The 107622-nt window shown below is 70.2% G+C and carries 100 protein-coding genes and 8 pseudogenes; 50 read left to right on the top strand and 58 right to left on the bottom strand.

Features of this window, described 5'->3' with window-relative positions:
• Nucleotides 1-230, top strand: a 230-nt coding sequence (locus tag ABT288_RS12270) for a LuxR C-terminal-related transcriptional regulator (protein WP_351605687.1), incomplete at its 5' end; no start/stop codon positions are given.
• Nucleotides 231-339: 109 nt separating this feature from the next.
• On the opposite strand, the gene ABT288_RS12265 is transcribed toward ABT288_RS12270, so the two are convergent.
• Nucleotides 340-1293, bottom strand: coding sequence for a DUF3626 domain-containing protein (locus tag ABT288_RS12265; RefSeq protein WP_351605684.1), 954 nt, complete (start codon nt 1291-1293; stop codon nt 340-342).
• Between the two features lie 102 nt (nt 1294-1395).
• On the opposite strand from ABT288_RS12265, the gene ABT288_RS12260 reads away from it, so the two are divergent.
• Nucleotides 1396-1890 (top strand): FBP domain-containing protein, encoded by a 495-nt coding sequence (locus ABT288_RS12260; protein ID WP_351605681.1) that lies wholly within the window; start codon nt 1396-1398, stop codon nt 1888-1890.
• Nucleotides 1891-2056: 166 nt separating this feature from the next.
• On the opposite strand, the gene ABT288_RS12255 is transcribed toward ABT288_RS12260, so the two are convergent.
• Nucleotides 2057-2197: a hypothetical protein gene (locus tag ABT288_RS12255; protein WP_351605679.1), complete on the bottom strand. Its 141-nt coding sequence runs from the start codon at nt 2195-2197 to the stop codon at nt 2057-2059.
• An 87-nt stretch (nt 2198-2284) separates the two neighbouring features.
• Nucleotides 2285-2893, bottom strand: coding sequence for a TIGR03086 family metal-binding protein (locus tag ABT288_RS12250; protein ID WP_351605677.1), 609 nt, complete (start codon nt 2891-2893; stop codon nt 2285-2287).
• A gap of 155 nt (nt 2894-3048) precedes the next feature.
• On the opposite strand from ABT288_RS12250, the gene ABT288_RS12245 reads away from it, so the two are divergent.
• The 3 genes from ABT288_RS12245 (at nt 3049) to ABT288_RS12235 (ending at nt 6733) form a co-directional block, all read left to right on the top strand.
• Nucleotides 3049-4302: an FUSC family protein gene (locus ABT288_RS12245; protein ID WP_351605674.1), complete on the top strand. Its 1254-nt coding sequence runs from the start codon at nt 3049-3051 to the stop codon at nt 4300-4302.
• 69 nt (nt 4303-4371) lie between these two features.
• Entirely contained in the window at nt 4372-5421 is a 1050-nt protein-coding gene (locus ABT288_RS12240) for a hypothetical protein (RefSeq protein ID WP_351605671.1), read from the top strand.
• Between the two features lie 106 nt (nt 5422-5527).
• Entirely contained in the window at nt 5528-6733 is a 1206-nt protein-coding gene (locus ABT288_RS12235; RefSeq protein WP_502972742.1) for a lactonase family protein, read from the top strand.
• Here ABT288_RS12235 and ABT288_RS12230 read toward each other — a convergent pair.
• Nucleotides 6701-7426 carry a DUF2470 domain-containing protein gene (locus ABT288_RS12230; RefSeq protein WP_351605669.1) on the bottom strand — a complete coding sequence of 242 codons (726 nt, stop codon included), beginning with the start codon at nt 7424-7426 and terminating at the stop codon, nt 6701-6703. The genes ABT288_RS12235 and ABT288_RS12230 overlap by 33 nt on opposite strands.
• Nucleotides 7427-7515: 89 nt before the next feature.
• On the bottom strand, nt 7516-8121 hold the full coding sequence (locus ABT288_RS12225; RefSeq protein WP_351605666.1) for a TetR/AcrR family transcriptional regulator: 606 nt from the start codon (nt 8119-8121) through the stop codon (nt 7516-7518).
• 135 nt (nt 8122-8256) lie between these two features.
• Between ABT288_RS12225 and ABT288_RS12220 the strand changes: the two genes are divergently transcribed.
• Both ABT288_RS12220 and ABT288_RS12215 read left to right on the top strand, forming a co-directional pair.
• Nucleotides 8257-9870, top strand: a complete 1614-nt coding sequence (locus ABT288_RS12220; protein ID WP_351605663.1) for a cytochrome P450 — start codon at nt 8257-8259, stop codon at nt 9868-9870.
• 211 nt (nt 9871-10081) lie between these two features.
• The gene (locus tag ABT288_RS12215; RefSeq protein ID WP_351605661.1) at nt 10082-10468 is read left to right on the top strand and encodes a hypothetical protein; all 387 of its coding nucleotides are present in this window, start codon (nt 10082-10084) and stop codon (nt 10466-10468) included.
• A gap of 3 nt (nt 10469-10471) precedes the next feature.
• On the opposite strand, the pseudogene ABT288_RS12210 reads toward ABT288_RS12215, so the two are convergent.
• From ABT288_RS12210 to ABT288_RS12170, 9 genes and pseudogenes are all read right to left on the bottom strand, one after another.
• A pseudogene (locus ABT288_RS12210) lies at nt 10472-11214 on the bottom strand (PIG-L deacetylase family protein).
• Between the two features lie 143 nt (nt 11215-11357).
• Nucleotides 11358-12659, bottom strand: a complete 1302-nt coding sequence (locus ABT288_RS12205; protein ID WP_351605658.1) for an alpha/beta fold hydrolase — start codon at nt 12657-12659, stop codon at nt 11358-11360.
• A 119-nt stretch (nt 12660-12778) separates the two neighbouring features.
• The gene (locus ABT288_RS12200; protein WP_351605656.1) at nt 12779-13804 is read right to left on the bottom strand and encodes a LacI family DNA-binding transcriptional regulator; all 1026 of its coding nucleotides are present in this window, start codon (nt 13802-13804) and stop codon (nt 12779-12781) included.
• Nucleotides 13805-13884: 80 nt separating this feature from the next.
• Nucleotides 13885-15297: a BNR repeat-containing protein gene (locus ABT288_RS12195; protein WP_351605653.1), complete on the bottom strand. Its 1413-nt coding sequence runs from the start codon at nt 15295-15297 to the stop codon at nt 13885-13887.
• 23 nt (nt 15298-15320) lie between these two features.
• Entirely contained in the window at nt 15321-15641 is a 321-nt protein-coding gene (locus ABT288_RS12190; protein ID WP_351605651.1) for an L-rhamnose mutarotase, read from the bottom strand.
• A gap of 17 nt (nt 15642-15658) precedes the next feature.
• Complete coding sequence (gene rhaS, locus ABT288_RS12185) at nt 15659-16738, bottom strand: rhamnose ABC transporter substrate-binding protein (RefSeq protein ID WP_351605648.1); 1080 nt, start codon at nt 16736-16738, stop codon at nt 15659-15661.
• Between the two features lie 38 nt (nt 16739-16776).
• Nucleotides 16777-17790 (bottom strand): ABC transporter permease, encoded by a 1014-nt coding sequence (locus ABT288_RS12180; protein WP_351605644.1) that lies wholly within the window; start codon nt 17788-17790, stop codon nt 16777-16779.
• On the bottom strand, nt 17783-18853 hold the full coding sequence (locus ABT288_RS12175; RefSeq protein WP_351605642.1) for an ABC transporter permease: 1071 nt from the start codon (nt 18851-18853) through the stop codon (nt 17783-17785). The genes ABT288_RS12180 and ABT288_RS12175 overlap by 8 nt, the downstream gene beginning before the upstream one ends.
• A gap of 112 nt (nt 18854-18965) precedes the next feature.
• The gene (locus ABT288_RS12170) at nt 18966-20480 is read right to left on the bottom strand and encodes a sugar ABC transporter ATP-binding protein (protein WP_351605639.1); all 1515 of its coding nucleotides are present in this window, start codon (nt 20478-20480) and stop codon (nt 18966-18968) included.
• Nucleotides 20481-20750: 270 nt separating this feature from the next.
• Between ABT288_RS12170 and rhaI the strand changes: the two genes are divergently transcribed.
• From rhaI to ABT288_RS12135, 7 genes are all read left to right on the top strand, one after another.
• On the top strand, nt 20751-21911 hold the full coding sequence (gene rhaI, locus ABT288_RS12165) for an L-rhamnose isomerase (protein ID WP_351605636.1): 1161 nt from the start codon (nt 20751-20753) through the stop codon (nt 21909-21911).
• A gap of 114 nt (nt 21912-22025) precedes the next feature.
• A complete protein-coding gene (locus ABT288_RS12160) occupies nt 22026-24068 on the top strand; it encodes a bifunctional aldolase/short-chain dehydrogenase (protein WP_351605633.1) in 2043 nt (680 codons plus the stop codon).
• On the top strand, nt 24065-25513 hold the full coding sequence (locus tag ABT288_RS12155; protein WP_351605630.1) for a rhamnulokinase: 1449 nt from the start codon (nt 24065-24067) through the stop codon (nt 25511-25513). The genes ABT288_RS12160 and ABT288_RS12155 overlap by 4 nt, the downstream gene beginning before the upstream one ends.
• A gap of 72 nt (nt 25514-25585) precedes the next feature.
• Nucleotides 25586-26341: a (Fe-S)-binding protein gene (locus ABT288_RS12150; protein ID WP_351605628.1), complete on the top strand. Its 756-nt coding sequence runs from the start codon at nt 25586-25588 to the stop codon at nt 26339-26341.
• Complete coding sequence (locus tag ABT288_RS12145; RefSeq protein WP_351605625.1) at nt 26338-27816, top strand: lactate utilization protein B; 1479 nt, start codon at nt 26338-26340, stop codon at nt 27814-27816. The genes ABT288_RS12150 and ABT288_RS12145 overlap by 4 nt, the downstream gene beginning before the upstream one ends.
• A complete protein-coding gene (locus ABT288_RS12140; protein ID WP_351605623.1) occupies nt 27813-28454 on the top strand; it encodes a LutC/YkgG family protein in 642 nt (213 codons plus the stop codon). The genes ABT288_RS12145 and ABT288_RS12140 overlap by 4 nt, the downstream gene beginning before the upstream one ends.
• A gap of 87 nt (nt 28455-28541) precedes the next feature.
• Nucleotides 28542-29696: a betaine/proline/choline family ABC transporter ATP-binding protein gene (locus ABT288_RS12135; RefSeq protein WP_351605620.1), complete on the top strand. Its 1155-nt coding sequence runs from the start codon at nt 28542-28544 to the stop codon at nt 29694-29696.
• A gap of 15 nt (nt 29697-29711) precedes the next feature.
• Here ABT288_RS12135 and ABT288_RS12130 read toward each other — a convergent pair whose 3' ends face one another.
• The 3 genes from ABT288_RS12130 to ABT288_RS12120 are packed head-to-tail and all read right to left on the bottom strand — an operon-like array spanning nt 29712 to nt 32067.
• Nucleotides 29712-30647 (bottom strand): ABC transporter substrate-binding protein, encoded by a 936-nt coding sequence (locus tag ABT288_RS12130; protein ID WP_351605617.1) that lies wholly within the window; start codon nt 30645-30647, stop codon nt 29712-29714.
• Nucleotides 30644-31315, bottom strand: coding sequence for an ABC transporter permease (locus ABT288_RS12125; RefSeq protein WP_351605614.1), 672 nt, complete (start codon nt 31313-31315; stop codon nt 30644-30646). The genes ABT288_RS12130 and ABT288_RS12125 overlap by 4 nt, the downstream gene beginning before the upstream one ends.
• Entirely contained in the window at nt 31312-32067 is a 756-nt protein-coding gene (locus tag ABT288_RS12120) for an ABC transporter permease (protein ID WP_351605612.1), read from the bottom strand. Before ABT288_RS12120 ends, ABT288_RS12125 begins: the two co-directional genes overlap by 4 nt.
• A gap of 193 nt (nt 32068-32260) precedes the next feature.
• Between ABT288_RS12120 and ABT288_RS12115 the strand changes: the two genes are divergently transcribed.
• The 6 genes from ABT288_RS12115 to ABT288_RS12090 all read left to right on the top strand — a co-directional run bounded on the left by ABT288_RS12115 (nt 32261) and on the right by ABT288_RS12090 (nt 37332).
• Entirely contained in the window at nt 32261-33118 is an 858-nt protein-coding gene (locus tag ABT288_RS12115; protein WP_351605609.1) for an AAA family ATPase, read from the top strand.
• The gene (locus ABT288_RS12110) at nt 33115-34467 is read left to right on the top strand and encodes a vWA domain-containing protein (RefSeq protein WP_351605606.1); all 1353 of its coding nucleotides are present in this window, start codon (nt 33115-33117) and stop codon (nt 34465-34467) included. Before ABT288_RS12115 ends, ABT288_RS12110 begins: the two co-directional genes overlap by 4 nt.
• A gap of 46 nt (nt 34468-34513) precedes the next feature.
• Nucleotides 34514-35488, top strand: a complete 975-nt coding sequence (locus tag ABT288_RS12105; protein ID WP_351605603.1) for a pyridoxal-phosphate dependent enzyme — start codon at nt 34514-34516, stop codon at nt 35486-35488.
• A gap of 308 nt (nt 35489-35796) precedes the next feature.
• The gene (locus tag ABT288_RS12100) at nt 35797-36219 is read left to right on the top strand and encodes a hypothetical protein (protein WP_351605600.1); all 423 of its coding nucleotides are present in this window, start codon (nt 35797-35799) and stop codon (nt 36217-36219) included.
• Between the two features lie 70 nt (nt 36220-36289).
• Nucleotides 36290-36994 (top strand): RNA polymerase sigma factor, encoded by a 705-nt coding sequence (locus ABT288_RS12095; RefSeq protein ID WP_351605598.1) that lies wholly within the window; start codon nt 36290-36292, stop codon nt 36992-36994.
• The gene (locus ABT288_RS12090; RefSeq protein WP_351605595.1) at nt 36991-37332 is read left to right on the top strand and encodes a hypothetical protein; all 342 of its coding nucleotides are present in this window, start codon (nt 36991-36993) and stop codon (nt 37330-37332) included. Before ABT288_RS12095 ends, ABT288_RS12090 begins: the two co-directional genes overlap by 4 nt.
• Nucleotides 37333-37354: 22 nt before the next feature.
• On the opposite strand, the pseudogene ABT288_RS12085 reads toward ABT288_RS12090, so the two are convergent.
• A pseudogene (locus tag ABT288_RS12085) lies at nt 37355-37635 on the bottom strand (carboxypeptidase-like regulatory domain-containing protein); the annotation flags it as partial.
• A 134-nt stretch (nt 37636-37769) separates the two neighbouring features.
• Here ABT288_RS12085 and ABT288_RS12080 point away from each other — a divergent pair.
• Nucleotides 37770-38735, top strand: a complete 966-nt coding sequence (locus ABT288_RS12080; protein WP_351605593.1) for a pirin family protein — start codon at nt 37770-37772, stop codon at nt 38733-38735.
• A 635-nt stretch (nt 38736-39370) separates the two neighbouring features.
• On the opposite strand, the gene ABT288_RS12075 is transcribed toward ABT288_RS12080, so the two are convergent.
• Entirely contained in the window at nt 39371-41626 is a 2256-nt protein-coding gene (locus ABT288_RS12075; protein ID WP_451335302.1) for a pectate lyase-like domain-containing protein, read from the bottom strand.
• 323 nt (nt 41627-41949) lie between these two features.
• On the opposite strand from ABT288_RS12075, the pseudogene ABT288_RS12070 reads away from it, so the two are divergent.
• From ABT288_RS12070 to ABT288_RS12055, 4 genes and pseudogenes are all read left to right on the top strand, one after another.
• Nucleotides 41950-42358, top strand: a pseudogene (locus ABT288_RS12070) (substrate-binding domain-containing protein); the annotation flags it as partial.
• A 298-nt stretch (nt 42359-42656) separates the two neighbouring features.
• Nucleotides 42657-44012, top strand: a complete 1356-nt coding sequence (locus ABT288_RS12065) for a beta-1,3-glucanase family protein (protein ID WP_351605591.1) — start codon at nt 42657-42659, stop codon at nt 44010-44012.
• A 408-nt stretch (nt 44013-44420) separates the two neighbouring features.
• A complete protein-coding gene (locus ABT288_RS12060; RefSeq protein WP_351605588.1) occupies nt 44421-45527 on the top strand; it encodes a lectin in 1107 nt (368 codons plus the stop codon).
• A gap of 27 nt (nt 45528-45554) precedes the next feature.
• Nucleotides 45555-46322, top strand: a complete 768-nt coding sequence (locus ABT288_RS12055) for an NPP1 family protein (protein WP_351605586.1) — start codon at nt 45555-45557, stop codon at nt 46320-46322.
• A 222-nt stretch (nt 46323-46544) separates the two neighbouring features.
• On the opposite strand, the gene ABT288_RS12050 is transcribed toward ABT288_RS12055, so the two are convergent.
• Nucleotides 46545-47171, bottom strand: a complete 627-nt coding sequence (locus tag ABT288_RS12050) for an isochorismatase family protein (RefSeq protein ID WP_351605583.1) — start codon at nt 47169-47171, stop codon at nt 46545-46547.
• A gap of 170 nt (nt 47172-47341) precedes the next feature.
• Between ABT288_RS12050 and ABT288_RS12045 the strand changes: the two genes are divergently transcribed.
• Nucleotides 47342-47866 carry a MarR family winged helix-turn-helix transcriptional regulator gene (locus ABT288_RS12045; RefSeq protein ID WP_351605582.1) on the top strand — a complete coding sequence of 175 codons (525 nt, stop codon included), beginning with the start codon at nt 47342-47344 and terminating at the stop codon, nt 47864-47866.
• 637 nt (nt 47867-48503) lie between these two features.
• Here the strand turns inward: ABT288_RS12045 and ABT288_RS12040 are convergent.
• From ABT288_RS12040 to ABT288_RS12015, 6 genes and pseudogenes are all read right to left on the bottom strand, one after another.
• Nucleotides 48504-48908 carry a PhzF family phenazine biosynthesis protein gene (locus ABT288_RS12040; RefSeq protein ID WP_351605580.1) on the bottom strand — a complete coding sequence of 135 codons (405 nt, stop codon included), beginning with the start codon at nt 48906-48908 and terminating at the stop codon, nt 48504-48506.
• Nucleotides 48909-48961: 53 nt separating this feature from the next.
• Nucleotides 48962-49243 (bottom strand): annotated as a pseudogene (locus ABT288_RS12035) (PhzF family phenazine biosynthesis protein); the annotation flags it as partial.
• 203 nt (nt 49244-49446) lie between these two features.
• Nucleotides 49447-51063: an amidohydrolase gene (locus ABT288_RS12030; RefSeq protein ID WP_351605577.1), complete on the bottom strand. Its 1617-nt coding sequence runs from the start codon at nt 51061-51063 to the stop codon at nt 49447-49449.
• Between the two features lie 343 nt (nt 51064-51406).
• A complete protein-coding gene (locus tag ABT288_RS12025) occupies nt 51407-51955 on the bottom strand; it encodes a sigma factor-like helix-turn-helix DNA-binding protein (protein WP_351605574.1) in 549 nt (182 codons plus the stop codon).
• A 46-nt stretch (nt 51956-52001) separates the two neighbouring features.
• Nucleotides 52002-52256 carry a putative antibiotic biosynthesis monooxygenase gene (locus tag ABT288_RS12020; RefSeq protein ID WP_351605572.1) on the bottom strand — a complete coding sequence of 85 codons (255 nt, stop codon included), beginning with the start codon at nt 52254-52256 and terminating at the stop codon, nt 52002-52004.
• Nucleotides 52257-52270: 14 nt separating this feature from the next.
• Nucleotides 52271-53725 (bottom strand): carboxylesterase/lipase family protein, encoded by a 1455-nt coding sequence (locus ABT288_RS12015; RefSeq protein ID WP_351605569.1) that lies wholly within the window; start codon nt 53723-53725, stop codon nt 52271-52273.
• A 114-nt stretch (nt 53726-53839) separates the two neighbouring features.
• Between ABT288_RS12015 and ABT288_RS12010 the strand changes: the two genes are divergently transcribed.
• Nucleotides 53840-54817, top strand: coding sequence for an Lrp/AsnC ligand binding domain-containing protein (locus tag ABT288_RS12010; RefSeq protein ID WP_351605566.1), 978 nt, complete (start codon nt 53840-53842; stop codon nt 54815-54817).
• Nucleotides 54818-54909: 92 nt separating this feature from the next.
• On the opposite strand, the gene ABT288_RS12005 is transcribed toward ABT288_RS12010, so the two are convergent.
• The 12 genes and pseudogenes from ABT288_RS12005 to ABT288_RS11950 form a co-directional block, all read right to left on the bottom strand.
• Nucleotides 54910-56088, bottom strand: coding sequence for a Gfo/Idh/MocA family oxidoreductase (locus ABT288_RS12005; protein ID WP_351605563.1), 1179 nt, complete (start codon nt 56086-56088; stop codon nt 54910-54912).
• Nucleotides 56089-56319: 231 nt separating this feature from the next.
• The gene (locus ABT288_RS12000; protein ID WP_351605560.1) at nt 56320-57537 is read right to left on the bottom strand and encodes a cytochrome P450; all 1218 of its coding nucleotides are present in this window, start codon (nt 57535-57537) and stop codon (nt 56320-56322) included.
• A gap of 35 nt (nt 57538-57572) precedes the next feature.
• Complete coding sequence (locus ABT288_RS11995) at nt 57573-58955, bottom strand: NAD(P)/FAD-dependent oxidoreductase (protein ID WP_351605557.1); 1383 nt, start codon at nt 58953-58955, stop codon at nt 57573-57575.
• A complete protein-coding gene (locus ABT288_RS11990) occupies nt 58939-59154 on the bottom strand; it encodes a ferredoxin (RefSeq protein ID WP_067051804.1) in 216 nt (71 codons plus the stop codon). The genes ABT288_RS11995 and ABT288_RS11990 overlap by 17 nt, the downstream gene beginning before the upstream one ends.
• Before the next feature lie 395 nt (nt 59155-59549).
• Nucleotides 59550-60290 carry an SDR family NAD(P)-dependent oxidoreductase gene (locus ABT288_RS11985; RefSeq protein WP_351605554.1) on the bottom strand — a complete coding sequence of 247 codons (741 nt, stop codon included), beginning with the start codon at nt 60288-60290 and terminating at the stop codon, nt 59550-59552.
• Nucleotides 60291-60803: 513 nt separating this feature from the next.
• Nucleotides 60804-61148, bottom strand: coding sequence for a carboxylesterase family protein (locus tag ABT288_RS11980; protein WP_351605552.1), 345 nt, complete (start codon nt 61146-61148; stop codon nt 60804-60806).
• A gap of 172 nt (nt 61149-61320) precedes the next feature.
• Nucleotides 61321-61524, bottom strand: a complete 204-nt coding sequence (locus ABT288_RS11975; RefSeq protein WP_351605549.1) for a hypothetical protein — start codon at nt 61522-61524, stop codon at nt 61321-61323.
• 115 nt (nt 61525-61639) lie between these two features.
• A pseudogene (locus tag ABT288_RS11970) lies at nt 61640-61741 on the bottom strand (hypothetical protein); the annotation flags it as partial.
• A gap of 405 nt (nt 61742-62146) precedes the next feature.
• A complete protein-coding gene (locus ABT288_RS11965) occupies nt 62147-63781 on the bottom strand; it encodes a vanadium-dependent haloperoxidase (RefSeq protein WP_351605546.1) in 1635 nt (544 codons plus the stop codon).
• 286 nt (nt 63782-64067) lie between these two features.
• The gene (locus tag ABT288_RS11960; protein ID WP_228623664.1) at nt 64068-64490 is read right to left on the bottom strand and encodes an ATP-binding protein; all 423 of its coding nucleotides are present in this window, start codon (nt 64488-64490) and stop codon (nt 64068-64070) included.
• Nucleotides 64491-65873: 1383 nt separating this feature from the next.
• Entirely contained in the window at nt 65874-66665 is a 792-nt protein-coding gene (locus ABT288_RS11955; protein ID WP_351605544.1) for an anti-sigma factor, read from the bottom strand.
• Between the two features lie 25 nt (nt 66666-66690).
• Nucleotides 66691-67293, bottom strand: a complete 603-nt coding sequence (locus ABT288_RS11950; RefSeq protein WP_351605689.1) for a sigma-70 family RNA polymerase sigma factor — start codon at nt 67291-67293, stop codon at nt 66691-66693.
• A gap of 1009 nt (nt 67294-68302) precedes the next feature.
• On the opposite strand from ABT288_RS11950, the gene ABT288_RS11945 reads away from it, so the two are divergent.
• The 6 genes and pseudogenes from ABT288_RS11945 to ABT288_RS11925 all read left to right on the top strand — a co-directional run bounded on the left by ABT288_RS11945 (nt 68303) and on the right by ABT288_RS11925 (nt 72268).
• Nucleotides 68303-68599, top strand: coding sequence for a plastocyanin/azurin family copper-binding protein (locus ABT288_RS11945; protein WP_351605541.1), 297 nt, complete (start codon nt 68303-68305; stop codon nt 68597-68599).
• 86 nt (nt 68600-68685) lie between these two features.
• Nucleotides 68686-69597, top strand: coding sequence for a metallophosphoesterase family protein (locus ABT288_RS11940; protein ID WP_351605538.1), 912 nt, complete (start codon nt 68686-68688; stop codon nt 69595-69597).
• On the top strand, nt 69594-70049 hold the full coding sequence (locus ABT288_RS11935) for a hypothetical protein (protein WP_351605536.1): 456 nt from the start codon (nt 69594-69596) through the stop codon (nt 70047-70049). The genes ABT288_RS11940 and ABT288_RS11935 overlap by 4 nt, the downstream gene beginning before the upstream one ends.
• A gap of 46 nt (nt 70050-70095) precedes the next feature.
• Nucleotides 70096-70271 (top strand): annotated as a pseudogene (locus ABT288_RS50175) (IS110 family transposase); the annotation flags it as partial.
• Between the two features lie 105 nt (nt 70272-70376).
• Nucleotides 70377-70868, top strand: a complete 492-nt coding sequence (locus tag ABT288_RS11930; protein ID WP_351605534.1) for a transposase — start codon at nt 70377-70379, stop codon at nt 70866-70868.
• Nucleotides 70826-72268, top strand: coding sequence for a multicopper oxidase family protein (locus ABT288_RS11925; RefSeq protein WP_351605531.1), 1443 nt, complete (start codon nt 70826-70828; stop codon nt 72266-72268). Before ABT288_RS11930 ends, ABT288_RS11925 begins: the two co-directional genes overlap by 43 nt.
• A 21-nt stretch (nt 72269-72289) precedes the next feature.
• Here the strand turns inward: ABT288_RS11925 and ABT288_RS11920 are convergent, their stop codons facing one another.
• Nucleotides 72290-72802 (bottom strand): VIT1/CCC1 transporter family protein, encoded by a 513-nt coding sequence (locus ABT288_RS11920; protein ID WP_351605529.1) that lies wholly within the window; start codon nt 72800-72802, stop codon nt 72290-72292.
• 190 nt (nt 72803-72992) lie between these two features.
• Between ABT288_RS11920 and ABT288_RS11915 the strand changes: the two genes are divergently transcribed.
• From ABT288_RS11915 to ABT288_RS11885, 7 genes are all read left to right on the top strand, one after another.
• The gene (locus tag ABT288_RS11915; RefSeq protein WP_351605526.1) at nt 72993-74003 is read left to right on the top strand and encodes a LysR family transcriptional regulator; all 1011 of its coding nucleotides are present in this window, start codon (nt 72993-72995) and stop codon (nt 74001-74003) included.
• A 233-nt stretch (nt 74004-74236) separates the two neighbouring features.
• On the top strand, nt 74237-74902 hold the full coding sequence (locus ABT288_RS11910; RefSeq protein WP_351605523.1) for an aldo/keto reductase: 666 nt from the start codon (nt 74237-74239) through the stop codon (nt 74900-74902).
• A complete protein-coding gene (locus ABT288_RS11905; RefSeq protein WP_351605520.1) occupies nt 74899-75816 on the top strand; it encodes an NAD(P)-dependent oxidoreductase in 918 nt (305 codons plus the stop codon). Before ABT288_RS11910 ends, ABT288_RS11905 begins: the two co-directional genes overlap by 4 nt.
• Before the next feature lie 168 nt (nt 75817-75984).
• Nucleotides 75985-76863 carry an MFS transporter gene (locus tag ABT288_RS11900; RefSeq protein ID WP_351605518.1) on the top strand — a complete coding sequence of 293 codons (879 nt, stop codon included), beginning with the start codon at nt 75985-75987 and terminating at the stop codon, nt 76861-76863.
• Nucleotides 76767-77423, top strand: coding sequence for an MFS transporter (locus ABT288_RS11895; protein ID WP_351605515.1), 657 nt, complete (start codon nt 76767-76769; stop codon nt 77421-77423). The genes ABT288_RS11900 and ABT288_RS11895 overlap by 97 nt, the downstream gene beginning before the upstream one ends.
• Nucleotides 77420-78724: a Dyp-type peroxidase gene (locus ABT288_RS11890; RefSeq protein WP_351605512.1), complete on the top strand. Its 1305-nt coding sequence runs from the start codon at nt 77420-77422 to the stop codon at nt 78722-78724. The genes ABT288_RS11895 and ABT288_RS11890 overlap by 4 nt, the downstream gene beginning before the upstream one ends.
• Nucleotides 78725-78775: 51 nt before the next feature.
• Nucleotides 78776-79816 (top strand): YVTN family beta-propeller repeat protein, encoded by a 1041-nt coding sequence (locus ABT288_RS11885; protein WP_351605509.1) that lies wholly within the window; start codon nt 78776-78778, stop codon nt 79814-79816.
• A 320-nt stretch (nt 79817-80136) separates the two neighbouring features.
• Here ABT288_RS11885 and ABT288_RS11880 read toward each other — a convergent pair whose 3' ends face one another.
• Nucleotides 80137-81195: a sulfite oxidase gene (locus ABT288_RS11880; protein WP_351605506.1), complete on the bottom strand. Its 1059-nt coding sequence runs from the start codon at nt 81193-81195 to the stop codon at nt 80137-80139.
• Between the two features lie 133 nt (nt 81196-81328).
• Here ABT288_RS11880 and ABT288_RS11875 point away from each other — a divergent pair, with 133 nt between their 5' ends.
• Nucleotides 81329-81676 (top strand): YidH family protein, encoded by a 348-nt coding sequence (locus ABT288_RS11875; protein WP_351605503.1) that lies wholly within the window; start codon nt 81329-81331, stop codon nt 81674-81676.
• A 34-nt stretch (nt 81677-81710) separates the two neighbouring features.
• On the opposite strand, the pseudogene ABT288_RS11870 reads toward ABT288_RS11875, so the two are convergent.
• A pseudogene (locus tag ABT288_RS11870) lies at nt 81711-81782 on the bottom strand (transposase); the annotation flags it as partial.
• 225 nt (nt 81783-82007) lie between these two features.
• Nucleotides 82008-82235 (bottom strand): transposase, encoded by a 228-nt coding sequence (locus ABT288_RS11865; RefSeq protein ID WP_351605500.1) that lies wholly within the window; start codon nt 82233-82235, stop codon nt 82008-82010.
• Nucleotides 82236-82753: 518 nt separating this feature from the next.
• On the opposite strand from ABT288_RS11865, the gene ABT288_RS11860 reads away from it, so the two are divergent.
• Complete coding sequence (locus ABT288_RS11860) at nt 82754-84340, top strand: YncE family protein (protein ID WP_351605497.1); 1587 nt, start codon at nt 82754-82756, stop codon at nt 84338-84340.
• 229 nt (nt 84341-84569) lie between these two features.
• Here ABT288_RS11860 and ABT288_RS11855 read toward each other — a convergent pair whose 3' ends face one another.
• The 8 genes from ABT288_RS11855 to ABT288_RS11820 all read right to left on the bottom strand — a co-directional run bounded on the left by ABT288_RS11855 (nt 84570) and on the right by ABT288_RS11820 (nt 93436).
• Nucleotides 84570-85544 carry an aldo/keto reductase gene (locus ABT288_RS11855; RefSeq protein ID WP_351605494.1) on the bottom strand — a complete coding sequence of 325 codons (975 nt, stop codon included), beginning with the start codon at nt 85542-85544 and terminating at the stop codon, nt 84570-84572.
• Nucleotides 85545-85690: 146 nt separating this feature from the next.
• Nucleotides 85691-86992 (bottom strand): MFS transporter, encoded by a 1302-nt coding sequence (locus ABT288_RS11850; protein WP_351605492.1) that lies wholly within the window; start codon nt 86990-86992, stop codon nt 85691-85693.
• 160 nt (nt 86993-87152) lie between these two features.
• On the bottom strand, nt 87153-87347 hold the full coding sequence (locus ABT288_RS11845; protein ID WP_351605489.1) for a DUF2180 family protein: 195 nt from the start codon (nt 87345-87347) through the stop codon (nt 87153-87155).
• A gap of 58 nt (nt 87348-87405) precedes the next feature.
• Nucleotides 87406-88878 carry a catalase gene (locus ABT288_RS11840; RefSeq protein WP_351605487.1) on the bottom strand — a complete coding sequence of 491 codons (1473 nt, stop codon included), beginning with the start codon at nt 88876-88878 and terminating at the stop codon, nt 87406-87408.
• Nucleotides 88879-89005: 127 nt separating this feature from the next.
• Complete coding sequence (locus tag ABT288_RS11835) at nt 89006-90106, bottom strand: PP2C family protein-serine/threonine phosphatase (protein WP_351605484.1); 1101 nt, start codon at nt 90104-90106, stop codon at nt 89006-89008.
• Between the two features lie 105 nt (nt 90107-90211).
• Complete coding sequence (locus ABT288_RS11830) at nt 90212-91783, bottom strand: ATP-binding SpoIIE family protein phosphatase (protein WP_351605482.1); 1572 nt, start codon at nt 91781-91783, stop codon at nt 90212-90214.
• A 708-nt stretch (nt 91784-92491) separates the two neighbouring features.
• A complete protein-coding gene (locus ABT288_RS11825; RefSeq protein ID WP_351605480.1) occupies nt 92492-92914 on the bottom strand; it encodes a Fur family transcriptional regulator in 423 nt (140 codons plus the stop codon).
• A gap of 228 nt (nt 92915-93142) precedes the next feature.
• Entirely contained in the window at nt 93143-93436 is a 294-nt protein-coding gene (locus ABT288_RS11820; RefSeq protein ID WP_351605478.1) for a hypothetical protein, read from the bottom strand.
• A gap of 536 nt (nt 93437-93972) precedes the next feature.
• On the opposite strand from ABT288_RS11820, the gene ABT288_RS11815 reads away from it, so the two are divergent.
• From ABT288_RS11815 to ABT288_RS11795, 5 genes are all read left to right on the top strand, one after another.
• Entirely contained in the window at nt 93973-94635 is a 663-nt protein-coding gene (locus ABT288_RS11815) for a hydrolase (protein WP_228626459.1), read from the top strand.
• A gap of 287 nt (nt 94636-94922) precedes the next feature.
• Nucleotides 94923-95543 (top strand): YoaK family protein, encoded by a 621-nt coding sequence (locus ABT288_RS11810; RefSeq protein WP_351605476.1) that lies wholly within the window; start codon nt 94923-94925, stop codon nt 95541-95543.
• A gap of 98 nt (nt 95544-95641) precedes the next feature.
• Nucleotides 95642-97531 carry an amidohydrolase gene (locus ABT288_RS11805; RefSeq protein WP_351605474.1) on the top strand — a complete coding sequence of 630 codons (1890 nt, stop codon included), beginning with the start codon at nt 95642-95644 and terminating at the stop codon, nt 97529-97531.
• A 52-nt stretch (nt 97532-97583) separates the two neighbouring features.
• Nucleotides 97584-98078: a DoxX family protein gene (locus ABT288_RS11800; RefSeq protein WP_351605471.1), complete on the top strand. Its 495-nt coding sequence runs from the start codon at nt 97584-97586 to the stop codon at nt 98076-98078.
• A gap of 41 nt (nt 98079-98119) precedes the next feature.
• Complete coding sequence (locus ABT288_RS11795; RefSeq protein WP_351605468.1) at nt 98120-98650, top strand: MarR family winged helix-turn-helix transcriptional regulator; 531 nt, start codon at nt 98120-98122, stop codon at nt 98648-98650.
• Between the two features lie 99 nt (nt 98651-98749).
• Here ABT288_RS11795 and ABT288_RS11790 read toward each other — a convergent pair whose 3' ends face one another.
• The 6 genes from ABT288_RS11790 to ABT288_RS11765 all read right to left on the bottom strand — a co-directional run bounded on the left by ABT288_RS11790 (nt 98750) and on the right by ABT288_RS11765 (nt 104525).
• Nucleotides 98750-99253 carry a MarR family winged helix-turn-helix transcriptional regulator gene (locus tag ABT288_RS11790; RefSeq protein ID WP_351605465.1) on the bottom strand — a complete coding sequence of 168 codons (504 nt, stop codon included), beginning with the start codon at nt 99251-99253 and terminating at the stop codon, nt 98750-98752.
• Nucleotides 99254-99331: 78 nt separating this feature from the next.
• Nucleotides 99332-100237 carry a 3-hydroxyacyl-CoA dehydrogenase gene (locus tag ABT288_RS11785; protein ID WP_351605462.1) on the bottom strand — a complete coding sequence of 302 codons (906 nt, stop codon included), beginning with the start codon at nt 100235-100237 and terminating at the stop codon, nt 99332-99334.
• Entirely contained in the window at nt 100234-101220 is a 987-nt protein-coding gene (locus tag ABT288_RS11780; protein ID WP_351605460.1) for a 3-hydroxyacyl-CoA dehydrogenase NAD-binding domain-containing protein, read from the bottom strand. Before ABT288_RS11780 ends, ABT288_RS11785 begins: the two co-directional genes overlap by 4 nt.
• 61 nt (nt 101221-101281) lie before the next feature.
• Entirely contained in the window at nt 101282-102064 is a 783-nt protein-coding gene (locus ABT288_RS11775) for a crotonase/enoyl-CoA hydratase family protein (protein ID WP_351605457.1), read from the bottom strand.
• Complete coding sequence (locus ABT288_RS11770; RefSeq protein WP_351605454.1) at nt 102061-103293, bottom strand: CaiB/BaiF CoA transferase family protein; 1233 nt, start codon at nt 103291-103293, stop codon at nt 102061-102063. Before ABT288_RS11770 ends, ABT288_RS11775 begins: the two co-directional genes overlap by 4 nt.
• A 5-nt stretch (nt 103294-103298) precedes the next feature.
• Entirely contained in the window at nt 103299-104525 is a 1227-nt protein-coding gene (locus tag ABT288_RS11765) for an acyl-CoA dehydrogenase family protein (RefSeq protein WP_351605451.1), read from the bottom strand.
• 264 nt (nt 104526-104789) lie between these two features.
• Here ABT288_RS11765 and ABT288_RS11760 point away from each other — a divergent pair, with 264 nt between their 5' ends.
• The 3 genes and pseudogenes from ABT288_RS11760 to ABT288_RS11750 form a co-directional block, all read left to right on the top strand.
• A complete protein-coding gene (locus ABT288_RS11760; RefSeq protein ID WP_351605449.1) occupies nt 104790-105017 on the top strand; it encodes a hypothetical protein in 228 nt (75 codons plus the stop codon).
• Complete coding sequence (locus ABT288_RS11755) at nt 105014-105469, top strand: hypothetical protein (RefSeq protein WP_351605446.1); 456 nt, start codon at nt 105014-105016, stop codon at nt 105467-105469. The genes ABT288_RS11760 and ABT288_RS11755 overlap by 4 nt, the downstream gene beginning before the upstream one ends.
• A gap of 310 nt (nt 105470-105779) precedes the next feature.
• Nucleotides 105780-106169, top strand: a pseudogene (locus ABT288_RS11750) (IS110 family transposase); the annotation flags it as partial.
• 24 nt (nt 106170-106193) lie between these two features.
• On the opposite strand, the gene ABT288_RS11745 reads toward ABT288_RS11750, so the two are convergent.
• Both ABT288_RS11745 and ABT288_RS11740 read right to left on the bottom strand, forming a co-directional pair.
• The gene (locus ABT288_RS11745; RefSeq protein WP_351562526.1) at nt 106194-106790 is read right to left on the bottom strand and encodes a cysteine hydrolase family protein; all 597 of its coding nucleotides are present in this window, start codon (nt 106788-106790) and stop codon (nt 106194-106196) included.
• Nucleotides 106791-106842: 52 nt separating this feature from the next.
• The coding region (locus tag ABT288_RS11740; protein WP_351605443.1) for an MFS transporter at nt 106843-107622 on the bottom strand (780 nt) is incomplete at its 5' end.

Here is a 107622-nt window from a genome sequence, read left to right as displayed (position 1 = left end):
TCACTCCGGTGGAGGGCCGTGTGCTGGCCCTGCTCGCGGGCGGCGCCACCACGGCCGGCGCCGCCCGCGAGCTGGGCCTCAGCAAGGACGGCGTCACCTACCACCTACGGCGCCTGTCGGCCCGCTGGAACGCCGCCAACCGCACCGAACTGGTCGCCCGCGCTTACGCGTTGGGCGTCCTGAGGCCGGGGGTGTGGCCGCCGGAGGCAAGGACGTCGGAGGCGGGGTAGGGCGAGCGTCCGGTTCGGCGGAGACCGGGCCGGGACAGGCGTACACCGGAACCGGCCGACCGTGTCGGCTGAGGTCACGGTCGGCCCCCCTGCCGTGCCGCCGGGCCGACTACGCCGTGCCGGACGGCACCACAGCCGATGGCGCCTCGCCCGGAGAGGCCGTACTCGTCCTGCGGCCGGTGCCGTCGGAAGGGGCCAGAGCCCGGTACGCCGTGCCCGCGCCCTCCGGGGCGCCGAAGCGGGCCAGGGTGTGCCAGACCATCTTCAGGTCCTGGAGCTCGTGGCGGCCGGTGCGGGCCGCGTCGCCGATGATGCGCGGGGTGAGCAGGCCGCGCTCGGCGATCAGCGCGCCGAGGTCGGCGTACTCCGGGCCCCGGTAGTCGGCGTGGCGGCGCAGTGCGGTGACGGTGAGCCGGTAGCCGGGGTGCCACTCCAGCGGGAAGGGCAGGTGCCGGGCCGCCGTCTCGACCGGGGTGCCGCGGTAGCTCGCGTCGAGCACGAGGGCCTCCACGTCCCGGGCGAGCAGCACACCGCCGTGCACATGGCTCTCGACGTAGTCGTTGAGGGGATCCTGCTCGTCCGCGTCCGCGAGCGCGATCAGCGGCATCGCCGGGGCCACGCCGAAGTCGGTGGGCTCGGCCGCGCTGTCCGGATAGCAGAAGGTGGCGCGGTCCAGGACCGGGCCGGCCAGCCTGAGATGCGAGGAGCCGAAGCGCGGGGCCGCGCCGACGACCTGGTCACGGAAGTTGAGGGCGCCGTACAGCGGGCGCTCGACCGGGGGCGCATCGTCGTAGGCGCCGCCGAAGATCCGGCTCTCCCAGCGCGTCCGGTCGCCTCCCGGGTGCGCGGTGAGACCGCCGTTGCTGGTGCCGGTGACGAACTGCGAGTGGTACGCGCCGTCCCGGGCCAGCGCCTGGAGGATCGGCAGTCCGCCGGAGACGCGGTCGGGGTGGAAGTTGAGGGTGATGCGCAGACCGGGGTCGAGCGGTGGGCCGTTCACCCCGGTGGCGACATGGTCCAGCGCCCGTCGGGCGTGCGGCGGCAACCCCTGCCGGAAATCCATTGGCCCACCCTCCCCTTGACTACCTAGGCTAGTCGTGAACCTAGACCTATTAGGTTCACGGACCACCAGGTTCACGGCACCGAATCCGGAAGGACTCCCCCCATGAGATCTCTCACCGAGCAGGACATCCGCAACTCCTTTGTCAACTGCTCCAAGGGGGAGGCCAAACGGCTGGCGGTGCCGCGGGATCTCGGCGAACGCCCGTGGGACGACCTGGACTTTCTCGGCTGGCGGGATCCGGGGGCGCCCGACCGCAGCTATCTGGTCACCGAACGGGACGACCGGCTCGTCGGCGTCGCGCTCCGCTTCCAGGCCTCTCAGCGCGGGTTTCTGCACCGCAGCATGTGCTCGGTGTGTCTGACCACACATCCCGGCGGCGGGGTGACGCTGATGGCTGCGCGCAAGGCGGGGGCGGCGGGCCGCGAGGGCAACTCGGTCGGCCTGTACATGTGCACCGATCTGGCGTGTTCGCTGTATGTGCGGGGCAAGAAGGTGCCGGAGTCCGGCATGCGGTTGGAGGAGAGCCTGACGACGGAGGAGCAGATCGTCCGGACGACGGGCAATCTGCACGCGTTCGTCGACAAGCTGTATGCCTGACGGTGCCGTCTCGCGAAAGCCGGGGTGCGCAGCCGGGCGGCCGCCACCCGGTGGAGGCGGATCAACAGGTCGTGGCCGCGGGCGAGGGCGAGGGCGACGAAGCGGTGGACGGCGCCGTCCGTGCCGGTGGCGTTGAAGGTGCCCCGGTCGACGGTCAGGCCCGCGCTCACCCACCTCGCCGCCACTCCAGCACGTTCGCGACCGTCGTCCGGTCGCGGTGGCCCATGCTCGCGGCGAGCCGGGAGGGCTCGTCGAAGTCGCAGGCGTACCGGCGGGCCGGCTGTTCCACCGTGGTGACCTTCCGCACGGCCGGCCATGTACCGGCCGCCGCCCCGGGCCACCCGCCGGCCCACCCCGTCACGACACCGAGGCACCCACGCGAGAGGCTCTCCCGTCAGGACTCCGGACGCGCCCACTCCGGGTCCCGGCCGAGGAAGGCGAGCAGGGCCGCCGCCTCGTTCTGGGGGCCGTGGGATGTGAGGGCGGGCGCGAACACGCCGTACTCGCGCAGCCGTGGGACCAGCTGGTCGGCGGTCGGCCGGAGGGCAGCCGCCAGCGCCGGTGTGAGTGGCCGGTTCTGACCGGTGGCGACGGCGATGTCCCAGGCGTGCACGGCGGCGTCCAGCGCGCCCGCACCGGCGGCCAGCGGCAGGGGCAGCGGGCCCAGCGGCGTCGGCACGGATCCGGCGTCGGCGGGCAGCCCCGCATAGGCGTCGGCCACGGCGTCCAGGACCTTGTCCAGCTCGGCCGTCGGATCGCCGTGCAGGGCGTCGGCCGGCTGGAACGGGTCCTCGCCCGGCCGGCCGGCGGTGAGCGCGAGGCCGTAGGCCTGCTGGTCGATCCGCGCGTGGTTGAGCACCTGCCGAACGGTCCACTCGGAGCACGGCGTCGGCCTGCCCCAGGCCTCCTCCGGCACCCCGGCGACCACCTCGCGCAGACAGGCGTGCGCCTGCCGGAGCAGCTCGACGCCCTCGGGCTCGCCCGCGCCCTTGTTCTCCCCCATGCCGACCCCTTCCCTGGCGGTTCGACGGCCTCCCGACCGCCGCTCGAATGTGGCGGCTTCTCAACCGCCGGGATCACTGTACGAACCCTTGCGGACAGGAACGGTCCGCAATCCCGGACGTTCGATCCGCCCGAGGAACGGGAACAGGCCAAGCGATGCACGACGTACCGAAGTGGTCCACGGGACTGCGGCGTCTGCTGGAGCGCCGCCGGGAGCCGGTGGTCGTCCAGACGCTGCGGTCGGCGACGGCTGCGACGATCGCCTACGTCATCGCCCTGCGGCTGAGCCCCGAGCCAGCCCCGCTGACCGCGCCGCTGACGGCGCTGCTGGTCGTCCAGGTGACCTTCTACGCCACCCTGACCAACGGCATCCGCCGGGTGAACTCGGTGGTCGCCGGCGTGCTGGTGGCGATCGCCTTCAGCGTGCTGGTGGGGCTGACCTGGTGGAGCCTCGCCCTGCTGATCGTGGCCTCGCTGGCCGTCGGGCACCTGGTCCGGGTCGACGAGTACGTGGCCGAGGTGGCGATCAGCGCCATGCTGGTCCTCGGGGTCACCACCGTCGGGTTCACCGCCTGGGCGCGCATCGTGGAGACGCTGATCGGCGCGGTCGTCGGCACGGCCTGCAATCTTCTGCTCCCGCCCCCGGTGTGGGTGGACGAGGCGGGCCGCTCGATCGATGACCTGGCGCGCCGGATGCGGCAGTTGATGCTGCGGATGGGCGAGGAGGCCGCGGGCCGGATCCCCTGGGAGCGGGCGGCCGAGCGGCTGCACGAGGCAAGGCAGCTGGACCAGCACATCACCCAGGTGGACGCGTCCCTCAGGCAGGCCGAGGACAGCCTGCGGCTCAATCCTCGGGTCAAGGAGGGGCTGCTGCACCGGGTGGTGCTGCGCACCGGCCTGGACACGCTGGAGATCTGCACGGTGGTGCTGCGGGTGCTGGCCCGTACCTTCACGGACCTGGCCAAGGTCCGCGGGACCGAGGAACTGTTCCCGCCCCGGGTCGGGGCGACCGTGGAACAGCTGCTGTCGGAGATGGCCGACGCGGTGGTCAGTTTCGCGGTCCTGGTCACCACGCATCTGAGCGAGAACGCCGAGTCGGCGGAGGCCCGGCTGTCCGCCGAGCTGCAGACGGCGGCCGGCACCCGGGACCGGCTGGCCGAGCTGCTCCGGGAGGAGATCGGCCAGGACTGGGCGAACTGGCAGCTGCTCGGCGCCGTCCTGACCGAGACGACGCGGATCATCGACGAGCTGAACACCGAGCACCGCACCCGGCGCCTGTTCGAGGAGCTGGACCGGGTCTCCCAGAGGCAGCGGGCGAAGCTGCCCCGGATGACCCGGATGCGCGAACGGCTCGGGGTGCAGGAGGAGCTGTGGCGGAACCGTGCGGGGTTCGGTGAGCGTTCTTGGTGAGGAGGGCGCCGGGCAGGGCGCGGCGCGAAGGGTGCCGGGAGCCCGGCACGGATGCGAGGGGGCGACCGGATGGCCGGTTCCGGGGTGCGGATCGAAGGGAACACACTGCGGTTGCCCGGCGGGGTGGCGGTGCGGTTCATCCGCACACTGCGGCTGCCGGAGACGGGCACGCATCCGCTGCCGCCCGGGCTGGGCGAGTTCCCCGTCCGGCGGGTCTCGGACCATCCGGACACCGTCCCGGCCGAGTGGCGGGCGCGCGGTGGGGTGATGCTGCCGGTGTATCTGCGCGAGGCGATGTGGCTGAGCTTCTCCGGCACGACGGAGCCCGCGGCGCTCCAGGTCGGGGTCGGCAAGGTGTGCGCGGTGTCCGGCCGGCCCTGGAGCGACCGGCTCGCCCGGGACCCGCAGAACTACGTCGTACTGCCCCGCCAGCCCTGGCTGGACGGCGTGAACTCCGGCAAGGGCACCGTCCGCCAGTTCGTCGCCGTGCCGCTCGGTCTCGGCGCGACGGTGGAGGGGCAGGTCACCGGCGAGGAGGTGTGGGGCGGGGTACAGCTGCAGTCCTTCCCGCTGCGGGAGCCGCTGCTGTCCGAGTGGCGGCGCCGTGAGCGGGAGCGGGAGGAGGCGCGGCGCAGGGCCCTGGCGGCTGCGCCGACGGGCGGGTACGGGGCGCCGATGATGGCGTCCGCGCCCGGGGCGATGCCGTCTCCCGCGGCCCCGGGCGGGGCGCCCCGGGGCGCCGCCATGGGCCTCGGCGTCGGCGGCTCGATGCGCCAGGAGGTGTACCTGGACGAGCGGCCATCGACGGACTGGTCCGAGGAGCCCGCCGGGCGCGTGTTCGTGCACCTGGTCACGCCGCCGGAGTGGCGGCGCATCACCGGCGAGGCGCCCCCGCCGTCGCCGGTCGACCGGGCGACGTACACCCGGGCGGGCCTGCCCTGGTACGACTACTACGACGCCGATGCCCAGGATCTGGCCCCGACGGACACTCTCGGCGCCGTCAAGCCGGTCGGCGAGTGGCTCGGGGACGACCTGGACCCGTGGCAGGCGCCGTCCGCCGGTCAGGTGACCCCGCTGAAGGACGCGCCGGGCAAGCCGGTCGAGGACGGCGAGTGGTAAGCAGCGTTGCATGGCACGCAACACCCGTTGCCGTGCTTGCCCTTCGCGGTCGGCAGGGGCCAAGGTGGCTGTCACGACCGGGGCGAGCGACCACCTGAGGTGCTGCGTGGACACGGACGACGAGCCGGTGCCGGTGAACGGACGCTGGAGCCGGCGCCGGTTCGTCGGAGCCGTGGCGGGTACGGCGGCCGTGGTGGCGGTGCCGTCCCCGGCGGCCCCGCCGGCCGGCGGCCCGGCCGCGGCGGACGATCCCGGGCCCGCCGTGCCGGCCCGTGGGCCCTCCGGTCCGCGTCCGCTGTACGTGGGCACCTACACCTCGGTCGACGGCGGCGGCACCGGCATCGGGCTGGCCTCCTACGACCCGGCGACCGGCCGGATCAGCGGCTCCGGCACGCTCACCGGCGTCCCCGACCCGTCGTACCTCGCCGTGCACCCGGACGGCCGCACGCTGTACGCGGTGGACGAGCGCCAGGACGGCGGCGTGACGGCGGTACGCCTCGCCGACCGGCGGGTTCTCGGCACCCGCGGTGCGGGCGGCGCGGGCCCCTGTCATCTGTCGGTGCATCCCTCCGGACGCTGGCTGCTGAGCGCCGACTACGGGTCGGGCAGTGTCGCCGTGCATCCCATCGACGCCTCGGGCGCCCTGGGCGAGCGCACCGACGTCGTCACGCACACCACCCCGCCTCCCGGGCCCGGTCAACAGGGCCCGCACGCACACCAGTTCACCACCAGCCCCGACGGCGGCCATGTACTCGCGGTCGACCTCGGCACCGACACCGTCTACAGCTACCGCCTCGACCAGGCGAACGGCACGCTGACGGAGGTGGCGCAGGCGCACGCCCGGCCCGGCGCCGGACCGCGCCATCTGACCTTCCACCCGGGCGGCCGGTACGCCTATCTGGCCAACGAGGTGGACGACACGGTCACCGTCTGCGGCTATGACCCGGCCTCCGGCTGGCTGACCATCGGCGAGCCGCAGTCCACGGGCTCCGGCGCCGGCACCAACTACCCGGCGCAGTTCGTCGTGACGGCGAACGGCGGGTACGCGTTCCTGGCCAACCGGGGTGACAACAGCCTCGCGCGGTATGCGATCGAGGCCGACGGTGCCCGGCTGCGGCTGCTCGGCACGGCCCCGGTGGGCGGGGACTTCCCGCGGCAGATCGCTCTCTCGCCGGACGGCGGGCTGCTGTTCGCGGCGAACCAGCGCTCGGGGACGGTCACCGTCTTCCACGTCGACGCGGGCAGCGGTGAACTCCGGTCGGCCGGCGAGCCGTTCGCCTCACCCGTCGCCGTCTGCGCGCTGCCGCTGTAGCGCGCGGGGACAGGCGGCGGCGGTGGCCTGGGCCAGCAGGGCGTGCATGCGCTCGGTGAGCTGGCCGACGTCGTCGGCGGGCGCGTGGAAGGGCAGCCGTACGTCGCCGTGGGCGTGGGTGCGCTCGATGCGCAGGGTCAGTCCGTGGCGGTCGACGGCGAGGGGCAGCACCCGGGTCGCGGCGTGCAGGCTCTCCGGCCGCACCAGGCGGGTCAGCCGCTCGACGGCGTCCGGGTGGGCGTCGGCGAGGTGGGTCAGGAGCCGGGCCTCGGCCTCGGCGAGCGGGTCGGGCCGGGCGGCGGCGTACTCGCCCAGGTCGACCACCACGGCCCCGGAGGACCGCCGCAGCACCACGCGCGTGGGCCGGAACAGCAGGGCGCCGCGGTCCGCGGCGAACCAGCCGGCGAGGTGGAGCCGGGCCCGGATCCGGCCGCGCACCGGTACGGGGGCCACGTCGGCGAACTCGAGCACGGCGGAGGGTTCCTGGCGTGGGGCGCAGATGGCCGCGGTCAGCAGGGCGCTGTCGTCGGGCGCCGTCAGCCGCACGGCGCCGTCGTCGGTCACGGTGTGCGCGCCGACGTACTCCTCACGGGCGCCGTCCGCGGTCACCGTGCACGACCAGGCGGCGGCCAGCACCGACCGAGCCCGTTCCGCCGCGCCGGGTGCGGCCGTCCAGTCCTGCGTGTCACCCATCCGAGACCTCCTTAGGTAAGCCTTGCCTAACCTATCGGAGATCCGGGCGTGCGCCAACCGCACCCACCGGCGGAAAGGATCGGCCAGGGTCAGGTGATGACACCCAGCAGCGCCCGCGCGCACAGGTCGCGCACCTGCTCCCGGGTCAACTCGCCGTCGCGCAGCCACTCCAGACAGACGGCGGTGGTGAAGGCGAGCCAGCCGCGTACGGCCAGGCGGACGTGCGGGGCGCTCTCGAAGACGGGGCCGAACTCGGGGTCGGCGGCGAGCGCGGCGAGGATCTGCTGCTCCTGGGCGGCCAGGGCCCGCTGGTAGACCCGGCGGACGGCCTGGTCGCCGGCCGCGTCGGCGCGGTGGAAGGCGCGGAAGCCGTGGGCGTGGGCCTGGACGTAACCGAGGTAGGTGTCGAGCCCGGCGGTGAGCTGCTCGCGCACCGGCAGGCCGGGCACGGCCGCCGTCATGCGCAGCATCCGCTCGCTCTCGCGCTCGACGACCGCCGCGAAGAAGTCCCGCTTGGTCGGGAAGTAGTGGTACAGCAGCCCGCGGGAGACCCCCGCGATCTCGGCGACCTGCTCGATCCACACGTCGTCGTAGGGGCTCTCCGAGAACAGCTTCGCGCCGACCGACAGCAGCTGCTCACGCCGTTCCTGGGTGCTGAGTCTGCGCCGGGCGCGCTCCCCCTGGTTCGCGGGCATGGCGTCACTTTACTTGACGCGGGTTCAACAAGCGGACCAGACTGAAACCGGTTATTGAACCCACGTACAACACGGCGCGCGCACGGCTTCACCTCGCAGGTTCAACGGTCCGCTGGATCAAGGGAGATCGGCGTCATGGCGGAGACGACGCAGGGGACGCAGACGACGGAGACACGGCTGCCGAAGGGTTTCCGGAGCGCCGAACTGGGCTGGCCCGAGCTGCACCGGATCCCGCATCCGCCGCACCGGGTGCCGTTGCTCGGCGATGTGCTCGGCGCCGACCGGCGCAAGCCGGTGCAGGACTCCATGCGCTTCGCGCGCGACCTGGGGCCGATCTTCCGGCGGCGGGCCTTCGGCAAGGAGTTCGTGTTCGTGTGGGGCGCGCGGCCGGCCGCCGACCTGGCCGACGAGTCCCGGTTCGCCAAGCACGTCGGTCTCGGCGTGGCCAATCTGCGGCCGGTCGCCGGGGACGGCCTGTTCACCGCCTACAACCACGAGCCCAACTGGCAGCTGGCGCACGACGTCCTGGCGCCCGGCTTCAGCCGGGAGGCCATGGAGGGCTACCACGGGATGATGCTGGCGGTCGCGGAGCGCCTGACCGCTCACTGGGACCGTGAGGCGGCGGCCGGGCGGACGGTGGACGTGCCCGGGGACATGACCAAACTGACCCTGGAGACGATCGCGCGCACCGGGTTCGGGCACGACTTCGGCTCCTTCGAGCGGGACCGCCCGCATCCCTTCGTCACCGCGATGGTCGGCACGCTCACCTACGCCCAGCGCCTCAACAGCGTGCCCGGACCGCTGGCCCCGCTGCTGCTGCGCACCGCCGCCCGGCGCAACGCGGCCGACATGGCCCTCCTGAACAGGACGGTCGACGACCTGGTCGCGCAGCGGCGCCGGTCGGGCCGCGGGGACGGCGACCTGCTGGACCGGATGCTGGAGACGGCGCATCCGGAAACGGGCGAGAGGCTGTCGGCGGAGAACGTCCGCAGGCAGGTGATCACATTCCTGGTCGCGGGCCACGAGACCACCTCCGGCGCGCTCTCCTTCGCCCTGTACTACCTCGCCCGGCACCCGGAGATCGCCGCCCGGGCCCGCGCCGAGGTGGACCGCGTCTGGGGCGAGGACGCACGGCCCGGCTACGACCAGGTGGCCAAGCTGCGCTATGTCCGCCGGGTGCTGGACGAGTCCCTGCGGCTGTGGCCGACCGCCCCGGCCTTCGCCCGGGAGGCCCGGCAGGACACCGTGCTCGCCGACGACCACCCGATGCTCCGGGGCGCGTGGGCACTGGTGCTGACCCCGATGCTGCACCGCGACCCGGAGGTCTGGGGCGAGGACGCCGAGCGCTTCGACCCGGACCGCTTCGAGGCGGCGGCCGTACGGTCTCGTCCCCCGCACACCTTCAAACCGTTCGGCACCGGGGCGCGGGCCTGCATCGGCCGCCAGTTCGCCCTGCACGAGGCCACCCTGGTCCTCGGCCTCCTGCTGCGCCGCTACGACCTGCTGCCCGACCCGGCCTACCGGCTGACCGTGACCGAACGGCTGACGGTGATGCCGGAGGGGCTGCGACTGGGCTTGGAGCGGTGCAAGCACCCCGAAGGGGCGCGCGGCGATGACGGCCGCGCGGCCGCCGCCGCGGAGGCGCGAGCGGCCACGACGGGCCCGCAGGCGCACGACGCCGTGTCCCGGTACCCCCAGCGGATCGCTCGATCAACCGCCGGTTGTCCGGTGCACCGGGCGGGTGACTGACGCGGGCAGCCGGGTCCCGACGCCACCGCGGACCGCGTGGCGCATGATCGCTCCCCTGCCGCGCCACCGCCACCGGTGCACGGGTCAGGACCACCGGACGAGCCCGTATTCACCCGTTCGGCCCACGTGAGATCGCCTGCCCGTACCGGAGGGCCTTCAGTCGTGGATGGAGACCTTCCGGTACTCAGACGTTCCGGCAAAGGAGTCGCTCATGACCGCCAGGCCCCACTTTGCCCTTGCCGCCGCGCTGAGCGGCGCCGCGCTCACCGTCCAGCTCCTGTTCGGCGCCGCCCCGTCCACGGCCGCCGCGAGTCCGTCGCCGTCACCGTCCTTCAAGGTCGGCGAACCCATACCGGCGTCCAGCGCCGGACTCCCGATCTGTCTCACGCGCGTCGACACCACGTTCGTGCTGCTCTACCGGCAACGCGCGATCGTCGTGGCCGGCACCGGCCATGTCGTCCAGCGGATCCTGTCGCCCGGCGGGGCCTACGACGACGGCACCGTGCAGCTGCGCTTCAACACGGACGCCAAGAGCATCACGTACACGCCGCAGGGCGAGCGGTCCCCCAGCACCGAGGTGTGCAGGCCTCGCAGGTAGAACTCATCGTCCGAACACCTCGAAGGCCACCGCCGGTGTGCCGCCGCAGCGTTCACCGGTGGTCCTGGCGCTGGTGGTCAGGAAGGTGCGGGCATACGTTTCCGGGTCCTCGTCGGTCAACGCCTCGACGTAGGTGCGGTGTTCGACCAGCGAGCGCACCGCCCGCTCCAGGCCGGGCCCCGCGTCGACCGCGTGGGTGGGCCGGCTGGAGCCGGCGACCGCCACCCAGCGGACACCGTCCCAGGGTTCGAGGCCCTGCTCGGTGAGTTCCGGGAAGATCCACCGGTTGCCGGCGTCCGCGACGGCGTCCAGGGTGGCCCGGCCCACGGCGACGTGGTCCGGGGTGTTCCAGGCGGCCTCGCCCCAGGTGTCGCGGTGGTTGAGGCTGAGGACGAGTTCGGGCCGGTGCCGGCGGATCGCGGCGGCGATGTCCCGGCGCAGCGCGGGGCCGTACTCGATCACACCGTCCCGGTGGTCGAGGAACTCCACGGTGGTGACGCCGACGACGGCGGCACCGGCCCGCTGCTCGCGCTCGCGCAGCGGGCCGCACGTGGCGGGGTCGAGGGTGTCGATGCCGGCCTCGCCGCGGGTCGCCGGCACATAGCCGACCTCGCGGCCGCCGTCGGTCCAGGCCGCGACGGCCCCGGCGCAGCCGTATTCGAGGTCGTCGGGTGCGCCACCACGGCCAGGGCGCGCTGCCAGTCGTCGGGCATCGGCTGGAGTCGAGTGCTCCGGGGCTCGGTCATGGGCCGCACAGTACGCTCCGCCGGGGGCCGCGATGGGTGGGTGCCCCCATGGGGCGTCGGCCGGCCGGGCCCGTCGTGGCTTGTCGCGCCCACGCGGCGGTTGCCGCAGCTCGGCACAGCCCCGCGCCCCTTCGGGGCGCTCCTCACACCTCGTCTCTTGCCATCGCCAGCAGGCGGTCCAGTACCCGCGGTGCGCCCGTGCGCAGGCCGTCGTGTTCGAACTCGTCGGTGACCCAGGTGCGCAGGCCGCGGATCGCGCGGGCGGTCTCCAGCGAGTGTGCGGTGTCGACGTACATGTCGTCGTGGTAGACGGCCGCCACGACCGGGACCTCGTTGGCGGCGAGGCGGGCGGGGTCGTACAGGGGCTGCCAGTCGGTGCGGGCGGCGAGCAGGTCGGCCGTCTCGCGCAGCGGGCGCAGGGCCGGGTCCGCCTCGAACATCCAGGGGTGGACCGTCTCGCCGGTGAACAGCACCGGGGTGTCGCCGGCGAGGGCCTTGGCCGCGTCGAACTGCGGGAACTCGGCGCGGACACGCTCGGCGGACCAGGCCGTGGGCCGGGCGTCCTGGCCGTAGATCGACTCGTGGACGAGCGCGTAGAGGGGGTGGGCGGCGTACGACAGCAGGGACTGGGCCTGTTCCTGGAAGGCGTCGGACAGTTCCAGGCCGACCGGTGTGCGCACGAAGGCGTCCTCCAGGAGGTGGTGCAGCCGGTGGCTGCCCTCGCTGGTGCCGAGCATCAGCCCGAGGGACTGGAAGGCCTCGACGGTGAAGCGGTAGCCGTTCGGGAGGGTCACTTCGTGGGTCAGCAGGTGGTCGGCGATACGGCGGGCCCGCTCGACGTCCTGGGGGTAGCGGGCGTAGTGCGCGGTGACCTTGCGTTCGATGCGCGGGTAGGCCGCGCGGTAGACGGCGTCGGCGTGGGCGTGCAGGGAGGGCAGGCCTCCGGTGATGACGGCGGTGTCCAGGCCCTCGGGGGCGAGGGAGAGGTACGACACCGTGCAGAAGCCGCCGAAGCTCTGGCCGAGCACGGTCCAGGGGGCGCCGCCGGTGACCTGCGGGCGGATGGCCTCGCAGTCCCGGACGATGGAGTCGGCGCGGAAACGGGTGAGGTAGTCGGCCTGCTCGGCGGGGCCGCCGCGCAGCGGGGGCGTCTGCCGGGAGGCCGGGGTGGAGCCGCCGGTGCCGCGCTGGTCGAGCAGCAGCACGCGGTAGTCCTTCAGCGCCCGGTCGAGCCAGGACTGACGTCCGACGAAACGATTCGCCCCGAAGCCGGGACCACCCTGGAGATACAGCAGCCACGGCAGCTCCTGCCCGGCCCTGTCGCTCGCGACGACCTCACGGGCGTACAGCTCGATCGTCTCCCCGTCCGGGGCGGCGTGGTCGAGGGGCACGGTGAAACGGCGGTCGGTGAGGATGACACCGGGCTGGCGGTAGCTGAGGCTCAACGGGTCTCCCGGGACGGACGGTACGGACGGGTCCCAGTTCAGCACATGACCGGACCCGCGCAGAGCCCAGGGATCATGGATTGTTACTGAATTTCCGGTCAGCGCCCGGCCCGCGGTGCTCAGCGTGCGGCGAGGCTGGAGCGGCGCACCACCAGCTCCGGCTGGAGCACCACCCTGCGGTGCTCGTGGGTCCGCTCGCCCTCCCCCTGCTCGGTCTCCTCCAGCAGCAGCTCGGCGGCGAGGGAGCCCATCGTGACGGCGGGCTGCCGTACGGAGGTCAGCGGTACGGCGGCGGCCGCCGCGAACTCGATGTCGTCGTAGCCGACGATCGCCAGGTCGTCGGGGACGGTGACACCGGCCGCGTACATGGCCTGCAGCACGCCGAGGGCGAGCAGATCGTTGGCGCAGAACACGGCGGTGGGGCGGTCCGCGAGGCCCAGCAGGCGGGCACCGGCGTCGCGGCCCGCGGCCACGTCGAGGCGTTCGGTGGGCAGCTCGCGCAGCGCCTCGGGGCCGAGCCCCGCCTCGGCCAGGGCGTTCAGGGCGCCGGTACGGCGGTCGCGGACCTGGTTGAGGCCGGGCGGTCCGCTGACATAGGCGATGGAGCGGTGTCCGGCGTCCACCAGGTGGCGGACCGCCAGCGCACCGCCGGCCACGTCGTCCACGGACACCGAGCACTCGCTGGTGCCCTCGGCGACCCGGTCGACCAGCACGAACGGGATGCCGTGCCGGCGGAAGGCCTCGATGTTGCGGCCGGTGGCGTCGGCGGGGGTCAGCAGCACGCCCCGCACCCGCTGCTCGGCGAAGAGCGCCAGGTAGTCGGCCTCTTCGGCGGCGTTCTGGGCGCTGTTGCACACCATCACACCGAGCCCCGCCTCACGGGCCGCCCGCTCGGCGCCACGGGCCACGTCCACGAAGAACGGGTTGCCCATGTCGAGCACGAGCAGCCCCATGATCCGGCTGCGGCCCGCGCGCAGCTGCCGCGCGGACTCGCTGCGGACATAGCCGAGCCGGTCGATCGCGGACTGCACCCGCGCCCGCGTCTCACTGGCGACCGTGTCCGGGCGGTTGATGACGTTCGACACCGTGCCCACCGACACTCCGGCGGCGCGGGCGACGTCCTTGATACCCACCGACTGGGCCATCGGATTTCAGACCTCCAGGGATGACGAGGGGCGGCGGGCGGATCCTCACATTACCGTCACCGCCCCCTGTGACGGTCGGCTCAGGCAGGCAGGGAGAACTCCACGACGCGCAGCGCCGAGGGCGTCGTACCGGTGGACCTCTCCTGGTACATGAACGACAGCACGTCGTCGGACTTCGCGCGCATCTCGTCGATCACGACCTCGCCGAAGGCGCCCAGGCCGCCGCCGTCGAAGAGCAGGGTCCAGTCGGTGTAGCCGGAGGATCTGGAGGCGCCGGCGATACGGCCGTACGGGAAGACCGCGTAGGCGTTGTCGTACTTGTCCAGGACCAGCTTGGTGCGCTGGCTGGACTCCAGGGGGACCGGGATCTCGGTCTTGGTCCAGTCGCCGGAGGAGTTCTTGCGGAGGTGGAACGCGCGGCCGTTCGCGGTGCGGTCGGCGACGTAGTCGGTGGTGCACTGGCCGAAGCGGCCGGGGACATAGCTGATGATCGCGTGCGGCAGACCGGTGGAGTCGGCCCACTGGCTCTCCTGGTTCATCAGGCAGTGGTCGGGGCCGAGGGGGTCGACGACCAGTCCCGGGTCGGTGACGGAGACGGTGTCCGGGGTGCCCGTGGTGGCGACGGGGGTGCCCGCGTCGTTGCGCCAGGTGCGGCCGCGGTCGGTGGAGTACACGTAGCCCGTGTCGTGGTTGGTGATGCCGCCGCTGCCGCACATCACGGCGGCGTTCTGCTCGCGCCAGGTGAAGAAGGAGTGCAGCCGGCCGCCGGCGTCGTAGTCGATGCCGTGCAGGTACATGTTGCGGGCCGTGCTGGAGCCGTGCGAGCTGGTGTAGGTGCCGGTGGAGCCCGACCACTCCCCCAGTGCCGTCCAGGACGAACCGTCGTACTCCGCCAGGGCGTTGCGGCCGTCGCCGGAGATGCCGGCCCGGTAGCTGAGCTGGAGCCTGCCCTCCGGGGTGGAGACGAACTGCGGGTAGGTGAACTGCGAGGTGAGCGCGAGGCCGTCGAGGGAGGTCTGGACGGGGCCGAAGACGGACGGGCTCCACGGTGTGGACGCCGGGTCGTCGAGGAGGCCGGCGACGGACTTCACGTAGAAGAAGCCGTCGCTGTGGGAGTCCATGTCGAGGTGCAGGCGGCCGTCCAGCCGGGAGACGCCCATGGAGATGACGTTGTGCGAGTCGCTCGCCTTGAGGACGTGCGCGAGGGTGACCGCCGACCAGGTGCCGCCGCCGGCGGCCCGGCGGGCGACGACCGCGTTGCCGGTGGCGGTGTACCAGGCGGCGTACTGGTGGCCCTTGTACGTCAGCAGCCCGTTCTTCTGGAACGAGTTGTTGTTGACCAGGCCGTCGTAGGAGACGAAGTAGACGGCCCGGGAGTCGAGCAGGGTCGTGCTCCTCCTTCTGACCGAGGGACCGGGGCCGGCGGCCCGTGCGATGCCCGGCGTCGCCACGGCGGCCAGTACGGCCGAGGCGAGCACGGTGCGGCATTTCATGAGCGGCTCCGGGGAAGGGGGTGTCAGGCGAGGTGGAAGACCTCGGTGAGCGGCTTCATGGCCTCGTCGGGGCGGGATCCGTCGAGGGACTCGAAGAAGGGGGCCATCTCGGCCTGCCAGCGGGCGTTGACCTCGGTGGCTTCCATGCCGGCCAGGGCGGCACCGAAGTCGTCGGTCTCCAGGTAGCCGACGAGCAGGCCGTCGTCGCGCAGGAAGAGGGAGTAGTTGTGCCAGCCGGTGGCGGAGAGCGCTTCGCGCATCTCCGGCCACACGGCGGCGTGGCGTTCGCGGTACTCGGTGATCCGGTCCTCGCGGACCTTGAGCAGGAAACAGACGCGCTGCATGAAGTACCGCCCCCGGGTCAGAAGTCGAAGTCGTCGATGTTCTTGGCGTTGAACACGGTCGGCTTGCCGAGGTTGATCACGCCGTCCTTGCCGATGGTGTATGTCGTGCCGCCGGCCTTGAACGTCTCGCCCTCCTTGCCGGTGACCTGTCCCGACGCCAGCGCCACCGCGGTCCGCGCGGCCAGGTCGCCGAGCTTCGCCGGGTCCCACAGCTCGAAGGCGTCGACGGTGCCGTTCTTGACGTACTTGCGCATGTCGTTCGGGGTGCCGAGGCCGGTCAGCCTGACCTTGCCCTTGTACTTGGAGCCGGACAGGTACTGGGCGGCCGCCTTGATGCCGACGGTGGTCGGGGAAATGATCCCCTTCAGGTCCGGGTACTGCTGGAGCAGGCCCTGGGTCTGCTGGAAGGACTGCTGGGCGTCGTCGTTGCCGTAGGCGACCTTGACCAGCTTGACGTTCTTGTACTTCGGGTCCGCCAGCTCCTTCTTCATGTAGTCGATCCAGGTGTTCTGGTTGGTCGCGGTCTGCGCGGCCGACAGGATCGCGATCTGGCCCTTGTAGCCGATCTGCTGCGCGAGCAGCTGCACCTCGGTACGGCCCAGGTCCTCGGCGCTTGCCTGCGAGACGAAGGCGTTGCGGCAGTCGGCGGTGGTGTCGGAGTCGTAGGTGACGACCTTGATGCCGTTCTTCATGGCTTGCTTCAGCGCGGTGCACAGGGCGCCGGGGTCCTGCGCGGAGACGGCCATCGCGTCGACCTGCTGCTGGGTGAGCGTGTTGACGTAGGAGACCTGGCCGGAGGTGTCGGTGGCGCTGGACGGGCCGACCTCCTTGTACTTCGAGCCGAGGCCGGCGAGGGCCTGCTCGCCGCCTTTGTCGGCGGAGGTGAAATAGGGGTTGTTGACCTGCTTGGGCAGGAAGCCGACGGTCAGGCCCTTCTTGGTGGCCGCGTTCGGGTCGGCCTTGCCGGCCGCCGCGCCCGAGCCGCCGTCGCTCTTCACGTCGTTCTTGGTGGTGCCGCCGCAGGCGGTCAGGGCGAGTGCGAGGGAGGTGGCGGCGGCGAGGGCCGCGCAGGCACGGCGGATCGACGACTTGCGCATGGCGAGGTTTCCTTTACGGGGGTGGGCGGAGGAACGGGTCATGCCACAGGCGTGGGGGGAGCCTCGGGCACCGGCGCCGAGGCGGCTCTGCGGCCGGCCCTGGCGACGGAGACCTGCCGTGCGACCCGGGGGCCGAGCACGGAGACGACGAGCAGCACGCCGGTGACCACGATCTGGGACTGCGCGGAGACGTTCAGCAGGCTCATCACGTTCTGCAGCGCCCCCAGCAGGAACACACCGGCGATGGCACCGCCGAGCGTGCCCTTGCCGCCGTCGAAGTCGATGCCGCCGAGCAACACGGCCGCGACGACGGACAGTTCGAGGCCGGTGGCGTTGTCGTAGCGGGCGCTGGCGTAGTGCAGGGCCCAGAAGACGCCGGTGAGGGAGGCCATGAAGCCGGTGACTGCGAACAGCAGCAGCTTGGCCCGCTTGACCCGGATCCCGGCGAACCGCGCGGCCTCCTCACTGGCGCCGATCGCGAACAGCGAGCGTCCGAAGGGGGTGGCGTGCAGGACGACGACGGCGACGGCGAGCAGCACCAGGAAGGGCGGGAAGGCCTGCGGGAGGAAGGAGTTCCCGATCCGTCCGGCCGCGAAGTCGAGGTACTGGGTGGGGAAGTCGGTGACCGCGTCGGAGCCGAGGACGATCTGGGCGATGCCCCGGTAGGCGGCGAGGGTGCCGATGGTGACGGCGAGCGACGGCAGTCCGAGCCGGGTCACCAGCAGGCCGTTGACCAGCCCGCACACCACCCCGAGCAGCAGGCACAGCGGGATGATCGTCTCGATGGCCATGCCCTCGTTCCACAGCCTGCCCATGACCGCGCCGGACAGACCGGCCGTGGAGGCCACCGACAGGTCGATCTCGCCGGAGACGACCAGCAACGTCATCGGCAGCGCGATCAGTGCGATGGGCAGGGTGTTGCCGATCAGGAACGACAGGTTGAGGGCGTTGCCGAAGCCGTCGACGAAGCAGAAGGACAGCAGGAGCAGGACGATCAGCAGGGCGCCGACGACCGTGTCCCAGCGGACGGCACGGGTCAGGGACTCAGGCACGAGCCTCCCCCTTCTGTACGGCGGACTTCGCGGAGGCCGGGTTCTTCTTCAGGGCGGCCGCCACCCGCAGCCCGACGATCCGGTCGACGGCGATGGCGAGCAGGAGCAGCACGCCGTTGATGGCGAGGACCCACACGGAGCTGACGCCGAGTGCGGGCAGCACGCTGTTGACGGAGGTCAGCAGCAGGGCGCCGAGCGCGGCGCCGTACACGCTGCCCGAGCCGCCGGTGAAGACGACACCGCCGACGACGACCGCGCTGACGACGGTGAGTTCGTAACCGTTGCCGGTGCCGGAGTCGACGTTGCCGAACCGGGCCAGGTACATGGCCCCGGCGAGGCCCGTGAGGGCGCCGCAGAAGGTGTAGGCGAGCAGGATGCGCCTGCGGACCGGGATGCCGGCGAGACGGGCGGCCTCCGGGTTGGAGCCGAGGGCGTACAGCTCACGGCCGCTGCCGAAGTGCTTGAGGTAGTACGCGGTGGCGACCAGCACGGCGAGGGCGATGAGCGCCAGGTACGGCACGGCGGACAGTCCGCCGGAGCCGAAGTCGACGAAGCCCGGGGGGAGGTCGGCCGCGGTGATCTGGCGGGAGCCGACCCAGATGGAGTCGATGCCGCGGATGATGTAGAGCGTGCCCAGGGTGACCACCAGCGCGGGCACCTGGCCGAGGCTGACCAGCAAGCCGTTGACCAGGCCGAAGCCGATGCCGAGCAGCACCGCGAGGACGATCGCGACGACCGGGTCGCCGCCGCCGTGCAGACAGGTGCCGGCGGCGAAGGCGCTGATGCCGAGGGTGGAGCCGACGGACAGGTCGACGTTGCGGGTGATGACCACCAGCGACTGGCCGGTGGCGACCAGGACCAGGATGGTCGCGTTCAGCAGCAGGTCCTTGATGCCCTGCTCGGACAGGAACTGGCTGTTGCCCGCCTGCGTGACCACGATCATCACCAGGAAGACGGCCAGGATGGCGAGTTCACGCATCCTGAAGACGCGGTCGACCAGACGGGTGCCGCCGGAGCGGGGCGCCTCGGCGACGGGGGTGGGGTTGGGGCTGGTCAGCGTCATGCGACGGCCCTCCTGATGGCTGCGGCCATGGTCGTCGTCCCCGTTCCTGCGTCCCGCGCCACCGCCCACGGGCGGCTGCGCTGCGCGCAGGCCGTTTCGATGCGTGCGTCGCTCACGCGCCCCTCCCGGTGGCTGCGGCCATCACGGTTTCCTCGGTGGCGTCGGAACGGGGGATCTCGGCGGTGAGCCGGCCCTCGTGCATCACCAGCACCCGGTCGGCCATGCCGAGGATCTCCGGCAGGTCCGAGGAGATCATCAGCACCGCCACCCCCTCGGCGGCGAGCTGGGACAGCAGCCGGTGCACCTCCGCCTTGGTGCCGACGTCGATGCCGCGGGTGGGCTCGTCGACTATCAGCACCTTGGGGGCGGTGGCCAGCCACTTGGCGAGGACCACCTTCTGCTGGTTGCCGCCGGAGAGCGTGGAGACGGCGTCGGCGATCCGGGCGTACTTCACCTGGAGCTTCACCGCCCAGTCCAGCGACCGGCTGCGCTCGGCACCCCGGTCCACGAGCCCTGCCCGCACGGTCGTCCGCAGCCCGGTCAGGCCGATGTTCCGCTCGATGGACATGTCCATCACCAGGCCCTGGGCGCGCCGGTCCTCCGGGACGAGGGCGAGCCCGGCGGCCATCGCGGTGGACGGCGCGCCCTTGGTCAGCTTCCGGCCGCCGACCTCGACCTCCCCGGCGTCCCAGCGGTCGACGCCGAACACCGCGCGGGCCACCTCGGTACGGCCGGCGCCCACCAGCCCCGCGAGACCGACGATCTCGCCGCGCCGCACCTCGAAGGAGACATCCGTGAACACGCCCTCGCGGGTCAGCCGGCGGACGCTCAGGGCCACCTCGCCCGGCGCCACCTGCTGCTTGGGGTAGAGCTCGTCGAGGTCGCGGCCGACCATCCGGCGGACCAGGTCGTCCTCGGTCATGCCGGCCAGCGGCTCACTCGCGATCCAGGCGCCGTCGCGCAGGGTGGTCACCTTCTGGCAGATCTCGAAGATCTCCTCCAGCCGGTGGGAGATGAACAGCACCGCCGCGCCCTGTTCGCGCAGGGTGCGCACGACGCCGAAGAGGCGGGCGACCTCGCTGCCGGTGAGGGCCGCGGTGGGCTCGTCCATGATCAGGACCCGGGCGTCGAAGGACAGCGCCTTGGCGATCTCGACGATCTGCTGGTCGGCGATGGACAGACCGCGCGCGGGGCGGTCGGGGTCGAGGCCGACGCCGAGGCGCTTCATCAGGGCGGCGGTGGCCTCGCGGGTGGCCTTGTGGTCGATACGGCCGAGTGCCCGCCTCGGCCGGCGGCCCATGAAGATGTTCTCGGCGATCGACAGGTCGGGGAAGAGCATGGGCTCCTGGTAGATCACGGCGATCCCGGCGTCGCGGGCGTCTCCGGGCCCGTGGAACTGGACGGGCTCACCGTCGAGCAGCACCTGGCCGGCATCCGGACGGTGCACCCCGGCAAGCGTCTTGATCAGGGTCGACTTGCCCGCGCCGTTCTCCCCGGCGAGGGCGTGGACCTCACCGGCGAACAGCTCGAGGGAGACGCCCCGCAGGGCGCGAACGGCACCGAAGGACTTGGCGACGTCCCTCAGCGCCAGCACCGGGGCCGGTCCCGTGTCGGACGGATGGGTCATGGGTGGCTCCTCGACGACGCCGGCGCGGCGAAGTCGGAGAGCCGTCGCAGCGTCGTGAAAGGTTTCAACTGGATGGCGGGGACGTTAGGCATGGCAGACATGTCACGTCAATGGCTGTCGCTCGAAAAAATTTCAATAGCCGAAGGTCACCCGGAGGTCACGGAGAATGCGCCTGGACACAGGGCTTGACACGCCTTCGGAGGGCTCATAGCTTCCCGTGTTGAATCGTTTCATACAAAGCCTTTCCGGCCGATGCCACAGGAGCCCGAAGTGACCGACCTCGCCGCGGTGAAGGCCGCGCTGAAGACCCAGGCCGTCGAGACGCCGTCGTGGGCGTACGGGAACTCGGGGACGCGCTTCAAGGTGTTCGCGCAAGCGGGCGTTCCCCGCACACCGTGGGAGAAGGTCCAGGACGCGGCCCAGGTGCACGCGTTCACCGGTGTCGCGCCGACCGTGGCCCTGCACATCCCCTGGGACAGGGTCGAGGACTATGCCGCGCTGGCCGGGTTCGCCGAGGAGCGGGGGGTCAGGCTCGGGGCGATCAACTCCAACACCTTCCAGGACGACGACTACAAGCTGGGCAGCATCTGCCATCCGGACCCGGCGGTGCGGCGCAAGGCCGTCGATCATCTGCTGGAGTGCGTCGACATCATGGACGCGACGGGCTCCGCCGATCTGAAGCTGTGGTTCGCGGACGGTACGAACTATCCCGGGCAGGATGATGTGCGGGCGCGGCAGGACCGGTTGGCGGAAGGGCTGGCCGCGGTGTACGAGCGGCTCGGGGACGGGCAGCGGATGCTGCTGGAGTACAAGTTCTTCGAGCCGGCCTTCTACACCACCGATGTGCCGGACTGGGGGACCGCCTACGCGCATTGCCTGAAGCTGGGTCCGAAGGCGCAGGTCGTGGTCGACACCGGGCATCATGCGCCGGGGACCAACATCGAGTTCATCGTGGCCACTCTGCTGCGGGAGGGGAAGCTGGGGGGCTTCGACTTCAACTCCCGGTTCTACGCCGACGACGACCTGATGGTCGGCGCGGCCGATCCCTTCCAGCTGTTCCGGATCATGTACGAGGTCGTGCGGGGCGGTGGCCTCGGGCCGGACGTCGCGTTCATGCTCGATCAGTGCCACAACATCGAGGCGAAGATCCCGGCGATCATCCGGTCCGTGATGAACGTGCAGGAGGCCACGGCGAAGGCGCTGCTCGTCGACCGGGAGGCTCTTGCCGAGGCTCAGCGGTCCGGGGACGTGCTGGGCGCCAACGCCGTGCTGATGGACGCGTACAACACGGATGTGCGGCCGTTGCTTCGTGACGTGCGTGAGGAGATGGGGCTGGATGTCGACCCCCTTGCCGCGTACCGCCGGTCGGGGTGGGCCGAGAAGATCGTCGCCGAACGCGTTGGCGGGGAGCAGGCCGGTTGGGGGGCGTAAGCGTCTGCCCTGTTCTGTTTCGTCGCGGGCTCAGGGGCCGTCGTTGCCTGTCGCGCAGTTCCCCGCGCCCCTCAGGGAATCCGCTCACCCTCTTTCGAGAAGTAAGGAATGTCCATGTCCACCACCCGTCCCGAAGCCGCCGCCCTGCTCGCGCGATCCCATCGACTCGGCGCCGATCCCCGTAACACCAACTACGCCGGCGGCAACGCGTCCGCCAAGGGCACCGGCACCGACCCCGTCACGGGCGGAGACGTCGAGCTGATGTGGGTCAAGGGATCGGGCGGGGATCTCGGGACGCTCACCGAAGCAGGGCTCGCCGTGTTGCGGCTGGACCGGCTGCGGGCGCTCGTGGACGTGTACCCGGGGGTCGAGCGCGAGGACGAGATGGTCGCCGCGTTCGACTACTGCCTGCACGGCAAGGGAGGGGCCGCACCCTCCATCGACACCGCGATGCACGGGCTGGTCGACGCCGCCCACGTCGATCATCTGCACCCGGACTCCGGGATCGCGCTCGCCTGCGCGGCCGACGGGGAGAAGCTGACCGCCGAGTGCTTCGGCGACTCGGTGGCATGGGTGCCGTGGCGGCGGCCGGGGTTCCAGCTGGGGCTGGACATCGCGGCGATCAAGGAGGCCAACCCGCAGGCCATCGGCGTGGTGCTGGGCGGCCACGGGATCACCGCGTGGGGAGACACCGCCGAGGAGTGCGAGCGCAACTCGCTGCACATCATCCGCACCGCGGAGGCGTTCCTGGCGGAGCGCGGCAGGGCCGAGCCCTTCGGGCCCGTGATCGAGGGGTACGCGGCCCTCCCCGAGGCCGAGCGCCGGGAGCGAGCCGCCGCGCTCGCGCCGTACGTCCGGGCGCTCGCCTCCCAGGACAGGGCGCAGGTCGGGCACTTCGACGACGGTGACGCCGTACTGGACTTCCTCGCCCGGGCCGGGCATCCCCGGCTGGCCGCTTTGGGCACCTCCTGCCCCGACCACTTCCTGCGCACGAAGGTACGGCCGCTGGTACTGGACCTGCCGCCCACCGCGCCGCTGGAGGAGGCCGTGGCCCGGCTGAAGGAACTTCATGCCGAGTACCGGGAGGAGTACGCCGCCTACTACCAGCGGCACGCCCTGCCCGACTCCCCCGCCATGCGCGGCGCCGACCCGGCCATCGTGCTCGTCCCCGGCGTGGGCATGTTCAGCTTCGGCAAGGACAAGCAGACCGCTCGCGTGGCCGGCGAGTTCTACGTCAACGCCATCCATGTGATGCGCGGCGCGGAGGCGGTGTCGTCGTATGCGCCGATCGAGGAGTCGGAGAAGTTCCGCATCGAGTACTGGGCGCTGGAGGAGGCCAAGCTCCGGCGGATGCCGAAGCCGAAGCCGCTGGCGACCCGGGTGGCGCTGGTGACCGGTGCGGGCAGCGGGATCGGGAAGGCCATCGCGCACCGGCTGGCGACCGAGGGCGCGTGTGTCGTCGTCGCCGATCTGAACGGCGAGAGCGCCCGGGCCGTGGCCGAGGAACTGGGCGGCCCGGACAGGGCGGTCGCCGTCACCGTCGACGTCACGTCCGAGGAACAGATCGCGGACGCCTTCAAGGCGGCGGTGCTCGCCTTCGGCGGAGTCGACCTGGTCGTCAACAACGCCGGGATCTCCATCTCCAAACCGCTGCTGGAGACCTCGGCACGCGACTGGGACCTCCAGCACGACATCATGGCCCGCGGTTCCTTCCTCGTCTCGCGGGAGGCGGCGCGGGTGATGATCGCGCAGGGGCTGGGCGGTGACATCGTCTACATCGCCTCCAAGAACGCGGTCTTCGCCGGGCCGAACAACATCGCCTACTCCGCGGCCAAGGCCGACCAGGCCCACCAGGTGCGGCTGCTGGCAGCCGAGTTGGGCGAGCACGGCATCCGGGTCAACGGGGTCAACCCGGACGGCGTGGTGCGCGGTTCCGGGATCTTCGCGGGCGGCTGGGGCGCCCGGCGGGCCGCGGTGTACGGAGTGCCGGAGGAGAAGCTGGGCGAGTTCTACGCCCAGCGGACCCTCCTGAAGCGCGAGGTGCTGCCCGAGCACGTGGCGAACGCCGTGTTCGCGCTCACCGGCGGCGACCTGACCCACACCACCGGGCTGCACATCCCGGTCGACGCGGGTGTGGCGGCCGCGTTCCTGCGATGAGCGCCGGTGTGAGGTCGTACGCCGCGGTCGACCTGGGCGCCTCCAGCGGGCGGGTGATGGTCGGCCGGGTCAGCCCGGACTCGCTGGAGCTGAGCGAGGCACACCGGTTCGCCAACCGGCCGGTGCGCCTCGCGGAGGGGCTGCGCTGGGACATGCTCGCGCTGTACGGCGGGGTCCTGGACGGGCTCCGGGCGGCGGGCCGGGTGGACTCCGTCGGTATCGACAGCTGGGCCGTGGACTACGGCCTGCTGGACGCCGACGGGGCCCTGCTGGGCAACCCGGTGCACTATCGCGACGCCCGCACGGCAGGGGTCGCGGAGAAGGTGTGGGCGACCGTGCCGGCCGGGGAGCTGTACGCGGCGACGGGCATCCAGTACGCGCCGTTCAACACCCTGTACCAGCTCGCGGCCGCCCGCTCCACCGCTCAACTCGCCTATGCCGAGCGGCTGTTGCTGATCCCGGACCTGGTGTCGTACTGGCTGACAGGCGAGCAGGGCACCGAGCTGACCAACGCCTCCACGACCCAGCTCGTCGATCCCCGGACGCGGACGTGGTCGTACGACGTCGCCGAGCGGCTCGGTATCGACCTCGGGCTGTTCGCGCCGCTGCGGCAGCCCGGCGATCCGGCCGGACTGCTGCGGCCTGAGGTGCTGGAGGAGACCGGGCTGACCGGCCCGGTGCCGGTGACGGCCGTCGGCTCGCACGACACCGCCTCCGCGGTGGCCGCCGTCCCGGCGACCGGCGCGTCCTTCGCCTACATCTGCACCGGCACCTGGTCCCTGGCGGGGCTGGAGCTGACCGCTCCGGTGCTCACCGAGGAGAGCCGGGCCGCCAACTTCACCAACGAGCTGGGGCTCGACGGCACGGTCCGCTATCTGCGCAACATCATGGGGCTGTGGCTGCTCCAGGAGTGCCAACGCGCCTGGGACGGACCGGACCTGGGGCTGTTGTTGCGTGAGGCCGGTACCGTGCCGGCGCTGCGCTCGGTGGTGGACGCCGGGGACGCGGCGTTCCTGGCGCCGGGGCGGATGCCGGAGCGGATCGCCGAGGCGTGCCGGGCGTCCGGGCAGCCGGTGCCGGCGACGCGGGGCGAGGTCACCCGGTGCATCCTGGACTCGCTGGCCCTCGCCCACCGGCGGGCCGTCGAGGACGCCCAGCGACTGGCCGACCACCCGGTGGACGTGGTGTACGTCGTCGGCGGCGGCACCCGTAACGCGCTGCTGTGCCAGCTGACCGCCGACGCCTGCGGGCTGCCCGTGGTGGCCGGTGCGACGGAGGCGGCGGCCCTGGGCAACGTCCTGGTCCAGGCCCGCGCCCACGGGCTGGTCGGCGACCTGGCCGCGATGCGCGGGCTGCTCACCCGTACGCAGCCGCTGACCCGGTACACGCCCCGCGGCGACCGTGCGCGCTGGCGGGAGGCAGAGGCAAGGCTCGCCACACGGTGAGCGGCGGTCTCCCTTCACCGGTATTCGCCTACTACCCTGCACTCGTCCGATGACCGATCCCGAGGAGCCGCGATGCGTGTCGCCCTGTTCCTGACCTGTGTCAACGACACGCTCTATCCGGACACCGGCCGTGCCATGGTGAAACTCCTGACCAGACTGGGTGTCGACGTCGACTTCCCGATGGGCCAGAGCTGCTGCGGGCAGGCGCACTACAACACCGGTTACCGCCACGAGGCGGAGCCCCTGGCCCGGCACTTCTCCGATGTCTTCCGCGAATACGACGCGATCGTCACTCCCTCCGGATCCTGCGGGGCGATGGTGCGGGAGCTGTATCCGCGGATGGGCGAGCGGGCGCGTGCCGAGGGGCGAGGGGACTCGCTGACGCGGACGCTGGCGCCGGTGGTGGCCAAGACGTACGAGTTGACGGAGTTCTTGGTGGACGTGCTGGGCGTGACGGACGTCGGCGCCTCCTACCCGCACACGGTCACCTACCACCCCACCTGCCACGGCCTGCGCTCGCTCGGACTCGGCGACCGGCCGCGCCGGCTCCTGCAGGCCGTCAAGGGGCTGGAGCTGGTCGAGCTGCCCGGTGCCGAGGAGTGCTGCGGTTTCGGGGGCACCTTCGCGTTGAAGAACGCGGAGGTCTCGGCGGCCATGGGCACGGACAAGGTGCGCAACGCCGAGTCGACGGGCGCGGAGGTGCTGTGCGCGGCCGACAACTCGTGTCTGATGCACATCGGCGGCACGATGAGCCGGCTGCGGACGCGCATGCGGCCGGTGCACATCGCGGAGATCCTGGCGAGCACGGAGGAGGAACCGGCGGCATGAGCGGAACGTTCGTCGGCATGCCGGCCTTTCCGAAGGCGGCTCACGACGCCCTGGCCGACGCGAACCTGCGGCGCAATCTGCGGCACGCCACGCACACCATCCGCGCCAAACGGGCCCGCGCGGTGGCCGAGTTGGACGACTGGGCGGCGCTGCGCGAGGCGGGCCGCCGGATCAAGGACCACACGCTGCGCCATCTCGACCGCTATCTGGTGCAGTTGGAGGAGTCGGTCACGGCGGCGGGCGGTACGGTCCACTGGGCCGCGGACGCCGAGGAGGCGAACCGGATCGTCGCCGGGCTGGTGAAGGCGACCGGCGAGTCGGAGGTCGTCAAGGTCAAGTCGATGGCCACGCAGGAGACCGGGCTCAACGAGGCCCTTCTCGAGGAAGGCATCCACGCCTACGAGACCGATCTCGCCGAGCTCATCGTGCAGTTGGGCAAGGACCGGCCCTCGCACATCCTCGTGCCCGCCATCCACCGCAACCGGGGTGAGATCCGGGACATCTTCCGCTCGGAGATGGGCGAGTGGGGCCGGCCCGCTCCCGAGGGTCTGACCGACGCCCCCGCCGAACTCGCCGAGGCCGCCAGGCTGCATTTGCGGGAGAAGTTCCTGCGCGCCAAGGTCGGCATCTCGGGCGCCAACTTCATGGTCGCCGAGACCGGCACGCTCGTCGTCGTCGAGTCCGAGGGCAACGGCCGGATGTGCCTGACGCTCCCCGAGACGCTGATCTCGGTCGTGGGCATCGAGAAGACCGTGCCCACCTGGCGGGACCTGGAGGTCTTCCTGCAGACCCTCCCCCGCTCCTCCACCGCCGAGCGCATGAACCCGTACACGAGCATGTGGACCGGCACCACGGACGGCGACGGGCCCCGGGCCTTCCACCTGGTGCTGCTCGACAACGGCCGCACCGACGCCCTCGCCGACCAGGTCGGCCGCCAGGCCCTGCGCTGCATCCGCTGCTCGGCCTGCCTGAATGTGTGCCCGGTGTACGAGCGGGCCGGCGGCCACGCCTACGGCTCGGTCTATCCGGGCCCGATCGGCGCGATCCTCAGCCCCCAGCTCCGGGGCACGGCGAGCGAGATCGACGCCTCACTGCCGTACGCGTCGAGTCTGTGCGGCGCCTGCTACGAGGTGTGCCCGGTCGCCATCGACATTCCCGAGGTGCTGGTGCATCTGCGGGAGCGGGTCGTGGAGGGCGGTCCGGCGGTCCGGCAGGGCAACAAGGTGATACTGAGACCGGCCAAGGGACACGCGGCCGAGCGGGCGGCCATGCGCGCGGCACGCTGGGCGTTCACCCACCCCGCCGCCCTGCGCTCGGGCCAGCGGCTCGCCTCCCGCACCCGCCGGCTGCACCCCCGTACCCTGCCGGGCCCGGGCAAGGCCTGGAGCGGCACCCGGGACCTGCCGGCCGTGCCCGCGGAACCCTTCCGGGACTGGTGGCAGCGCACGCGCGGTGGAAGGGACGGCGCCAAGTGAGCAGCAGGGAACGGATCCTGGGCCGGGTGCGGCGCGCGCTCGCCGATGTGACGCCGGACGAGCGGCCGTACGAGGAGGCCGTGCCCCGCGACTACCTGCGCGAGCACGGGGCCGGCACGGCCGGGCAGACGGTGGAGCTGCTGGCCGGGAACCTGGCGGACTACCGGGCGATCGTGCACCGCAGCGCCGCCGAGGAGCTGCCGGATCTCGTCATGCGGCTGCTGAACGAGCACGGCTCCCGGGAGGTGCTGGTGCCTCCCGGGCTGCCGCCGGAGTGGCTGTCCGCCGCGGACCCGGTGCGGATCCACGACCGGGCGGTGAGCACGCCGCAGCGACTGGACCAGGTGGACAGCGTGGTGACGGGCTGTGCCGTGGCGATCGCCGAGACGGGCACGATCGTCCTGGACGGCTCCCCCGACCAGGGCCGACGCCGTATCTCGCTCGTCCCGGACCACCACATCTGTGTCGTCCGGGTACCGGACCAGGTGGTCCGCTCGGTCCCGCAGGCCCTCGAACGCCTCGACCCGGCCCGCCCGTTGACCTGGATCTCCGGCCCGTCGGCGACCAGCGACATCGAGCTGGACCGGGTGGAGGGCGTGCACGGTCCGCGCAAGCTGGAAGTCATCCTGCTCAGCTGACGGACCGGTCACCCGAATGGGTCCGGCCTGCGCCACCCGGCGGACGCCGCCACCGCGCGCCGCGCGCGGCCCCGTTAGCGTGCGGACATGATCCGGTTCGAGCAGGTCACCAAGCGGTATCCGGACGGCACGACGGCGGTGGACGGCCTCTCCTTCGAGGTGGCCGAGGGAGAGCTCGTCACGCTCGTCGGCCCGTCGGGCTGTGGCAAGACGACGACCATGATGATGGTCAACCGGCTGATCGAGCCGACCTCCGGCCGGATCTTCGTCGACGGGGAGGACATCGCCGGCGTCGACCCGGTGCGGCTGCGCCGCCGCATCGGGTACGTCATCCAGCAGGTCGGCCTCTTCCCGCATCGCACCGTCCTGGACAACACCGCCACGGTGCCCGCGCTGCTCGGCTGGAAGCGGGCGACGGCGCGGGCGCGGGCCGCCGAGCTGCTGGACCTGGTGGGGCTCGACCCGAAGACGTACGGGCCGCGCTATCCGGAGCAGCTGTCCGGCGGGCAGCGGCAGCGGGTCGGGGTGGCGCGGGCGCTCGCGGCCGACCCGCCGGTGCTGCTGATGGACGAGCCGTTCGGCGCGGTCGACCCGGTGGTGCGCGAGCAGTTGCAGGACGAGTTCCTGCGGATGCAGGCCGCGGTGCGCAAGACCGTGCTGCTGGTCACGCACGACATCGAGGAGGCGGTGCGGCTCGGTGACCGGATCGCCGTGTACGGGCAGGGCCGGATCGAGCAGTTCGACACGCCCGGCGCGGTGCTCGGGGCGCCCGCGACCCCCTACGTCGCCTCCTTCGTGGGCGCCGACCGGGGGCTGAAGCGGCTGTCGGTCACCGCGATCGAGCCGGACGACCTGTCGCAGCCGCCCGTGGCCCGCCTCGACGAGCCGGCCGAGCGTGCCGTCGAGCGGCTGCGGGCCGAGGGCGCCCGGTGGGCCGTCGTCCTCGACGCGCACGGCGATCTGCACGGCTGGGCGGGCATCGAGGAGCTGGCGGCGGGCGGCACGGTCGGGGAGCTGGCCCACCGGATGACCGCGTGGGTGCCGGTGGGCGCGCCGCTGAAGCAGGCGTTCGGCATGATGCTCCAGTACGACGCCGGGTGGGTCGCGGTACTGGACGGCGCGCGCTTCCTCGGCGTGCTCACCCCGGCGAAGCTGCACGAGGCGCTGCGCCGCTCGGTGGACGCGGATGCGCGGGGCGTGGCGCGGGGGCAGGTGTCGTTCGACTCGGTGGCGGATGCGTGAGACACCTGCCGGGCCTCACTTCAGCAGGCCCTTGTCCTTCAGATAGGCGCGGGCCACGTCGGCGGGCAGCCTGCGCCAGCTGTCCACCTGCTGGTTCATGTCGGCCAAATCGCGTGTGCCGAGGACGTCGTTGAGCTTGCCCAGCGCCTCGGCCACGCCCGCGCTGCCGGCCCGGGAGCGGTTGACCACCGGGACCACGTAGTCGGCGTTCTGCAGGTGTCTGTCGTCGGTGAGCAGGACCAGGCCGAAGGAGTCGAGGGTGGCGTCCGTGGTGGTTGTCAGCACCAGCTGGTCCCGGCCCTCCTGCACGGCCCGTTTGGCCTGTGCGGTGCCGACTCCCTTGGGGTCGACGCCGGTGATGTCGATGGCGTACACCTTCTTCAACCCGGGCGCGCAGTACGGTCGTCGGACGCACTCGTCGCCGGCCGCGATGCGCACCTTCAGTTTCGACGCGCCGAGGTCGCCGAGGGTCCTGAGGCCATGCCGGCGGGCGTAGTCCGCGCGTACCGCGAAGGCGTTCTGGTCGACGGCGCGACCGGGCGGGAGGACGGTGAGGCCGCGGGGTGCGGCGAGCCGGCGCAGGGCGGTCATCGTCTCGCCGAGGTCGGGTGAGCCGACGGGCTCGGCGTTCGCGCCGTGGGTCTTGGCGTTCAGCCAGTCGGCGAAGGTGGCCGCGTACTCGGGCACGACGTCGATCTGGCCGGATTCCAGGGCCGGTTCGTACAGCTCCCGGTTGTTGACGGTGAGCAGGGACGTCCGGTAGCCGGCCTGGTTGAGCAACTGGGCGTAGAGCTGGGCGAGCAGATCGCTCTCGGTGAAGCCGGCCGAGCCGATGGTGAGGTGGTGGCTGTCGCCGGGTGCCGCGGTGACCTGGCCGCGGTTCTCCAGGGAAGGTCCGGTGCCGCAGGCGGTGAGGGAGAGCAGCGTGACGGCGGTGAGCGCTCTTCTCATCGGCCACCCCGCGCCCACCCCGGTGCCAGCCGCTCGGCGATCTCGAAGGCACCCTCGACGACGAGCGCGAACACGGCGACGAGCAGGGCGCCCGCGACCACCTGGGGCGTACTGGCGAGGTTGAAGCCGGCGGTGATGATCCGGCCGAGGCCGCCGCCGCCCGCGAGCGCGGCGATGGTGGCGGTGGCGACGAGCTGGACGGCGGCGATCCGCACCCCGTTCAGGACCATCGGCAGCGCGAGGGGCAGCTCCACCCGCAGCAGCATCTGCCGTCCGGTCATCCCCATGCCCCGGGCCGCCCGTACGACGCCGCGGTCGACCTCGCGCATGCCGACGTAGGCGTTGGTGAGCAGGGGCGGCACGGCGAACAGCACCAGGGCCACCACCGTGGGCCCCTCGCCCCACCCGCCGACCGGGGTGAGCAGCAGCAGGACCAGGACGGCGAACGTGGGCACGGCCCGGCCGACATTGGAGATGTTGACGGCGAGCGCGCCACCCTTGCCGAGGTGGCCGAGGACCAGGGCGACGGGCAGCGCGATCACACAGCTCAGGAACAGGCAGACGCCGGTGAGCACCAGGTGCTGGAGCAGCCGGTGCCCGACGCCGTCGTCGCCCGACCAGTGCGCGGGGTCGGTGAGCCAGTGCCAGGTCTGGGTGAGCGTGCTCATGCACGGCCCGCCTCGGTCCGGGACGCGTTCTCCGCTCGCGAGACCTCGGGCCGCCCTCGCCCGGCGGGCATCCGTGCGCGGCCCGCCCTGGTCCACGGTGTGATCAGCCACTGCACGCCCAGCAGGAGCAGGTCGGCGCCGACGGCGATCAGCACGCAGAGCACGGACGCGGTGAGCACCTGGGCCTTGAAGTAGGTGTTCATGCCCGCGTAGATGAGGTTGCCGAGCCCGCCGAAACCGACGATCGCGCCGACCGTGACCAGGGAGACCGCCGAGACGGTGGCGATGCGCAGGCCGGCCATCGCGGCGGGCAGGGCGAGGGGCAGTTCCACGGTGAGCAGCAGGCGGACGGGGCCGTAGCCGAGGCCGCGCGCGGCCTGCCGGGTCTCCTCGGGGACGGCGCGCAGGCCCACGAGGATGTTCCGGACGAGCAGGGTCAGCGAGTACAGCACGAGCCCGGCGACGACGAGGGTGGCCGACAGGCCGTACAAGGGCAGGAGCAGGGAGAACATGGCCAGCGACGGGATCGTGTAGAGGACCGTCGTCAGGGCGAGCACCGGCCCGGCCGTCCAGGCCCAGCGGCGGGCCGACACCGCGAGCGGCAGGGCGACGGCCAGGCCGATGAGGACCGACAGGACGGTCAGCTGGAGGTGCTGCTCGACCGCGTCGAGGAGGATCTGGCGGCGGGTGCTCAGATAGGCGCCGCAGATCCATTCGTTGCGCGCGAGGCAGTCGTCCGGGGGCGCGGTCACGGTTTCATTGGACCGGGTGGACGAAGGGGACGGCACGTCGGGCTGGCCCGTACGGGGTGCTCCGCGGCACGGCGGACAGCAGCCGGTGCCCGGCCCTCTCCGCCGCATCCACGTGACAGCGGCGGTGAACAAGCGCTTAGATAGGAGCTGAGACAGGAGTCCGTACACCACTCCCGACCTGCCGGAGGCCCCGTTGTTCACGTCCGTCGACGACGTCTCCGCCCGCCTCGCCGAGACCGGCTACCTCGCCTCGCCCGCCGTCGCCACGACCGTCTTCCTCGCCGACCGGCTCGGCAAGCCGCTGCTGGTGGAGGGCCCCGCCGGGGTCGGCAAGACCGAGCTGGCCAAGGCCGTCGCCCAGGTGGCCGGGGCCCGGCTGGTCCGGCTGCAGTGCTACGAGGGCGTGGACGAGTCCCGCGCGCTGTACGAGTGGAACCACGCCAAGCAGCTGCTGCGGATCAGCGCGGGCCGCGACGAGAGCTGGGACGAGACCCGCACCGACATCTTCAGCGAGGAGTTCCTGCTGCCCCGCCCGCTGCTGACCGCCATCCGCGGTGACGAGCCGACGGTGCTGCTGATCGACGAGACCGACAAGGCCGACGTCGAGATGGAGGGGCTGCTGCTGGAGGTGCTCAGCGACTTCCAGATCACCGTCCCGGAGCTGGGCACGGTCGCCGCGACCCGGCGCCCGTTCGTCGTGCTCACCTCCAACGCCGGCCGGGAGCTGTCCGAGGCGCTGCGCCGCCGCTGTCTGTTCCTGCACATCGGCTTCCCCGAGGAGGAGCTGGAGCGGCGGATCGTACGGCTGAAGGTGCCGGGCCTCGACGCGGCGCTGGCCGAGTCGGTGGTCCGCGTGGTCGGGGCGCTGCGCGCGATGGACCTGCGCAAGGTGCCGTCCGTCGCGGAGACCATCGACTGGGCGCGCACCCTGCTGGCGCTGGGCGCCGACACCCTGGACGAGACGGTCGTACGGGACAGCCTCGGGGTGATCCTCAAGCATCAGGACGACATCCAGAAGGCGGCGGCGAAGCTCGACCTGGACGCGCTGTGACCGCGGTCGCCGAGCGGATCACCGGGCTGGTCGGGGCGCTGCGCGCACACGGCGTGCGGATCGGCACCGGCGAGACGGTGGACGCGGCCCGCGCGATGGAGGCCCTGGGCCTCACGGACCGGGAGCTGCTGCGCGAGGGGCTGGCCGCGACGCTGCTGCACGGCCCCGGACAACGGGCGGTGTTCGACCCGGTCTTCGACCTGTACTTCCCGCGCGGGGTCGGCGGCCCGGACGGAGAGTCCGGGGACCGCGAGGCACTGCGCGACCGGCTGGCTGAGGCCCTGGCGGCCGACGACCGCGCGTTGATGGCCCGGTTGGCGGTGGACGCGGTCGACGCCCTCGGCGGCTACGGCAGTTCACCCGGCTCGGACGGCTGGTCGGCGTACCAGACGCTGGACCGGCTGCGCCCGCAGACCCTGCTGGCCCGGGTACGGACGGACGTCCGGGGCCGGGACGGCAGCGGTTCCGGTTTCGCGGACCGGCTGCTGGACGACGAGATCCGGCGCCGTATCGAGGCGTTCCGGCGGATGGTGGGAGCGGAGGCGCGGCGCAGGGTCGCCGAGCGGCGCGGGCGGGACGAGATCGCCCGGCGCGGTGTCGTACCGACCGCGGACCGGGTGGACTTCCTGTACGCGAACCGGGACCAACTGGCAGAGCTGCGCAGGGCGGTGCAGCCGCTCGCGCGCAAGCTGGCCACCCGGCTCGCCGCGCGCCGCCGCCGGGCCGCACGCGGCACCGTCGACCTGCGCCGCACCCTGCGCTCCTCGCTCTCCACGGGCGGGGTGCCGATGCGGCCGGTGCTGCGCCGACGCCGCCCCGTGCGCCCCGAACTGGTGCTGCTGTGCGACGTGTCCGGCTCGGTGTCCGGCTTCTCCGACTTCACGATGCTGCTGGTGCAGGCACTGCACGACCAGTTCAGCAAGGTCCGCGTGTTCGCCTTCGTCAACCGGCTCGACGAGGTGACCGGCCTGCTCGACCACGGCCGCGCCGACCCCGACGGGCTCGGCGCCCGCATCCACGCCGAGGCCACGCTCACCGGCTGGCACGGCAGCAGCGACTACGGCATGGCACTGGGCGAGTTCGCCGCGCGGTACGGCGGCGCGGTGGGCCCGCGCACGACCGTGTTCGTCCTCGGGGACGCCCGGACGAACATGAGCGACCCGAACCTGGCCGCCGTACGGGAGGTCGCCGGGCGGGCCCGCCGCGTGTACTGGCTGAACCCGGAGCCACGGGACCGGTGGGGCACCGGCGACTCCGCCGCGCCCGCGTACGCCGAGCTGGTCGAGATGCACGAGTGCCGTACGGCCCGTCAGCTCAGCGCGCTGATCGCCCGGCTGCTGCCGGTGTGATCGACTGGTCCCGAACGACCACGACCGGCATCGAAGGACGTACGCGATGAGCCACTCCCCCGTAGCGCTCGGCACCTTCCCCACCCCCGTCGAACCGGCGCCCCGGCTCGCCGCGGCGCTCGGGCTCGGACCCGGGGACCTGTGGATCAAGCGGGACGACCTGACCGGTCTGGGCGGCGGCGGCAACAAGATCCGCAAACTGGAGTGGACGGTGGGCGCGGCGCTCGCCGAGGGCGCGGACACCCTCGTGACCACGGGCGCCCCGCAGAGCAACCACGCCCGGCTGACCGCCGCCGCGGCCGCCCGGCTGGGCCTGTCCGCCGTCCTCGTGCTGCGCGGCGCGCCGGGCGCCTCCCGGTCCGGGAACCTCGCCCTGGACGGGCTGTTCGGGGCGCGGATCGCGTGGGCGGGCGAGGTGGACCAGGCCGGGCTGGACGCCGCGGCGGCCGAGGTGTGCGCGCGGCTGCGGGCGGACGGTGCCCGGCCCGCGCTGATCCCGTTCGGCGGGTCGGGGGTGCCGGGCGCCCGGGGCTATGTGCGCTGCGGCGAGGAGCTGGACGAGCAGGTGCCCCAGCTGCGCACGGTGGTGGTCCCGCTCGGTTCGGGCGGCACCATGGCCGGCCTGGTCGCGGCCCTGGGCACCGGTTCGGTGCTCGGCGTCGACGTGGGCGCGCTGGCCGACCCGGCCACGGCCGTCGCCGAGTTCGCGGCACCGCTCTCGACCGAGGAGATCACCCCGGAGGGGCTGCGGGTGCGCCGGGACCAGGTGGGCAGCGGGTACGCGACGCTGACCGAGCCGGTGACACGGGCGCTCCGGCTCGCCGCCCGCACCGAGGGCCTGGTCCTCGACCCCATTTACACGGGCCGGGCCCTGGCCGGACTCCGGGCGGCCGTCCGCGACGGAGACGTCCGGCCGGGCGAGAAGACGGTGTTCGTCCACACCGGCGGCCTGCCCGGCCTGTTCGGCCACCCGGACGCGGTCGCCTTCGCGGAGGAGGGGGCGACGGTTTTCGACGGGTGACGGCGGAGGACGGTGACCGCGCTTCAAGGGGCCGTGGCGGGGCTGGTGGCGGGGCTGGTGGCGGCGCCCGGAGGGCTGACCGCGCGTGGCGCCGGCGACCGCGCGTCGAGGACTGACGGGGCATAGGGGGCTGACGGACCGAGTACGACTCCGGCCGCTGACACGCCGACCGGGCCGCACGGTGTGCGACCCGCTCCTGCGGAAAATTGGCCGGTCGTCACCTGCAACCTCGGCCGGGGTCGGACGTCTGTCGGGGTGGAGGCCTCCACTTCGACCACAAGTCCGACCCCGAACGACCGAAGGAACCCATGTCCGCACACCGTGCATCCAGGCCCAGCCGTGCCCGCAGGCTGAAGGCCGCCCTGGGGGTTTCCGCCGTAGGCGCGGCCCTGGCCGTCGCCGGCACCATGACCGCCCAGGCGGCCCAGGACGGCAGCCACGCGACCCCGTCCCCGGTGCCGTCGCCGGTCCGCACCGCCACGCCGTCCCCCGTGCCCTCGCCGGTCCACACCGCCACTCCGTCGCCGGTACCGTCACCGATCCGTACGGTGACTCCGACGCCCGCACCGGCCACACCCACCCCCGTGCCCGCACCCACGGACGCCGCCCCCAGCCCCGTACCCTCGCCTCCCGCCCGAGCCACCCCCAGCCCCGTGCCGTCACCGGCGCGGACCGGACATGGTCCGCACCACGGCGTCGCCACACCGGCGCCGGTTCCGCAGCACCGCTGAGCAGCAGCACCTAGGCAGGGCCGGGAGCGGGCGTCCCTCGGTGGCGCCCGCTTCCGGCTCCGGGAGATCCATGACGACAGCCACACCACCGGCGACAGCCCTGCGCTGGGCGCGCGGCATCCCACGACGCCCCACGCCCTGGCGGCGGTTCATGCAGGCACCGCGCACCCGCGCAGGCGCTCGCCTCCTCCCCCGCGCCCGTACGGACACGCCCACCGATCCGGCTCCCGGTACGGGCGCCACGCACACCGGAGCGCTCCGGGCGGTCCCTCTCTCCGGAGCCGAACAGCCGCCGGGCATCGAGGAGTTGTATCACCACCGCCGGCTCGCCCTGGTCCGGCTCGCGGTGCTGCTGGTGGACGATCTGCCCACCGCCGAGGACGTCGTGCAGGACGCCTTCACCGCGCTCTTCCGCCGCCACGGTCACCGGCTCGCCTCGCTCGACGACCCGGAGGCGTATCTGAGGACCAGCGTGGTCAACGCGGCCCGCTCGGTGCTGCGCCGGCGCAGGACCGTACGGGCGCACACCCCGGCCCCCGAGCAGCACGCCCCCGCCCCGGAGGAGGACGTGCTGCTGCACGAGGACCACCGGGAGGTACTGGCGGCGCTGCGCACGCTGACCCGGCGGCAGCGGGAGGTGCTGGTGCTGCGCTACTGGTCGCATCTGAGCGAGGCCGAGATCGCGGCGACACTCGGCCTGTCGCGGGGTGCCGTCAAGTCCACGGCCAGCCGGGCCCTGGACGCCCTCGGCCGACGTCTGGAGGGGCTGCGATGACCGAGTCCGGTACCGGGACCGCGCCGACGCCGGTCGAGGAGCGGCTGCGGGCCGCGCTGGCCGCGCGGGCGCGTTCCGTCGGCCCCGCCGACCTGCGGCCGTTGCTGCCGCCGACGGCGGTGGCGCGGCCCCGCCGGGTGCTGCTGCGCCGGACGGTGGTGGGCGCGCTGGCGCTGGCCGCCGTGGCCGCGCTGGTGTTCTTCTCGGTGCGCGGCGGTCCGTCCCGCCCGACCGAGCCGGCCCGCCCTCCACGCCCGGCGACCGGCACACCGTCCCCGGTCCCGAGTACGGTCACCCCCTCCACGGCCGAGCCGTCGCCGAGCGCGCCGCACCCATGAGCTGACGAGCCCCCGACCACGCCCCGCGGTGTCCGAGTCCGATGTCGTGGTTCTCGACATCCGGGCCGGCGACGGTCACTCCGGCGGCCCGGGGCGGGCCGCGATCAGCGTGAACGGGCCGCCGTCCAGGTCGGAGAAGGCGTACGCCCCGTCGTAGCCGGTGGTGGTCGTCGCGACGACGTCGCCCGCGGCGTCCAGCAGGGTCACCCGGGCGTCGCCGAGCGGCCGGCCCGCCCCGGGCACGGTACCGCGCACATGGGCGCCCGGCCGCAGTTCGGCCTCGACGCGGGTGACGCCGGTGCCGTCGAATCGGGCCTCTTTCGGGACGACACGGTCTGCGTGCCGCTCCCTGATGTAAGTCGTTGATTGACGTAACCAAGGAAAATGCGCGTTTCCGCACTCACCGGTACGACGCCCGCCCCGCTAAGTTGGGCGCCATGAGCAATCTTGACCGCGCGCCCCTGCCCAGCGTCTGCGGCGGCCGCGGATTCGTCGTGGCCGAGCCCGTCCGCGAACTGCTGAGCCCCCGTCACGTGAGGCTGGGCGAGTCGACCGAGGTGCGCCGGCTGCTGCCGAACCTCGGCCGTCGCATGATCGGCGCGTGGGCCTTCGTCGACCACTACGGGCCGGACGACATCGCCGACGAGCCCGGCATGCAGGTCCCGCCGCATCCGCACATCGGACTGCAGACGGTCAGCTGGCTGCACGAGGGCGAGGTGCTGCACCGCGATTCGACGGGCAGCCTGCAGACGATCCGGCCCGGACAGCTCGGCCTGATGACCTCGGGACACGGGATCAGCCACTCCGAGGAGAGCCCGCGCCCGCACGCCCGTTTCCTGCACGGCGCCCAGCTGTGGGTCGCGCTGCCCGACGAACACCGCCACACCGAGCCGGAGTTCGAGCACCACCCGGACCTGCCCACGGTCACCGCGCCGGGCCTGACCGCCACGGTGATCCTCGGCGACCTCGACGGCTCCGCCTCGCCCGGTACGACGTACACCCCGATCATCGGCGCCGACCTCGCCCTCACCCGGGGCGCAGACATCCGCCTGCCCCTGGAGCCCGACTTCGAGTACGGCGTCCTGGCCATGTCCGGCGAGGTCCACGTGGACGGCGTACCGGTGCTCCCCGGTTCGATGCTCTACCTCGGCTGCGGCCGCTCCGAACTCCCGCTGCGCGCCGAGTCGGACGCCGGAATCATGCTGCTGGGCGGCGAGCCGTTCGCGGAGGAGCTGATCATGTGGTGGAACTTCGTCGGACGCACCCAGGACGATATCAATCAGGCCCGGGAGGACTGGATGAGCGGGTCGCGTTTTGGGGAAGTGAAGGGGTACGACGGGGATCCGCTGCCTGCGCCGGAGCTGCCGCCGGTGCCGCTGAAGGCACGGGGTCGGGTGCGCTGAGCTGGGACTGTTCAGCGCGGCACGCACATAGACCAGGGAGGGAAGGTGCACCCTGCTCAGTTCGCACAGCCCCCTGAGCAAACCCCCTTCAGACCACCCGCTCCCCTCCATCTCGAAGTGCATGCTCCGCCAGCCGTGGTCAGCTTCGGTCGGACCGATGCCGACCCAATGCTGACTTTACTGACAGGCAATCAGGTTACTCTCGGGAGTCCGCTCACCCTTCCCGCGCCCCCCACTCACCTCCGCGTTCAGCTGATCGTGAAATGCCGCTTCGAAGATGCGCGGTGGCATCTGGTGCCCGGCTGGGTGCGGGCGCCGCGCACGATGTCGCCACCGGCTGCGACGGGATCGCGGCTGTTGCTCAGTGTCAGGGCGCAAGGACGCGGTAGGCCCTGGCGACCGAGGGGCGTTGCTCTGGTTCTTGCCCCGAGGTGCTGACGCCCTTCTGGGCGACCGCCTGTGAACCGGCCGAGGGGAACAAATGAGCCTGTAGCCGCCCTGCGTGTCCGGCGCCCGTGCCACCTCGACACGGGCACCGGACCGGTCTCCTTGTCCGGCCGGTCTGCCCGGCCCACGTCACCCGCGGAGGGCACGGACAAGTTGCACCCTGTGTACCGTCGGGTCCGTTGCCGGACTTACGGATAGCTCACCAGGTACGCCACGTTGCTGCTGGGGGTTACCTGGTTGCCGGTGTTGTCGATGATGTGGTTGATGGTGCCGTCTCCACCCAGGACCGTGGTGACCATGCTGTGGAACTTCACCGCTGACGTGGTGGGCACCTCGATGGCGTGGCCGAGGACGACGGAGGGGTTGTCGCGGAGGTAGGCGTAGACACCCACACCCCATGCCTCGTGGGAGGTGACCGAGTTGGCGACCTTGTAGGAGGCGTAGCCGAGGTCGCCTCCGCTGGTGGTCCAGCTGGACTGGTCGGGCACGTCGTAGGGGGTCTCGCTCTGGTAGAAGTACGTGCGGCCGCCGTTGCCGTTCCAGGTGGTCTGGTACTTCTGGTAGTGCTCGACCGCCAGGCCGTACATGGTGACGTTGTTGCCGTTGACGATCAGTCCGTTGGCGGCCGGGTTGGTCGTCCAGCCGACGCCGTTGGTGTGGTCCGCGCGCCACAGCCAGAGGTCGTCGCCGATGACGTCGTTGCTGTTGATCACCAGTGTCTGGGTGGCCTTGCCGGCGATGTCGCCGCCGATGCGGAAGAACACGTCGTGCAGCACGATCGGGTCGGCGGTGTGACTGGCAGTCGAGCCGGTCGGGCCGACCTGCATGAGGGTGTTGGAGTTGGTGGTGTTCGCGCTGATGAGCAGCCCGGCGATGTCTATGCCGTCGGCGTCGGCGGTGGTGATCGCGGTGACGCCGTTGTCCGGTACGAGGGTGGCCAGGCCCAGGCCGAGGACGACGGTGTCGGGGCGGGTGATGTTGAGCGGGGCGGACAGGTGGTAGACGCCCGGGGTGACGATCAGGTTCTGGCCCGCGGCGAGCGCGTTGTTGATCGTCGTGGCGGTGTCACCGGGCTTGACGATGTAGAACTGGCTGATCGGCAGCGAGGTGCCCGGGGCGCTGCCGTTCGTCCAGTCGGGGCCCTGCACATTGGTGCGCACCGAGGGGACGAACACCTGCCAGTTGCCTGAGCCGTCGACGTAGAGGAACGGCTTCTCGCGCATCACGGGGCTCTGGGCGACGGTGGTGTACTGCGGATTGGGGAAGCTGGTCGCGGGGGCGCCGGTGTCGCCGACGAAGACCATGTTCCAGTTGTGCCCGGTCCAGCCGCCGTTCATGGCGGTGTCCTGGGTGAGGAACTGCTGCTGGGTACCGGAGTTGATCTGGCCGGAGACGCGGGAGTCGCCGATGTAGCCGCCGCTGGACCAGTTGGTGCTGGTGCCGTGGGTGTCGTCCCACAGCTTCATGCTGCCGTGTACGTCCATGCGCCGGAACGGGTCGGCCTGCGAGACGGCCCACATGGTGCTGCCCGAACTGGGGCTCACCGACATGTTCTCCGCGTCGCGCCAGAAGTTCTGGGTGGCGTTGCCGTCGCTGGTGTGCCCCTCGACGTGCACGCCTCCGCCGGTGATGGACACCTGGTCCGGTGACAGGCCGAGTCCGGCGACCTGGGTGTAGTAGCCGACGGGTATGTCGACGTCGTAGGTGCCGGGGGTGAACAGCAGGGCGTTGCGCTGGGTGCCGAACTCGTCGTTCTGCTGGGTGCTGTAGACCTGGTTGATCTTCGACTGGATGGTGGACGTCGGCATCGACGGGTCGAACACCGTGACGTTGGGGCCGAAGTCCGGGGTGCCGGCCGGCGGGGTGATGCCGGCGGAGAGCGAGAAGGACTGGGCGGCGGTGCCGTTGCAGGTGTATTGCTGCAGTTGGACGCTGTCGGCGGTGGACGCGGACGGCACGTCGAGGCACTTGCCGCTGTTGCGGTTGACGAAGTGGTACGTGCCGGAGGCCTCGGCGACGGGCAGCCACTGCTGGTTGGCGCCGCCGCCGTAGAGCCACAGCTGGGTCAGCGCGCCGTCGGCGGTGGAGACGCCGGTCTCGTCCCAGACCTGGTCCGGCGCCGAGGCCACGCCGATCCGGTAGTAGCCGCTGTCGGTCGGGGTGAACTGCCAGGACTGCGCTCCGGTGCCGTTGCAGGCGTACTGCTGCACGGCTGTGCCGTTGCCGGTGGCACCGCCGCTCGCGTCGACGCACTTGCCGCTGCCTGCGTTGACGACGGCGGTGGGAGCGGTGGGGATGCTCGCGGCGGCTGCACTCGGGGCGGACGCCAGCGCGATACCGGCGGCGGCCGGCAGCAGGAAGGCTGTCGTGAGGGCGGCCGTGCGTCTGCGCCGGCGGGGTGCGCGGACGCGCGCGGCGGGAACGGCGGCAGGAACGTCAGTCACACGTGTCTCCTCGGTCGCGATGTGGGGGCGCGATGCGGATCGGACGCTAGGGGCAGCCCGCCCGGCCGTCAATACATCAAAATATAAGGCGTGAATTATCTTGGTCATCGGCGGGTGCGGTGAGGGCCGTCCAGGGAGGCGTGGTCCGCCGCGTCCCGTGGCTGGGCCGATCACGGGCAGTGTCGGATCGGCCCTCTTGGGGCGAGGCGCAGAACCGGGGATCGTCGTGCACGGGTACGCCGAGGCGCGACGGAGTCCTTCGCGGACACCCCGGCCGCTGCCCGCACCCTCGGCACCCTGCTCGACGCGGGCCTCGGCCATGCGGCCCCTTGGACGTAGCGGCGAGCCGGGAACACCTGGCCGGGTTCCGCGACACGCTCGCCCGTCACGGCCGCCCGTACGTCCCACTCGCCGAGGGCGGCTTGACCCTCGACAGCGGTATCGCGGCCATGTCGGACTGCTGGACCGCCGCCCGGGCACGGACGGCGTGTTCGCAGCCAACGACCTCATGGCCCACGGCGCCTGCCAAGTGCTGCGCCGGCGCAGCTGCCGGGTGCCCGAGGACGTGACCGTCGTCGGCTTCGGCGACTCCGGTATCGTCGTCACCCGCCGTCCTCGACTGACCACGTCCGCCAGCCGGTTGAGGAGAGGGCGGCGGAGCTGACCCGCTTGCTCGACGAGCACACCCACCGCGCACTCACAGACGCGGCGCCGGTCGTCTCCGAGCCCTGACTTGTGGGTCGCGAGTCGGCATGACGGCGCGGTCAGGTCCGTACCGGATGCGTCAAGGGATGTAAGCAGAGCCCGGCTTGGGGCTGATCGGTCGGTCGGAAGCCGAATGCGCCGGACGCGCCACACGCGACACCGGTGGCGAGATCAGTGCCGTGTCGTCGACAGAGCCGCAAACCCGACTGATTTCGGCTTCAGTTGTTGACGGCTGACACCGGTAGGACTACAACCCGAGAGAGCGCTCTCATGTCTGCTGTTGCTCCATCCCCACGCATGCCGGACCGGCTTGAGGAGACCCCACATGCAGAGTTCCGCCGGCGCACCCACCCACAGACCGCCGGTCGGCGCCGCACGCCCACGCGCGGCCCTCGGCCTGGTCGTCGTCCTGATCGCCGCCTGCTTCGCAGTCCTGGCACCGACGCCCGCGCGCGCCGCCGACCAGTTACTGTCCCAGGGCAGGCCCGCCACCGCCTCCTCGACCGAGAACGGCTCCTTCCCCGCAAGCGCGGCGGTCGACGGCAACACAGGCACCCGCTGGTCGTCGGCCTTCTCCGACCCGCAATGGCTGCGGGTCGACCTCGGATCCGTCCAGCAGCTCAGCCGTGTCACCCTGAACTGGGAGGCCGCCTACGCGACCGCCTTCCAGATCCAGACCTCCACCGACGCCGGCACCTGGACCACCGTCTACTCCACCACCACCGCCACCGGCGGAACGCAGGACATCGCCATCTCCGGCAGTGGCCGCTACGTCCGCCTCCACGGCACCGCGCGGGGCACCCCGTACGGCTACTCCCTGTGGGAGTTCCAGGTCTACGGCCCCGGCGGCACTACCCCGCCGGACGACTTCTGGGGCAGCACCAGCGACATCCCCCCGGCGAGCAACGCCGTCGAGGTGAAGATCCTCAACCGGACCAACGGCAAGTACCCCGACAGCCAGGTGTACTGGAGCTTCAACGGGCAGGTGCACTCCATCGCCGAGCAGCCCTACCTCGACATGCCGGCCAACTCCGCGGGCCGCATGTACTTCTACCTCGGTTCACCCAACAGCCCGTACTACGACTTCATCGAGTTCACCGTCGGCAACAATGTCTTCAACGGCAACACCACCCGGGTCGACGCCTTCGGCCTCAAGCTGGCCATGCGCCTGCACAGCAAGGACGGTTACGACGTCGAGGTCGGCGAGAACCGGCAGACCTTCACCGAGGACCGCTCCACCACCTTCCAGCGCTTCATCGACGCCGTTCCGGACCAGTTCAAGGTCCTGGCCCAGACCCAGGCCCCGTACCGGATCATCGCGCCCGGCAGCGACCCCAGTTTCCGCGCGGGCGGCGCCAACGCGAACTACTTCACCGCCTACGCCCAGTCAGTGGGCGTGAACGCGGCCACCTCCGACATCTTCGGCTGCGCCGCCTCGCTGGCGGGCAACCCCGACATGTGTGCCGCCCTCAACCGCCACGTCGCCACCCTGCCGGCCTCCCAGCAGTCCGACCCGGCCCAGTTCTACAAGGCGGCACCAGCCAACTACTACGCCAAGTTCTGGCACGACAACGCCATCAACCACCTCGCCTACGGCTTCCCCTACGACGACGTGGCGGGCCAGTCCTCCTTCATCTCCCACGCCGATCCGCAATGGCTCCTGGTCGCCGTCGGCTGGTAGCCGATCCGGTGGCACGGACACCGAACGCATACTGATCCCCTGACTGGCGGGTCCGGCGGGTCGCACGATCCCGCCGGACCCGACGGCCCCGTATCCGTCGCCCCCGCATGCCCCGTTCCCCGGACGGAGGGCACAACGTGGGACCACCCAGCACACCGATCACACCGGATCGCCCGACAACCGCCCGAGTCGCAGAGGCTTCCGCGCTCTCGGCGCCACCGTCGGCGCGACCGCGGCTCTTGGCCGTCTGCCTGCCAACTACCTTTTCACTAGGCTTACTTCACTACTTGACGAAAGCGGTCGCCCCCCTTTAGGTTCTCGGGTCAGCCACGCGTTGTACGACGCCTCCCTCCGTTCACGAGGTGAGGCGTCGGCCGCCACCCCCCATGTGAAAGGCCACCCCCTCTCATGGCCCGATCCCTTTCCACGGCCGCCCTCTCCGCCGCACTGGGTCTCTCCGCGTGCCTGCTCACCGCAGGCCCCGCCCAGGCCGACACCGGCACCATCACCGGGCTCGCCGGCAAGTGCCTCGACATCGCCGGCGCCAACTCCGCCGACGGCACGCCCGTCCAGCTCTACGACTGCAACGGCACGAACGCCCAGCAGTGGACGGTCGGCACCGACGGCACCATCCGCGCCCTCGGCAAGTGCCTGGACGTGACCGGCGATTCGACCGCCGACGGCGCCAAGGTACAGCTGTGGTCCTGTACCGGCGGCGCGAACCAGAAGTGGACCGTCACCGCCGCCCACGACATCGTCAACCCCCAGGCGAACAAGTGCCTGGACGTCACCGGCAACAACTCCGCCAACGGCACCCGGACACAGATCTGGAGCTGCAGCGGCGGCGCCAACCAGAAGTGGAACGCACCCGCGAGCGGCGGCGACAGCACTCCGTCCGGCTTCGTGGTGAGCGAGGCGCAGTTCAACCAGATGTTCCCGAACCGGAACTCCTTCTACACCTACAGCGGACTCACCGCGGCCCTCAGCGCCTACCCGGCCTTCGCGAACACCGGCAGCGACACGGTCAGGAAGCAGGAGGCCGCCGCCTTCCTCGCCAACGTCAGCCACGAGACCGGCGGACTGGTCTATGTCGTCGAGCAGAACACCGCCAACTACCCCACCTACTGCGACTGGAGCCGGCCGTACGGCTGCCCCGCCGGACAGGCCGCCTACTACGGCCGCGGACCGCTCCAGCTGAGCTGGAACTTCAACTACAAGGCGGCGGGTGACGCGCTCGGCATCGACCTGCTCAACAACCCCTGGCAGGTGGAGAACAACGCCTCCGTCGCCTGGAAGACCGGCCTGTGGTACTGGAACACCCAATCGGGACCAGGCAGCATGACCCCGCACAACGCCATGGTCAACAGCGCCGGATTCGGCCAGACCATCCGCAGCATCAACGGCTCCCTCGAATGCGACGGCAAGAACCCGGCCCAGGTGCAGAGCCGCGTGGACGCCTACCAGCGCTTCACACAGATCCTCGGGGTCTCACCGGGCAGCAACCTGTACTGCTGACGCCAGCCGCCCCGACAAGGAGCCGTAATGCCCAACGTGAAGTCCCTTGCCAAGGGCCTGCTCGCAGCACTCGGTGCGATGACGCTCGTCGTGGCCATTCCGGCGAGCGCCCACGCGAACGTCCTGCAGTTGCTGCCGCAGAACGCCGACGGCCTGGAACAGACCTTCTCCCCCGCCTACGACTACGACGGCGACGGCTGCTACGCCACCGCCGCCATCGGCGCCGACGGCACCATCAACCCCGGTCTGAAACTCGGCGGTGACGTCAACGGGCACTGCCACGACTACGCCCAACTCGCCAACGCCAACACCTACTCACGCGAGAAGTGCAACAACGGCTGGTGCGCCGTCATGTACGCCAGCTACTTCGAGAAGGACCAGGCGACCTACGGCCCGGCGGCCATCGGGCACACCCACGACTGGGAGCACGTCGTGGTGTGGATCAACAACAACGAGGTCCAGTACGTCTCGGTGTCCCAGCACACCGGCTACCAGGTGGCCGCCCGCTCCTCGGTCCGCTTCGACGGCACCCACCCGAAGATCGTCTACCACAAGGACGGCCTCTCCACCCACGACTTCCGCTTCGCCAACAGCAACGACGAGCCTCCCGAGAACGTGACCGGCGGCTGGTTCTACCCGCGCCTGGTGGGCTGGAACGGCTACCCGGCCGGCTTCCGGGACAAGCTGATGAGCGCCGACTTCGGCGCGGCCACCATCAAGATCAAGGACGGCGACTTCGCCTACGCGCTGGCACACTCCATGCCCTCGGGCATCCCCTTCGATCCCAACGCCTGACCTGCGGAACAGGGGGATTGCAACCGGGCCGGTAGCGCCGCTTCCAGCTTCCTGGCCGTCCGCGCCACCTTGCGCGGACCCGGCACCTCCCCCTGGAACTGTCCCCATCACCTGGAACTGTCCCCATCACTGTCCGCAAGTTGAATCCCCAAGGCACAACGTGGCTGACGCCAAGGGCTCCGTCCTCCTGCACCGAGCCGCACTTGCGACCGGAACGAGCTTCTAGGCCCGGTAGGCCGCGGAGATCTGGCCGACCAGGACGGCGAAGGGCATGTCGAGGGCGCCGTAGACGGCGGCGGACTCCGGGGCCGCGTTGTCCGCCAGAGCCTCGACCATGAGGGTGGCATAGTCGGAGACGATGACCCCCGCCTGCTGCATGCGCAGCAGTCCTGCCTCGCGCTTGGCCTGGCTGAAGGTACCGGAGGCGTCCACGGCAACGTACGCGTCGTACCCGGCGGCCGTCGCGGAGATGGCGGGCAGCGCCGCGCACACCTCGAGAGACACCCCGGCGAAGATCAGTTTCCGCCGACCGGTGGCCTCGATGGCCTCGCGGACCCGATCGTCGTGCCAGGCGTTGACCGTGCTGCGATCTATGATCTTGTATCCGGCCGGCAGTGCCTCGACCAGCTCCGGGGTGGTCGGCCCCCACATGCTCTCCGCAGCGGTGGTGGTGACGACCAGTGGGATGCCCAGGACAGTTGCCGCCCGCGCCATGGCCACCACGTTGTGCTTCAGTTCGACGAGCGGAATGTCCCGGACGCCGGACAGAAGGCCCACCTGGTGGTCGACAAGCACCACGGCAGCGTTCTCCCGGGTGATCGGTTCCAGGAACTTGCTATGCGCGCTCATCTTCCGCTCCTTCGGGTAGAGCCGCAGTGGATTTAGTCACCAATGTTGATAGTCAATATCAGTGACTACTTCGACGCTACGCCCCGGCCTTTCGCAGCGCAAGCGCCGGTCGGTCATGCGGGATTCGCGTGACGCCGTCCGAGCCCTGAGGCAGGTGAATAAAATCGCTGGTGACCCAGCACAGCGGCGGACGCGCCGGGACAGGAGAGGCGTTGGACGGGCACCACACCGCGGAACCGGACCTCGGCATGCTCGCCGCCCGGGTCCTCCTCTCCGTCCAGCGCGAGCTGTTCTCCGCGCTCGCCGAGCAGGGCTTCGATGACATCCCGCCCCGCACCGGCGCCGTCCTCGCCTATCTGCGCACCGACGGCATCCGTGCCAGCGAGCTCGCCCGCGCCTCCGGACAGCACAAGCAGGTCATCGGCACCCTCATCGACGACCTCGAACGCCTGGGCTACGTCGAACGCAAACCCGACCCCGCGGACCGCCGGGCCAAACTGATCTGTCCCACAGAACGCGGCCTGCTCCAGATGGAGGCCGCCGCCTCCATCATGCGCACGATCGAGGAACGCCACGCCAGCGCTCTGGGCACACAGGAGTACGCCACATTCAAGAAGGCCCTCCTTCGCGTCGCCGAATTCCAGCGCGAGGTCGAGCACGACCATCAGGCGCCGGGGCGCCGTCAGGACGACTGAACGACCAGTCGACGGCTGGTCTCGGCACCACGTTCATCGGCGACTGCGATGAGAGCCGCCACGGAGGTGTGGTGGGGTCGCCTCCCCTGGCCCCGGCGGCTCGTGACCGCTCCTCAGCGAGGCGTATGCCGTGCTGAGGACAACACTCACCGCAGCGGCTGGGGCAAGGACTACGACGATGTCTTCGCTCTGCCCGCCGACGTCATCGACCGCATCCTCGACCGTCCCGACCTCTGCTTCCTCAGCCGCCAGATCGTCAACCGCCCCGACGGCACCCCGACGCCTTCCTGGCACGATTCGCCGAACGCGTCGGCGGCTCGCACATCCGCTCAAGCGCCCTGCATGCCTCGTGCCTACCCACAAGGTCCGGTCCGGAGCGGTCGGGGCTAGCTTCGAGTCCGTGGTCGAGCTCTCCGACCACGGCAAGGTGCTGGACCGCTTCCTCGAACTGTGCGCGCCGCAGATGTTCATGTACGGGGAGCAGAACAACTCTCAGTCGTGCCCCCGACACTGGCCGAAGCGGCGCCGCATCGCCGAGATCAGCCGCTGCGCGCACTTCCCCCCGTACTCCAACGCACCGCCGATGTGGGCCCGCCCAGCGACTTCGTCACCCGCGCCGACCGCTGATACAGCCGGGTTACTCCGATCCCGGCTGCGGATCCCATGTGCCGTCGGGCGGGTTGAGCCACTGCCCGACGGCGGCGTTCATGCTGCCGCACGCGGGGTCCTCGGGCACACCGGCTCCGGGGGCGAAGGTGCGCAGCTCGAAGTCGTACTCGGATCCCTCGGGATAGGCCCCGCTCGCGCCGACCATGGCGTCCGGGATGAGGGAGAGGTCGGGTTCGAGGCCGAGGACCTCCTTGGCCGTGGCCAGCTGGAGCACGGCCCAGCCGGGACCGTTGTCGACCCACTGGCGGGCCACGACCTGCTCACGCGTAATGCCGAACGCGGCCACGATGCGGTTCGGATAGGCGTCGTCGAGCGCGCCGTCACGCACCCGCGGCGGCGCGGCGAATGACAGAACGCCCTCGCCGCGGCGCACGTGACCAGGCCGGCGGCGCACTCCTGCACGATGCGGTCGGCCTGCTGCGGCGTGCCGCCGCCGTCCGTCCAGGCACGGGCGGAGCCGAGAGCAGGGTGCCCGGCGAACGGCAGCTCGCCTCCCGGGGTGAAGATCCGCAGCAGGTAGTCCGCCTCGAAGGTGGTGGGGGGCAGCACGAACGTGGCCTCGGAAAGGTTCGTCCAGCGCGCCAGGCGCTGCATCTCCTCATCGCTCAAGCCGGTCCCGTCCAGGACCACCGCGACCGGATTGCCGCTGCAGGGGATCGTGGAGAACACGTCGACCTGTGCGAACGATCGAGTGCGCGGCGTGGTCATCGCGGGCCTCCCGGTAGCGGCTGCGGCGGATTCTGCGCGTCTCGCGCACGGCGGAAGCAGGTGGGTTCATCCAACGGGCACGCGCCCGGCCAGGACAGGGCCACTGACCACAAAGTGGACTGATCACCACGAACCCTTGGCTACCGCGGGCGCTTGTGCCCGCGGTAGCCAAGGGTTCGCGGCCGACGCCCGATCCCCGCTTATCAGGTCCCGGTGGGGGCGACCAGGCGACCGCCGACGAAGGTGTGGGTGGGGTGGAGGTCACGGAGGGCGTCGCCGGGGCAGTGGGCGGGGTCCTGGTCCCAGATCGTGAAGTCAGCCCAGCGGCCCGGGGTCAGGGTGCCGCGCAGATGGGACTCGCCCGTGAGGTGGGCCGCCCGGGTGGTGTGCAGGGTGAGGGCCTCGTCGTACGTGATCGCGTGCTCGGGTCCCTTGACGCCGATGACCGTCTGCCTTGTGGTCATGCCCCACACCGAGCGCATCGCGCCGAACTGGCCGACCGGGAAGTCGGAACCGGCGCTGACCTGGGCGCCCAGGTCGATCCAGCCGCGGGCCGGAAAGAGGCGGGCGACGCGTTCCGGGCCCCAGAAGCCCTCCTCGACCTCGGCGGTGTCGTGCAGCAGGGGCTGCTGGATGGTGACGGGGATGCCGAGGGCGACGGCGCGGGCGCGCTGCTCGGGGCCGGCGAGGCCGCCGTGCTCCATGACCAGGCTGCCGGCGGGCAGGCCGGGGTTGCGCTGCAGGACGCGTTCGTAGACGTCGAGGAGGGTGCGGACCGCGCGGTCGCCGTAGGCGTGCGTGCCGACCCGCCAGCCGCGCCGGACCACCGCCTCGACCGCCTCGACCAGCGCGTCCGGCTCCCAGATCAGCATCCCGGAGAAGGAGTGGTCACAGGCGTACGGCTCCTCGGTGGCGCCGGCCTCCAGGCCGCCGTCGAGGCCGAACTTCACGCCCCACACGGACAGGTATGGGTCGGAGTTGTCGCGCCACTCCTCCATGGTGTCGAGGAGGTCTTCCACCTGGGCCGCGCTGGTCATGCCGAGCGCCGAGATCAGCGCGCGCACCCTGATGTGCAGCGCGCCCGCCTCGCGGGCGGCTTGGAGCACCCGGTAGTCCTCAAGGGCGACCGCGCAGTCCCGCACGGTACCGATGCCGGTGGCGGCGTAGTCGCGGGTGGCGATGCGGAGTCCTTCGATGCGCTCGGCCCGGTCAGGGGCTGGAACCAGGCGCTCCACCAGGTGCAGGGCGTTGTCGATCAGCCGGCCGTCCAGCTTGCCGTCGGCGTCACGGCCGATGGTGCCCCCGGGCGGTACGGGGGTGTCCTCGGTGATGCCCGCGAGGCGCAGCGCGTAGCTGTTGACGACGTCGTTGTGGCCGCCGCGCTTGACCAGGACCGGGTGCCGCTCGGTCGCCGTGTCGAGTTCGGCCGCGGTGGGCATACGGCGCTCGGCCAGGTTGAGTTCCTGCCAGTTGGTGGTGGTGCGGATCCACTCGCCCTCGGGCGTGACCGCGGCCCGCCGCCGGATCAGGCCGAGGAACTCGGGGATCGTGCGGGCCTGATGGACCGGGACGTCCTGGGCACCGAGCGCGGCGAAGATCAGGTGGGTGTGGGTGTCGTCGAAGGCCGGCAGCACGGTCGCGCCGGGCAGGTCGCGGACCTCGGTCTTGTCGGTGACCAGGTGGTCGAGGCCGTGCGGGTCGGCGAACACGGCCGCGATCCGGTCGCCGCGCACCGCCAGGGCCCGCTGCGGGACCTGGCCGGGCACCAGGGTGTGCACCGCGCCGGCGCGGATCAGCAGGTCGGCTCCGTGATCAGACATCGTCTTCTCCCTCAGCTCGCAGCGTTTCGAAGGTGTCGCTGACGAGACTGTTGTAGAAGCCGTTCGGTAATTCGCCGCCATACCTGGATCGACCGCGCAGGAAACACGCCATGCGTACACCCGGTATGCGGATCATGCGCCAACGTCGATCGGGACGGACGCAGGAGCGCAGCCGCTCCGCTCGCATCGCCCCGTGATCCCTGAGGCGGGGCGGTCCGGCCGGGGCTGCGCGGACGCACCGCCGTACGTCGCCTCACTCCCCGTACACCGACCGCGCCTGCGCACGACGGGCGTGCGCAACTCGGTGTGCTTGGCGCCGTTCGCTACTGAATCCGCCGGCCCTTCATCGCTGTGCCTGGGGGAAGACCACGCGGAGTGTCTGGACTCGTCTGTTGCGGCGGATCATGAGCCAGGCGAGGATCGGCGGGCAGGGGTCAGGGATGCCGGCGGGGTTGGTGACGTGCATTTCCCAGATGGTGACGGAGCGGCTGGCCACGACACGGCGCAGATGCTGGGTGACGCCCTTGTCCCGGTTCCTTCGCATGGCCGGGAACGGATGGCAGCGTTCGCCCGGCGTGCCCAGGACACCGACCAGTTCGGTCTCCGGCGGCCACAGTTCCTGGATCTCCCTGGGCTGGCAGCCGCGCCGGGCGCCTTCCAGTGTGACCTCGGCCTCCTGCCGGCTCTCCTCGGTGAGCCGGGAGGCGTCGTCGTGCACGTGTGTGGCGGTCGTCAGCAGCACCTGGGAGAGCTTCGCCCGGGCCTGGTTGAGGCGGCTGCGCACCGTACCGACCGGGATCTCGCAGGCGTGGGGGATCTCCTGGTAGGAGGTGATGTTGCTGAAGTGGCGCAGCATGAGCACCAGCCGCAGCGGCTCGGGCAGTTGCTCCACCGCGGCTGGCGTCCCACCGGTGCGGGACGCCGGCCATCGGCGGGGTTCAGTGGGCGGCGGCCGTGTGCAGGGCCTTCGCGTACAGGGTCTTCCAGAGCCTGCCGGCGCCCGGCATCACGAAGAAGACAAGGAGCGCGATGGAGGCCAGGGTGAAGGGGAATGGGCGCACCCACTGGTTCCAGTCCGCGAAACGGTCGGCGATGGTCAGGGAGTACAGCCGGTCCGAGGAGTAGATGGTGACCAGCAAGGTGAGGAACTCGGCCCAGTGAGGCATGGCCGGCGTGCGGAAAATGTGCTTCATGACGGTCTCCTCTCTCAGCCGAAGTGGCGGATGCGGGCTGCGGTCGCGGGCGCGTAGGGCAGCCAGTCGCTGGTCGTTCCAGTGGTGACGAATTCGGCGACGGCGGTTGCGAATTCGAGGCTCAGGGTGCGCTGGGCGTCGCCGGCGCCGGCGAGGACGGGGCTGCCGGGGTAGGCGTCGAAGGTGTTGAAGAGGAAGGGCAGTTCGGCGCAGTGGGTGGCGCCCAGGGCGTACGGGTCCTCGGCGGGGGCGTAGTCGAACTGGTAGACGTAGGTGGTGTTGCCGCCGGCCGCGTGATGGTCGGCGATCTCCAGCGAGCCGTCGCGGAAGAGGCCGTCGGTCTGCACCGAGGTGAAGATCTGCGCCGGTGTCGCCTGCGGGAGGCGGGCGGCGTGCTGCTGATAAACGTCCAGGGCGGCCTGTCGGCCGACCTGGGCGGTGAGGACGTCCAGGGCGGTGTCGGTGGTGAGGTTCTGGATGCGGGGGTCGAAGGCGAAGAAGGCCGTCGCTTCGTCGCGGGTGGTGCCGATCAGCAGGGTCTTGCCCTCCAAAGCGCCGTCACTGAGCGCCTGTTGCCGCGTGCGGGGCATGCCGGGGGCACCGAGGACCGGGTACATTGGCGGAGCCGCGTTACCCGGAGCCGCGAGCTGGACGGAGAGGCGGCCGTAGGCGTCCAGCAGCTGCTCGGCCGGCAGGGCACGCAGGGCCTTCGCGGCATCAGTGCCGACTGGGATGTCCAGCAAGCGCAGGTAGGCGTCGGCGTTCTCGGCGGCCTGGTGCGGATCCTGTGGGTTCAGGCCGAAGGGGCCGCTCTGCAGCAGCACCCGGGTGATGGACCCGCTCGTCTCGGGGTCGAGCGCAAGCGACAGGGCCGAGTACGCTCCGGCGGACTGCCCGCCGACGGTGACCGTGCGCGGGTCGCCGCCGAAGGAGGCGATGTTGTTCTGCACCCAGCGCAGCACGGCGGCCTGGTCCTGGGGGCCGAGGTTGGCTGCGCCGATCTGCGGCAGGTAGAGGTAACCCAGCGGTCCCACCCGGTAGTTGGCGGTGACGACCACGATGTCGCCCAGCGCGGCGAGGCGGCCGCCGTCGTACCAGTCCCAGCCGCCGGAGCCGCTGGTGAAGCCGCCGCCGTGCCACCAGAGCAGGACGGGTCGGGCCGCACCGTCCGCCAGCGCCCGGCGTGGAGTGAAGACGTTGACGGTCAGGCTGCCGTCCTCGTTCCAGTCCGGCACGCGCTGCCCCTGCACCTTCTCCAGCCGGGAGGCCGCCTGCGGAACGGAGGGGCCGGCCTTGGCCGCGTCCCGCACGTCCGTCCAGCCCGGGTGCGGCTGCGGCGGCGCGAACCGCAGCTCGCCGACCGGCGACGCGGCGTACGGGATTCCCCGGAAGGAGACCGCCTCGCCCTCCGCAACTCCCCTGACCTTGCCCCGGTCGGTGTCCACCACCGTGTGCTCGATGCCGGTCATCGTGCTCACCTGCTCTCTCGTCTCGGTTGCTCTGAGACGTTTCTAAGCCGAGGCGAGAATCTGAGCCAGAAATGACCATCTGGATCGAGGAAAAAGTACATATGATCTCAATCCATGGAGAGAGTGCGCCATCTGTTGAATGAAACGGACAGTCGGATCGCCGCCGCGATGCTGGCCGCTCCGCGTGCCTCCTGGCGCACGGTCGGCCGGGTCCTGGGCATCTCGGAGCGCACTGTCGTACGCCGTGCTGCACCACTGTTCGGCGACGGGACGCTGCGGGCCACGGCCGTACGCAACCCCGTGCACTTCCCCGAGCTGATTCCGCTGGCCCTGCGCATCCGCTGCCGGCCCAACCGGATCAGCGCCATCGCCGCCACCCTCGCCCGCCGTCCCGACACCATCTGGGTCGACGTCCTCGGCGGCGGCGACGAGATCTGCACCGTCCTGTTCCTGGACGGACCGGACGCCCGCAGCAACCTGCTGCTGCGCGACCTGCCCGCCACCCCCGCGGTCCAGTCCTGGACCTCGCACGTCCTGCTCCGGGTCTTCCCGGCCGCCTTCGACTGGAGCGGCGGCCTGCTGACACAGACCGAACTGACCAGCCTGCGGCCCGACCTGTCCGCGGCACCTACCCGCCCCGTCCTCCAGCCCCTCGACCACCAGCTGATCACCGCACTGATCGAGGACGGCCGAGCCTCCTACACCGACCTCGCGCGCCGCGCCGACACCACCGCCCTGACCGCTCGCCGCCGGGTAGAGGCACTGGTGGGCGGCCAGGTACTCAGGCTCGCGACCGAAGTCGATCTGGCCCGGCTGGGCATCCGGACCGAGGCCCTTCTGTGGATCACCGTCGCACCTGGCGGCCTGGAGGAGACGGGCCAGCAGCTCAGCCGCCACCCACAGGTCCGCTTCGCCTCCGCCACCACCGGCTCGGCCAACCTCCTTGTGGCTGTCGCGGCAACCGACCTCGACGCGCTCTACCACTTCCTGAGCGAGACCATCGGCGCCCTCGAACACATCACCACCCTTGAGGTCACCCCCATCCTGACCGGGGTGAAGAGGACCGGCCTGGTCCGCCCGGGCAGCCTCTGAGCCGATCACAGGTTCCGGGTAGGCACCACCGGAACCGTGGCATTCTCGCGAGGGCAAAACGGTCGAGCTCCCGACCCGACTCACTTCGGGGCCTACGAGCCTTGCTCTGCGAGTGTGACCTTCCGGCCCGCGCGCGCCGCCTCTCGGATCCGCTCCAGCATGCGGTGTCGCCGGACGGCGTGCCGGAAGTCGGGAACGCCGTCCTCGTCCGGCGCAAGGTTCCCGGTGATCTGGTCGCGCAGAAGCGCGTACTCGTGGGCGACATTGCAGGCGGGCTCGGCGGGTCGCTCGGCCCATTGCGTCAGCGACCGCTGATAGCGGGCGGGAACCGGCAGCTCGGTCAACGTGCCGTCCTCTCCTCGGGCTCCGTTGAGCCGCAGTCCCCCATACCACCACTGGGCCTGGTCGGCCTTGACGATGAGATCGCCGTCCGTGCCGTTGATCTCCCAGTGAAACGCGGTGGCGCGTGAGGTCCCACCGCGGATGTGCATTGCGGCTACGGCCCCCGACTCAAGCACCCCGGTGACGGCGATCTGGTCCTCTGCGGTCTTGGCTACGACCGCCCCGCTCGTGACGTGGGTGACCTCCGGGCGCAGGTTTTCGATGACAGCCGACACCTCACGGAACTCCCCGAGCACCATGGCCAGCGCGTCGACCGAGTGCCCGAAGGGGATCGACAGCAGCGTGGCGCCGCTGGTGACGTCCAGCACGTACGCATAGTTGTCGTCGTAGGTGGCGCCGCCGATCCAGCCCGACCCGAGCATGCTGGTCGACAGCACCCGCCCCACGTAGCCGTCGGCGACCAGGTCCCGCAGATACCGAAGCGGCGGAGCCGACCGGGCCTGCAGGCCGACGGCCGTGAGCACACCCCTGCGATGCGCGAGGCCGGCCAACTCCTCGGCCTGCGCGAGGTCGGCACCGAGCGGCCACTCGCTGAACACCATCTTCCCCGCTTCCAGCGCGGGCCGGATGAGCTCCAGGTGATGCGGAACCTTCACCGTCACCACCACGAGATCGACTTCCTCACTACGGGCCAGCTCCTCCGCGCTGCCGTAGGCCAGCGGCACCGCATACTTCTCGCCGGCCGCACGCGCCGATTCGGCGCTGCTGGCGCTCAGCGCCCGCAACTCGTATCCATCGAGCCCGGCCAGTGCGGGCACATGGGCAGCGGCCGCCCACCCGCCGCTCGCGCTCAGACCCACGACACCGACGCGGATCGGCTCCCGATGAGGGGAAGTGGACGTCATGTGCGCCCCGGCGTTCGTGGTCATGCTCTCTCATCTCAAAGCGGCCCATAGCCATGGAGGACACGGTCTGAGCAACACGGTCAGTTACACGTCGATCGGCTTGCCGTTCGTTACAGCGGAACCTCACTCGGCGAGCTCGCTCCGCCGCGCCCTGCCCCTGCGGCGCGTCGGCGCCTCCGAACCGGCCGAGGAACAACCGAACGAACGACCGGCGCTGCTCTACTTCGCGTCCTGGGGCGAGGCGGTTCATTGCGTCTACGGCGACGGAGCCAGCTCGATGGGAAGGTGCCGGGGGCCGCGCAGCACGGCGCTGTGCCGGTAGGGGGGAGGGTCTTCGACCAGGGTTGCGGTGGTGAGATGGGGAAGGAGTGCTCCCAGGGCGATCTGGGCTTCGACCCGGGCGAGGGGCGCGCCGTAGCAGATGTGGACGCCGCTGCCGAATCCGAGGTGCTGGTTGTCCCGGCGGGTGGGGTCGAACCGGTCGGGGTCGCGGAACCGCTTGGGGTCACGGTTGGCCGAGGCCAGCGCGAGCACCACGGGCACGCCCTTGGGGATGGTCGTGCCCGCGACGTCGACGTGGGTGAGGGGCGTGCGGTCCAGCAAATGGACCGGGGGCTCGTAGCGCAGCAGTTCTTCCACTGTGCCGGGAAGCAGGTCGGGTTCACGGCACAGGCGCTCCAACTGGTCGGGGTGGCGCAGCAGAGTGAGTACGCCGTTGGTGATCAGATTGACCGTGGTCTCGTGTCCGGCGACGAGCAGCAGCACGGCGGTGGCCGCCAGTTCCTCGCGGGTGAGCGCTCCGGCCGGGTCGGGGTCATTGACGAACGCGGACAGCATGTCGTCCCCCGGATGGCCGCGGCGCTGTTCGGCGAGGTCTACCAGGTAGCGGCCCATCTGCGCTCTGGCCTGGTTGCCGGCCTGTTGGCTCATGGTGAGGTCTTCGCCGGGCCGGATGTCGCCGGAGTCGGTGATGGCGGTGGACCACTGCCGAAAGGTCGGCTCGTCTTCGCGCGGTACACCGAGGAGTCGGCAGATGACGGTGACAGGCAGGGGGTAGGCGAAGTCGTCGACGATGTCGACTTGCGTACGTCCCTGGAGCGACTCGATCAGTTCGTCGGTGATCCGGGTGATTTCGTCTCGCATAGCGTCGATCCGGCCCGGACTGTGCGGGGGACCGAACGGCCGTGTGGCCAGGCTGCGCAGCCTGTGGTGTTCGGGGTCGTCGAGCCGGATGAAAGGGTGGGGCTCTTCCTCTTCCGCCGGCAGGCCGCTGTAGGTGCCGGCGCGGTTGCGGCGGTCGGAGCTGAGCCGTGGGTTGTGGAACAGGGCGACGATGTCGTAGTACCCGCCGACCAGGTAGCTGCCGTCCGTCTGCCGCGCCACGCCCGCCTCGCGGAGTTCGGCGTACAGCGGGTAGGGGTCGGGGCGGTTGGCGTAGTCGGTGATCCGTTCCAGCAGGGTGTCGACAGCCATCGACGGGCTCCTCGTGACAGGGAAGGACGGAGGGGTCAGCCAGTGGGCCGGACCACGGTCAGTCGGCGGTCCGGCAGGTGACCGGTCAGCGCGACGGTGGGGCCGTGGGACAGTCCCTTCGGATCCGGCACGTCGGAGGGAAGCGCGAATTCGGTCACCAGCGGGTGGCCGTCGGCAGCGCCGGGCGCAGGCGGGAACGGGGCGGCGCTCTCGATCAGGCCCTGGTAGTACTCCAGCCACTTGGCCATGTTGACGGTGACGGCGGCAGTGATGCGGCCCCGGTAGCCGTAGACCGCCACCAGACGGCGTTCACTGAGCGAGCCCTGGGCAATGACCACCTGGTCGGAGTAGGTAGGGACACCCACGGACTTGATGTTGACCCCGAACTGACTCGACCAGAAGACCGGAACCGCGAGGTGGGGACGCCGCGGCGGCCCGGGACTGATCATGTTGTGGGCCGCCACCTCGGCCTGCGCGACCGCGTTGCCCCAGTGCTCCAAGGAGAGCATCTGGTAATCGAAGAGCGGGTGGGGGAAACGGGAGACGTCGCCAGCCACAAAAACATCGTCGGTGACGATTCCGTACATGTCGAAAGCGCGGCACCCCGCGTCACAGGCGACCCCGTGCGGGCCCGCCGCCAGCCCGGAATCCGCCAGCCACTCGACGTTGCGGACCGCACCCATGGCGATGACGCACACGTCCGCGTCGATGTGGCTGCCGTCGGAGAGGTCAGCTCCGGTGAACCGCCCGCCGGCGTTCCCGCACAGCGCGGTGACCGTCACTCCGCAGCGCAGGTCCACGCCGTGGGCCCGCTGCAGGCCGGCTGCGAGCTTCGCCAGTGTGCCGCCGAGGGCACCCACCAGCGGTGCGGTGCCGCGTTCTGTGACTGTGACCTCGATGCCCCGCTCCCGGCAGGCTGAGGCGATCTCCGAGCCGGTGAAGCCTGCGCCGATGACCAGCACCCGGCGCGGTCCGGCGGTCAGCCGCTCGGCCAGGCACCCGGCGTCGTCACGAGTGCGCAGGGTGAAGACTCCGTCCAGGGCGGCCTGCTCCGGTTGGGGCCAGGGGCGCGCCCGGGTTCCGGTGGCGATCAGCAGCCGGTCGTAGGGCAGGGACTCACCGTCGGCCAGCAGGACCTGACGGCCGACCGGGTCGAGCCCCGTGGCACGCACTCCGAGGCGCCAGTCGGCGTCCGGGTCGCGGCGCATCGGCAGCCCGGTAGTGTCCGCCGCCGACATGCCGAGCAAAACCTGCTTGGACAGCGGCGGTCTGTCGTAGGGCGGGTGGGGCTCGTCCCCGACCACGGTCAGGGAGCCGGTGAAGCCCCTCTCCCGCAGTGCCTCAGCGGCCCGCAACCCGGCCAGCGACGCGCCGACGACGACGATGGGGCCCTCCCGAAGGTCACCGGGCCCGGGCACCGGCGGTCACCGCCTCACCCACGAGGATCGCCTGGACCGGGCACGCTGCAGCGGCCTGGCGCACGCGCTCCAGCTGCTCGTCCGGGACTTCCTGGCGGTACAGCAGTGCTTCCTCGCCATGCAGCTCGAACATCTCCGGTGCGAGAAACACGCACTGCGCATACGCCTGGCAGCGGGTGAGGTCCACGACGATCCGCATCCCAGGCCTCTCCCTCCGTCGCCTCGAGCCCCCTGTCTCTATTTAGGCTCCGGAACGCGCCAGGTGCTCGCCCGGCTACTCCGTCGGGGCCGGATCCAGCGGGCAAGGGTGTTCGAGAACGCGCGCATGCGGGCCGGAATGAGGCTGCGATCGGGCACCAGGAACGGAGGCGCCGCGAAAGAGATGAGTGTGGGGATCACGAAGAATGCAGACCGACAGTGGCCGGCATGGCTACCGGATGCTTTGGGAAGCGGTCATCGTCTCGCCTGCTGCTGCCGTAACCACACCGCGTCAACTGCTCACGCCAGGATCAGAAACAGCTTCTTTGCGGGTCGAGGCAGACATCGTGGGCATGGGCGTCGGGTTTGGCATATCCATCGCGGCCCAGCCCAAAGTCATCCGATCGCGAGCTGTCCGCCGCGTGCCTCGAGAACCGCGCCGGTGATGTAGCTGGCGCGGGACGAAACAAGGAACACAACCGCTTCCGCGATTTCCTCCGGGTCTGCGACCCGCCCCAGTACGGTGGTTCGCCCGATCGCCTGGAGGGTTTCACCTCCCATCTCCTCCGTCCCGGGGGTATGGACAGGGCCCGGAGCCACGGCGTTCACGCGGACGCCCTGGGCGCCGAACTCGTCAGCCCATACTCGTGTGAGAAGTTCGAGTGCAGCTTTGGAGGCCCCGTAAGCGCCCGATTCCCGCACCGGCGTGGTCGCCGCCGCTGTACTCACATTCACGATGACGCCACGCCCCCGCTCAGCCATTCCCGGAGCGAGGGCACCGACCAGGAGCATCGGCGCGCGTGAGTTGACGGCCATCTGAGCGTCGAACATCTCGGCGGTGGTGTCCGGCGTACTGGCGAACCGGTAGATACCGGCGTTGTTGATCAGAACGTCCACCTCGCCTGCTTCAGCGGCAAGACGCAGGACGTCTTCAGAGCTACTCAGATCCGCAGCAACGAACCGGGCCTTCCCGCCTGCGGCAGCGATCTCTTTGACGGTCTCCGCACCCCGCTGCTCGTCCCGCCCGTGGACGATGACCGAGGCCCCCAACGCTGCCAGGCGCAGGGCCACGGCCCGGCCGATGCCGGCGGTAGCGCCGGTGACAAGAGCGGTGGATCCGTCCAGTTCTGCAGCCATGAAAAGCTCCTCCAAGCCGAGAGGAACGACATGCTGTCGGTTGTTCCTCGTGTAACTGATGATCCTGATGGTTCATGCCATGGCGACGACGGACCCACGCCGGACAGATCGTTGATCATGGTCCAGCCCGGGGCCGTGGCCCACGCGGTCTTGGGAGGCCGGCGAGCTCGCCTTCGCTGATCACGTCCGCGGGCGACTGGTACGCGCCGTACTGCCGCCGGGGGGTGGAGGCGCCACCCCCGCTGTCCGGCGTGCCATTGCCCCGGTCCTGACGGTGACGCAGACTTCCGGGTACCCGGCCGGCGAGCGTGACGGCCCCGCTCGGGCGCCTGGCGCGGCTGCTCGACGTCCCGCCGGAACTCGCCCATAGCAGTCCGGCATACGGCTGTCGCGCGACGGCCATGGGGCCAGGCGGCGTGTGTGCGCATCAGGCACTCGGTGCGGCTGCGAGCCTCGCTTCACGTCGGCAGACGTCGGCGGTGCATCGGGCACGTGTCCCGTGACCGTGGGGCTTCAGCTTGCAGTGGTAAGTGGAGGAGGAGTGCGCTGTGTGCTGCGGCCAGGGGGGTCGGTGGTGGGGGTGCCGGTGCGGATGAAGCCGAGCCAGGCGGTGCACACACGGCGGCCGAGGGGCTCGATGTCCTGCGGGCGGACGCCGGCGAGCATGGGGGCGTCGGCCCAGTCGGCGTCGGTGCCGAAGAGGAAGCGCAGTTCGATGCAGTGGGCGGCGCCGAAGACGGAGTCGGGGGCGGCGGCGTCGAACCGGTAGGCCCATACGCGGGCGCCCGCCTCACTGAGCTGGACGGCCGGCTTACGGGAGGGACGGGCGAAGGCGAACTCCCTCGCGGCGTGTTCCACGCCGTCGGCGGCGAGCGCGGAGCCCGGGACGGGACCTCGCGCACCCGGCGCGGCACCGGGTTCACGGCGTGGAGGGCGACCATCTCCCGTTCGGTGATGCCGATGGTGACGTCCAGGCCGGGTGCCCGGCGGGTGAGAACGTCGGTCCAGGCCGCGCGGTCCGGGAGCGGGTCTACGCCCGCGACCGGCACGAACGGTGGACGGAGTCGAGCCCGAGCCTGCCGGCGGCTTCTCGGGCGACGGAGCTCTGGGCGCCCAGGGTGTCCGACACCGGGGCATCGCGCGGATTCGTGCCGAGCCGGGAGAGGAAACGCTCGGCGGCGCGCTTGGCGTGGTCGGCCTCGCCGAGGCTCAGCCCTGCCGAGGTGCTGTTCACGATGGCACCGTGGAACGGGCCCTCGGTCCCGGGCATGCCCAGCAGGCACTGCACGCTGTGGGCGCTCGCGGGCCGGCCGGCCAGGGTGACATGGCCGGTGTGCCCCGCCGAACGAGGCGATGTCGTCCCGCACCCACCGCAGCGCCGCCAGCTGGTCGGAGACGCCGAGGTTGCCTTCGGGGATCCCCGGGGAGCGCAGACAGCCGAAAGCGCCGAGCCGGTAGTCGACCCGAGACGACGATCATGGCGTCCGACCGACTGGTCGGGCGATCCGATCGGCGGTTCGAACCTCCTGCAGGTCCACAGGTGTTGAGGTACCCACGGGGACTCGAGCGAGGCCCCCGACTGCGGGTCCGCCGACAGTGACATGGGCGGGCCCGCGCTCAGCGACCGGGGGCGACCGGGTGGGCCCGACCGCGACAGTCATTCGGTCAGTGCGTCGCGGTGACAGGAAGCCAGGACTTCCTGCGGGCAGACGTCCGGCCTGCCGGCCGGCAGCTGCGGGCCCTCGGCGCGGAGACTGGCCGCCCTCTGAGCGTGGCCCGAGCCAGTGGTACCCGATGCGCCGGGACCACTGGCTTCTCGGCCCTACCATGTGCATGGTTGGAGCGTGGCGGTGCGGTCAGAGCCGACCTGCCACGAAGTCGGCCACCTGAGCGCCGAGTTGCTGGCCCGCGTGGTTGTCAAGGGAGGTGTGCTGGCCGGACCAGATCCGGCTGAGCCACGCTTCGGTGGCGGCGTCCTGGAAGCCGGTGAAGGTTCGAGTGACGCCCTTCGAGGTCACCGCAAAATGATGCCGCGCCCCGTAGAGTCCGGCGAGCGTCGTTGCCGCAGCCTGGCTGAGAGCGCCGTGAGCGCCCGGATAGGACGGATCCGGTGCGGTCGGCAGCAGAGGGGTCCAGCTGGGATCCCCGACGATGCTCGGGTTGTAGTGCGTACCGCCGAGCCGGATGGCGGTCACGGGCCGCCATACGCGGTAGGCGTACTTGGCGTCGTACATCGCGATCGCGGTGTCGGCGAGGGACAGGTCGAGCCGGGCGAAGACCTTCACCGCCTTCTCCAGGTTCGCGTTCTGGGAGGTGACGAGGTTCTGCGTGATCTGGTTCCAGACGTTCCATACGGGTGCCGCCGCCCAGAACTTCGCGGCTGCCGTCTGATCGGGAGTGCGGGTGCTACTGGTCTTGCTCCCCAGGCTCTTGACCTCGTTCAAGGCGGTGGCGTACGCGGCGCTGCTCACGGCCGGCGGCGGTGCCGGGCGGAACTGCCGTCCGTCGGCCAGTACGAACGGCTTGACCGAGCCCCAGTCGGTGAACACCGGTGTCGGGAAATTGGGAGGGGTGGGCCGGTAGTCCCCGGCCTTGTCGCCGGGGCGGAACCGCGGCGGCTTGGCTGAGGATCCGTCATTGGACCGCAGGGTGATCAGCCTGCGGGCGACCTCAGCTCCCACACCAATACCCGCCTGCTTGCCCGGGCCGCCGGATATCGCGGACAACTGGCTGCTCAGCCGCTGGTTCAAGCCTGCGCGCCTGGCCGGGTAGAGGGCGACCAGCACATCGTGGGCCGCCTGGTCCGCTGCGGCGTCCGCACGAGCGCCTCTTGGCGCCGTCACCGAGAACACGTAGGCGGGGCCGGCCCGGGTGATCGATACCACCGCGTCGTACTCGGCAGCCTGCAGAAGCGCGAAGCTGCGCGTGGGTTGGACGGTGGACGGCTGCGCCTTCGGATTGCTGAGGATGGTGACGAGCTCGCGGTTCCACTCCACGACCGACATCCCCGACCCCGTCGCGGCGGTGCGCAGGGCCGGCGAGTGAGCGGTGGTGGACCCGAAGGCCGGGCCGGCGAGTCCGGCTGCCAGCGCGGCTCCGGCAAGTATGGCGAGTGTCTTCTGCTTTCCACCCATGTTCTGTGGCTCCTTGTCGCTGGTGGCGGGCTGTGACAACTGGCGGTCATGCGCGTGGCTCATCTGTGTCGGCCACGCGAGCGTGATGGTGTCGGGGTGGTGCGGGCCGGCAGCCAGGTCGAGATGGCGGCGGTCGTGGAGGACGAGTTGCTCGGCGGGTTCCGCGGCAGCTGCGACGGGGCCGGGGTCGTCCAGGGCCCTCCGGTCCATGAGGGCCTTCCGGCGTAGCAGCCAGGCGCGTTCGGCTCCGGGGGCCAGCATTGGGTGCATCTCGCGGCGCAGATCTGGCGCATGCGTATATGCCTCGTGCGAGGGCGGGGCGTCGATGCCCTTGCCGCTGTTCGGTGTGACGTCCACGCTCACACCTCCGCCGGTACGCAGGGGCCGGCGCCGCAGCGTTGACACAGCACCGTGTTGTGGTGGGGGCCGCCGCGATCGAGTGCCGATGGGCGGGCCGCGGACCGCATGGGCACCTGGGCCGGGCCCGGGCAGCCGTCGATGGGACACGGCTTGTGGGTCGCGAAGGACCACTCGGCGGGGGCGTCGGGTGACCCGACGCCGCGGCCGCCCCCGGTAGCCCGTCGCTGTGCTGCAGTGCCGGCCCCGGCAGGGGGTCGCAGCTCGTGCGGAGCGTCCGGCCCGGTCATGGCGAGCACCTCAGGCAGGCGCGGACTTCGCGGCCGCTGCGTGTCTGGCGAATCTCGGTCGACTGGGCAAGGAACTGGACGATGCCGGTGCCACGGCCGTGTTCGTCGGAGGCGATGCCGGGGCGATGACGCTCCACGGCCGCGCCGGAGTCGGTGACCACGATGTGCAGAGTTTCGTGGTCGAGGGCGAGCAGCAGGGTCATGCGCTCATGGCCGTACTGGGCAGCGTTGGCGGCGAGTTCGTCGACGATGAGAATGGCGGAGTCCCGCTCACCCGCGGGCACACTCCAGGTCTCCAGCAAATCGGCTGCGAAGTGACGAGCGGCGGAGACGTGCGCCTCCTGCGCCGGCAGGGTGAGCAGTGCATGGCGGCGGCAGGGCCGGCCGAGCAGTGAAGTCGGGCTGGGGGAATCGGTCACGAACATGGTCTTCTGGCTCTTCTGTCGATGTGCGGAGACCGGAACGGGGTGACCGCAAGCAATTCGGGGGTGGTCGGTAGGCCGGATCCTGATCCTGCGTGGGCGCGCTCAATCAGTTCCACGGACGACACATGCCGGACGGTTCGAGCGATTTGCCTTTTTTGTTCCGATTCTTGCGAGTCATGTCAATGTCGGCGCCTGTCTGGGCTCAGCTGCCTCTGTCCAGAGCACGCTGTTGCGCGGCTGGACTGGGCACCGGCAGCTCGGTCCCCTCGCCCGTGGTCTTCCGGACGACCCCGTGGAAGCGTCGCGCCGTAGACCGGGACGGACGTCCGTGCCTGCATTTCGGCTGGATCGCGGTCCTCCGCGTGCAGACGTGATGGATCCTCTTCTCCGGGTTGTACGGACTTCGGGAAAAGTAGTGTCGTGCGCGCCCCGTCGGCCCGCTCATGCATGAAGTCAGCTGTGGACTGGGCCGGTTCGACGGAGCGGGGGCGAGAGTGACCAGGGCCCGGAAACCGTCGGCGCGTCGCGAGAGGGGCCAGGGTGTCGGTTTTCGCCTCCTCCGGCGGAAGCGGGGATGTATGCCGCCGCACCTCTTTCGCACAGCCGTGCCCGCCCGTGTACGCGGCCGGCACCCGCGGGGCCCGGCGCGGGATGACCGGCCTGCCCCTGCGGAGGTCGCGTGACGGAAGCAGGCCAGAGCCCCACGACCGAGCTGCAGAACTGCCCCGGTACCGACACAGCCGCCCGAGACAGGTCGTGCAGGGGAAGCAGCCGCCGCAGCTGACCGGCCCCGCGATGTGTGGCACCACCCCCGACAGATCGATCGGATGGCTGCTTCAACCCACCCCTCGACCCTCGACCTGCTGATCGCGTACGCGGATGGCCTTCACCTTGATCAACCTGGCCGGGGGTGATCCTTCCCGGCCGGCGGCGGCCGACTCGACCATCAGCCGCCTCCGCGCGCTGGCTGCCGCTCAGCCCCTCGGCCATACAGGTGCCGGTGTCGGCCTCCGAGGCCGCCACACTCATCGGCCGCGAGCCCTTGTCGGACGGTCCCGCAGATCCCGGAGCCACGCGATGCGGCGGGATCGAGGGGCTACAGTGATCACGAGCGTGCCCGTCCAGCCGGTGTCACGGGCAGAAACCTCTTCCATTGCCATCAGCTGGACGTCCTGTGCGCGCCCCTCCAGCTCGGTCCACCGGTCTTGAGGGCGGCCCGGTGCTTGTCGAATGTCCGGGGTCCCTCGCCGCGGAGCGCCCGGCCTTTCGAAGGCGACGTCGTCTTGGCCTCTTGTGCCACCAATCCTCACGCCCTGCTGCTGCCGTCATGCCACTGGGCGACCGGCCGCCCAGTGACATGACCGCCATGGTCTGGCATCACGCTCGGATGGTGACCAGCTTCTGACCGTTACCCGCGAGGATCTCGAAGTGCTCGATGGCTCCCGGAGCCATGGCGACCGCTCCTGGGATCGTGGTGCCGGGAGGGTACTCGCCTGCCCGCCAGGTAGCGCCGTCCGTCCTGGCCCCGCCTGGCCCGACCGCCTGCAGCCGACAGGTGATTCCGGCGGGCGCCCCGCCTGCGGAGATCTGCAGAACACTGCCCCAGGCAGAGGGCGAGACCTTCACCGAGGCGGAGACGCCGGTGGTGGGGTCGCTCCCGGAGAAGGTGCGCCAGACGGTCGGCGCGGTCGGCCCGGGCGGCCTCGCCTGACTGCCCACGGATCCGATGGCCGCCAGCCATGTGCCACCAGCCGCTGCCGCGATGAACGTCAGCGAGACTGCAGCGCCGGCCAGTTGCAGACGCCAAGACCTGCGGCGCCTGGCCGCAGCCTGCTGGAGCAGCCTCTCCAGCACACCCCCCTCTGGGGTCTTCGACACCGCGGGCGCGGCGGGCCGTTCGGGCAGCGGGGAGCCCTGCGCGCTTTCGGCTGCCCGTACCATCAGTCGGTCGGTCAGGTCCGTTTCGGCCGCCGGCACCGTCTGGCCCGAGGCTTCGGCTTCGGTCACCGTCGCCAGCAGCGCAGGCAATCCCGCCAGCTGGGCGTGTTCGGCCCGGCATTCGGTGCATGCCGCGAGGTGGATGCGCACCTGTTCCATTTCCGCCGAGGGCAGCGTGCCCAAGACGTAACCTCCCAGCGTCAGCCGGAGGGCGTCGTGCTCCGCACTCATGGTCGCCGCCTCCTGCCCGCCACGGTCATGGCTCGATCCCCCGTTCCTGCAGCGCCAGCCGCAGGGCGTGCAGGGCGTAGTACGTCCGCGACTTCACTGTGCCGAGCGGGATGCCCAGCACCTGTGCGGCCTCCGCCATGGTCCGGCCCCGGTAGTAGGTCTCCAGCAGGACGGCGCGGTGGTCCGGGGACAGTGACCGGACGGCTTCGGCAACCGCCCAGCTCTGCAGTGCCTGCTCGATCTCGTCCTTGCCCGGCTTCTGCTCGGCGGCTCGCTCCAGCACATCGCCGCCGGCCTCGGCCGGCCTGGACTGCCGGGCCCGGTGGGCGTCGATGACCAGGTGTCGAGCGACCGTACACAGCCATGCCCGGGCCGGGCCGCGTGCGGGGTCGAACGCGGCGGGATGCTGCCACGCCCGCAGCAATGTCTCCTGCACCACGTCCTCTGCCCATTGCCAGTCTCCTGAGGTCAGTCGCAGCACGTAGTGGAACAGGGCTCCTGCGTGCTCCGCGTACAGCGTGCGCAGCAGTTCCTCATCCGCGGTCGAAAGGGTCCCTTTACCAGAGACACGGTGCGCGGAGCGATCCGGATCGGTCCTTGGACCACGTTTTCGGGAACTCCAGGGCATAACACGATCATCAGGCATATGCGCTGATTTGTCCCGCACGAACAGCTCGGTGCCGGTCACGCGCTGTGAGTACTGCAGATGGTACGCCCTTGCGGCGTTACGACCTCGCCATGATCAAGCATGCACGGATCCGGGACCGGCTGAACTGCAGCGATCCCATGAAGTCCCACAAAAGGTGCGTATCCATCGAACCGCAGGAGCCATGCCGTCCGTGGAGGCGAACAAGAACCGGCTTACGCGCAACTCCTCATCGCTTCCCCTGCGGCAAGGGGTGGAACAGGGGTGACCGAAATGCACCAGGCGACGCACGCGCTCTCACCACCGGCCCCGCTCCCCTGCCCCCGTGCATCGAAGCCGGTGCCACTCTGCAGCCCCGACCGATGTCCAGCACACACCACGCCGATGACGCTACGCACAGTGATCGGCGGCTGTGCGGCGACCGGGGCAGAGCTCCATCCGGGCCAGTGTGCCCATCACCCGTATGGGCGACGCCGACCTGCCCCGAGTCGCTCGCGGCTGCCTGCTCGGGCGAACTGCCACGTGTCGCCTTCGTCTTCGTGGCGTGGCAGGGCGGATGCGCAGCGCGGAGCACCTCGAGGCGGGCAGCCGGCACGGGGCGGCACCCAGGCTCGCTCGCCGGGTCCGTGAGGGACGCGTGCCCATGAACGCGACATCCACCACATCCCTGCGGTTGCGTGCGCCCGAGCCGGCGCAGTTCCCGTCTCCGCCTGATCAGTGAGGAACGCACACCATGTACGTGAACCTTCGCCCATCAACTCGGCGATCCCGTGCTGCGGCCGGGCTGGCCGTCGCCACCATCGCCACTGCCGGTGCGCTGGGGCTCCTCAGCTCATGCGGCCCGTCGTCGCATTCCTCGTCCGTCGGGGCCGGCGCCATCACGCCCGGTCCGGGTCAGCACCAGACCCCCGGGATGCCCGGTGCCACGGGGTCGGGGAAAACGGCGGGCTCCGCTCCCGGCGCCTCCCCGATGCCCAGCATGAGCATGCCCATGAGTACCTCGAGCACGGGCGCGGCGGCCACGCCGATGACCGGGAATGCCGTCGCGATCAAGAACTTCGCCTTCTCTCCGGCCACGCTGCAGGTCAAAGCGGGCACGACGGTGACGTGGACGAACCAGGACACCGACGCCCACACCGTCACCAGCGCCGCATCGGGTGGCCCCCTGCACTCGGCCGCCCTGGCCACCCACGCCGCCTACAGCTACACGTTCACCAAGCCCGGCACCTACGCCTACATCTGCACCATCCATCCGTTCATGACCGCCACCGTGGAGGTGACCCGATGACCGACTACTACGACCGTCACGACGGAGCACCGGCCGACGACGCCGGCCGGCCTGAAACCGAACACGGTATGACTCGGCGTCAACTCATGCGTCACGCAGGATGGTTCGGCGGCGCGGTGGTGCTGACTGTGGCCAGCGGAGAGGTGATCAGTCACATCGCGGACTCCCGGGACACCAACGCCGGGGCTGCCGCCGGGGCCGTCGCAGCGGGAAGCGACGCGCTGCGGTTCGTGCAGGTCTCCGACAGCCATATCGGGTTCCAGGGACCGGCGAACATGGACGTGGCCGGCTCATTCACCGAAGCGATCAACCAGGTCAACACACTCGGATTCAGACCGGACTTCGTCATGCACAGCGGCGACCTGACCCACCTGTCCACGGCCGGGCAGTTCGACCAGGTCAAGCAGATGATGACCGGAATGAAGACAGACCGCGTCTTCACCGTACCGGGCGAACACGACTCCATCGGCGATGCAGGCCGCGCCTACCGGCGGACCTTCGGCATGGGCACGCTCGGTGACGGCTGGTACAGCTTCGACACCCACGGCGTGCACTTCATCGCCCTGGTCAACACCCTGAGCCTGGAGAAACTCGGGCACCTCGGCAACGCGCAGATCGACTTCGTACGCAAAGACCTGGCGGGACTGCCATCAGACACCCCCGTCGTGGTCTTCAGCCACATCCCGCTGTTCGCCATGTACCCGAAGTGGGGCTGGAGCACCGACGACGCCCTCAAAGTCATCGCACTCCTGCGCCGCTTCTCCTCCGTCACCTGTCTCAACGGGCACGTCCACCAGTTGTTCACCAAGACGGAGGGCAACATCACCTTCCACTCCGCCACCACCACCGCCTACCCACTGCCCAAACCGGGCCGCGCCCCCGCCCCCACGCCCCAGGTCGTCCCTGCCCGGCAGCTCAAGGACGCACTCGGCATCCGCAGCGTCGGCTACCGCCAAGGCGACCGCGAACTGGCCATCAAGGACCAGAGGCTGGCATGAACACCCAAAGATTCCTCGTCCCCACCCTGCGGGCGGCGACCGCCGCAACCCTCGCCGCGGGCGGATACATCCACGCCCAGCTCTACATCGACGGGTACCGCTTCATCCACATCATCGGCCCCCTGTTCCTGCTCCAGGCCAGCGCATCCTTCGCACTGGCTGCCCTGCTGCTGATCGGGACACCACCCCCGCTGCTGAGGGTCTCCGAGGCAGGCGTCGCGCTCGGCGCCCTCGGCGGCTTCACCGCTTCGCGCACCATTGGCGTGTTCGGATTCACCGAGCGCGGTCTGCAACCGGCACCACAAGCCGTCCTCAGCCTCCTCGCCGAAACCGGCACGCTGCTGCTCCTCGCCGTCTGGCAAGTGAGCGCGACCAGACAACGCCGCGCTGCCCGACCGCCCGTCAGTACACCCATCCGGAACCGACCCATCACCCGTACACCACCCAACTGAACCACCACCACGACGGGTCACGTCCGCGGCGTTCTCAGCCCTGTGATCCTCGCCCGGAGCCGACGCCCACTACCGTCGTCGACGCGAACGAGGGGACTGGCACGCAGACGCCCAGCGACACCTGTTCAACCGCCTGATCGGGCAGCTCTAACACTGCCTCCAGACCGGCGACTGTTCGACGAACACCTCACGTTCCCCTCTGAACTGGCCGCTGCCGCTTGACACGTTGGTGTCGTGAGATGTCTCGGTGGGCAGGAGGCCGTCCCCGCCCGCTCAGCCCCGACGACGAGTACTGTCGGGGAGCGGCATCAGACAGCGCGAACACCCATGAGTTCTCCGCCGGCCACGGAGCAGTTGTTGCCGCAGGGCATCAAGCCGGGCCGTCCGCCCTTGTGGACACGACGGCAACTGATGGACCGCATGCGGTGGCGGACCCGGACCAGTGTCCCCTGGCACGATGTTCCGGAACGGTACGAGCCCTGGGACCGGGCCCACGCCCAGTTCCGCCCGGTAGCGCGACGGCACCTGGACGGGGATCGGGGGCGATCCGACTGCCCCGGCTCGGTCGTGGGCGACCCCGAAGGAGACCGGACCGGGTGCGGGCGATCAAAGGGCGAACGTGGTCGTCGCTGTTACGGAGGTCGTGTCATCGCATCCCTGGTGGCATCGGGTGCAGAGCATCGCTCGAACGGTCCAGCCAGGGCGCGGGTGGCTGCCCCCGGGGGTTTCGTGGTGTTGAGCTACGCGAGACCTGGATGTCCATCACTGGAGACGTCATGCGATCCCGATCCACGCTGCCTCGCATCACTATGGCGCTGATCCTTGCCGTCGGCGCCCTGATGAGCGGCTGCACCAGCGCCCCGTCCCAGTCGTCGTCGATGATGTCGTCGCCGTCGCCCTCGCCCTCGTTCGCCGAGGGTGCTCCGCTGCGGGAACCGGCGCAACTGGTCAGCCACAACGGGCTGCTGCGGGCGGATCTCGTCGTGGAGAGACGGCGCGTGAACCTCGGCGGCCACGCATTGTGGGCGCTCACCTACAACGGCAGTTACATGCCGCCCACGCTGCGGATCCGGCCGGGGGACAAGATGGAGTTGGCCTTCAAGAACACGCTCGGCGAGGAGACCAACCTTCATGTGCACGGTCTCCATGTGTCACCGAGCGGCGACGCCGACAACATCTTCCTCCACATCCATCCGGGCGAAACCTTCCACTACTCCTACCAGTTCCCCAAGACGCTGCGCGCCGGCACCTACTGGTACCACCCGCACCCCCACCACACCTCCGCGCCGCAGGTCGCTGGTGGCATGTCGGGCATCCTCATCGTCGACGGCCTGCAGCAGTACCTTCCGGCGAACCTGCACCACATCACCGAGCACGTCATCGCGCTGAAGGACTTCCAGCTCCAGGGCGATGCGATCAAGACCCAGGGGCTGCACATCGGTGCGCCCACCCATCGCACCGTCAACGGCCAACTGAACCCCGTCATCCGCATCCGGCCGGGCGAGACCCAGTTGTGGCGGCTGGCCAACATCAGCGCCAACATCTACTACAAGGTCCGCCTGCGGGGCCAGAAATTCCATGTGATCGCGCACGACGGGACACCCGTCGACCGCATCTGGACGGCCGACTCGCTGCTCCTCGCGGCCGGGGCCCGCTTCGACGTACTGGTACAGGGCGGTCCGGCCGGCCGCACCGAGCTGGAGACGCTCCCGTACCAGACCGGACCGGGCGGCAATTCCTTCCCGCAGGCGACCTTGGCCACCCTGGTCACCGCAGGCCCTTCCACGCGACCGGCGACGCTGCCCACCTCGTCCTTCGCGCCGACCGTGGATCTGGCCCACGAGAAGATCGCCGTACGGCGCACCGTCGTGTTCTCCGAGAACGCGGCCGGCACCAAGTTCTACATCAATGGCAAGCAGTTCGACCCCAACCGGGTGGACCTGCGGGCCAAGCTGAACACGGTCGAGGAGTGGACCGTGGTCAACGAAAGCAACGAGGAACACTCCTTCCACGTGCACACCAATCACTTCCAGCTGATGAGCATCAACGGCCGTCCGCACCAGGGCCACGGCCTGCAGGACGTCGCGAACGTCTCCGCCCACGGGCGGCTCGTCATCCGGATGCGTTTCAAGGACTACACCGGCAAAACCGTCCTGCACTGCCACATCCTCAACCACGAGGACCGGGGCATGATGGCGGTGCTGGACATCGAGAAGTGACACACGGCGCTGCGAGCGGGATCAGCCGGCGGCGCCGAGCGCGGCGCTGACGCCGGCGATGACCGCTCCGCCGATAGCGATCGAGACGAACGAGCGAAGGAAGCCCGTCTTGAAGAAGCGCCAGCGAATCCAGGCCAGGGTCACCAGTTCGAGGGTGATCGTGACCAGTGCCACGGCCAGCGCGAGGCGGTATTGAGGGATGAGGAAGGGCAGGGTGTGCAGCACTCCGCCGAGGAAGGTGCCCGCCCCGGTGATGGCTCCGCGTAGGTAGGGGCTGCCGCGGCCGGTCAGGTCTCCGGTGTCGGACAGGCCTTCTGAGAAGGCCATGCTGACACCGGCGCCGATGGCGGTGGCCAGTCCGGCGAAGAACGCGTAACGCGACTGCTGAGTGGCGAACGCCACGGCGAAGATCGGGGCCAGCGTGGACAGCGAGCCGTCGATCAGGCCGTTCATGGCGGGTTGCGCCCGCTGCAGGAGGAACGATCGCTCGACTTGGTGTTCGGAAGGGCTCACTGCCGTGGTGGTGGCGGTCATGGTGTGTCTCCTGGCTGATCAATACCCCGTCAGGGACTCGAGGGAGAGGCCGGGGAGCAAGCGCGTGCCGTTGTTCCCCGGGGCGGGGAGAGCGGGTCGTGTCTTCGAAGCTCGCAGAGGCCCGTCCGCTGCGGTAGCGGCCGTAGGCTTGAGGGGATACAACCCCGGCTTGCAGCTGGGAGGGCGGCTCATGGCTCTCAGTACGCATGTTCCCGACCTGGCCGCGCTGGAATTGTTGCTGGGTGTGGCCCAGGAGGGCAGCCTGAACAGCGTCGCCCGGGCGGTGGGGGTGAGCCAGCAGGCGGTCTCGGCGCGGATCAGGGCCATGGAGGCCCAGACCGGCGTCACGCTCGTGCACCGGAGCCCGCGCGGCTCCAGACTGACCGCCGAAGGTGTCGTGATCGCGGAATGGGCCGCCCGCCTGCTGGGTGTCGCCGCGGAGATGGACGCCGGGATCGCCGCCCTGCGCGCCGACCGCCGTGACCGGCTGAGGGTCAGCGCCAGCCTGACCATCGCGGAGCAGCTCCTGCCGGGCTGGCTGTCGTCCTTCCGTGCGGCACAGCGGCCGGGAAGCACAGCGCCCGAGATCCTGCTGACCGCGATCAACACCACCACGGTGATCGCCCACGTCACCGAGGGCACGGCGGACATCGGCTTCACCGAGGGCCCTCAGCGGCCGGCCGGGCTCCATGGCAGGGTCGTAGGCCACGACACGCTCGCCGTGGTCGTCACTCCGGGCCACCCCTGGGCCCACCGCCGCCGACCGGTCGGCGCCGCCGAGCTGGCCGCCACACCGCTGGTCAGCCGCGAGGTCGGTTCCGGCACCCTCGACACCCTCACCGCTGCTCTGGCCGCGGTGCTCGGTCCTGGCGCCCCCCAGGTCGTCCCGGCGCTGGCGCTGCCCACCACGGCGGCTGTGCGCGCGGCCGCACTGGCCGGCACCGCACCAGCCGTCATCAGCGAACTGGCCGTCGAGGACGATCTGGCCACAGGCCGGCTCGTGACGGTGCGGACACCGGAGCTCGACCTGCGCAGGACTCTGCGCGTCATCTGGGACGGCGCCTCCACCCCGCCGAGCGGTGTGGCAAGGGACCTGATCGCTCACATCACCCGCCGCGATCAACCTTGGCGGACACGCAGGCCCGCATTCGGCCCGGAGCCGGCCACCGACGCCGGCATGTCCCGCCGTTCTGCCTCCTGACCTCGCCGAACCCGCACCACGCATTCTCTGCGTGCGTCTGCGGTCGCCGGCCTGTCCCCGGCCTCCGGCATCGGCCGACCGCCCCGTCGGGCAGCGTTGGGCAGCCCTCGGAGACTGTGACGCCTGTCCGCTACAGGAACGGTTTGTATCCCGGCAAGCACAGGGCCACTACCGGCGGCTTCCGGTGGGTGTGAGCGTCGAGACAGGAGATTCCACCCACGAAGGGGGTCGACATGCAGACGGTGAGACCGGGCGCATCCGGCCTGGCGGTGACGCCTGTCGCGTGCGGCACATGGCAGTACGGCGCGGACCGGGGACCCATGGCCAAGCCCGCCGCGCTCCAGCCGATCGAATACGCGAGGCCGCTGGGCGCCAACTTCTTCGACACCGCCCGGGCCTACGGGTCCGGCGGCTCCGAGTGGCCGCTCGAAGTGGCAGCGGCAGACGAACTCGGCTCGGCCCGCGAGTCGGTCGTGATCGCCGCCAAGGGCGGCCAGCGCAGGGACGGGGACCGGCTGGTCCACGGCGCCAGGCCGGCATGGCTGCGCAAGGGTCTCGAGGCCGGAACTGCTGCGCTCGCTGAACTGGTGGCGCACGGCCTGATCCATCATGTGGCGGTCCACGACTGCACCCTGGCGCAGATGGCCGACTTCGCCACCGCACTGCCGGTGGAAATCGTCCAGCCGCCCTACCGCCTCATCCGCCGCGACATCGAATCAGACCTGCCGGACCGCCCCGCCGTTCAGGTCGCCATCGTCGGTGGCCGCACCCCGGCCCACCTGGCGGAGTGCCTCGGCGCACGCCACCGCCACCTCACCCGGTCCGACCTGGCCGAGACCGACCAGACCATGACCGCCACAATCCCGTTCGGCGATCCCACCCTGGAGGAAATGTCATGACCACCACCCAGCCCACATCACCGGCCGACACACCGGCCTCCCTCGGCGGCCGCGCGCCGAAGACACCCGTCATCGCCTTCCTGGGCACCGGGCGGATGGGCGGCCCCATGGCCGTGAACCTGGCCCGGGGCGGCTTCCAGCTTCGGGTGTGGAACCGAACCAGCAGCCGTGCCGCCGCCCTGGCCGGTCACGGAGCGTTCGTCGCACACACCCCTGCGGAAGCGGCCCAGAGCGCCGGAATCCTCATCACCATGCTCGCCGACGGGCCGGCCACCGAACGGGCCGCGAACGGCCCGGACGGGTTCCTGGCCCGACGCCCCGGACTGATCTGGGTGCAGATGGCCACCATCGGAGCCCGCTGGTCGGCCCGGCTCGCCGTGGCCGCCGCCCGCCACGGGGTGACGTTCGTGGACGCCCCGGTCTCCGGGAGTCAGGGACCGGCCGAGGCCGGACAGCTGATCATCCTGGCCAGCGGTCCCGATCGTGTACGTGACGTCCTCACCCCGGTGTTCGGCGCACTGGGCCGAGCCACCGTCTGGCTGGGACCGGCCGGCGACGGCACCAGGGCGAAGCTGGTGCTGAACAGCTGGCTCGTCGACCTCGTCGAAGCCACCGCGGAGGCTCTGTCCTTCGCCGGCCGGCTCGGCCTGGACCCCGCCTCGATCGTGGAACTGCTGCAGTCCACCCCGCTCGGCTCGCCGTATGCGGTACAGAAGGCCACCACCATGCTCGCCGGCGACTTCACCCCCGCCTTCGCGCTCAAGCACGCGGTCAAGGACGCCGAACTGGCCGTACAGGCCGCGTGCGGCCTCGGCACCCACCTGCCGCTCATCGAAGCGCTGCTGCCCCGCTGGCGGCACACCGCCCTCGAGCACGCCGACGACGACCTGTCCGCGGTCTACATCACCGCGTGATCGAACCCGCCCGACGAAAGGACGCACGGCCATGAGGACACACGTCGGCCCACCGGCCCCTCCTCGCCGTACACGGCCACGACGCGTCCCCACAACGACACCAGCACGGCGGACCACCACGACCACCCCGGCATCGCCGCCAGGACGGGCGAGCACGGGCGGCTGGGGTTGGCCCGCATCCTGATAGCCGCCTTCATGGTGGCCCTGGGCTTCAGCATCGTGAACGTCGCCCTGTCGTCGATCCAGCGTGAACTCCACGTCTCCGCAGCCTCGGTCCAGCGGGTGGTCACGGCCTGTGCCATCGCCTTCGGCGGCCTGCTCATCCTCGGCGGCCGGGCCGGCGACCTGTACGGGCGCCGGCGTCTGTTCCTCGCGGGGATCGGCGTATTCACCGCCGCATCCCTGGCCGGCGGACTCGCCCGCGGCCCGGTACTGCTGATCGCCGCACGCGTGGTGCAAGGCACCGGGGCCGCGATGGTCGCGCCCGCCGCGCTGTCACTCATCACCACGGGTTTCGCCGAAGGCCCGCGCCGGACCAGAGCACTGGGCCTGTACGGTGCGACGGCGTCCATCGGCTTCGTCGCCGGCCAAGTGCTCGGCGGCGTGCTGGTGGAGTTCCTCAGCTGGCGCTCGGTGTTCCTGGTGAACGTTCCGGTGGGGCTGGCCGCCCTGCTGCTGGCCCCCCATGTCCTGCGGGAGTCGAGACTGGCGCGTGTCGGTCGGAAGCTGGACGCCGTCGGTGCGGTCTTGATCACCCTGGCCGTGGCCGCCCTGGTTTTCGCTGTCTCCCAGATCGCCACGACCGGTATCGGCTCCGTCCCCGTGCTGGCCCGCTCGCACTCTCCATCCTGGCGGGCACGGCCTTCGCGGCGAACGAACACCGGCACGCCGATCCGCTCGTGCGTCCGGCGCTGCTGCACAGCCACGGCTTGCGCAACGCCAGCACTCTCATGCTGCTGCTCGGCATGTGGAACGGCGGTGAAATGCTCGTGCTCTCCGGATACCTCCAGCAAATTCTGCACATGTCGCCGCTCGATGCCGGGCTGAGCATCGCTCCGCAGGGGATGGTCGGACTGGCCACCGGCCTACTGGGCGCACGGCTGACCCGGCACCTCGGCATTCAACGCGTGCTGGTGGTGACCGGAACAGCCGCCACCGCCGGCTTCGCCGCCCTGACCCAGCTCCCCATGGCCGGCGGTTCCCACCTGCCGCTCGCGGCCGTGATGCTCGTCGGATTCGGCACCGCCGGCATGGCATTCGGCAGCATGGTCACCGCGAGCGCCGGAATCGCCGACCATGACCAGGGCCTGGTCGGCGGAGTGATCAACACCAGTCGGCAACTGGGTGCCGCGACGGGGGCGGCGCTGCTTCCCGCGGTCGCCGACGCGGCCGACCGAACGAGGCACACCTGGGCACGGTGTCACCTGCCTCATGTCACTTGCCGACGGAGACGCTTTCGCGTACCCGCCTGCTCGCCCGAATCTCCACAGCGTGACCTCGCCATGCCGTCCTACTCCCGAGTACTCCCAAGTGGTGGGACCGACGTGTCCGAAATAGCGTATGAAGTAGACGCTCCGTGGATGTTCGGTCGATGGAGGGCATCATGACCGACAACACAGCTCCGGACGGGGAATGGAGCGGGACGGAATGCCCGATGGGGGCGTTCGCCCGGCGGACGTTTCTGCAGGGCACCGCTGCCGGCCTCGTCGTCGGAACGGCGGGCGAAACCGCCCTCAGAGGGGGTACAGCGGCCGCCGCAACGGCGCCTGAGGCCGATGCGGAACCCTCGTCTCGGACGATTCCCTTCCACGGCTACCACCAGGCGGGCATCGCCCTTCCCCCTCACCCACAACGGGTCGCCATTTTTGTCGCGCTCGACGTCACCGCGTCCGGCCGCAAGGAACTCACCGAGCTGTTCCGCACGTTGACTGCGCGCGCCCGCTTCCTCACGGCGGGCGGCAGACCGCCCGAAACGTCTCCGACCGCGCCACCGTCAAGCTCGGGCATCCTCGGACCCACGGTCGTGGCAGACGGTCTCACGGTGACCGTAGGCGTGGGCGCCTCTCTCTTCGACGACCGATACGGTCTGCGCGCCCGGAAGCCGGTCCAGCTCGTCACGATGAAGGCATTCGAGCATGACGACCTGGATCCGGCACTGAGCCAGGGGGACCTGCTGCTCCAGATATGCGCCGACAACCGGGACACTACGGTGAACGCCCTGCTCGACATCCTGATGCACACCAAGTCGGCGGCGAAACTGCGCTGGCGCATCGACGGACAGCGCAATCCGCACCGCCCCGTCGGTGTCCGGCGCGACTGGTTCGGTTTCAAGGACGGCATCTCCAACGTCGACACCACCAGCGCCTCCCAGATGGACCAGGCGGTCTGGGTCCAGCCGAAGAGCGCCGAACCGGCCTGGACCGCGGGCGGCACCTATCACGTGGTGCGTATCGTGCACTTCTTCATCGAGGCGTGGCAGAAGGTGCCCGTCGCCCAGCAGGAGCGCATCTTCGGCCGTCGCAAGGCGAGCGGCGCCCCCCTTTACGCGCTGGGCGAGAACGACAACGACAAGTTCGACCCCATCTACACGAACGACCCCCAGGGACTCATCACCCCGCTCAACTGCCATATCCGGCTTGCCAACCCCCAGACCCCGGAGACCGCGGCGACCAGCACCATCCTGCGCCGGAGCTTCGACTACGACCGCAGTCCCAACCTGCCCGAGCTCGACATGGGACACGCGTTCAACTGCTTCCAGCAGGAACTCAACACCTACATCGCCATGCAGACCCGGCTGCAGAACGAAACACTCGTGCCTTTCATCAGCCCTCGGGGTGGAGGCTACTTCTTCACGCTCCCCGGCGTCCGGGACAAAAGTGACTACTACGCCCGCGGGCTGCTGACCTGATACCGGGCCGAACCACCGGACCGGACCACGGCACTGCGCACAGGAGGCGAGATGTTGTCTGCCGCGCGGACCCCAGCAGCGAGCCGCCGAAGCCACGGCGGGACACCACGGCCGGTCCTCGCGGCGGGCGTTGCCGCGCTGGTGGTCCTCTGTGTGCCCACCGCCCCCGTGCACACAGTGGCCGCGGACCTGCCGCCCGCGGCCGCCCGCGCGGACAGCCGCGTCTACGTCACCAACCAGCAGGACGACACCGTCTCGGTGATCGACGCCCACACCCACAAGGTGGTCGCGACCGTACCGGCCGGCACGGCGCCCGAGGGTGTGGCCGTCGCCAAGGACGGCAGGCGCCTGTATGTCGCCGACAGCGGCTCGGCCCGCGTCTCGGTCCTCGACACCCACACCTACAAGACCGTCGCCACGGTGCCCGTCGGCAAGAGCCCCACCGGAGTCGCCCTCAGCCCGGACGGCGGGTCCCTCTACGTCACCAACGGCACCTCGAACACCGTCTCCGTGATCGACACCCATACCCAGCGGGCCTCAGCCACCATCCCCGTCGGCAGGTCCCCGGTGAACGTGGCCCTGAGCCGCGACGGCACCCAGGCGTACGTCGCGAACGCGGGATCGGGCACCCTGTCGGTCATCGACACCCGCACCCACCAGGTCACCCGGCAGCTCCCAGCGGGTCGCTCCCCGGTGGCCGTGGCCGTCACCAAGGACGGCAAGGCGGCCTACGTCGCCGACGAGGTCGGGACGCACGTCCTCGCCATCGCCACCGACAGCGGCAAGGCGACCACCGTCAACGTCGGCACAGGCCCCTTCGACGTCGCCATCAGCCCTGACGGCCGCTACGCCTACTCCGCGAACCTCGGCCCCGGCAACGTTTCCGTGATCGACACCGGCAGCACACACGTCTCGGCGACCATCGCCCTCGGCCCGCCCGGCACCGACCCGTTCAACCTGGCGGTCACCGACGCCGCGATCTACGTCACCAACCAGGGAGCGGGCACCCTCGCCGTCGTCGATTCCGCATCCCACAAGGTCGTCGCCACGGTCACCGTGGGCGCCCAGCCGTACGGGGTGGCGGTGCGCTGAGGCAGCCGATCACGACGAACGGGTTCGCCCCAGGGAGTATCACACCGCTCACGGGGAGTCGCGTGCGGCAGTCGCGCCAGATCCCGGTCCGCGCTCCGCTGGAGGGCGGATCACGCACCGTCTCCGCTGACTCCTCCAGGGCGAACAGTGCCTCGAGGCTCTCTCCGCTGCTTACCTATACCTAGGTCGATCTTGCCCTGCTGGAGCACCTGACTTCGCGCGCCACGCTCCGTCAAGCCGGGTCTTCAAAGGTGAGCGGTGTGGAGGTGTCCGCGGGTTCACCGTCGTGCCGTCGGGATCTGCGGCCTGGCCGCCCGCCTTCAGCGGTCGCAGGTGACGTGGAGGCGGGCCCAGGCGTTGTTGGCGTAGCCCTTTGGGTTCCAGACCGTCGCTGGGGACTCGGGCTGTACGGCTGCGGCGGAGTCCCAGGCGCGGACGAGGACTTCCGTCTCCCCCGCCGGGAGCATGAGCGTGGCGCGCCAGTGCTGCCACGTCCACGGGTTGTCCGGTGCGTTCAGATCGGCGTGGACCCACGTGGTGCCGCCGTCGGCGGACACGTCCACGCGTGTCACCGTGCGGTCGTCGCCGGCGAAGGCCACGCCGACGACCTCGGTAGCTCCGGACGGCAGCCGGGCGCCCTTGCCGGGCCGCAGGATAGCGATGTGAATGACGATCGGCCCGAGCGTGATGCCGTCGCCTGGTCCTGCCCTGTGAGGGTCCGCCTCGGGAGGCAAGAGGCTGTATTCCCACTGGAAGTAGTTGTCGGACGGCTCGGTCTGTGCGGTGATGCACTGGAGCCATTTGACGCTGCGGGCGCCGATGTAGCCCGGGACGACGGCGCGCAACGGGGCACCGTGCGCGACGGGAAGAGCCTGATCGTTCATCGCCCAGGCAAGGAGCACCTCGCTGGAGGTGGCCTTCGCCGCAGGTATTGAGGCGCCGAAGGGCTGTGGTGGGTCGGCGTCCTGTGACACGTCGGCACCCGTGAAGGCAATGTGGGCCGCTTCTGCGTGCAGCCCTGCCTCTGCCAGTACATCCGCCAAGCTCACACCGGTCCACCATGCCGTGGAGATGGCTCCCGGGCCCCAGGGGACCTGGCCGGGTATGTCGCGGAACTCCATGAGGTCGGCGCGACGGTTGCCCGCGCACTGCAAAGTGGCGAGCACTTTCCGTTCGGGGAAGCGGCGCCGCAGGTCGTCCAGCGACAATTCCAGCGGGCGGTCGACCGCGCCGTCCACCCGTAGCCGCCAGCTCGCCCCGTCCACGCGAGGGATTGGGGCATGGTTGCGGCCATAGAAGGTGTCCAGAGGGGTGACCAGGTCCACGAGCGCGCCGGGAGGTGGTTCAGCGTTGTAGGGCTCGGTCTGGTGCACGATCATGTCATCCCGTTTGCCCCATATGCCCATATCGCCACTATGCTCGAAGTTCTTCCAAGCGGCACCTCTGATCTCACTCGGTTTCGGCGACCCGACAGAATGCGCATCGCAGCGGCCTCCAGTAGGAGAGCGAGTCATGGGTAAGGAACGCCCCGGGGACGACACAGACCCATCCCACGCCCGAGATCATCTGGCGAACGAGCGCACCTACCTCGCGTGGCTGCGCACATCCGCAAACGTGATGGCGCTAGGGCTGGCCGTGGCCAAGTTCGTCGACGACAGCCGCACCCGTTCACTGGCCGCAGGCGCTCTACTGATGACTGTCGGAGCGGCTGGGCTGGCCTACTCCGCAGTGCGCTACCGGAGCGCCGCAGCCGATATCAGGCACGAACGACTTCTCGCCGCCAGCCGAACCGGAGGACCACTGACTGCAGGCGCCGTACTGACCGTCGCACTCGCTGCCGCCCTATTGCTGCTCTGGTGACGTCAGTGCGGCCAGGCCGTTGACGCTGGCTGTCGGCGTTGCGGAACCCGAACGCGTTGCGAGCGACGAGCTTGATCACACGATTAATGCCCTCGCTCTTGGCGTTGCTGTACCCGTGTCAATGAACGCGACGCTCTCGGGCCACCAGCGGTCAACGGTGCCGGCGAGGGTGCGGACTTCGGGGTTGTCGGAGTCCGACGAGCCAGGTCAGGAACTTCCTGCGGGTGTGGCCGACTTGTGGCTGTCGGCGCCGGTACGGGCCGGGGCGAGGAGGGTGCGCAGGTTCTCCGTGGCGATCCATGCGCTCAGGAGCATCTGCCCGATCTTGCCCCTAGTCGAACAAGGGGTTCCACATCCATGCGAACTGCTCGTTGGTGCGGTCTTTACGATTGCGTAGCAGGCGTCGTCCGGCCTTCCACTCAGGATCGGTGGCCCGTCCGCGCCGCCCGCGGTCCTGGGAATTGGTGCGGCGCCGCACCAGGCAGAGCATCTTGTTGGCGAGCTGGACGACGTGGAAGTGGTCGACGACCACGAGGGCGTCCGGGAGAGCGGTGCGCACGACGGCCCCAGTAGGTGGCTGACATGTCGTGGCGACGTCGAATTTGCTGCCTCCAGGACAGACCGGACAGGCCACCGGCCAAACCCGCTCCGCCGACCGCGCGGGCTACTGCCCCGTCTGACCTGCGATCGCAGCTGCGGTCGACCCGTCGTGAACCATCGTGAACCCGTTCGGCGTACACGGCGCGAAAGCCTGATTGGTCGTGCAGTCGTTCGCCATTCGCCGACAGATGACCCATCCGAGTGAAGGTCTCCGGCCAAGGTGAGTATGTATAAATTGTCCGTTAGATTCCTTCATGGCTCGAGGCGCTCCGGGTGACCAGCGTCAGGCGTCATCAAGGTGACCTCAGCGCCCCGATGACAAGCATTGCCCTCGCTGGCAGCCATTGCCGAACACGGCGACCAGGCTGCCGCGAAACCTCTCACGCCACGCGGCGCCGTCCTCACGGCTCAAGCGCCACGGCAGCTTGCCATGCGGGTCATCCGCCGGCGGCGTGACCACAAGGAGTGAACATGGGTATGAGAACAACCTTCACCCACACGTTCATAGCGATGGTCGTATACGCGTCAATCACCGCCTGCGTGACGCCCGGGACGCTGGAATCCGCGTCCTCCCCCCTGGATCCGGTGCAGGGCCTCATAGTTGGGTCAAACGCCAGCCCCTCAGCGCATGGCACGCCGATACAGTCTCCGGCGCTGCCCGGGGCCCAGCAGATCTCGGGGAACGACCGGGTGTACACCGCTGACCAGGCCTCCAACACGGTGAGTGTCATCAACCCGGCGACGAATACGGTGCTCGGCACAATCGCCCTGGGAAAACCGCGATTGAGCCCCAGCGCGGACGTGCTGGGAGCCATGTACGACGGACAGATCGACGTCCACGGCCTGGGCTTCTCCCGGGACGGAAAGTGGCTCAACGTGATCGACGTGACCACCAACGCCGTCCACGTCATCGACACCGGGACCAACGAGGTGGTGCGCACCGTGTACGTCGGCCGGTCCCCGCACGAGGGGTTCTTCTCTCCGGACGGCACCCGGCTGTGGGTGGCGGTGCGCGGCCAGAACTACATCTCGGTGATCGACTGGCGGGCGGGCAAGGAGGTCGAGCGGATTCCCACCGAGGACGGGCCGTCGAAGGTGGTTTTCAGCCCCGACGGCAAATTTGCCTACGTCAACCACCTGCGCGCCTTGGTGCTGGACGTGATCGATGTGGCCTCCCGCCGAATCATCCGGCGCGTGGCGATCCCCGCGGAGGCGGGCGGGTCTTCCGACGAGGCCATCTCACCCGACGGCCGGGACATCTGGCTCGGCATGCCCACCAACGGCCGGACCACCGCCGTGCTCAATGCGGCCACCTACCGCGTGGAGGCGGTGCTGCGCACCGGGCCGCGCACCAACCACCCTAACTTCGTCACGGTTGACGGCGTCGACTATGCCTACCAGACCGTGGGCGGGCTGAACGAGACCTTGGTCTACCGCCGATCGCGCAACGGGGCGCCGCCCACGCTGGTGAAGACCATCCACAACAACGGCCACGGTCCCCACGGCATCTGGCCGAGCCCCGACAACACCAGGATCTACATCGCCCTGCAGAACTCCGACGCGGTCGATGTCATCGACACACACACGAACTCGGTGATCAAGACCCTTCACATCGGCCAGTCGCCCATGGCACTGGTGTACGTGGCGCGCAGTACGCCAGCAACCAGCACACACAACCTGGGCCGACAAGGACTGGGCATGCGCACGCAGATCCTCGCCTTGCGCGTATCGGGCAGCTCCGGCCAGGGCACGGCCCTGATCCGGGAACTCCCAGGCATCAACGAAGTCACCATCGGGGCCACCGGGTTGCCACCCAACCAGCAGTTCACCGCCTACGCCGGCGACGGCACCCGCACGACCGCACTGATGTCCATGATGAGCAACCAGTTCGGCAACATCGACGAAGCCCTGTCCTATTCGTACTTCTTCGCCAACCACTACACCTCCGTCGTCCTCAAGCCTGGAGCTCCGTCCGGCGAGCAGGAGTCAGGCACGGCAATGCCTCAGGCATCAGGACCAAGAGGGCAGGGCGGCGTAGTCGGTGTGGTCAACGCGTGTCGGTGACGGGGCCACCGGTCAGCATAGTGATCGGAAATTCGGTGTCCTGAGCCGCCCCGGCCGAGGAAAGTCGACGTAGGCGCCGCCATCAGCCAGCGCCTCGGCTCCCTGCCGGGTCCGGTCCCACACCAGCACATCGAACCCGGCATGCGACAGATTCTGCGCGATGGGGCACGCATGGCAGCGGCGTCCACGACAGCGACCGTCGTCTGCCCATTCCCCTCCCGCCCAGCCGTCACACACCCTCCGGGGACGGGCCGGCGACGGGGACGGCCGCGGCCATCATCGAGTCGATCTCTTTCAGGTCGGCCTCGTCCAACGACAGATCTGCCGCCGCGAGGCTGTCCTCGACGTGGTGGGCACGCCGCGTACCGACGATCGCCACATCCACTCCCGGCTGAGCCAGGGTCCACGCGACGGCCAGTTGACTCACCGTCATGTCGCGGAATGCGGCGAACTCCTGGAGCTCGCGTACGACAGCGAGGTTGCGCCCATAGGTCTCGCCTCGGAAAACGTTGCTCTTCGCCCGCCAGTCGTCGGCAGGGAAGACGGTCTCCTTGGAGAGGATGCCCGATAGCAAGCCGTGCGCGAGGGGCCCGTAGACCAGGACACCGATGCCGTGCTGCCGGGTATAGGGCAGCACCGTGTCCTCGATCTCGCGGCGGAAGAGGTGGTAAGGCGGCTGCAGCGTCTCCACCGGAAGGGTGCGGGAGAACTCGGCCATCTGCTCGGCGGAATAGTTGGAGACGCCGACATGCCGGATCTTGCCCGCCTTGACCAGTTCCTTCAGTGCACCTGCGGTTTCGGCGAACGGCACCTTCGGGTCGGGCCAGTGGACCTGGTAGAGGTCGATGTGGTCGATGCCGAGCGCGGTCAGACTGGCGTCGACACCCTGGCGCAGCGCCCCGGGACTCGCATCCCGGGCGATGCCGGTAGCGGTCCTGCGCAGACCGCCCTTGGTGGCGATCACCAACTCGTCGCGCCGACGCCGCAGTTCGCCCCGCAGCGCGGCGCCGAGCAGTCTCTCCGAGGCACCGAATCCGTACGCCTGGGCGGTGTCGAAGAAGTTCACCCCGAGCTCGCGGGCCCGGTGGATGGCGGCCTTGGCATCGTCCTCGGCGAAGGCGCCCCAGTCGCCCCCCAGCTGCCAGGTGCCGAGGGCGATACGGGAGACCTGCAGGCCGGTCGATCCCAGTGTGGTGCTCCGCATGGTTGTCCTCCGTGCGTCATTGATCGTTCGGTGTTTCTGATGCTTAGGGGCAGGAGGCCCGTTCATCGGTCAGCCGGTTCTGGTGCCGATCACATGCCCGATGACGAAGACAGCGGCCACGGCGCCGACACCCACCGGGTGATCCCTCATGATCGCCGTCGCAACGTGCCTGGCGTCTCGGCAGCCGTGCCGGGACCGTGGCGGCTCGTCCGTGTGGCGACCGCGGCGAGGAGTGCCAGCACGACGACGGTGAACCACGTCGTCGCATCGGTCAGGCTCATGGACCGGCTGGCGACGCCCAGGCCGACGGGCAGCAGGGCCAGGCCGAGGTACGAGGCGAGGAACAGGCCGGCGAGGGCTTCGCCGCGCTGAGCCGGGGCGGCCATGGCGGCCACGTGTCCGACGGCGGATTTGAACAGCACACCGGCACCGGCTCCGGCGATGATCCCCGCGAGCAGGAACACGGGCAGGCTCCCAAGGCGCATACCGACTGCGAGTACGGTCATGCCCACCGCCTGGGCGAGCAGCCCGAGGTACCAGCGCGTCCGGGTGCCGAGCCGGCCGGTACCCGTCTGGGCCGCCGCGGCGGCTCCGAAAACCGCGAATACGACCAGTCCGGCCAACGCACGGGACGGCTGGTGCAGGACCCCGCCGAGGAAGCCTGGGACCACGGACGTGAAGAGCCCGAACACGGCCATGGACGTGAATCCGGCCGCGGCGGCGGCGAGATTTCCACGGTCGCCGTGCGCGGCCCGGACCCGTTGGGGCCGGTAGGCCGGCCTGACCGCGGGCTTGCGAACGGTCTCGGGGGTCAGAGCGATGGCAGCCACTCCGATCAGCAGCAGCAGGACGAAGACCGCATACGGCAGTGTGAGCGGCGCGACCAGGTACTGGGCGAGCACTCCCGCGGTGATGGGTCCCAGCCCGAGGCCACCGATGTTGGCGACGGTCGACACGATCTCGAACCGCCGCGTCGAGGCGCCGGGCAGGTGGGCGCTGTGCAACTCCTGCAGATACGCGGTGGCGGTCGCCGTCAGCATGCCGACGCCGAGACCGGTGACCAGCCGGGCGACGATCAGCACCGGCAGAGACGGCGTGGCCAGGAACAGCGCGGCTGCGAGCAGTTCCAGTGCCAGCGCCGAAGCCATGACCTTCTTGCGTCCCAGCCAGTCCGAGATGTGCCCGGCGAGCAATAGGCTGGTCAGGACCCCGATGGCGTAGACGGCGAACACGACGGTGACCGTGAAGGTCGAGAACCCGTCATGGGCCTGGTAGAGGGGATACAGCGGGGTGGGAACCGTGGAGAACGCCATCGCCGTCACGAACACCGCGGCGACCGTCCAGAACCCTGCGCCGTACCTGCGAGCGGCGTGTGCCTCCTCGTGCGGGCGGGCCTGTCGGGCGGATACAGGGTTCGCGTGCGGCTCCATGGCCGATGTCACTGACATCAGAGCACTCCGATCTTTGACGGTGGATTCCGTCGGCGGGGGAAGCAGGGGCGACCGCTCGTTCACCGCCGTTCGTGCCAACGCGCGGACGCGGCCGTTGTTTCCCATTGGAGAGTGATAGTCCAAGATGATGGTTATCGACGTAGGAGATAGCCGGCTCTCAGGCGGCCGACTGCGTCCCGCAACATGTCGTGCAGGCAAGGCGGCGCGTCACGACGACGAGGCCGATCACGCGCTTGCTGGGAGCTGGGGTGATCGTCGCATGGTCGGCGCACACGGCCAGACCGCAAAGGGAACATATGCCGATGGCGGCGCTGTCATCCCGCCCCGCTTGGGTGCACTCGTAGCACGTCATTTCTGCCTCCTATGAGGGATTCAGGTGATTCCGGTGGTAGTGGGCCAGGAATGCCGGCTCATCGGCGTCGTTCCTTCACGCCCGCTTTCAGGCGGCTGCCGAAGTCGGAGTCGGCACGGCGGAAGTTGTCGATCGCCCGCTCGACGATGTCGTCACGGTCGGCGGAGACGCCGGCCAAGGCGATGGCCAGGTTGTTGATCAGGCGCTCCTTCCCCTCCTGCGGCATCAGTCGGTAGAGGTTGCCCGCCTGGACGAAGTCGTCGTCCTGGGTGTGTGCCGGTGCGGCGTGGTTGCCGGTGAGCCCGGAGACCCCGGTGGCGGCCCACAGCGGCCGGTCGGTCTGGGCCGGGCCGTCGAAGCTGTTCGGCTCGTAGTTCTTCGAGCCGCTGTGCCGGCCGTCGTACAAGGCCCCGTCGCGGCCGTAGGTTCGAGCCTCGGTGGCGTGCGGGCGGTTCACCGGCAGTTGGTCGGCGTTGATACCGACGCGGTAGCGGTGGGCGTCGCCGTAGGCGAAGAGGCGGCCCTGGAGCATCTTGTCCGGGGAGGGACCGATGCCCGGCACGAAGTGCGCGGGTGAGAAGGCCGACTGTTCGACTTCGGCGAAGATGTTCCGCGGATTGCGGTTGAGCTCCAGTCTGCCGATCTCGATGGGCGGGTAGTCCTCGTGCGGCCAGACCTTGGTGAGGTCGAAGGGGTTGAAGCGGTAGGCGGCCGCGTCTGCCGCAGGCATGATCTGGACCTGGACCGTCCAGCTCGGGTACTCGCCGCGCTCGATCGCCTCGCGCAGGTCGCGCTGGTGACTGTCGGGGTCCTTCCCCGCGAGGATCTCGGCCTCGGCGGAGTCGAGGTTCTTGATGCCCTGGTTGGTCTTGAAGTGGTACTTGACCCAGAACGCCTGGCCAGCCTGGTTGTTCCACTGGTAGGTGTGCGAGCTGTAGCCGTTCATGTGGCGGTACGAGGCGGGGATGCCACGGTCGCCGAAGAGCCAGGTGACCTGGTGGGTGGACTCCGGGCTCAGGCCCCAGAAGTCCCATACGTTGTCCGGCTCTTGTGAGCCGGTGTGGGGGCCGCGCTTCTGGGTGTGGATGAAGTCCGGGAACTTGCTCGGGTCCTTGATGAAGAAGATCGGGGTGTTGTTGCCGATGAGGTCGTAATTGCCCTCCTCGGTGTAGAACTTGATCGCGAAGCCGCGCGGGTCCCGGACCGCGTCCGCCGAGCCGAGGCTGCCCGCCACCGTCGAGAAGCGGACGAACACCTCGGTCTGCTTGCCGATCTCCGAGAGGAACGCAGCCCGGGTGTACGTCGTCACATCGGCGGTGACGGTGAATGTGCCGTACGCACCGGCGCCGCGCGCGTGCACGATCCGCTCCGGGATGCGCTCACGGTTGAAGCGCGCCAGCTTCTCGAACAGTTGCTGATCCTGGACGAGCAGCGGCCCGCCGCGGCCGGCCGTCTCGGAGTTCTGATTGTCCGCGACAGGCGCACCGGCCTCGGTGGTGAGAAGGGGACGCCCTCCGTCTTGTGTGGTCACCTTGTGCCTCCGCTGGCATGGATCGTTGAGGAAACCGGCATCGGACATGACTGCCCTCTGCCTTCCGCGTCGTTTGCGGTGTCGTGTGTCTGCCTGGTTTCGCGGCCGCCGGGCCCGTGCGAACGTGTCAGACGTGGCGATGATGTCGCCGTTCGCCCGGTCTGACGCGGTGAGCGACGAGCGCGGCGACGTCGTCGTCGCGGGTGCCGGGAACGTAGGCGTTCATGTCGTGGTGGAGGTGGTGCAGGAGTTGGCGGGGTGGGGCCGAGGCCCATCTGCGGATGCGTTGGGCGAGGGGGTAGAAGGTGCCGGTCAGGTCGCGGCTTTCGCTGATGCCGTCGGTGTAGAGCAGCAGGCGGTCGCCCAGGCCGAAGGGGATGGTGTCGAGCTGGTAGTGGTCGCCCAGAAGGGCAGCCATGTTGATGGGCGGCGAGGGTGCGCTGGGTTCCACCTCGCGCACCTCGCCGTTGTGGAGCAGCAGCGGCGGTGGGTGTCCGCAGTTGACGAGGCGGGCGATGGGCTCCTCGGCCGGGATCTCGGCGAGCACGATGGTGACGAAGCGCTCGAGCGTGTCGTCGGTGAGGACCTCTTCGAAGTGTTCGTGCATGCTTGCTTCCAACATGTGTGCCAGATACGGCAGATCGGACGCGTCCCGCACATTCGCCCGGAAGGAGTTGAGCATCGTTGATGCGGCTTCGACGGCGGGAAGTCCTTTGCCGCGCACATCGCCGATGATCAGCCGTACGCCGTGCGGGGTCCGGCGCGCCTCGTAGAAGTCGCCGCCGATGCGGGCATGCGCGGCAGCGGCCTGGTAGATGGTCTCGATGTCGACGTGCCCGAGGTGGCGTGGGATCGGGGGCCGCAGTGCGTGCTGTGCGGTTTCCGCCACGCTGCGGACCGCAGCGAGGGTGCGCTCCCGGTGCTGCCGTACCCGACTGGCGTATGCAGCGGCCAGTGTGATGGCCGTGATCGCCACGACGGTGAACACACTGGGTGTCTGACCGAGACCGTGGTGGGTGGCGGCGAGGGCGATGCCGGCTGTCAGGGCCAGCAGTCCGATGACCAGCGTGCCGGCCACGGGCCACATGGCGGCGGCCAGCGCCGGCGCCACGCCGAGCAACCGGTTGAACTGCAGGTTGGGGGTGAGCAGATCCGCGGTCGTGTCCAGCGCGATCACCAGCAGAGGGGCGACGAGCATGGACTCGCAGGCGCCGCTCCTCTCCCGCATTCGCCCAGGAAGTCGTTTCGGGATGATCACCCGGGCGAGCGATGGGAGTTTGTTCCAGCGGGACGGGATGGGCCTTTCGGCCTGTACACCCATGGCTTCAGCTCCTCACGTCGAGTGGGACTGTTGGGTCCACACGGTCTTGCCGCGAGCGGTGAGGCGCGTCCCTTGGTGCTGTGTGAGCTCGGAGACGATGGACAGGCCGCGGCCGCCCTCGTCGCTCGGGCGGGCCTTGTGCAGACGGGGAACGGCACCGTTGGTGTCGGAGACTTCGCAGATGAGTGTGTGACCGTCGTTGATCAGGCGCAGTTCTGTCGGCCCGGTCGCGTAGCGGAGGGCATTGGTCACGAGTTCACTGACGATCAAGGCGGTGGTGGAAGCGAGTTCGTCGAGCGTCCATGTCGCCAACTGCCGGCGGGTCCAGGCGCGGGCAGCGGCGACGGCCGCAGGGTCGGACGGTACGGCCAGACTTGCGACGTTCTTCGCGTCCAAGGCCTGTGCACGGGCCACGAGCAGGGCCGGCTCATGGCCCGGGTCCACATCGCGACGGGCGCTCTCGATGATCTTCCGCACGTCGAGGCCGGACCGGTTCACCACCTCATGGAGGTGTTCCGTGGCAGCGTCGCCGTCGGGGTGGGCATCGTCGATGCCACCGCTCTTGAGGAGCAGGACGGTACCTGGGGGTACGTCGACCTCGGCGCTCTCGTAAGGATGCCCATCGGTACCCAGAGCCGGATGGCAGGGCAGGCCCGGCGCGCCGACAACACCGTCGGGGTGGATGATCACCAGCTGCGAACCGCCGGCCCGGGACGAGGTGCAGCGCCCGGTGACGGGGTCGTACACCACCAAGAGGCAACTGGCGCCTGCATACTTCACATCGGACGGGAGCCGGCCCGACATCAGGTGCTCCCCCAGGCGGGTCGCCATGTCCTCCAGGCGCGCGAGTATCTCGTCCGGCGCCAGGTCCTCCATGGCCAGCGTGATGATCATCGCTCTCAACTGGCTCATGCCGACCGCGGCATCGACGCCCCGACCTCGTGCGGCTCCCACCACCAGGGCCGCGCGTGCACCGGACAGCGGGATGATGTCGAACCACTCGCCTCCTGAGCCCTCCACCGGAAGCTCCCCTTCCGCAGCCTCGATCGCTCCGAAGGACGGAAGCGCCTCAGGAAGCAGCTGTCGCTGCAGGAGCTGGGCATGGACACGTCCCTGGATCCGGTCACGGACCGCGTCCAGACACTGCGCGGCCCGGTCCGCGAACCTGACGGCCGCCTGGAGGTCGTCCACGTCGAAGGGAGCGGACTCCGCCCGCCGATACAGGGCCACCAGGCCGAGAACGGCGTCCCCGACGATCAGGGGGATCACCATGGCGGAGTGGGCCCGCGCCTCCCGGATGCAGTGTGCGCGGGCAGGATCATGCACCGGCCACCGCCCGTCGCGGACCAGGTGGGCGATGAGGCGAGGGCGCAGATCGACGAGGGCCTGCCGGTAGGGGGTCGCACGCGGGATCCGGGACACGTCACCCACCGCGTACGCGGGCCTGACGTCGGTTCCCGGCTTGGACTGGAAGGCAGCACGTCGAAACAGTGTGCCGCTGGGCAGAGGGCGGGGTATGGACACGTCGCCGTGCAGTATCGGCTCCGACACCTCGATGGCGACGAAGTCGGCCAGTTCGGCCACCGCGGCATGAGCGAGCCTGTCTGCGGTCTGGAAGACGTCTGTGCTGTGCTGGTGCCGAGGGCGGGACTCTCCGACCCTGGGCGGATGCAGGTAACCACGATGATCGTCCTGTGTTGATTGGACACCGGTTCGCGAGGCGCCGAGCGCGAACCCACCTCATGAACGCCGTCGATGCGCCGCTGGTGGATGTGTGACCGCGCAGTGGTGCTGCTGGGGTCCGTTCCTCCTCTACCGCTGAACTCTGCGGTACTGGGGTTCCGGATCTTCTTGAGCTCCACTCTACTTTGTGGAGTGACTCCAGACAATGGAAACAGTTTAAGAACTTGACAAGATACTGGAATTGCCCCCGGGACGCACCATGAAGACGACGTGCCGCGATGCAACGCCGCGCACGAAACCAGCACTGACCGGTGCCAAAAGCGCGCAGCCCCAGACCTACGCCATGGCGGAGCGACGTTTCGACGTCACTCCGCCATGGGGAGTCCGGCATGGGGCGTATGTATCGCTGCGAGTCCGCGCCAGGAAGCGACGGGGTCCGGCAGTCACGCGGGGCGGCGTGGGACAGCGGGAGCCGCAGCCGACGAGGCGGGATCCGATCGACCGTCGACGTTCAGGATTCGCCGCCCGCAAGCGCGGCTTGGAGAGGAGGCCCAGGCGTCGCCGCATCTCGTGGACATGCGACGCCTGGGTCATGTGTCGGCGAGGCGATCAGCGCCGCTGGGCGGCGCAGCGCTCGCAGGTACCCCAGAAGGTGACTGCAGCTTCGTCGACCCGGTAGGAAACGGGCAGGTTGCTCTCAAGGCAGGGTGCCGCACCGACCACGCATTCCACATCGATGATGTCGCCGCAGAGGCGGCACACGAAGTGGTGGTGATTGTCGTTGCGTTCGGGTTCGTACCGTGCCGGCAGGCCCGCGATCTGGGTGCAGCGGATCATACCCGCCTCCGTCAGCACACGAAGGACGTTGTACGTGGCTTGCAGCGACAGTTGACCTGTCACCTGCTGCGCCCGGGCCCGAATGGCTTCGACCTCGGGATGCCCGGGCAGCTCCTCGACAGCGGCGAGTACGGCCATGCGCTGCGCAGTCACCCGAAGCTGCGCGTCGCGCAGACGCGTGGCAGCTCGGGCCATCGGCTCCTGTTCTGCTCGATCCCCGTCTGCTGTCGGGGCATGGCGGGCGTCTGGGTGTCCGGCGCCGGTCGGCATCGATCGATTCCTGGCCATCGCTGCCTCCAGAGTGTGCAGACTCGCCGTCGGAGTCGTTGCGCGCTTCATCCAGAATCTTTTATGTATCCAATCCTAGTTCTGGAGTGACTCAAGTCAATAGAGTCCTACTACTCAATGCCTGGCCGCGGCCAGTCATTCCGGACAGTCGGAGTTCTTGACGACCTCGACGAAGCCGGTGGGCCGGAGGCCGGGAGCGTAGAAAGTCGGCACATCCACCTTGATGTTCCCGAAGGCGGCGTCCGGCCGGTCCTCGATGCCCTCGGTGAACGCGGCAAGGATCCGGACCCCGGCCACCAGGGTCGGTGGGGCCATCGTCGAGCCTGTCGCGCCGGCGACATGGACCGCCGCACGGCCGGCCCAGAACGACAGCCAGGCCCGCGAGCCGGAGAAGACCGACCATCGTCGCCGCCACACCCAGCCCGGCACTCGTCGGCATGATCGGCGGGCTCGATGCGGTCCTCCGATCGGCGGCGCAGCACCCGGGCACACGCGGCAGGAACGCCATCGGTTGATGCGGCCCCGGTCAAAGGGGAGGGCAGGCGTGCCGACACAGCGACACGACTGAGCCGATTGCCGCGACCGACAGCTCGCGACGCCAGGGGGCCCGGGGATCCACACATACAGATCCCGAGCACCTCGAGCGCCCACGCGGCCGCGGTCTGCGCACGTGTCAGACAGCGAGACGGCCCGGGAGCGCATGTGGGCGACGTGAGACACCTCACCCCGCTAGTTCATCATTCAACCTCTTGCGCAGAAATATCTGGCTTGGAAGATTGATTGACATGGGCGTCCCACCCGGGGACGGATCCCGTCCTCACGAGACACCCGAGGAGGCCGCAATGCCGGCATCCGAGAACCGACCGCAGGGACTGCTCGCGCGGATCGGCCGCTTCTTCGGCCGGCCCTCCGGCAGGCACGCAGGACGCGTGTCCCTGCTCCTTTCAGAACAAGAGGAACCCATCATGTTCAACATCGCCAATGTCAAGGCCGCCCCCAGCCCGGATCTGCTGACCCCTGAGAACTCGGTGATGCTGTTCGTCGACCACCAGCCGCAGATGTTCTTCGGGACCGCCAGCGGCGACCGCACCGCGATCGTCAATGCCACCGTGGGCCTGGCGAAGGCGGCCAAGGCGTTCGGTGTGCCGACGGTGCTGACCACCGTGGCCGCCGAGTCCTTCTCCGGCCCGCTCCTGCCTCAGCTGGCCGAGGTCTTCCCCGGTCAGGAGATCATCGACCGCACCACGATGAACGCCTGGGAGGACAACGCGGTCGTCGAGGCGATCAAGGCCACCGGCCGCCGGAAGATCGTCATCTCGGGCCTGTGGACCGAGGTGTGCATCGTTCTCCCCGTGCTGTCCGCCCTCGGGCAGGGCTACGAGGTGTACGTCGTGGCCGACGCCTCCGGCGGTGTCACCCCGCAGGCTCACGAGCACGCCATCGAGCGGATGGTCAATGCCGGTGCCGTGCCGGTGACTTGGATCCAGGTCCTGCTCGAGCTGCAGCGCGACTGGGCCCGTGCCGAGACGTACCTCCCTGTCATGGAGATCGTCAAGGAGCACGGCGGCGCCTACGGTCTCGGCGTCGTCTACGCCCAGTCCGTCATCGGCGCCCACGCCGCGGGCTGATCCACCGGGTCGCCGGCCCGAGGGCGCCCCGCCCCTGGGCCGGCACCGGCCCGCAGCCAAAGACCTCGAAGTACCCGCCGTCCGGGGATGCAGCGGCGCAGAGGTCATCCCGCGTCCCAGAAGCAGCGGGCCTGCCACCTAGCGGCCGGCCCATGGACGGCCCACGTTCGCGTGCGCGAGCAATCCGAACCCGGCATGGGCCGTGACCCAAGGAAACGACAGTGAACCTCAATCATTCCTCGGCGCCCGGCGCGTCGGGCGGTCGTGAGCCGCTACTGCCGGCCCTGATGACCGTGACGGCGGTGAGCGGGCTCATCGACGCGGTCAGCTATCTGGGGCTGGGCCATGTCTTCACCGCGAACATGACCGGCAACGTGGTCATCATCGGCTTCGCCGCCGCCGGCGTCCCCGGCTTCTCGGTGCTCGGCTCGCTGGTGTCGCTGGCCGCCTTCCTTCTCGGGGCGGGGGCGGCCGGCCGTCTGGCAACCGTGATGGGTCACTGGACGTCGCCGAGCCGGCTGCGCTGCATCCTGCTGCTGGAAACGGTGCTGCTGGCCACGGCCACCACGGTCGCCTTTGTCGCGAGCCATGCGCTCCATGCGCTCATCGCCCTGATCGCACTGGCCATGGGCCTGCGCAACGGGACGGTTCGCAAACTCGCCGTTCCGGATGTGACCACGACAGTGCTGACCCTGACGCTGACCGGACTGGCATCCGACTCGACTCCGGCAGGCGGTACCAATCCGCGTGCCGGGCGTCGGCTGGCCTCGGTGCTGGCGATGCTGGTAGGCGCGTTCGGCGGAGCCCTGCTCGTGCAGCACACGGGGCTCGGCTGGCCTCTGCTGGCAAGCACATTCGGTACCGCTGCCGCCGTCCTGGCCGTACCACGCGGCCCGTCCGCGGGCTGACTCAAGCCCGCCTGCCAGTCCCCCTCACTGCGGCCCCGGTAGCCGCTTCACCCCCCACACCCCCCATTTTTTGGGCTTGCTCATTGGAGATGATTTCCATGGCCACTATGCCCGTGGCTGGCCTCCCCCCGGTCAGCGACGACCACGTCGCCGACCTCGTGATCCGCAACGCCAAGCTCTACACCGGCGACCCGACAAACCCCCAGGCCAGCGCCGTCGCCATCAAGGACGGCAAGGTCACCGTGGTCGGTGACGACAACGACGTCGCCCGACTGATCAGCGGCCGGACCCGAGTGGTCGACGCGCTGGGCCGCCGGGTCGTGCCCGGCCTCAACGACTCCCACCTGCACGTGATCCGCGGCGGCCTGAACTACGTCCTTGAACTGCGCTGGGACGGCGTACCGACGCTGCGTCAGGCACTGGCGATGCTGCGCGAGCAGGCCGCCCGCACCCCCAAGGGGCAGTGGGTCAGGGTGGTCGGCGGATGGTCGGCGGACCAGTTCGCCGAGAAGCGCCTGCCGACCCTGGCCGAGCTGAACGCGGCCGCTCCGGACACACCGGTGTTCGTGCTGCACCTGTACCAGTCCGCCCTGATGAACCGTGCGGCGCTGAAGGCGGCGGGATACACCAAGGCCACACCCGACCCCAAGGGCGGCCAGCTCGTGCGCGGCCGTGACGGGGAGCCGACCGGCATGCTCCTGGCCGCCCCCAGCGCGCTGATCCTGTACTCCACCCTCGCCGCGGCACCGACCCTGCAGGGCGAGGACCTGAAGACCTCCACCCGCCACTTCCTGCGCGAGCTGAACCGATTCGGTCTCACCTCGGCCATCGACGCGGCCGGCGGCTTCCAGAACTTCCCCGACAACTACGGCACCGTCATCGACCTCGCCAAGGCCGGCCAGCTGTCGCTGCGCATCGCCTACCACCTCTTCCCGCAGACCCCGGGACAGGAGATCGACGACCTCAAGCGCTGGATCGACATGGTCAAGCCCGGAGACGGCGACGCATGGCTCCGGCTCAACGGCGCCGGAGAGAACCTGACTTGGTCGGCTGCCGACTTCGAGAACTTCACCGAGCCCAGGCCCGAGCTGGCCGCGGGCTACGAGGGCGACTTCGAGAAGGCCGTACGGCTGCTGATGGAGAACGGCTGGGGCTTCCGGCTGCACGCCACCTACGACGAGACGATCCGCCGCGACCTCGCGGTCTTCGAGAAGCTCGCCGCCGAGGGCCTCTTCCCCGCCGGCAACCGCTGGCTGTTCGACCACGCGGAGACCGTCTCGGGCGAGAGCCTGGACCGCGTCGCGGCACTGGGCGGCGCCATGTCGGTCCAGAACCGCATGTCCTTCCAGGGCGAGGCGTTCGTACGCCGCTACGGCGCCGCTGCCGCTGCAGCCGCACCCCCGGTGCGCGCCATGCTGGAGCGCGGCCTGACCGTCGGCGCCGGCACGGACGCCACCCGGGTGTCCTCCTACAACCCGTGGGTCGCGCTGCACTGGCTCGTCTCCGGCCGGACCATCGGCGACCTGACGATCTACCCGCCGGAGAACCGCGTCAGCCGGGAGACGGCACTGACCATGTACACCCAGGCCGGCGCCAAACTCACCGGTGAGCAGGACGTCAAGGGCATCCTCAAGCCCGGCTTCTACGGCGACCTCGCCGTCCTCTCCGACGACTTCTTCACCGTCCCGGAGCAGGACATCCCGCACATCGAGTCCCTCCTGACCGTCACCGGCGGACGCATTGTGTACGCCGCAGGCGAGTACGAAGGTCTGGACGAGGCGATACCGGCGATCAGCCCGGCTTGGAGTCCGGTCGCCCACTACGGGGGCTACCAGGCCACCGTCAAGCCCAGCATCTCGGGCGCGCGACAGGCGGAGCTGCTCGGCCAGGCCGTCGCCGAGTCCGAGCAGCACCGGCACTGGCGCGCCCAGCGCGGCTTCGCGCCGGAGGCTCCGACCGAGATCTTCGACACCTGCTTCGTGCTCTGAGGCACCGCAACCGACCTCTACCGCACCACCCACCACGCACGAGGAGAGTGTGATGAACACCGGACTGCTCATCCTGAGGCTGGTCGTCGGCCTGCTGTTCGCCGGGCATGGGATCCAGAAGGTCAGCCACCGCCTGGGAGGTCACGGGATCGAGGGTGGAGCTGCGGAGTTCCGAGCGGACGGGTTCCGTGGCGGCCGGCTCACTGCGGCCGCCGCGGGCCTGGGACAGATCACCGCAGGTCTGCTGCTCAGCGCGGGAGCGCTCACCCCTTTGGCGGCCACCATCTCGGCGGGAGTCATGACGGTCGCGGCCACGGTGAAGTGGCGCAACGGGCTCTGGGTGCAGCACGACGGGTACGAGTACCCGCTCGTCCTGACCGTCCTGCCGGCCGTGCTGACGCTCACCGGGCCCGGCCGCTGGTCGGTCGACCAGGCCATCGGCCTGCTTCCCTGGGCCCCCTGGTGGGCGGCCTCGGCCGTCGGCCTCGGCATTCTCAGCGGGCTGACGACCCGCGCCGTCCTGGCACGGCCGGGCCTGCCCGTCTGAGTCATCAGGAACATCTGCGCCGCCGGCGCGTTGAGACTGGCATGGAGAGAGAGACGAGAGGGCGGCGGAGGGCGGAGCCCACGCCGCCCTCCGCCAATGGCGACGTCCGTAGTGGCGGCGAGAGCATCGACCGTGAGCTGCTCGACGGGTGGATGTTGGTGATGCAGGGCTTCCAGGCCACGCAGGACTCTCTCGCGAGCGAACTGGCCGAGCGCTTCAACCTCCGCCATGGCGCCGCCGAGGTTCTGGTGCGCTTGCTCACCGCGCCCAAGAACCGGATGCCGATGACACGCCTGGCACACGAGACACGCATGTCCAGTGGCGGGTTCACCAAGCTTGCCGACCGGCTCTGTGCGGCCGGTCTGACTCGGCGTATGACCTGTGAGGAAGACCGGCGCCTCATCTACCTCGAACTGACGGACCTGGGCAAGGACACGGCCCGGGCCGTCTCCGAGGCCGTTACGGGGATACTGCGCGACCGAGTCCTCGCCCCTCTCGGCCGCGACGGGTTGGGCAAGCTCGCCGATGCCATGCGCGCGGTGCGCGACGCCAATGACGATCCCGGGAAGTGACGTCGGCACGCGGAACGTCCGAGGACAGAAACGTCGTCTGCGAATGCACTTCCTCATGAGTGAAGCGCAATTACGGAGTTGCGGTGGAGGAAGGCGACGTCAGGCTGACCGTTCCGAGTATTCCGAATCCGCACCGACGCCTTCGTCATGGTGGTCCACCGGCCCGATAAGTGCCTCACTGATCTCACGCAATTGCTCAACCTGGGCAGGCGTCAAACGGTCGAGGAAATGAGAGCGCACGCAGGCGAGCTGGAGGGGAGCTGCGGCCCGCAAGGCATCTCTTCCCGCACCGGTCAACCGCGCCAGGACGATGCGGCGGCTGACGGGATCCGGTACCCGCACCACCCAGCCGTGCTCCCGTGTGCGGTCCACCAGATGGGAGAGTCTGCTGGTCGATATGCCCATCCGCCGGGCCAACTTGGTCAGGCCCAGTTGCCCCTCAGGGGCTTCCGCCAGCCAAGAGAGCATCTCATAGTGGATCTGCCACATGCCGGTCTCACGTCGAATTTCCTGTCCGACCTGCTCGGTCAGCCACCGTGCCGCACTACTGAAGACGCGCACAGAGTGCTGCGCGTCAACGCCGGCCGATTCAATGCTCTCCACAAGGACTCCTTGAATTTCGCGACACCCCTCAGTGTAATTTAATGTTGAACCAAATGGGAGTGTGACGTACGCACTTGGTCATACGCCTTTCCCGGTCACCAGCACGGCATGGGCGATTCCGGTGAGGTTGCCCTGTGCGACGAGGATCTCCTTGCGGTCCGATCCGTCGAGGCCGGCGGTGTAGATGCTGCCGCCCAGGTCGGTCACGTACATACGGCCGCCGTCCGGGTCGAGGGTGATGCCGATGCCTTCCATCAGGTGGGTGAGGAGGATCTCGGGCGAACGTACTGCGTTCCGCGGGTGCATGGGTGCGCGGTTCACTGTGTTGCCCCGGGGCGGGTCGCCGCGGTCCGTCCAGTACAACAGGCGCTGCGCGTGATCGAGTTCGAGGTCGATCGGCTCCGGCAGCCCTTCGAAGAGCACTTCGATGTCGCTGCGTTCGGCCGCGCTCTGCCCCTCGGGAAGGTCGATTCCGGCCCGCAGGATCTTCCCCTCCCCCGCATCGCTCGGGCCCTTCTGGGACCAGTAGAGATGTCCGCCGGCCGGGTCGACGGCGACTCCCACGCACCACCTTCTCTCGTCCTGGCGGTCGTCGGCTCCCTGTCCCGTCTGCACGAGTGTCTCGACGTTCGAGCCGTCGAGTTCGCAGCGCATCACGCGCATGCCCTCACGATCACCCCAGTACAGCTTCCGGCCCACGGCCTCGAAGTGGAGCTGCTTCGGGGTGTGCGTGACGCCGCTCGGCACGATCGTCGTCCGGTTGCCTCCGTCCAGGTCCACACGCTCGATCGAGCCGTCGTTCTCCCCCGGCACACCCATGTTCGTCCAGTAGACGTGCCCGGCCGCCACATCGACCGCCACCCCGTCAGGAACCCTGCACCCGGTGACGAGGACCGTCTTGCCCGAGCCGTCGGGATGCACGCAGAACAGCCGGCCGCCACCGCTGGCTTCGAGTACGAACAGCCTTTCCTGCCGCTGCGTCATGCCCCCTCCTCTGTCACGGGGTCGGCTGTGGACCCCGGGGCGGAGGAGTCATGCCGGGCGCGCACGGCCAGCAGGGCCGAGAGCATCGCGTCGCGCCGGTCGGCCAGCTCGTCGACCGAGTGGCCGCCCGCCTCATCGAGGACTCCGGCCACGATCGTCTGCTGGAGCTCGGGTGTGAACTCCGGGGTGCCCAGGTCCTGCCAGGACGCCACCATCCGCGGCATGAGCGTCTCCATGAAGTGCTGGATGCCGCCCTCGCCTCCGCCCAGATGCCACAGCAGATGGGGTCCCATGACACCCCATCTGAGCCCCGGGCCCCAGGACACCGCGTCGTCGGAGTCGGCCACGTCGAGCACGCCCTCCTGGACCAGGTACACCACCTCGCGGTACAGGGCGACCTGGATGCGGTTGGCGACGTGCCCGGGAAGTTCCTTCTTGAGGTGGACCGGCTTCTTGCCGATCGCGGCGTAGAACGTCATGACGTCCTGGATCGTCTCGGGAGCGGTCCTCGTGCCGCCGACGACCTCGACCAGAGGGATGATGTGCGGCGGGTTGAAGGGATGCCCGATGACGGTCCGCTCCGGGCGCCGGCACTCGGCCTGGATGACGCTCATCGTGATGCCCGATGAACTCGACGCGAGAATCGCGTCCGGCGGCGTGGCCTCGTCGATGTCGGCGAACAGCTTCACCTTGAGCTCCGGCCGCTCTGGTGCGTTCTCCTGGACGAAGTCGGCGTCCGCGACGGCCTGACGCAGGTCGGCGGTGAAGCTCAGCCGGTCGGGCGAAGCCCCGGGCGCGAGCCCGATCGAGGCGGCCGCGTCCCAGGCCGCCTCCACGTACGACCGCAGAGCCGTCTCCGCGGTGGGGGCGGGATCGGTCGCCGTGACGTCGAAGCCGCGCGCGAGATAGTGCGTCGCCCAGCTCGCACCGATCGTGCCGGTCCCGACGATCGCCACGCGCTGGACAGGCCTGTGCTCATTCATGACTGGCTCACCGTTCCTGAGGGAATCGGACACGGGCGGTAGGGGGCTGACGTGACCGGCATCAACGGCCGTGCCAGACGGGTGCGCGCTTCTCGGCGAACGCCCGTGCGCCTTCCCTGGCGTCCTCGCTGGTGGCCAGCCCGCTGGTGATCTCGTCCTGGCGTGTGAACGCGTCGCTCTCGTTCAGGCCCTGGGTTTCGCGCAGGACCTCCTTGACGGCTGCGAGCGCCAGCGGTGCGTTCCCCGCGACGCGCCCCGCCAGTTCCCGGGCCACAGCCAACGCGCTGCCGGGTGGGGTCAGTTCGTTGACGAGCCCGTACTGCTTGGCTTCCGCGGCGGTCAGCGGCTCGCCGGTGAGCAGTACGCGCGCGGCGACGTGGTACGGAAGGCGGCGCGGCAGCCGGACCAGTCCGCCCTCTGCCGCCACGAGACCACGGGTTGTCTCGGGAAGCCCGAACCGGGCGTCCTCCGCGGCGACGATCAGATCGCAGGCGAGCACCATCTCGAAGCCGCCGCCGAGCGCCCAGCCCTCGACCGCGGCGATCAGCGGCTTGCGCACCGCCGCGCGGGTGAGCCCGCCGAATCCCCGGCCGGGGAGCACCGGCAGCTCCCCCTTGGTGAAGGCTTTCAGGTCCATGCCGGCGCTGAACACCCCGCCGACGCCCGTGAGAACGCCGACCGAGAGTTCCGGGTCCGCGTCGAGCAGATCCACGGCCGCCGCGAGTTGTACCGCGACCTCGTGGTCGACGGCGTTCTTCTGTGCCGGACGGTTGATGGTGACGGTCAGCACGCCGCCGCGGCGCTCGTGCAGCACCATGGCGGCTGCTTCGGGCGCCGTGCTCATTGCGGCGCCTGCGCTTGCGTCGGGCCGGGAATCGCTCCCTGGGCGCGCAGTTCGGCGATGTCGGCAGGGCCGAATCCCAGCTCGGCGAGGATTCCGTCGTTGTGCTCACCCAGGTCCGGGGCCCGCTTCGCCGGGACTTTCTCGACGCCTCGCACGGTGACCGGGCTGTTGATGGTGTACTCCAGCCCGCTGACCCCTGCCAGCGGCACGACGATGTCGTTCGCGCGCAGCTGCGGGTCCTGTGCTGCCTGCTCGGGCGTCTGGATAAGGCTGTAGGTGACGCGTTCCCGGGTCAGGGCGTCCTTCCAGTGGGCGAACGGGCGTGAGCGGAACTCGGCGTCGAGCAGTTCCGTCAGCGCGGCGGAGTTCTTGACGAAGCCCTCGATGCTGGCGAAACGGGGGTCCTCGAGGAGCTCGGGATGCCCGATGGCCCGCGTGAGTCCCGGCCAGTGCGGGGGTGAGGCGACCAGCATGAACCACTCGTCGTCCGCGGTTCGGTAGGGATTGATCAGGGGGTTCGCCGGTGCCTTCCGGTCGTGCAGCTCGAACGGGGTACCGCCGGCGAGCGCGCCGGCCACGAGTGTTCCCGTCGCCCATACGCCTGCGGCGAGCAGCGACGTCCCGACACTGGCCCCTTGTCCCGTCCGCTCGCGGCGGTACAGGGCGGTCACGATCGCGGCGTAGATCGCGATCGCCGACATGTAGTCACCGCTGCCCCAGACCGGCACCGTCGGCGGTGCTCCCGCGTCCCGGGTGGAGGCCAGCAGCCCGCTGCGCGACCAGGCGGCGGTGAGGTCGAAGCCGGGCAGCCCGGCGTCGGGACCGGCATCCCCGAAGCCGGTGATGTCGGCGTAGACGACTCTCGGGTTCCAGCCCGAGACCTCCTCGTAGCCGAGGTGCAGCTTCTCGCGCGTGCCGTGCGGGAAGTTGGTGATCACCACGTCGGCCCACTGGACGAGCCGCTTGAGAACCTCGGTGGCCGCCGGGGACTTCAGGTCGAGCACCATGCCCCGCTTGTTGCGGTTGGCGAGGTGCCAGCTGTAGTTGGCCTCGGCCCGGGGGCTGGGCGGCACGGAGCTGAGCCGCCGCTGGGGGTCCCCCTTGTCCGGTGGCTCGATCTTGATGACGTCCGCTCCGAAGTCGGAGAGTACGGTGGCCGAGGCCGGTCCCGCGATGAAGCTCGACGCGTCGAGGACCTTCAAGCCGGTGAAGACGGATTCGGTGGTCATGGTCATCACCTCACGAAGGCGCTCAGGCCGCCGGTCACGGCACGTCCGACGATGAGGGTCTGGATCTCCCGTGTGCCCTCGTACGAGTAGATGGCCTCCGCGTCGGCAACGAAGCGGCCGATCTTGTAGTCGAGGACGATCCCGTTGCCGGCCATCAGCTCCCGCGCCCACCCGACGTTCTCGCGCATCCGCACGGTGCACTGAGCCTTCGCCAGCGCGGACTGCTCGTCCCGGTACACCCCGGCGTCCTGCAACTGGGCCAGTCGCGTCACCATCCCGCAGGATGCCGTGGCGTTGCCGAGCATCTTCACCAGCAGGTCCTGCACGAGCTGGAAGCCTCCGATGGGGCGACCGAACTGCTCGCGCTCCTTCGCGTAACTCAGGGCGATCTCGTAGGCGCCGAACATCACTCCCACCGCCTGCCACGCCACGCCGCTGCGCGTCTGGCGCAGGATCTTGGCGGTGTCCTTGAAGGAGTTCGCGTTCTGTAGCCGGTTGGACTCCGGGACGCGGCAGCCGTCGAGCACGATGTCGGCGTTCTGCACGATCCGCAGCGCCATCTTGTTCTCGATCTTCGTCGCGGTGAACCCGGGGGTGTCCCTCTCCACGACGAATCCCAGCACATGCTGCGTCTCGACGTCGCGGGCCCAGATGACGACCAGGTCGGCGAACGTCGCGTTGCCGATCCATCGCTTGGCTCCGTCGATGACCCATCCATCGCCGTCACGTCGCGCGGTCGTCCGCAGGCCGCCCGCCACGTCGGATCCGCCGTGCGGCTCGGTCAGCCCGAAGGCGCCGATGTTTTCGAAGCGGCTCATCGCCGGCAGCCACCGCCGCTTCTGCTCGTCGGAGCCGCAGGCGAGGATGGTGCCCATGGCCAGACCTGTGTGCACGCCGAAGAACGTCGCCAAGGACGCGTCGAAGTGTGCGAGCTCCAGCGCGGTGAAGCCAGAGAAGAGGTTGCTCGGCCTGGATTCCGGGGAGTCGGGGTCGGCCCATTCCATCAAGCCCAGCTTCCCGAAGCCCTCCACCAGCTGGAAGGGGAACTCGGCCCGGGCCCAGTAGTCGTCGACGAGCGGGGCGGCCTGCGTGCGCAGGAATTCGCGCAAGGATGCGATCTTCCCCCGTTCCTTCTCCGACAGCAGTTCCTCATGGGCGTAGAAGTCGGCGGGCAGCAGCCCTGCGTCCAGGTAGGGACCGGACGGTGTCGGCAAGGTCGTCGTACCGCTCATGGCAATCTCCCTCAAACGCAGTGGGCATGGCTCGCAGGTCCGTGCCCTGGAGCCGACTTCTGCGCGGCGAATCGGTTCTCTGCCTCGATTGAACGAGGAGCCGGGGCCGGTTCCCCGGCCCCTCGCCGCTGCGGGGTGCCTTTGCCACCGCGTATCACCCCAGTGGCCCGCCGCAGCCCGGTGAGACAGAGGCGCGGGGCGCGCAGCATCAGCCCATCGAGTCTGTACAAGATCCGCCCAGGCCCCACCACGGCGGCTTCTGGCATGGCCTCGCGAAATGCCTGCGCCAGACCCGGCCCGCGTCTCTTCCTCGGCTGCCTGGTGGGAGCCGGTGAGTCGGCCGCCGTGCCGACGCAGCTGTTCCTCCAAGGAAGCCAGCAGGAACGTCTCGAGGCAGTGGTCGGGATGCGCCCCGTCCCGGCAGGCATCCGCAGCGTCGGCTACCGCCAAGGCGACCGCGAACTGGCCGTCAAGGACCAGAGGCTGGCATGAACACCCAAAGATTCCTCGTCCCCACCCTGCGGGCGGCGACCGCCGCAACCCTCGCCGCGGGCGGATACATCCACGCCCAGCTCTACATCGACGGGTACCGCTTCATCCACATCATTGGCCCCCTGTTCCTGCTCCAGGCCAGCGCGTCCTTCGCCCTCGCTGCCCTGCTGCTGATCGGGACACCGCCCCCGCTGCTGAGGGTCTCCGAGGCAGGCGTCGCGCTCGGCGCCCTCGGCGGCTTCACCGCTTCGCGCACCATTGGCGTGTTCGGATTCACCGAGCGCGGTCTGCAACCGGCACCACAAGCCGTCCTCAGCCTCCTCGCCGAAACCGGCACGCTGCTGCTCCTCGCCGTCTGGCAAGTGAGCGCGACCAGACAACGCCGCGCTGCCCGACGGGCCGTCAGTACACCCATCCGGAACCGATACATCACCCGCACACCACCCAACTGAACCACCACCACGACGGGTCACGTCCGCTGGAGTGGTGTGCTGACGGCCACTCGGTGATCTCGTTTCGAGGCTATGCGGTCCTACCTTGTTCCTGGGTTGGAGGGGCCATCGTAAGGTCCAGAGACTCAGAGGCACTGGGTATGGCTTCTATGCGGTTGCCCTCGATGGTTCTACTCACCTGGCTGCCCGGTGTCTCACGACGACTCGGCCGCTGATCAGGAGCTGCGACCGCCTTCGGGTGGATCGCTGAGTAGGACCGCGCCGGCGAGGTCGTCCGGGAGAACAGCGCATCGAGCGACCGGAGGAACTGGTGGTCCAGATCTGGGCGGGTACGGACATCGGCAAGACCCATCACCATTGCGTGGTTCTGAACGCGGAGGGCGAACGACTGCTGTCGCGGCGTGTCCTGAACGACGAGCCGGAGCTGCTGGCCCTGCTCGCCGACGTACTTGCCCTCGATGTGGATGTGGTCTTGGCGGTCGACGTCGCCGATGGCATGGCCGCCTTGTGGATCAGCGTGCTGCTCAACCACGGCCAGCGCCTCGTCTACATGCCCGGCCTGGCCGTCAACCGGGCCTCGGCCGGCTACCGGGGCATGGGCAAGACCGACGCCAAGGACGCCACCGTCATCGCCGATCAGACATCCGCCTGGATGCGTCGCGATCTGACGGTCCTGCGGTCGGACGACGAACAAGCCATCGCGGGCGAAGGCGGTGGCCCGATGTCAGTCCCGCTTCATCAGCGCGCGCAGTCCCTCGGTGTCGACGAGGTGGGCGCGGGAGGGAAACACCTTGTCCAGCAGGATGCGGTGGACGTCTTGGTCGCGGTCGGCGACGCCGTCGGTCAGGACGTACACGCGGTAGTCGCGGTCGGCGGCGTCGATAAGTGTGGACAGGACGACGCCGCTGGTGCTGATGCCGGCCAGGATCAGCGTGTCGATGCCGCGGGAGGAGAGCTGCTCGTAGAGATCGGTGGTGGAGCCGGCCCCGTAGCGGATCTTGCGGACGACGATGTCGCCGTCCTCGGGGGTCAGGCGGTCGTGGATCCGGGTGATGCCGTCCTCGTGATGCATACCGCGGGCCGCGGCTACCGCGCTGAACGACTTGTTCGTTTCGGGAATCGCCGCCCAGTCCTCCTCGGTGAAGGCGACGCGGACGTGGCCGATGGTGCCGCCCGCGGCGCGGAAGTCGGCGATTGCATCTGCGACCCGGTCGACGAGCGCGTCAGCGTCGGGAGCGAGAGGAACGATGCCGTTCTGAAAGTCCATGGCCAGCAGTGCGGTCCGCTTGGCTATCGGGGCGGGGAGGATGGGGGTGGTCATGTGTGGTGCTCCTTGCGGATGTTGAGCCGGGGTTCGGGAAGGGGCGTGTCGGTCAGGATGTTGTGACGCGGCGCATGAGGCGGCGGTCGAGCACGGTCAGGAGGAGGACGGCGACACCCGCCACCACCAGGACGAGGCCGAGGGAATGCAGACCCTGGTCACTTGCGCCGTCGCGGAAGACGATGCCGCCGATCACGGACGACGTGATGGTGCCGAGGTAGCCGAAGGTGCGGAACAGGCCGGAGGCGGTGCCGATCTGGTCGGCGGGCGCCGCTTGATAGAGCGCTGTCTGGTTGCCGACGGTCGTGGTCGCGCTGGTGACGCCGAAGACGAGCGAGACCAGCACGAGCGCGATGACCGGGCTGCCGGAGTCGAGCAGCATGATGCCGGCCGATCCGAGCAGCATGCTCAGTGCGGAGGCGATCACCGGTCCACGGACCAGGTTGCGGCGGGCGAGTGGCCGGGAGAGCAGGGCGGAAACGGCTCCCATCGGCAGCAGCATCAGGCCCGTCTCCAGAGTGGACAGACCGTAGGCGGCTTCCATCCACTGGGTCAGGCCGAACATCATCGAGTAGACGCCGAGCAGAGTGAGGGCCTGGCGCAGGTAGGTGCGGGCCAGGGCACCGTTGGAGGCCAGGCCCCGCAGGTCGAAGAAGGGCGCAGAGCGGCGCAACTCCCACCAGGCGGTGAAGGCCGCGGCCACGAGGAAGACAATCAGAGCAGCCCACGTGACGTGTGGCAGGGGCATCAGGAAGACGACCAGAGAAGTCATCGTGGTGGCGAAGCCGATGATGCCGAACAGGTCGATTCGCGCGGCGATCTGACGCAATCC

It is taken from the genome of Streptomyces sp. NPDC001093, from assembly GCF_040298985.1.
Lineage (GTDB): Bacteria > Actinomycetota > Actinomycetes > Streptomycetales > Streptomycetaceae > Streptomyces.
The sequence above is the reverse complement of the archived record's forward strand: the minus strand, read 5'-3'. Positions and strand labels throughout refer to the sequence as shown.

What these genes read in the sequence shown, in the direction of transcription:
- ABT288_RS12265 (WP_351605684.1), bottom strand. Translation starts at nt 1,293, where the DNA reads ATGGATTTCCGGCAGGGGTTGCCGCCGCACGCCCGACGGGCGCTGGAC.
- ABT288_RS12260 (WP_351605681.1), top strand. Translation starts at nt 1,396, where the DNA reads ATGAGATCTCTCACCGAGCAGGACATCCGCAACTCCTTTGTCAACTGC.
- ABT288_RS12250 (WP_351605677.1), bottom strand. Translation starts at nt 2,893, where the DNA reads ATGGGGGAGAACAAGGGCGCGGGCGAGCCCGAGGGCGTCGAGCTGCTC.
- ABT288_RS12245 (WP_351605674.1), top strand. Translation starts at nt 3,049, where the DNA reads ATGCACGACGTACCGAAGTGGTCCACGGGACTGCGGCGTCTGCTGGAG.
- ABT288_RS12240 (WP_351605671.1), top strand. Translation starts at nt 4,372, where the DNA reads ATGGCCGGTTCCGGGGTGCGGATCGAAGGGAACACACTGCGGTTGCCC.
- ABT288_RS12230 (WP_351605669.1), bottom strand. Translation starts at nt 7,426, where the DNA reads ATGGGTGACACGCAGGACTGGACGGCCGCACCCGGCGCGGCGGAACGG.
- ABT288_RS12225 (WP_351605666.1), bottom strand. Translation starts at nt 8,121, where the DNA reads ATGCCCGCGAACCAGGGGGAGCGCGCCCGGCGCAGACTCAGCACCCAG.
- ABT288_RS12220 (WP_351605663.1), top strand. Translation starts at nt 8,257, where the DNA reads ATGGCGGAGACGACGCAGGGGACGCAGACGACGGAGACACGGCTGCCG.
- ABT288_RS12215 (WP_351605661.1), top strand. Translation starts at nt 10,082, where the DNA reads ATGACCGCCAGGCCCCACTTTGCCCTTGCCGCCGCGCTGAGCGGCGCC.
- ABT288_RS12200 (WP_351605656.1), bottom strand. Translation starts at nt 13,804, where the DNA reads ATGGCCCAGTCGGTGGGTATCAAGGACGTCGCCCGCGCCGCCGGAGTG.
- ABT288_RS12195 (WP_351605653.1), bottom strand. Translation starts at nt 15,297, where the DNA reads ATGAAATGCCGCACCGTGCTCGCCTCGGCCGTACTGGCCGCCGTGGCG.
- ABT288_RS12190 (WP_351605651.1), bottom strand. Translation starts at nt 15,641, where the DNA reads ATGCAGCGCGTCTGTTTCCTGCTCAAGGTCCGCGAGGACCGGATCACC.
- rhaS (WP_351605648.1), bottom strand. Translation starts at nt 16,738, where the DNA reads ATGCGCAAGTCGTCGATCCGCCGTGCCTGCGCGGCCCTCGCCGCCGCC.
- ABT288_RS12175 (WP_351605642.1), bottom strand. Translation starts at nt 18,853, where the DNA reads ATGACGCTGACCAGCCCCAACCCCACCCCCGTCGCCGAGGCGCCCCGC.
- ABT288_RS12170 (WP_351605639.1), bottom strand. Translation starts at nt 20,480, where the DNA reads ATGACCCATCCGTCCGACACGGGACCGGCCCCGGTGCTGGCGCTGAGG.
- ABT288_RS12160 (WP_351605633.1), top strand. Translation starts at nt 22,026, where the DNA reads ATGTCCACCACCCGTCCCGAAGCCGCCGCCCTGCTCGCGCGATCCCAT.
- ABT288_RS12155 (WP_351605630.1), top strand. Translation starts at nt 24,065, where the DNA reads ATGAGCGCCGGTGTGAGGTCGTACGCCGCGGTCGACCTGGGCGCCTCC.
- ABT288_RS12150 (WP_351605628.1), top strand. Translation starts at nt 25,586, where the DNA reads ATGCGTGTCGCCCTGTTCCTGACCTGTGTCAACGACACGCTCTATCCG.
- ABT288_RS12145 (WP_351605625.1), top strand. Translation starts at nt 26,338, where the DNA reads ATGAGCGGAACGTTCGTCGGCATGCCGGCCTTTCCGAAGGCGGCTCAC.
- ABT288_RS12135 (WP_351605620.1), top strand. Translation starts at nt 28,542, where the DNA reads ATGATCCGGTTCGAGCAGGTCACCAAGCGGTATCCGGACGGCACGACG.
- ABT288_RS12130 (WP_351605617.1), bottom strand. Translation starts at nt 30,647, where the DNA reads ATGAGAAGAGCGCTCACCGCCGTCACGCTGCTCTCCCTCACCGCCTGC.
- ABT288_RS12125 (WP_351605614.1), bottom strand. Translation starts at nt 31,315, where the DNA reads ATGAGCACGCTCACCCAGACCTGGCACTGGCTCACCGACCCCGCGCAC.
- ABT288_RS12105 (WP_351605603.1), top strand. Translation starts at nt 34,514, where the DNA reads ATGAGCCACTCCCCCGTAGCGCTCGGCACCTTCCCCACCCCCGTCGAA.
- ABT288_RS12100 (WP_351605600.1), top strand. Translation starts at nt 35,797, where the DNA reads ATGTCCGCACACCGTGCATCCAGGCCCAGCCGTGCCCGCAGGCTGAAG.
- ABT288_RS12095 (WP_351605598.1), top strand. Translation starts at nt 36,290, where the DNA reads ATGACGACAGCCACACCACCGGCGACAGCCCTGCGCTGGGCGCGCGGC.
- ABT288_RS12090 (WP_351605595.1), top strand. Translation starts at nt 36,991, where the DNA reads ATGACCGAGTCCGGTACCGGGACCGCGCCGACGCCGGTCGAGGAGCGG.
- ABT288_RS12080 (WP_351605593.1), top strand. Translation starts at nt 37,770, where the DNA reads ATGAGCAATCTTGACCGCGCGCCCCTGCCCAGCGTCTGCGGCGGCCGC.
- ABT288_RS12065 (WP_351605591.1), top strand. Translation starts at nt 42,657, where the DNA reads ATGCAGAGTTCCGCCGGCGCACCCACCCACAGACCGCCGGTCGGCGCC.
- ABT288_RS12060 (WP_351605588.1), top strand. Translation starts at nt 44,421, where the DNA reads ATGGCCCGATCCCTTTCCACGGCCGCCCTCTCCGCCGCACTGGGTCTC.
- ABT288_RS12055 (WP_351605586.1), top strand. Translation starts at nt 45,555, where the DNA reads ATGCCCAACGTGAAGTCCCTTGCCAAGGGCCTGCTCGCAGCACTCGGT.
- ABT288_RS12050 (WP_351605583.1), bottom strand. Translation starts at nt 47,171, where the DNA reads ATGAGCGCGCATAGCAAGTTCCTGGAACCGATCACCCGGGAGAACGCT.
- ABT288_RS12030 (WP_351605577.1), bottom strand. Translation starts at nt 51,063, where the DNA reads ATGTCTGATCACGGAGCCGACCTGCTGATCCGCGCCGGCGCGGTGCAC.
- ABT288_RS12020 (WP_351605572.1), bottom strand. Translation starts at nt 52,256, where the DNA reads ATGAAGCACATTTTCCGCACGCCGGCCATGCCTCACTGGGCCGAGTTC.
- ABT288_RS12015 (WP_351605569.1), bottom strand. Translation starts at nt 53,725, where the DNA reads ATGACCGGCATCGAGCACACGGTGGTGGACACCGACCGGGGCAAGGTC.
- ABT288_RS12010 (WP_351605566.1), top strand. Translation starts at nt 53,840, where the DNA reads ATGGAGAGAGTGCGCCATCTGTTGAATGAAACGGACAGTCGGATCGCC.
- ABT288_RS12005 (WP_351605563.1), bottom strand. Translation starts at nt 56,088, where the DNA reads ATGACCACGAACGCCGGGGCGCACATGACGTCCACTTCCCCTCATCGG.
- ABT288_RS12000 (WP_351605560.1), bottom strand. Translation starts at nt 57,537, where the DNA reads ATGGCTGTCGACACCCTGCTGGAACGGATCACCGACTACGCCAACCGC.
- ABT288_RS11990 (WP_067051804.1), bottom strand. Translation starts at nt 59,154, where the DNA reads ATGCGGATCGTCGTGGACCTCACCCGCTGCCAGGCGTATGCGCAGTGC.
- ABT288_RS11985 (WP_351605554.1), bottom strand. Translation starts at nt 60,290, where the DNA reads ATGGCTGCAGAACTGGACGGATCCACCGCTCTTGTCACCGGCGCTACC.
- ABT288_RS11955 (WP_351605544.1), bottom strand. Translation starts at nt 66,665, where the DNA reads ATGAGTGCGGAGCACGACGCCCTCCGGCTGACGCTGGGAGGTTACGTC.
- ABT288_RS11950 (WP_351605689.1), bottom strand. Translation starts at nt 67,293, where the DNA reads ATGCCCTGGAGTTCCCGAAAACGTGGTCCAAGGACCGATCCGGATCGC.
- ABT288_RS11945 (WP_351605541.1), top strand. Translation starts at nt 68,303, where the DNA reads ATGAGTACCTCGAGCACGGGCGCGGCGGCCACGCCGATGACCGGGAAT.
- ABT288_RS11940 (WP_351605538.1), top strand. Translation starts at nt 68,686, where the DNA reads ATGCGTCACGCAGGATGGTTCGGCGGCGCGGTGGTGCTGACTGTGGCC.
- ABT288_RS11935 (WP_351605536.1), top strand. Translation starts at nt 69,594, where the DNA reads ATGAACACCCAAAGATTCCTCGTCCCCACCCTGCGGGCGGCGACCGCC.
- ABT288_RS11930 (WP_351605534.1), top strand. Translation starts at nt 70,377, where the DNA reads ATGAGTTCTCCGCCGGCCACGGAGCAGTTGTTGCCGCAGGGCATCAAG.
- ABT288_RS11925 (WP_351605531.1), top strand. Translation starts at nt 70,826, where the DNA reads ATGCGATCCCGATCCACGCTGCCTCGCATCACTATGGCGCTGATCCTT.
- ABT288_RS11920 (WP_351605529.1), bottom strand. Translation starts at nt 72,802, where the DNA reads ATGACCGCCACCACCACGGCAGTGAGCCCTTCCGAACACCAAGTCGAG.
- ABT288_RS11915 (WP_351605526.1), top strand. Translation starts at nt 72,993, where the DNA reads ATGGCTCTCAGTACGCATGTTCCCGACCTGGCCGCGCTGGAATTGTTG.
- ABT288_RS11910 (WP_351605523.1), top strand. Translation starts at nt 74,237, where the DNA reads ATGCAGACGGTGAGACCGGGCGCATCCGGCCTGGCGGTGACGCCTGTC.
- ABT288_RS11905 (WP_351605520.1), top strand. Translation starts at nt 74,899, where the DNA reads ATGACCACCACCCAGCCCACATCACCGGCCGACACACCGGCCTCCCTC.
- ABT288_RS11895 (WP_351605515.1), top strand. Translation starts at nt 76,767, where the DNA reads ATGCTGCTGCTCGGCATGTGGAACGGCGGTGAAATGCTCGTGCTCTCC.
- ABT288_RS11890 (WP_351605512.1), top strand. Translation starts at nt 77,420, where the DNA reads ATGACCGACAACACAGCTCCGGACGGGGAATGGAGCGGGACGGAATGC.
- ABT288_RS11885 (WP_351605509.1), top strand. Translation starts at nt 78,776, where the DNA reads ATGTTGTCTGCCGCGCGGACCCCAGCAGCGAGCCGCCGAAGCCACGGC.
- ABT288_RS11880 (WP_351605506.1), bottom strand. Translation starts at nt 81,195, where the DNA reads ATGATCGTGCACCAGACCGAGCCCTACAACGCTGAACCACCTCCCGGC.
- ABT288_RS11875 (WP_351605503.1), top strand. Translation starts at nt 81,329, where the DNA reads ATGGGTAAGGAACGCCCCGGGGACGACACAGACCCATCCCACGCCCGA.
- ABT288_RS11860 (WP_351605497.1), top strand. Translation starts at nt 82,754, where the DNA reads ATGAGAACAACCTTCACCCACACGTTCATAGCGATGGTCGTATACGCG.
- ABT288_RS11855 (WP_351605494.1), bottom strand. Translation starts at nt 85,544, where the DNA reads ATGCGGAGCACCACACTGGGATCGACCGGCCTGCAGGTCTCCCGTATC.
- ABT288_RS11850 (WP_351605492.1), bottom strand. Translation starts at nt 86,992, where the DNA reads ATGTCAGTGACATCGGCCATGGAGCCGCACGCGAACCCTGTATCCGCC.
- ABT288_RS11845 (WP_351605489.1), bottom strand. Translation starts at nt 87,347, where the DNA reads ATGACGTGCTACGAGTGCACCCAAGCGGGGCGGGATGACAGCGCCGCC.
- ABT288_RS11835 (WP_351605484.1), bottom strand. Translation starts at nt 90,106, where the DNA reads ATGCGGGAGAGGAGCGGCGCCTGCGAGTCCATGCTCGTCGCCCCTCTG.
- ABT288_RS11825 (WP_351605480.1), bottom strand. Translation starts at nt 92,914, where the DNA reads ATGGCCCGAGCTGCCACGCGTCTGCGCGACGCGCAGCTTCGGGTGACT.
- ABT288_RS11815 (WP_228626459.1), top strand. Translation starts at nt 93,973, where the DNA reads ATGTTCAACATCGCCAATGTCAAGGCCGCCCCCAGCCCGGATCTGCTG.
- ABT288_RS11810 (WP_351605476.1), top strand. Translation starts at nt 94,923, where the DNA reads ATGACCGTGACGGCGGTGAGCGGGCTCATCGACGCGGTCAGCTATCTG.
- ABT288_RS11805 (WP_351605474.1), top strand. Translation starts at nt 95,642, where the DNA reads ATGGCCACTATGCCCGTGGCTGGCCTCCCCCCGGTCAGCGACGACCAC.
- ABT288_RS11800 (WP_351605471.1), top strand. Translation starts at nt 97,584, where the DNA reads ATGAACACCGGACTGCTCATCCTGAGGCTGGTCGTCGGCCTGCTGTTC.
- ABT288_RS11795 (WP_351605468.1), top strand. Translation starts at nt 98,120, where the DNA reads ATGGAGAGAGAGACGAGAGGGCGGCGGAGGGCGGAGCCCACGCCGCCC.
- ABT288_RS11785 (WP_351605462.1), bottom strand. Translation starts at nt 100,237, where the DNA reads ATGACGCAGCGGCAGGAAAGGCTGTTCGTACTCGAAGCCAGCGGTGGC.
- ABT288_RS11780 (WP_351605460.1), bottom strand. Translation starts at nt 101,220, where the DNA reads ATGAATGAGCACAGGCCTGTCCAGCGCGTGGCGATCGTCGGGACCGGC.
- ABT288_RS11775 (WP_351605457.1), bottom strand. Translation starts at nt 102,064, where the DNA reads ATGAGCACGGCGCCCGAAGCAGCCGCCATGGTGCTGCACGAGCGCCGC.
- ABT288_RS11770 (WP_351605454.1), bottom strand. Translation starts at nt 103,293, where the DNA reads ATGACCACCGAATCCGTCTTCACCGGCTTGAAGGTCCTCGACGCGTCG.
- ABT288_RS11765 (WP_351605451.1), bottom strand. Translation starts at nt 104,525, where the DNA reads ATGAGCGGTACGACGACCTTGCCGACACCGTCCGGTCCCTACCTGGAC.
- ABT288_RS11760 (WP_351605449.1), top strand. Translation starts at nt 104,790, where the DNA reads ATGGCCTCGCGAAATGCCTGCGCCAGACCCGGCCCGCGTCTCTTCCTC.
- ABT288_RS11755 (WP_351605446.1), top strand. Translation starts at nt 105,014, where the DNA reads ATGAACACCCAAAGATTCCTCGTCCCCACCCTGCGGGCGGCGACCGCC.
- ABT288_RS11745 (WP_351562526.1), bottom strand. Translation starts at nt 106,790, where the DNA reads ATGACCACCCCCATCCTCCCCGCCCCGATAGCCAAGCGGACCGCACTG.